The 115,343-nt window shown below is 44.2% G+C and carries 98 protein-coding genes (2 of these 98 cut by a window edge); 33 read left to right on the top strand and 65 right to left on the bottom strand.

The window, feature by feature from the left end; genetic code table 11:
• The 8 genes in view from tssA to tagH are tightly spaced (at most 21 nt apart) and all read right to left on the bottom strand, a layout consistent with a single transcriptional unit that may run on beyond the window.
• Nucleotides 1-588, bottom strand: partial view of a type VI secretion system protein TssA gene (gene tssA, locus R7Z47_RS03865; protein ID WP_053307735.1) — the 5' portion only. The gene continues 528 nt to the left of window position 1, outside the view; the window shows 588 of its 1,116 coding nt (coding positions 1-588); its start codon is at nucleotides 586-588; its stop codon lies off the left edge, out of view.
• The gene (locus tag R7Z47_RS03860) at nucleotides 581-1,375 is read right to left on the bottom strand and encodes a PP2C family protein-serine/threonine phosphatase (protein ID WP_005375947.1); all 795 of its coding nucleotides are present in this window, start codon (nucleotides 1,373-1,375) and stop codon (nucleotides 581-583) included. The genes tssA and R7Z47_RS03860 overlap by 8 nt, the downstream gene beginning before the upstream one ends.
• 9 nt (nucleotides 1,376-1,384) lie before the next feature.
• Complete coding sequence (gene tagF / locus R7Z47_RS03855; RefSeq protein WP_213886014.1) at nucleotides 1,385-2,080, bottom strand: type VI secretion system-associated protein TagF; 696 nt, start codon at nucleotides 2,078-2,080, stop codon at nucleotides 1,385-1,387.
• Nucleotides 2,062-5,580, bottom strand: coding sequence for a type VI secretion system membrane subunit TssM (tssM, locus tag R7Z47_RS03850; protein WP_213886013.1), 3,519 nt, complete (start codon nucleotides 5,578-5,580; stop codon nucleotides 2,062-2,064). Before tssM ends, tagF begins: the two co-directional genes overlap by 19 nt.
• Before the next feature lie 16 nt (nucleotides 5,581-5,596).
• Complete coding sequence (tssL, locus tag R7Z47_RS03845; RefSeq protein ID WP_005387540.1) at nucleotides 5,597-6,889, bottom strand: type VI secretion system protein TssL, long form; 1,293 nt, start codon at nucleotides 6,887-6,889, stop codon at nucleotides 5,597-5,599.
• Nucleotides 6,890-6,900: 11 nt separating this feature from the next.
• Nucleotides 6,901-8,226 carry a type VI secretion system baseplate subunit TssK gene (tssK, locus tag R7Z47_RS03840; protein WP_005387542.1) on the bottom strand — a complete coding sequence of 442 codons (1,326 nt, stop codon included), beginning with the start codon at nucleotides 8,224-8,226 and terminating at the stop codon, nucleotides 6,901-6,903.
• A gap of 21 nt (nucleotides 8,227-8,247) precedes the next feature.
• Entirely contained in the window at nucleotides 8,248-8,703 is a 456-nt protein-coding gene (gene tssJ, locus R7Z47_RS03835) for a type VI secretion system lipoprotein TssJ (RefSeq protein ID WP_017820223.1), read from the bottom strand.
• A gap of 11 nt (nucleotides 8,704-8,714) precedes the next feature.
• A complete protein-coding gene (gene tagH, locus R7Z47_RS03830; RefSeq protein ID WP_213871144.1) occupies nucleotides 8,715-9,908 on the bottom strand; it encodes a type VI secretion system-associated FHA domain protein TagH in 1,194 nt (397 codons plus the stop codon).
• A gap of 312 nt (nucleotides 9,909-10,220) precedes the next feature.
• Between tagH and R7Z47_RS03825 the strand changes: the two genes are divergently transcribed.
• From R7Z47_RS03825 to R7Z47_RS03815, 3 genes are all read left to right on the top strand, one after another.
• The gene (locus R7Z47_RS03825; protein WP_318129831.1) at nucleotides 10,221-12,371 is read left to right on the top strand and encodes a serine/threonine-protein kinase; all 2,151 of its coding nucleotides are present in this window, start codon (nucleotides 10,221-10,223) and stop codon (nucleotides 12,369-12,371) included.
• A 446-nt stretch (nucleotides 12,372-12,817) separates the two neighbouring features.
• Nucleotides 12,818-13,153 carry an Hpt domain-containing protein gene (locus tag R7Z47_RS03820; protein WP_025767707.1) on the top strand — a complete coding sequence of 112 codons (336 nt, stop codon included), beginning with the start codon at nucleotides 12,818-12,820 and terminating at the stop codon, nucleotides 13,151-13,153.
• A gap of 34 nt (nucleotides 13,154-13,187) precedes the next feature.
• Nucleotides 13,188-13,379 (top strand): hypothetical protein, encoded by a 192-nt coding sequence (locus tag R7Z47_RS03815; RefSeq protein ID WP_025767706.1) that lies wholly within the window; start codon nucleotides 13,188-13,190, stop codon nucleotides 13,377-13,379.
• A 70-nt stretch (nucleotides 13,380-13,449) separates the two neighbouring features.
• Here R7Z47_RS03815 and R7Z47_RS03810 read toward each other — a convergent pair whose 3' ends face one another.
• The 4 genes from R7Z47_RS03810 to R7Z47_RS03795 all read right to left on the bottom strand — a co-directional run bounded on the left by R7Z47_RS03810 (nucleotide 13,450) and on the right by R7Z47_RS03795 (nucleotide 16,245).
• Complete coding sequence (locus R7Z47_RS03810) at nucleotides 13,450-13,827, bottom strand: ATP-binding protein (protein ID WP_246542892.1); 378 nt, start codon at nucleotides 13,825-13,827, stop codon at nucleotides 13,450-13,452.
• A 64-nt stretch (nucleotides 13,828-13,891) separates the two neighbouring features.
• A complete protein-coding gene (locus tag R7Z47_RS03805; RefSeq protein WP_213871146.1) occupies nucleotides 13,892-15,121 on the bottom strand; it encodes a PP2C family protein-serine/threonine phosphatase in 1,230 nt (409 codons plus the stop codon).
• Nucleotides 15,122-15,150: 29 nt separating this feature from the next.
• Nucleotides 15,151-15,411, bottom strand: a complete 261-nt coding sequence (locus tag R7Z47_RS03800; protein ID WP_053303685.1) for a hypothetical protein — start codon at nucleotides 15,409-15,411, stop codon at nucleotides 15,151-15,153.
• Nucleotides 15,412-15,630: 219 nt separating this feature from the next.
• Nucleotides 15,631-16,245, bottom strand: coding sequence for a glutathione S-transferase family protein (locus R7Z47_RS03795; RefSeq protein ID WP_005375905.1), 615 nt, complete (start codon nucleotides 16,243-16,245; stop codon nucleotides 15,631-15,633).
• Between the two features lie 284 nt (nucleotides 16,246-16,529).
• On the opposite strand from R7Z47_RS03795, the gene R7Z47_RS03790 reads away from it, so the two are divergent.
• Together R7Z47_RS03790 and R7Z47_RS03785 are read left to right on the top strand one after the other, a co-directional pair.
• Entirely contained in the window at nucleotides 16,530-17,105 is a 576-nt protein-coding gene (locus R7Z47_RS03790; protein WP_009701863.1) for a TetR/AcrR family transcriptional regulator, read from the top strand.
• Between the two features lies 1 nt (nucleotide 17,106).
• Nucleotides 17,107-17,511 (top strand): PPC domain-containing DNA-binding protein, encoded by a 405-nt coding sequence (locus R7Z47_RS03785; RefSeq protein ID WP_213886012.1) that lies wholly within the window; start codon nucleotides 17,107-17,109, stop codon nucleotides 17,509-17,511.
• A gap of 102 nt (nucleotides 17,512-17,613) precedes the next feature.
• Here the strand turns inward: R7Z47_RS03785 and nirD are convergent, their stop codons facing one another.
• The 11 genes from nirD to R7Z47_RS03730 form a co-directional block, all read right to left on the bottom strand.
• Complete coding sequence (nirD, locus tag R7Z47_RS03780) at nucleotides 17,614-17,949, bottom strand: nitrite reductase small subunit NirD (protein WP_213871148.1); 336 nt, start codon at nucleotides 17,947-17,949, stop codon at nucleotides 17,614-17,616.
• A complete protein-coding gene (nirB, locus tag R7Z47_RS03775; RefSeq protein ID WP_213886011.1) occupies nucleotides 17,950-20,469 on the bottom strand; it encodes a nitrite reductase large subunit NirB in 2,520 nt (839 codons plus the stop codon).
• 10 nt (nucleotides 20,470-20,479) lie between these two features.
• Nucleotides 20,480-21,316 carry an ABC transporter ATP-binding protein gene (locus tag R7Z47_RS03770; protein WP_009704595.1) on the bottom strand — a complete coding sequence of 279 codons (837 nt, stop codon included), beginning with the start codon at nucleotides 21,314-21,316 and terminating at the stop codon, nucleotides 20,480-20,482.
• Nucleotides 21,317-21,327: 11 nt separating this feature from the next.
• A complete protein-coding gene (locus R7Z47_RS03765) occupies nucleotides 21,328-22,293 on the bottom strand; it encodes an ABC transporter permease (protein ID WP_213886010.1) in 966 nt (321 codons plus the stop codon).
• A 72-nt stretch (nucleotides 22,294-22,365) separates the two neighbouring features.
• Nucleotides 22,366-23,730 (bottom strand): CmpA/NrtA family ABC transporter substrate-binding protein, encoded by a 1,365-nt coding sequence (locus tag R7Z47_RS03760; protein ID WP_005375887.1) that lies wholly within the window; start codon nucleotides 23,728-23,730, stop codon nucleotides 22,366-22,368.
• A 265-nt stretch (nucleotides 23,731-23,995) separates the two neighbouring features.
• The gene (locus R7Z47_RS03755; protein WP_213911977.1) at nucleotides 23,996-24,577 is read right to left on the bottom strand and encodes an ANTAR domain-containing response regulator; all 582 of its coding nucleotides are present in this window, start codon (nucleotides 24,575-24,577) and stop codon (nucleotides 23,996-23,998) included.
• A 73-nt stretch (nucleotides 24,578-24,650) separates the two neighbouring features.
• Nucleotides 24,651-25,568, bottom strand: a complete 918-nt coding sequence (locus R7Z47_RS03750; RefSeq protein WP_104980736.1) for a dienelactone hydrolase family protein — start codon at nucleotides 25,566-25,568, stop codon at nucleotides 24,651-24,653.
• A gap of 229 nt (nucleotides 25,569-25,797) precedes the next feature.
• The gene (locus R7Z47_RS03745; RefSeq protein ID WP_191115824.1) at nucleotides 25,798-26,751 is read right to left on the bottom strand and encodes a glycosyl transferase family protein; all 954 of its coding nucleotides are present in this window, start codon (nucleotides 26,749-26,751) and stop codon (nucleotides 25,798-25,800) included.
• Nucleotides 26,748-27,653 (bottom strand): uroporphyrinogen-III C-methyltransferase, encoded by a 906-nt coding sequence (gene cobA, locus R7Z47_RS03740; RefSeq protein WP_213871150.1) that lies wholly within the window; start codon nucleotides 27,651-27,653, stop codon nucleotides 26,748-26,750. The genes R7Z47_RS03745 and cobA overlap by 4 nt, the downstream gene beginning before the upstream one ends.
• Before the next feature lie 20 nt (nucleotides 27,654-27,673).
• A complete protein-coding gene (locus tag R7Z47_RS03735; RefSeq protein WP_318129829.1) occupies nucleotides 27,674-30,337 on the bottom strand; it encodes a nitrate reductase in 2,664 nt (887 codons plus the stop codon).
• Between the two features lie 292 nt (nucleotides 30,338-30,629).
• Complete coding sequence (locus R7Z47_RS03730) at nucleotides 30,630-31,064, bottom strand: GNAT family N-acetyltransferase (protein WP_017634213.1); 435 nt, start codon at nucleotides 31,062-31,064, stop codon at nucleotides 30,630-30,632.
• A gap of 379 nt (nucleotides 31,065-31,443) precedes the next feature.
• Between R7Z47_RS03730 and R7Z47_RS03725 the strand changes: the two genes are divergently transcribed.
• The 5 genes from R7Z47_RS03725 to R7Z47_RS03705 all read left to right on the top strand — a co-directional run bounded on the left by R7Z47_RS03725 (nucleotide 31,444) and on the right by R7Z47_RS03705 (nucleotide 38,093).
• Entirely contained in the window at nucleotides 31,444-32,700 is a 1,257-nt protein-coding gene (locus R7Z47_RS03725; RefSeq protein WP_130545589.1) for an aromatic amino acid transport family protein, read from the top strand.
• A gap of 610 nt (nucleotides 32,701-33,310) precedes the next feature.
• Complete coding sequence (locus tag R7Z47_RS03720; RefSeq protein ID WP_262606496.1) at nucleotides 33,311-35,224, top strand: diguanylate cyclase; 1,914 nt, start codon at nucleotides 33,311-33,313, stop codon at nucleotides 35,222-35,224.
• Between the two features lie 10 nt (nucleotides 35,225-35,234).
• The gene (locus R7Z47_RS03715) at nucleotides 35,235-35,576 is read left to right on the top strand and encodes a hypothetical protein (RefSeq protein WP_025767691.1); all 342 of its coding nucleotides are present in this window, start codon (nucleotides 35,235-35,237) and stop codon (nucleotides 35,574-35,576) included.
• Between the two features lie 270 nt (nucleotides 35,577-35,846).
• Nucleotides 35,847-37,625: a S8 family peptidase gene (locus R7Z47_RS03710; protein WP_154203894.1), complete on the top strand. Its 1,779-nt coding sequence runs from the start codon at nucleotides 35,847-35,849 to the stop codon at nucleotides 37,623-37,625.
• Between the two features lie 12 nt (nucleotides 37,626-37,637).
• Nucleotides 37,638-38,093, top strand: coding sequence for a hypothetical protein (locus R7Z47_RS03705; protein ID WP_025767689.1), 456 nt, complete (start codon nucleotides 37,638-37,640; stop codon nucleotides 38,091-38,093).
• 146 nt (nucleotides 38,094-38,239) lie between these two features.
• Here the strand turns inward: R7Z47_RS03705 and R7Z47_RS03700 are convergent, their stop codons facing one another.
• The 3 genes from R7Z47_RS03700 to R7Z47_RS03690 form a co-directional block, all read right to left on the bottom strand.
• Nucleotides 38,240-39,169 (bottom strand): SRPBCC family protein, encoded by a 930-nt coding sequence (locus R7Z47_RS03700; RefSeq protein ID WP_017820241.1) that lies wholly within the window; start codon nucleotides 39,167-39,169, stop codon nucleotides 38,240-38,242.
• Between the two features lie 137 nt (nucleotides 39,170-39,306).
• Nucleotides 39,307-40,548 (bottom strand): sensor histidine kinase, encoded by a 1,242-nt coding sequence (locus R7Z47_RS03695; RefSeq protein WP_130545585.1) that lies wholly within the window; start codon nucleotides 40,546-40,548, stop codon nucleotides 39,307-39,309.
• The gene (locus R7Z47_RS03690; protein WP_130545584.1) at nucleotides 40,520-41,188 is read right to left on the bottom strand and encodes a response regulator transcription factor; all 669 of its coding nucleotides are present in this window, start codon (nucleotides 41,186-41,188) and stop codon (nucleotides 40,520-40,522) included. The genes R7Z47_RS03695 and R7Z47_RS03690 overlap by 29 nt, the downstream gene beginning before the upstream one ends.
• Before the next feature lie 89 nt (nucleotides 41,189-41,277).
• Here R7Z47_RS03690 and R7Z47_RS03685 point away from each other — a divergent pair, with 89 nt between their 5' ends.
• Together R7Z47_RS03685 and R7Z47_RS03680 are read left to right on the top strand one after the other, a co-directional pair.
• A complete protein-coding gene (locus tag R7Z47_RS03685) occupies nucleotides 41,278-42,477 on the top strand; it encodes a DUF5666 domain-containing protein (protein ID WP_054576762.1) in 1,200 nt (399 codons plus the stop codon).
• Between the two features lie 149 nt (nucleotides 42,478-42,626).
• Nucleotides 42,627-42,923 carry a hypothetical protein gene (locus R7Z47_RS03680; protein ID WP_033906987.1) on the top strand — a complete coding sequence of 99 codons (297 nt, stop codon included), beginning with the start codon at nucleotides 42,627-42,629 and terminating at the stop codon, nucleotides 42,921-42,923.
• 96 nt (nucleotides 42,924-43,019) lie between these two features.
• Here the strand turns inward: R7Z47_RS03680 and R7Z47_RS03675 are convergent, their stop codons facing one another.
• Nucleotides 43,020-44,069 carry a hypothetical protein gene (locus R7Z47_RS03675; protein WP_017634220.1) on the bottom strand — a complete coding sequence of 350 codons (1,050 nt, stop codon included), beginning with the start codon at nucleotides 44,067-44,069 and terminating at the stop codon, nucleotides 43,020-43,022.
• Between the two features lie 439 nt (nucleotides 44,070-44,508).
• Here R7Z47_RS03675 and R7Z47_RS03670 point away from each other — a divergent pair, with 439 nt between their 5' ends.
• The 4 genes from R7Z47_RS03670 to R7Z47_RS03655 all read left to right on the top strand — a co-directional run bounded on the left by R7Z47_RS03670 (nucleotide 44,509) and on the right by R7Z47_RS03655 (nucleotide 48,213).
• Nucleotides 44,509-44,970, top strand: a complete 462-nt coding sequence (locus tag R7Z47_RS03670) for a hypothetical protein (protein WP_005388493.1) — start codon at nucleotides 44,509-44,511, stop codon at nucleotides 44,968-44,970.
• A gap of 93 nt (nucleotides 44,971-45,063) precedes the next feature.
• Entirely contained in the window at nucleotides 45,064-45,537 is a 474-nt protein-coding gene (locus tag R7Z47_RS03665; protein WP_005375841.1) for a copper chaperone PCu(A)C, read from the top strand.
• A 608-nt stretch (nucleotides 45,538-46,145) separates the two neighbouring features.
• Entirely contained in the window at nucleotides 46,146-46,901 is a 756-nt protein-coding gene (locus R7Z47_RS03660) for an SDR family NAD(P)-dependent oxidoreductase (RefSeq protein ID WP_318129826.1), read from the top strand.
• Between the two features lie 415 nt (nucleotides 46,902-47,316).
• Nucleotides 47,317-48,213 (top strand): NAD(P)-dependent oxidoreductase, encoded by an 897-nt coding sequence (locus R7Z47_RS03655; protein ID WP_372051950.1) that lies wholly within the window; start codon nucleotides 47,317-47,319, stop codon nucleotides 48,211-48,213.
• A gap of 490 nt (nucleotides 48,214-48,703) precedes the next feature.
• Here the strand turns inward: R7Z47_RS03655 and R7Z47_RS03650 are convergent, their stop codons facing one another.
• The 4 genes from R7Z47_RS03650 to R7Z47_RS03635 form a co-directional block, all read right to left on the bottom strand.
• A complete protein-coding gene (locus tag R7Z47_RS03650) occupies nucleotides 48,704-50,461 on the bottom strand; it encodes a sodium:solute symporter family protein (protein WP_137282567.1) in 1,758 nt (585 codons plus the stop codon).
• Nucleotides 50,462-50,911: 450 nt separating this feature from the next.
• Nucleotides 50,912-51,535: a bifunctional 4-hydroxy-2-oxoglutarate aldolase/2-dehydro-3-deoxy-phosphogluconate aldolase gene (locus tag R7Z47_RS03645; RefSeq protein WP_005388506.1), complete on the bottom strand. Its 624-nt coding sequence runs from the start codon at nucleotides 51,533-51,535 to the stop codon at nucleotides 50,912-50,914.
• Nucleotides 51,536-51,613: 78 nt separating this feature from the next.
• Nucleotides 51,614-52,546 carry a sugar kinase gene (locus tag R7Z47_RS03640; RefSeq protein ID WP_005437155.1) on the bottom strand — a complete coding sequence of 311 codons (933 nt, stop codon included), beginning with the start codon at nucleotides 52,544-52,546 and terminating at the stop codon, nucleotides 51,614-51,616.
• A gap of 34 nt (nucleotides 52,547-52,580) precedes the next feature.
• Entirely contained in the window at nucleotides 52,581-52,916 is a 336-nt protein-coding gene (locus R7Z47_RS03635) for a cupin domain-containing protein (RefSeq protein WP_005450851.1), read from the bottom strand.
• 421 nt (nucleotides 52,917-53,337) lie between these two features.
• Between R7Z47_RS03635 and R7Z47_RS03630 the strand changes: the two genes are divergently transcribed.
• The 3 genes from R7Z47_RS03630 (at nucleotide 53,338) to R7Z47_RS03620 (ending at nucleotide 59,745) form a co-directional block, all read left to right on the top strand.
• Nucleotides 53,338-55,503 (top strand): heparinase II/III family protein, encoded by a 2,166-nt coding sequence (locus R7Z47_RS03630; RefSeq protein ID WP_213903735.1) that lies wholly within the window; start codon nucleotides 53,338-53,340, stop codon nucleotides 55,501-55,503.
• A 2-nt stretch (nucleotides 55,504-55,505) separates the two neighbouring features.
• Entirely contained in the window at nucleotides 55,506-57,671 is a 2,166-nt protein-coding gene (locus R7Z47_RS03625) for a heparinase II/III family protein (protein WP_213871159.1), read from the top strand.
• A gap of 322 nt (nucleotides 57,672-57,993) precedes the next feature.
• Nucleotides 57,994-59,745 carry a polysaccharide lyase family 7 protein gene (locus R7Z47_RS03620; protein WP_262606497.1) on the top strand — a complete coding sequence of 584 codons (1,752 nt, stop codon included), beginning with the start codon at nucleotides 57,994-57,996 and terminating at the stop codon, nucleotides 59,743-59,745.
• A gap of 470 nt (nucleotides 59,746-60,215) precedes the next feature.
• Here the strand turns inward: R7Z47_RS03620 and R7Z47_RS03615 are convergent, their stop codons facing one another.
• On the bottom strand, nucleotides 60,216-61,781 hold the full coding sequence (locus tag R7Z47_RS03615; RefSeq protein WP_213867772.1) for a polysaccharide lyase family 7 protein: 1,566 nt from the start codon (nucleotides 61,779-61,781) through the stop codon (nucleotides 60,216-60,218).
• Between the two features lie 76 nt (nucleotides 61,782-61,857).
• The gene (locus tag R7Z47_RS03610) at nucleotides 61,858-62,631 is read right to left on the bottom strand and encodes an oligogalacturonate-specific porin KdgM family protein (protein ID WP_017634227.1); all 774 of its coding nucleotides are present in this window, start codon (nucleotides 62,629-62,631) and stop codon (nucleotides 61,858-61,860) included.
• Between the two features lie 572 nt (nucleotides 62,632-63,203).
• On the opposite strand from R7Z47_RS03610, the gene R7Z47_RS03605 reads away from it, so the two are divergent.
• Nucleotides 63,204-64,949 carry a hypothetical protein gene (locus R7Z47_RS03605; protein WP_213867773.1) on the top strand — a complete coding sequence of 582 codons (1,746 nt, stop codon included), beginning with the start codon at nucleotides 63,204-63,206 and terminating at the stop codon, nucleotides 64,947-64,949.
• 228 nt (nucleotides 64,950-65,177) lie between these two features.
• Here R7Z47_RS03605 and R7Z47_RS03600 read toward each other — a convergent pair whose 3' ends face one another.
• The 3 genes from R7Z47_RS03600 to R7Z47_RS03590 form a co-directional block, all read right to left on the bottom strand.
• Nucleotides 65,178-66,221 carry a polysaccharide lyase family 7 protein gene (locus R7Z47_RS03600; RefSeq protein WP_054578992.1) on the bottom strand — a complete coding sequence of 348 codons (1,044 nt, stop codon included), beginning with the start codon at nucleotides 66,219-66,221 and terminating at the stop codon, nucleotides 65,178-65,180.
• A gap of 197 nt (nucleotides 66,222-66,418) precedes the next feature.
• Complete coding sequence (locus R7Z47_RS03595) at nucleotides 66,419-67,708, bottom strand: MATE family efflux transporter (RefSeq protein WP_411913050.1); 1,290 nt, start codon at nucleotides 67,706-67,708, stop codon at nucleotides 66,419-66,421.
• A 189-nt stretch (nucleotides 67,709-67,897) separates the two neighbouring features.
• Nucleotides 67,898-68,614 carry a FadR/GntR family transcriptional regulator gene (locus R7Z47_RS03590; RefSeq protein ID WP_017634231.1) on the bottom strand — a complete coding sequence of 239 codons (717 nt, stop codon included), beginning with the start codon at nucleotides 68,612-68,614 and terminating at the stop codon, nucleotides 67,898-67,900.
• A gap of 560 nt (nucleotides 68,615-69,174) precedes the next feature.
• Here R7Z47_RS03590 and R7Z47_RS03585 point away from each other — a divergent pair.
• The 4 genes from R7Z47_RS03585 (at nucleotide 69,175) to R7Z47_RS03570 (ending at nucleotide 75,085) form a co-directional block, all read left to right on the top strand.
• On the top strand, nucleotides 69,175-69,894 hold the full coding sequence (locus tag R7Z47_RS03585) for a FadR/GntR family transcriptional regulator (RefSeq protein ID WP_005388529.1): 720 nt from the start codon (nucleotides 69,175-69,177) through the stop codon (nucleotides 69,892-69,894).
• A 141-nt stretch (nucleotides 69,895-70,035) separates the two neighbouring features.
• Nucleotides 70,036-71,898 (top strand): putative nucleotidyltransferase substrate binding domain-containing protein, encoded by a 1,863-nt coding sequence (locus R7Z47_RS03580; protein WP_033906975.1) that lies wholly within the window; start codon nucleotides 70,036-70,038, stop codon nucleotides 71,896-71,898.
• Nucleotides 71,898-72,614, top strand: a complete 717-nt coding sequence (locus R7Z47_RS03575) for a 3'-5' exonuclease (RefSeq protein ID WP_262606499.1) — start codon at nucleotides 71,898-71,900, stop codon at nucleotides 72,612-72,614. Before R7Z47_RS03580 ends, R7Z47_RS03575 begins: the two co-directional genes overlap by 1 nt.
• A gap of 689 nt (nucleotides 72,615-73,303) precedes the next feature.
• The gene (locus tag R7Z47_RS03570) at nucleotides 73,304-75,085 is read left to right on the top strand and encodes a sodium:solute symporter family transporter (protein ID WP_031781211.1); all 1,782 of its coding nucleotides are present in this window, start codon (nucleotides 73,304-73,306) and stop codon (nucleotides 75,083-75,085) included.
• A gap of 342 nt (nucleotides 75,086-75,427) precedes the next feature.
• Here R7Z47_RS03570 and R7Z47_RS03565 read toward each other — a convergent pair whose 3' ends face one another.
• From R7Z47_RS03565 to R7Z47_RS03555, 3 genes are all read right to left on the bottom strand, one after another.
• Nucleotides 75,428-76,054, bottom strand: a complete 627-nt coding sequence (locus R7Z47_RS03565) for a hypothetical protein (RefSeq protein WP_154203902.1) — start codon at nucleotides 76,052-76,054, stop codon at nucleotides 75,428-75,430.
• A 331-nt stretch (nucleotides 76,055-76,385) separates the two neighbouring features.
• Nucleotides 76,386-76,706: a DOPA 4,5-dioxygenase family protein gene (locus tag R7Z47_RS03560; protein WP_005375836.1), complete on the bottom strand. Its 321-nt coding sequence runs from the start codon at nucleotides 76,704-76,706 to the stop codon at nucleotides 76,386-76,388.
• 396 nt (nucleotides 76,707-77,102) lie between these two features.
• Nucleotides 77,103-77,297, bottom strand: coding sequence for a hypothetical protein (locus tag R7Z47_RS03555; RefSeq protein ID WP_127891143.1), 195 nt, complete (start codon nucleotides 77,295-77,297; stop codon nucleotides 77,103-77,105).
• Nucleotides 77,298-77,362: 65 nt separating this feature from the next.
• On the opposite strand from R7Z47_RS03555, the gene pdhA reads away from it, so the two are divergent.
• The 3 genes from pdhA to R7Z47_RS03540 are packed head-to-tail and all read left to right on the top strand — an operon-like array spanning nucleotide 77,363 to nucleotide 80,578.
• A complete protein-coding gene (gene pdhA / locus R7Z47_RS03550) occupies nucleotides 77,363-78,457 on the top strand; it encodes a pyruvate dehydrogenase (acetyl-transferring) E1 component subunit alpha (RefSeq protein ID WP_025998586.1) in 1,095 nt (364 codons plus the stop codon).
• A complete protein-coding gene (locus R7Z47_RS03545) occupies nucleotides 78,450-79,433 on the top strand; it encodes an alpha-ketoacid dehydrogenase subunit beta (protein ID WP_042521051.1) in 984 nt (327 codons plus the stop codon). Before pdhA ends, R7Z47_RS03545 begins: the two co-directional genes overlap by 8 nt.
• Nucleotides 79,430-80,578: a dihydrolipoamide acetyltransferase family protein gene (locus R7Z47_RS03540; RefSeq protein ID WP_005375831.1), complete on the top strand. Its 1,149-nt coding sequence runs from the start codon at nucleotides 79,430-79,432 to the stop codon at nucleotides 80,576-80,578. Before R7Z47_RS03545 ends, R7Z47_RS03540 begins: the two co-directional genes overlap by 4 nt.
• A gap of 67 nt (nucleotides 80,579-80,645) precedes the next feature.
• Here the strand turns inward: R7Z47_RS03540 and R7Z47_RS03535 are convergent, their stop codons facing one another.
• On the bottom strand, nucleotides 80,646-81,611 hold the full coding sequence (locus tag R7Z47_RS03535) for an electron transfer flavoprotein subunit alpha/FixB family protein (protein ID WP_017821214.1): 966 nt from the start codon (nucleotides 81,609-81,611) through the stop codon (nucleotides 80,646-80,648).
• 137 nt (nucleotides 81,612-81,748) lie between these two features.
• Here R7Z47_RS03535 and R7Z47_RS03530 point away from each other — a divergent pair, with 137 nt between their 5' ends.
• Nucleotides 81,749-83,410: an electron transfer flavoprotein-ubiquinone oxidoreductase gene (locus R7Z47_RS03530; protein ID WP_262606500.1), complete on the top strand. Its 1,662-nt coding sequence runs from the start codon at nucleotides 81,749-81,751 to the stop codon at nucleotides 83,408-83,410.
• 59 nt (nucleotides 83,411-83,469) lie between these two features.
• Here R7Z47_RS03530 and R7Z47_RS03525 read toward each other — a convergent pair whose 3' ends face one another.
• Nucleotides 83,470-84,354 carry a LysR family transcriptional regulator gene (locus R7Z47_RS03525; RefSeq protein WP_172563862.1) on the bottom strand — a complete coding sequence of 295 codons (885 nt, stop codon included), beginning with the start codon at nucleotides 84,352-84,354 and terminating at the stop codon, nucleotides 83,470-83,472.
• 117 nt (nucleotides 84,355-84,471) lie between these two features.
• On the opposite strand from R7Z47_RS03525, the gene R7Z47_RS03520 reads away from it, so the two are divergent.
• Entirely contained in the window at nucleotides 84,472-85,143 is a 672-nt protein-coding gene (locus R7Z47_RS03520) for a type 1 glutamine amidotransferase domain-containing protein (RefSeq protein WP_172563863.1), read from the top strand.
• Between the two features lie 84 nt (nucleotides 85,144-85,227).
• On the opposite strand, the gene R7Z47_RS03515 is transcribed toward R7Z47_RS03520, so the two are convergent.
• A complete protein-coding gene (locus R7Z47_RS03515; protein ID WP_033906965.1) occupies nucleotides 85,228-85,875 on the bottom strand; it encodes a glutathione S-transferase family protein in 648 nt (215 codons plus the stop codon).
• Nucleotides 85,876-85,993: 118 nt separating this feature from the next.
• On the opposite strand from R7Z47_RS03515, the gene R7Z47_RS03510 reads away from it, so the two are divergent.
• Nucleotides 85,994-86,824: a LysR family transcriptional regulator gene (locus R7Z47_RS03510; RefSeq protein ID WP_042521063.1), complete on the top strand. Its 831-nt coding sequence runs from the start codon at nucleotides 85,994-85,996 to the stop codon at nucleotides 86,822-86,824.
• Between the two features lie 9 nt (nucleotides 86,825-86,833).
• Here the strand turns inward: R7Z47_RS03510 and R7Z47_RS03505 are convergent, their stop codons facing one another.
• The 5 genes from R7Z47_RS03505 to artP form a co-directional block, all read right to left on the bottom strand.
• On the bottom strand, nucleotides 86,834-87,406 hold the full coding sequence (locus R7Z47_RS03505; protein ID WP_262606501.1) for a protocatechuate 3,4-dioxygenase: 573 nt from the start codon (nucleotides 87,404-87,406) through the stop codon (nucleotides 86,834-86,836).
• 138 nt (nucleotides 87,407-87,544) lie between these two features.
• Entirely contained in the window at nucleotides 87,545-88,213 is a 669-nt protein-coding gene (gene artM, locus R7Z47_RS03500; RefSeq protein ID WP_005388569.1) for an arginine ABC transporter permease ArtM, read from the bottom strand.
• The gene (gene artQ / locus R7Z47_RS03495; protein WP_005388570.1) at nucleotides 88,210-88,899 is read right to left on the bottom strand and encodes an arginine ABC transporter permease ArtQ; all 690 of its coding nucleotides are present in this window, start codon (nucleotides 88,897-88,899) and stop codon (nucleotides 88,210-88,212) included. Before artQ ends, artM begins: the two co-directional genes overlap by 4 nt.
• A 1-nt stretch (nucleotide 88,900) precedes the next feature.
• On the bottom strand, nucleotides 88,901-89,632 hold the full coding sequence (locus tag R7Z47_RS03490) for an arginine ABC transporter substrate-binding protein (protein WP_318129821.1): 732 nt from the start codon (nucleotides 89,630-89,632) through the stop codon (nucleotides 88,901-88,903).
• A gap of 88 nt (nucleotides 89,633-89,720) precedes the next feature.
• On the bottom strand, nucleotides 89,721-90,449 hold the full coding sequence (gene artP / locus R7Z47_RS03485; protein ID WP_114139536.1) for an arginine ABC transporter ATP-binding protein ArtP: 729 nt from the start codon (nucleotides 90,447-90,449) through the stop codon (nucleotides 89,721-89,723).
• Between the two features lie 425 nt (nucleotides 90,450-90,874).
• Here artP and R7Z47_RS03480 point away from each other — a divergent pair, with 425 nt between their 5' ends.
• A complete protein-coding gene (locus tag R7Z47_RS03480; protein WP_318129820.1) occupies nucleotides 90,875-93,109 on the top strand; it encodes a hypothetical protein in 2,235 nt (744 codons plus the stop codon).
• A 141-nt stretch (nucleotides 93,110-93,250) separates the two neighbouring features.
• Nucleotides 93,251-94,246 carry an ABC transporter substrate-binding protein gene (locus tag R7Z47_RS03475; protein ID WP_005375798.1) on the top strand — a complete coding sequence of 332 codons (996 nt, stop codon included), beginning with the start codon at nucleotides 93,251-93,253 and terminating at the stop codon, nucleotides 94,244-94,246.
• 82 nt (nucleotides 94,247-94,328) lie between these two features.
• Here the strand turns inward: R7Z47_RS03475 and R7Z47_RS03470 are convergent, their stop codons facing one another.
• The 7 genes from R7Z47_RS03470 to R7Z47_RS03440 form a co-directional block, all read right to left on the bottom strand.
• Nucleotides 94,329-94,706, bottom strand: coding sequence for a nuclear transport factor 2 family protein (locus R7Z47_RS03470; protein WP_031777276.1), 378 nt, complete (start codon nucleotides 94,704-94,706; stop codon nucleotides 94,329-94,331).
• A 142-nt stretch (nucleotides 94,707-94,848) separates the two neighbouring features.
• The gene (locus R7Z47_RS03465; RefSeq protein ID WP_213911993.1) at nucleotides 94,849-95,580 is read right to left on the bottom strand and encodes a DUF3726 domain-containing protein; all 732 of its coding nucleotides are present in this window, start codon (nucleotides 95,578-95,580) and stop codon (nucleotides 94,849-94,851) included.
• Complete coding sequence (locus R7Z47_RS03460; RefSeq protein WP_213911994.1) at nucleotides 95,577-97,313, bottom strand: hypothetical protein; 1,737 nt, start codon at nucleotides 97,311-97,313, stop codon at nucleotides 95,577-95,579. Before R7Z47_RS03460 ends, R7Z47_RS03465 begins: the two co-directional genes overlap by 4 nt.
• Before the next feature lie 101 nt (nucleotides 97,314-97,414).
• The gene (locus R7Z47_RS03455) at nucleotides 97,415-99,016 is read right to left on the bottom strand and encodes a BCCT family transporter (protein ID WP_005388593.1); all 1,602 of its coding nucleotides are present in this window, start codon (nucleotides 99,014-99,016) and stop codon (nucleotides 97,415-97,417) included.
• 109 nt (nucleotides 99,017-99,125) lie between these two features.
• Complete coding sequence (locus tag R7Z47_RS03450; protein ID WP_053303711.1) at nucleotides 99,126-100,115, bottom strand: membrane dipeptidase; 990 nt, start codon at nucleotides 100,113-100,115, stop codon at nucleotides 99,126-99,128.
• 69 nt (nucleotides 100,116-100,184) lie between these two features.
• Nucleotides 100,185-101,645 (bottom strand): aldehyde dehydrogenase family protein, encoded by a 1,461-nt coding sequence (locus tag R7Z47_RS03445; protein WP_053307779.1) that lies wholly within the window; start codon nucleotides 101,643-101,645, stop codon nucleotides 100,185-100,187.
• A gap of 73 nt (nucleotides 101,646-101,718) precedes the next feature.
• Nucleotides 101,719-102,117 carry a RidA family protein gene (locus R7Z47_RS03440; RefSeq protein ID WP_005375789.1) on the bottom strand — a complete coding sequence of 133 codons (399 nt, stop codon included), beginning with the start codon at nucleotides 102,115-102,117 and terminating at the stop codon, nucleotides 101,719-101,721.
• Between the two features lie 155 nt (nucleotides 102,118-102,272).
• Here R7Z47_RS03440 and R7Z47_RS03435 point away from each other — a divergent pair, with 155 nt between their 5' ends.
• A complete protein-coding gene (locus R7Z47_RS03435) occupies nucleotides 102,273-103,163 on the top strand; it encodes a LysR family transcriptional regulator (protein WP_005375788.1) in 891 nt (296 codons plus the stop codon).
• Between the two features lie 80 nt (nucleotides 103,164-103,243).
• Here the strand turns inward: R7Z47_RS03435 and R7Z47_RS03430 are convergent, their stop codons facing one another.
• The 11 genes from R7Z47_RS03430 to R7Z47_RS03380 form a co-directional block, all read right to left on the bottom strand.
• A complete protein-coding gene (locus R7Z47_RS03430; protein ID WP_086047323.1) occupies nucleotides 103,244-104,350 on the bottom strand; it encodes an NADH:flavin oxidoreductase in 1,107 nt (368 codons plus the stop codon).
• A 670-nt stretch (nucleotides 104,351-105,020) separates the two neighbouring features.
• Complete coding sequence (gene cyoE / locus R7Z47_RS03425; protein WP_213911997.1) at nucleotides 105,021-105,935, bottom strand: heme o synthase; 915 nt, start codon at nucleotides 105,933-105,935, stop codon at nucleotides 105,021-105,023.
• The gene (gene cyoD / locus R7Z47_RS03420) at nucleotides 105,896-106,207 is read right to left on the bottom strand and encodes a cytochrome o ubiquinol oxidase subunit IV (protein ID WP_012842490.1); all 312 of its coding nucleotides are present in this window, start codon (nucleotides 106,205-106,207) and stop codon (nucleotides 105,896-105,898) included. Before cyoD ends, cyoE begins: the two co-directional genes overlap by 40 nt.
• Nucleotides 106,207-106,809, bottom strand: coding sequence for a cytochrome o ubiquinol oxidase subunit III (gene cyoC / locus R7Z47_RS03415; RefSeq protein WP_213911998.1), 603 nt, complete (start codon nucleotides 106,807-106,809; stop codon nucleotides 106,207-106,209). The genes cyoD and cyoC overlap by 1 nt, the downstream gene beginning before the upstream one ends.
• Entirely contained in the window at nucleotides 106,799-108,835 is a 2,037-nt protein-coding gene (gene cyoB, locus R7Z47_RS03410) for a cytochrome o ubiquinol oxidase subunit I (protein WP_005375781.1), read from the bottom strand. The genes cyoC and cyoB overlap by 11 nt, the downstream gene beginning before the upstream one ends.
• 5 nt (nucleotides 108,836-108,840) lie before the next feature.
• A complete protein-coding gene (gene cyoA, locus R7Z47_RS03405; protein ID WP_005388604.1) occupies nucleotides 108,841-109,722 on the bottom strand; it encodes a ubiquinol oxidase subunit II in 882 nt (293 codons plus the stop codon).
• 798 nt (nucleotides 109,723-110,520) lie between these two features.
• The gene (locus tag R7Z47_RS03400) at nucleotides 110,521-111,279 is read right to left on the bottom strand and encodes an SDR family oxidoreductase (protein ID WP_005375778.1); all 759 of its coding nucleotides are present in this window, start codon (nucleotides 111,277-111,279) and stop codon (nucleotides 110,521-110,523) included.
• 110 nt (nucleotides 111,280-111,389) lie between these two features.
• Nucleotides 111,390-112,295: a 3-hydroxyisobutyrate dehydrogenase gene (gene mmsB, locus R7Z47_RS03395; protein WP_151515467.1), complete on the bottom strand. Its 906-nt coding sequence runs from the start codon at nucleotides 112,293-112,295 to the stop codon at nucleotides 111,390-111,392.
• An 11-nt stretch (nucleotides 112,296-112,306) separates the two neighbouring features.
• A complete protein-coding gene (locus tag R7Z47_RS03390) occupies nucleotides 112,307-113,446 on the bottom strand; it encodes an enoyl-CoA hydratase/isomerase family protein (RefSeq protein ID WP_262606504.1) in 1,140 nt (379 codons plus the stop codon).
• 8 nt (nucleotides 113,447-113,454) lie between these two features.
• Complete coding sequence (locus R7Z47_RS03385; RefSeq protein ID WP_064354635.1) at nucleotides 113,455-114,240, bottom strand: enoyl-CoA hydratase; 786 nt, start codon at nucleotides 114,238-114,240, stop codon at nucleotides 113,455-113,457.
• A 38-nt stretch (nucleotides 114,241-114,278) separates the two neighbouring features.
• A protein-coding gene (locus R7Z47_RS03380; protein ID WP_064354634.1) for an acyl-CoA dehydrogenase family protein crosses the window boundary here: on the bottom strand, nucleotides 114,279-115,343 show its 3' portion. The gene runs 90 nt beyond the window's last position; the window shows 1,065 of its 1,155 coding nt (coding positions 91-1,155); its start codon lies beyond the right edge, outside the window — the gene reads right to left on this strand; it ends in the stop codon at nucleotides 114,279-114,281.

Genomic DNA, 115,343 nt, shown 5'->3' with positions numbered 1-115,343 from the left:
AACAGCCCCAAGCTCGACTCGATTTCGGCGCTTATCTTCGTCTAAGCGCTCAAGCTCTATAGCTTGCTGATATTCCCAATAGGCATAAGCTTGCTCCACGCCTAAGTCAGTCAATGGTATACAAGCAATTGGAAAAATAAGTGTTCCTTCACTATCGATACCATTGAGGCCAATAATCGCCGATATTCTTGTCTCAATACCATCTTCATCAGGCATTGGGTACAGATCATCCCAAAAGTTCTCAATTAAACTGGTTGCGAGTTTGTAGCCAACGCCCATACCACGAAAACCATACAATCGAGTTAGGGCTTCTATAAGCCAGGCAACAAATTCCAAATCTTTAGACTGATTCGTGAGTATTTCTGGGACATCTTCAATAAATACTCGCCATAAATTACTGTGGGTATAGATACTTTCTTCTTCTATAAGAGCATTACGTTCAGCGTTGCGGGCGGCCATACGCTGATCTTTCAACCGATAGTAAGCAGACTGTGGTGATACATCCTCTCTAGGATCAATACCTGTAGGATTTTCTTGAGATATAGGAGCCAACGCTTGTTCATACCAATCAAACATTTCATTACTCATAAGCTCTCCCTCTTAGAAAGACAGGTATCGTCGCGTCTTCTCTAGTTACTGTTTCGCACTCCGTTTGCGCTTGGCGAACTTTGATCAAAGCACAAGTTACGTTATCACTTGCGCCCCGAACCAAAGCCGAATGCATGAGCGCTAATCCAGCTTGGTTGACTGAGTCTGCATACAATGTCCGATGAATTTCATCACTCGTAAGTTCCTTAGAGAGTCCATCGCTACAGAGTAGAAACTGATCGCCGTCAGCCAACTGCCCTGAAACTTGATCAATAGTGACACTTTCGTCGACCCCAACAGCTCTGGTAATAACATTTGCAAGAGGGTGCGATTCGGCATCTTCAAATGCCAATAAGCCCTGATCCACTAAGTCCATGACTTGACTATGATCACGTGTTTTTTGGACAAAATTACCACTTCTAAGCTGGTAAATTCGGCTATCACCCACCCAAAGACAGTGGTAATACCCATCCTGAATAAACAACAAAACAAGTGTTGTTCCCATCGTTTTACCGTCTAAGTGATTTTGTGCGTATTGGTAAATTTCTAAGTTCGCTTCTTGAACCACTCTTCGGATATCATCGATATTAGTATTGGAGACATCCTGCATGTGGCGCGCGACTCTATCCACTAGCATCTGGCTTGCTATATCGCCAGCACTGTGTCCACCCATTCCATCGGCAACCACCCAAATATGCTGCTCTGTCATATCCAACAGAGCATCCTCGTTATAAGGGCGTACTTTTCCTGCGTGCGATTTAGCAAAGGTAAAATAGTTCCAATTCATTCTTCTATCCTACCAATTCCACTTTTTCCAGCCGCCATCAAGCATGGCTGAAAACTGACCAATTGAAGGAAATCCACTAGTAATGAACATGCATGGTTCAACCTTCGTTGAACCTTCAGTCCACCAAAAACATGGTTTACTCAATTTTTCTTTAATGAGGTAATTCAAAAGCGTATTTTGATCAGTATTGCCGTGATCATGAAAAACTGTAGATATTTCGCTTTGATAAAGAAACTCTAGAGGCCTCACTTCACTTGTTACATTCGCAACGAGGTCATTTTTTTCTTGAGTACTCTTATGCCAAACATCAAAGACAAAGTCGTCCTCAAGTACTGAAAGAGCAAGAGCGGCACTGTCCTCTGTCCAAGCTCTGTCACCCCAATATTGAGCAGCTTCACCTTTTACGGCACGAGCTATAGTAAAGAAAAAGTATCTACCGCATGCATCAACACTAGGAATCATGCTACCAATGTAGGTTGAGTCTTCTAAATAGCTAATATCCAAAGCAAAGTGCCACACAGGAGCCGTTAAAAAGTGCTCATTCCAGCTTTCACCCAGTTGTTCCCTGCTGACTGCAATAACCGCCTGTTGCCAATCATGCCAACGCTCCGAGAAATCTTGTGATAAACCATCTTTCACAAAGTCCCCTTTTGCAGGCATTTTACCGATATAGCCCCAGCCTGATGTTACAAGGTTCGTGGACATCTGAACCTCTCCATTTCATTTGACCAAAACGGATTAATGGCACTAGAAGGAATAAGCTCTAGCTGCACCTTATTTCCCTTTAAATCAATCATAACTATATTGTCTTTACGCGATTCTGGCCTTGCCTTGAGTGATTGATCCAAAAGCTTGAATATGCCCCACTCACCTTCATAGGTATGCGCAATTTCGCGTTTAGATTCAGGTGGTGTGAACACAATTCGAGTCTGATCTTGACCGGCAGGCCAACTCAACGATTTAGCTCTTGCTGGTCCATGCTTATAAACCAAATCTTGTCCACCCAACTCTAAGACAAATCGAGTAATGTGCTGGTCTAGATAAACAGGCTTCATCCCAAACTCTACGCGTAATGAATTATCAGATTCAAAGAAAGACTGCCTGATACGTTGCGCTCTTTGAAAGACCATTAGTGTTTCTGGACGAACTCCAATTTCCTTTTCTAATCGCCAACGACTTTTCGAAGTATCCACAAACGGTTCGAGGTATTCTTGGAAGAATGCGTCAAGCGTACCTCCATAACCAAAGAATCGCTTAAAGTCTTTCAATCTAACTTCTCTGCTCGCGTTGGGCTCGAATGGATATCTGCCAGCAATAGTCCGCTGATAAGGGCGGACCACCTGTGTTACCCAAAGTTGATTTAGATGATCCTTCGAACCGCTCTCCGCAAACTTAACCGACTCTTGAGAAAGCTCACCTAGCCATTGATTAAATGGTCTCGGCAAAAGTTCTTTAGCACGAGCAATGGAAGCTGCGACATCTTGTGTAACGGTTCCATCTAAAATACTTTTGTAGGCAATTTTCTGATTGTTACCAGAGCTTGATAAGTCACTTAAATACGAACGCAAGTTAACCATTGCTTGTTGAATATCATCAAAGTCTTGCTCACCAAGGCGTAAGATCTCTGAAAAATGCGATTCGACTTCTTTACCTGGCAGAGCAACATTGAAGCCGTTTTCTTCAGGTAAATACATGTCTAGTCTATCTGCCGTATTTGAAAACTTAACTTTGGCAACTTTACCAGCAACTTCAGAAGCGGCTTTTTGATTTTCTGACAATGATACTTTTGATAGAGCAACCTCTTTTTGGATTGCTCTCAACAAAGATTCGATTGGTCTTTCAACTCCAGATAAAACCCTCGCTTGCTCTGTCGCAAGTTCTAGGCTCGGAGCCTGCTTCAATTGAATATCTTCGATCAACGTTTTCCATTCATTAACATAATCTTGATAGTATCGAGACTGAACGCCTTGGATGGCACTATCTTGATCAATTTCATGAGCCTTAAGATCGTCACCATAAACCCAGTTCTCTTCCATTAGGCTTTTTACTGTACGGTTGATCTGAATCTGAAAAATGCTATGAAAACCATTGTACGTGTAGAAACCCGAAATGCCTTGTGATAGCGGTTTTCCACTAGCTCGCTCGAACTGCTCAAGCCCTTTAGGTCCCAATACATCAGTCAAGCGAAATGAAGGTACATGACTCTTAGAAAATTGTATTTTCATTCGCTGATAAGCACGTTCAGGTAGAGACATTTGAGTCAACACTTCTCGAGCACTCGTAACGGCAGCAGTGTTGTAAGTAAAGCCTTGTCCATCGTTGCCTAATAAATATTGAGTGTGCTGTAGCAAACGTCTTCTTAAGTCTGCGTTTAGCTCACCCGGATATTGACGTTCGAAATAAAAGTTAAACCAAGCCAACACTTCATCTTGTTGATATTTGTCTGGATTGAATAACATCAAATACGTTTTTAACGTTTCGTACAAATACTCACGATGCTGTTGATTGCTCTCCATTTCTGACACCAAGCTATCAAGAAGCAGAGGGGCGTAATATTGGGTCAAAGCATCAGAATATGCATTGTTTGCCGCCTGAGACACTTTGTCTCCCTGATAGAGACCAAACCTCTTTACAGAGTCGGCATCACCGTAGTCGCTTTGCTTTCCGAGAGGAAGCGTCATCAACTTATCTAATGTTTCTACAGCTGAAACAATATCCGCTTCAAAATCTAAACTTTGAGCGCCAATCATTGCATCAATATGGCTCGCTTGTTCATTGGTATCGACAATTAACTGTGAGTTCCACTTATAACTCATAAACCAAAGCGCAGAAGCTCCTAGCAGTAGCGTTGTACATCCAATGTAAACACCTCGACGCATCCAACCTGACTGCTTTTGATAGTGACGATTAACTGTTCCTAACAGTTGCTCTTTGAAAATAACCTTGTCAAAAAGATTCTTTACGAAATAACTATGAGAACCAGTCTGACTCTTTGCTAGAGCTAAACGATTTAACCCAAGTCCATTGGTTGATTCATTCATCAGCTTATCGACTGGTAAGCCTTCTTGAACCGAACTCAACATAAACACACCACGAATCAAGGCAGGCTCTTCAAAACTGTTTTGTGCAAAAATTTCAGCTAAAAACTCGTCAAGATTAGCTTGTAGCACTCTTAATTGCTTTGGAAATTCAAAGATAAGCGCGCGTTTATCTAAATCGTCCTCTGTTTCAAGTATTCTAAGCATACGGGCATCAAGGCGCTCCAACATGCCATGAAATTCTTTGTTGAATAGAGAAATAACGCCTCTTTCATCATCCACTTCACGAGGGAACATGAAACCAAATAATTCCTCTCGCTCTTCCTTACTTAAATCGGCAAAGAACTCATTGAAACCGGCAACTAAATCCATTTTGGTGAGCAATACGTAAATCGGAAACTGCATGCCTAACTGGTTTTTCAGTTCTTGAAGTCTCGACTTAATTGCTCGAGCATGAAGACTTCGCTCGGTTCGAGTCTGAGACATCACGCTGGCTAAACTTATCGTAACAATCGCACCATTAATTGGTCTTTGCGTTCTATACTTTTTCAACAATCCTAAGAAACCATGCCACGCTTTAGAGTCGACCTTTTCTTGACTGTCTTGTGTCGTATACCGGCCAGCCGTATCTATAAGAACTGCTTTATTTGCAAACCACCAATCACAGTGGCGAGTGCCACCTACACCGGCAATAGAGTCAGAGCCAAGGCTGTCTCCTAATGGAAACTCTAACCCCGACTGCTTTAATACGGTTGTTTTCCCCGTTCCAGGAGGGCCAATCAACACATACCACGGTAAGTCATACAAGCTTCTCTTGCCTTTGTGTGTTTTCGTCACTACTTTGACAGCTTGCTCAATACGCTCGCGCATTAAGTCAATTTCACTTGCTGCTTCTTTATCTGATTGGCTATCAACCTCAAGCAACGTTTGAATACTTTCGTCTTCTTTCACCTTTTGCTTATGCTGCTTGGTAACGTTAAATATCGCCCAAAGCAACACCAACACTAGAATAGTGACTAGCCGTTGAAAGTCACTCTTTAGGGGCTCATATCCCGCTATCGTAATAAGTGGACCAACAACCCAAATGAAAATAGAACAAGCAGCGACGCCGATAAGACCGAGAAACCATCTTTGAGTAAATATTCTGCCAATTTCTTTAATACGCATCTCTATCTACCTATTATTAATTCGCGACAAGAAGGTCGATTTCAATCCGGCGGTTAATAGCTCGGTTTTCATCACTACTGTTCTCAACTAATGGTCTTGCATCCCCCAATCCCTCGGGGATCACTCGCCCTTCTAATGCACTATTCGAGATCAGTTGTTCAGACATAGCAGTGGCTCGAGCTAATGATAGGTGCCAGTTCGAGGGATATTTACTCGTGAAAATAGGCCTATCGTCGGTGTGACCAGTAACAATGATCTTGCCTTGGGTCGACTCCAATGTTCTCGCAAGCTTAGAAATAACGGGTTGGATGTAAGCGACAACATCAGCACTACCTGATTCAAATAGATCTTGAGACTTTAACGAAATTCTTACCCTGTCTTGCAGCGGCTCAACATTGATTAGCCCCTTACCGATCTCAGTTGCTAGATACATTGAAATCTTTTCTGCAATTGGCGCTGATTTTGATTCTGACGTTGCATCTTGGTTAAGTTGTTGCGGTTGAATCAAATTGACTAATTGAGAAAAGGTGCGATTGGATGCCTTATTTAGCTCATAGCTAAAATACATATATATGCAGACCAATAATGCCGCCGTTACAGAACATACAACCCAAAGAGGGGCTCTATCAGAAGCCTTTGAGCCATTCAAAATGTGTTGGTCGATACTATTACTTAGCTCCTGAGGGACTCCTCTCCCATAAGACTTAAGAGTAGCAATAACCTGTCTTCTCAATTTCCGGTGCGATTCCAGTCCATTTTTTTCTAAACGGTATTGACCCAGAAACCCGAGAGATAAGCACACATACATTAGTTCAAGCAAATCTAAGTTCACATCTGGTTTCGCCATGCACTTATCAAGATGCTTAAAGAACGCTTCCCCACCTTGACTGCTAGCATAGAAGGAGCTGAGTAATGAATCGTGACTCCAGAATGAACTCCCACCCCAATTGGTGTTAAGGACAACTTCATCTAGTGAACAGCATAAACAATAACGAGCTGTATCAATGGTATCCAAATCAACGTCATGCTGACGTAATCGGTTCTCATAATCTCTAAGCTTTTGTGCCAATGTCTCTTTTAGAAACAACGGATCGGAATGAGTCGCTGTCGACCGAATTTGACCGATAATAGATAACAGGCCATTCGCCTCTGCTAGTAGAGAGTTATTCCCATAAGCGACCACTGAATCATTGTTCACCAATTCAGGGCTTTTTGAGATAACTACGGTATTATCCAGTGACTTTTCTGATTGTGGTTTCGATGCGGGTGCTCTTCCACCCGGTGTTGGTTTTACGATCGTTTGTTCCATACTGAGCGCGCCTATTGATTAATACTCCAAAGCTCAAGTTCAGCATTCGGAAAATGCCCTGATAGGTGAAGCGCAATACCGCCACTATCTTTTAGCCTCATCCAAAATGGCCCTTTCTTGACAACTTCGAAATAGACATAGCCCGTTTGGTAAGGAACCTGTCTCGGGACGACACTCAACGGCACTACGTTTATACCGTTGATCTGATTATTAATTAGATCGCGAATCTGTTCTGCCGGGCCAAACTTGAGTTGCGCTGGGACCAGGCGTCTTATTTCATCTGTTGTGGTATCTGCTTTAATTGCTAGCACAAATTGGCATGACTCAAGCAAGCGTTTATCTGGAAGTGGCGTCACTTGAATACCGTACTGGCGAGGCTCCAACGGAAGTTTGGTCGCAGTTTGGTCAAGAACAACACTGAGGTACTGACTGAGTATCTGATTCAACTCGCTATAGACACTTGATACATCTAAGTGATCATACGCAAGCAAACTTGGGACTCTTTTAGTTTTATTAGAAAAAGTGGCTAACTCACCAATGTAACCTTTAAGTGTCGTCGCTAATTCCAGTGGATGTAACCTATCTAACTCACTGAAATGCTTTAACTTAGCCTCATATCGGTTCAGCATTTGGAGCATAATGAAATCAACAGCAGATGCCGATGCAGATTTGCCCTTAATCAAGCGCTGCGCAATAACGTCAGCACGCATCTTTGTCATCGCGATAACGTTACGTAGATAAGCTGACATAACTTTATCGCTCAGGAGATTGATAAGCGGAGGAACGTACTCATCGTCTAGTATAATTTCCCCTTCAGGAGTTACCTCTTTGATCCTTAAGATAGGTAACTCCACATAACCCGCTAATTTGTCATTACTCGCTTTCAACTCAAGGTTGAGGGCTGCAACTTGGATGGTTTCTTCATCTTGTCCTGTAAGGTTATCTATCACGTCGATATCTTGAAGTACATAACGAGAGACGATCGATTCGCTTACATCCGAAACGTTTTTACCTGTAACACTTGAAAGAGGGAGAGTTATTTTTACTAACGTATTTTCAGTGTTTTTATCAATAAGTAGAGGCGAAACTGAATCGTTGGATATTAACGTATTAACCAACGTCATATCTGGCAAAACAGCTTCAAGATGCTCAAGTTCAATAAGACCATCTTTTAGCGCGTGTTTTTTTACTCGACATTTCCAAACTCCCCAATTGTAAGCCCCACCTAACTGATGTAAGCCCTTGAATTCTTGAGAGGTTGCGCGTTCTTGTTGTTGGAAGTGCTGGGGACGTAAAAACATTCCTTCGCACCAAGCCGTCTTGGAGTATTGCGTCATTTATAATTAGCCAACTAAACGTTATTTAACGACCAAAGACAGATCTTCTAACAATACTTGATATGTGTTGTAACCGGTCTTATCCACTTTAATGACTTGTCGCCAATTTGAGTTTTCAATATCTCGAAACGCGACGACAATGCCTAAATATTCTGTCTTTGGAGACATACTTGCTTGATATGTTTCTTTCTGACCTGGAGTTAATGAAACTTCATATTTATTCACTAAATCAGGTCCTAAGACTTTTTCACTTTCTTCATAAATAGAAAAAAAGTCCTGGCTTTCGAAAATGGTATTTGACGTTAATTCAAATACATACACCACTACAGGAGAAGGCCTGCCGTTTGAATCAGGATTAATGTTATGACTTGCTGCTATTTCTAAATCTGAGTATGGATCAACAACTAGGTTCGCTGCTGAGCACCCAAATAAAGCCATTGAAATTAATAACAAAATATATTGGTAAAACTTTTTCATCACCCTAATTCCTAGCCTTTGTTTTTTAATGCTAATTCATAGTGCTTAGCGAAGTCTTCTAAATAGAACGGAGACTCTTTATTGATAATATCATCGGATAACTTTTCATGAATATCCTCAAACCTCTTCCAACTTTGAGCATATTTTCTAGCTGGAATAACCTTATTGATAACCGTGTCTTTCGCTAAAGCATCTGAGTATATAGAAGTAGGTTCAACAAGTGACATAACACTCGAAACCGTACCTTCAACACCTTTCATTAAGGCTTGCTCATGACTTTCGATGTCATTAAATGCTTCTTTAATGGCTGCATTTGGCTTTAAGAAGCTAGCGGTTTGACGGTTATATAAGTTATGAATCGCATCTTCTAAGTTTGCAGAAAACTTTAAAGGGTTATTTTCTGACTTACGAAATGCGGTATGACTAAGTCGATTTGTTTGTTTAAACACTGCTCTGTTATGCAGCGTTTCCATTAAACCAACTAGCATCAAAGAAAATGACTCCCCCAGTTGCTCAAACCATTCCTCTCGGTTATCGCTGGGAATCATCATTGGATCTATACCCACCCCTCTAACAAAAGCCGCAAGTTCACCCCCATTGGTATCAAAGTTGGGAGTCGATAGGTGTTCTGATTGTCGGTCAACTTTCGGTAAAGTTTCAGATACGGTGCTCTGTTTTTCGGGCTTTGGGATATCAATAAAATCATCGACTAAACCAATATCTAGCTGAAAGTCAGAAGGAACACTTTCGTTTAAGAGTTCACTAGCACTAAGGCCTAGGTCAACAAATTCCTCTTCCGATGGACTTGAGACTACTTCAGGGGGGGCGCTAGAAAGACTTTTACTTGTCTCAAGGCTGAATACATCTGTATCTGTTTGAACAGAAACTGAAATTTGATAATCCCCTAAGCTAACCATATCATCATTGCTTAGTGCTATTTCATTTCCTTGACCCACAGGAGTTACAGCATTATTTACAAAAGTACCATTCGTTGAGAGGTCTTTTATCAAGTATTTGTCACCAAACTTAATCAGTTCTCCGTGGGTTCCGGATACCACTCTTTCAGGATCTGGTAGTGTCCAATCACATTGTTCAGACCTACCAAATGTAACCTTGGCATGTTCATCACTTGATTCAAACACGAACTCACTCTCAATCTCTGGAGTAAATTTGTGAAAACTTGTTATGGTTAAAACCAACTTCATGTAAACCTCGCCAAAGACCTGCTAGATATTATTTTTAATTTTATTATTAACTGCTTTCTTATTAACAGTAAGATTAATAAAAACCTTAATACTGCCATTGAAAATCATGCACGGAATAATGAATCATTTTTTTATCAAAGCAATCACGTATTGTTCAACAATTTTAATTATCCAACCAAGTTCAAATTTTTGACACTTAGACTTTCATCAATAAAAAAACGAATGTTAGTTTGGCCGAGAAATTCTAACATAATGACTTTTCATTGAGCAGAAAGGTATATATTCCCCCATCATTTATACGGAGTTCTTGTGATGGAAGACAGTAATAAAAACAATTCTATAAATAACGAAGAAAGCGGAGATAAAACTAAAATTGTAAAGACTCAAAAACGAGACAATGCAATTAAAACAACTAAACTCACTAATAATGAAACCTCCGTTAAAAATAAAAATGAAACAAATACAAAACTGTCTCAAAAAGAAAACACTCCGTTAGTTAATAAGAAAAAAAACAATAAAGATGACTCATTAAATAATAACAAAGATGCTATTAACGAAAGCTTAATAGGAACGACCGTTAAAAATCGGTATGAAATTGAGTCGGTTATTGGGCATGGTGGGCTTTGCGATGTTTACTTAGCTAAAGATAAGATTCTTGAATCTTCAGGTTCAGAAACACCCTACGTTGCGTTAAAAATATTACAGAAAGAGTTTGCTTCTCAACCAGAGACTGCACGCATGTTAATACGTGAAGCTCAACAAACTCAAAGGTTAAGCCACCCTAATATCATTAGGGTTTTTGATTTTGGTGTTGATGGCGAAATATACTTTTTAGTTATGGAGTATATTAACGGAGAAACATTAGAGAGTTTAATACAGCGTTCTAGGCCCCATGGGCTGAAGTTTAATGCAACTTTATCAATCCTAAATCAGGTACTCGATGCACTCTCATATGCTCACTCTCTTGGTGTAGTGCACGCCGACCTAAAGCCCGCTAATGTGATTTTAACGTCTGAGGGTAACGTTAAGCTGCTTGATTTTGGTGTATCTAAAACTCATCAATTAAAGCAGGATCAATATGCGGCTAAACGTAAATCCGAAAATGTTGAAACGCTTGGTTATACTCCCAACTATGCATCACTCAACCTGTTATCCGGTAAGGAACCGAACTTAAGCGACGATATGTTTGCTCTATTTTGTATTGCTTACGAGTTATTGAGTTGCAAACACCCTTACGCAAGAACTCCAGTTAATGAAGCTCTCAAAAAGAAGATCAAGGTCTCTAAACCAACTAACATGCCTGCATCTAAGTGGCCAATATTTTCAAGCGTATTTTCAACTGGCATCATTCCGTACGAGCTGACCCCTGAGCAGTTGAAACGCAAATTGAATATGCGCTATTGGCCTATTGCTAGCGGCGCGGCAGCGAGTATATTATTAGTTAGCGGCATTGTATTTGGTTATCAGCAGCAACAAGAAACCATCGCCACTTTGGAAACCGTTATTAGCAAGCAAAATGATCAAATTGCCGGACAAGAGTGGCAGCTTGATACGCCAGCAGAAAAAAGTTTGGCACTGATTGATAGTGAAAAAAGCTTACATCCAGTCGTTAAGGCTGGCTTATTACGCTTACACAAGACCTATATTCTAAGCGAGTTTGAATCTGAAATTGATCAGGTTTTGAATTCTGATGCCAACAACTACCCGAATTATGATGAAATTGAGTCCATACTTGATAAAGCAAAAACCTACTACCCTGACTCACATAAAATAGAAGTTCTTGCCTTAGATATTCAGTCAAGCAAGCACTCCACGTTACTTTCGATAGCAAGGCAAATCAACAGTCAACTTGAAAAGTCTCGGTACAGTAAAGAAGACGGCAATAAATCCATCTATGAGCTCAAGGATGAGTTAAATCAGATTCATCAAGGTTATCCTTTCACGCCAAGTTCGTTATCTAGCGATGTTTTCGGTCAGCACCTCACTGAAGCACTCAAAAAGAAAGACGCAGCTGCACTTGTTGCTCTTATTAAGGTTGGGAACACCTTCTTTTCAAACGTAGAAGAGCATCAAGAGAACTTACAGATAAGTAATGCGATGAAAGATGCAGTGCTTGAAATGAAATTATATGAGACAGCGCTAGATTCCAACAGCCCTCTACCGTTTCCAGAAGATGCCGCTAGAATCCTGTTCCAAGAAGAGTTTGAAAACTTTTATTCTCGCCTAGAAAAGGCAAGGACGACAACTCATCTCGATAACTTGGTGAAGGATGTGGATCTGTTCTCGAAAAACTTTCCTATTGGTTTTCAGGATGTTAACGATTTAAGATTCAAAACTGCTGATAAATACTTACGCTTCTCCGATATATTACTTAATAAGCGAAGGACTTCAAGCGCAAGACGCGCTATGCAGAAAGCCAACGAGCTTATGAAGCAAATAGAACAGGACTCTAAGCAAAGCTAGTAATACAAAAGGGACGCGAGTCCCTTTTTTGCCGCAGATTACTTGCCAATATGCAACTAGATTGCTAATTTATATTTGTACTTAATGAGGAGAGTTAGCCTTGACTGAAGGAATAGTCAAAGTTGGCGAACGTCTGGCGTCCGTATGTAACGATAGCCTTAAACTAGGACTGCAAGACACTTACCGACTCGGCGTTTTACTTGGAAACGTCCCCTTTGCTACTTGTGTTAAAAACACGCGAGTTGAAGTTTTTTCATCCCTACATTTCGACCATTGCCGTTTGGATATAAGTCAAAATATCTTTAACAATGACTTTCTTTTTGTAAGTTTATCTCAAGCGACAAGCAAACTATTTCTGCTCAAATACTGGTTATGCCATTCATACCTTCGGCTAAGCCTTCATTATCCGAAACATTCCTCTACCTCAACGTTTAATAGGGGTATACATGATTAATTTTGATGTTCTCAATACATACATGGATAACGACGTAGATCTGATCGTCACTGTTTTTTCTACATACCTTGAAGATCACACGAATGATATAGAGCGTATAGATGAGCTATATGCAAGCAGATGTTGGTCAGAACTCTATCTATTAGCTCATAGTTTAAAAGGCATTCTAGAGAGTTTCGGAGAAGACACCGCGGTCATTGCGTTTCAAAGAATAGAAGAAAAAACCAGAAACGATACAGCGCCAGATAGCTCAGATATAGCTATAGTTACTAAAGAGCTAGCTGCAATTAATCAACAAATCTTCGCTTACTTGAAGAATATGCAATAAAGAAATTCAAGGCTTAACTGGGGGAAATATGGCAATGAATAATAGCAATTTCAGGGAGTTGATTGAGTCTCTCAAAGACCTAACACCAACTCAAAAAAGGTACTTACTTAGCCGTACAAAGATGGCGCTAGATGATGAAAGTAATATGTTAAACATCAGTGATATCCTAACACCAGAAGAGTTGGAGGCGTTACTATCACCAGCACCAACAACGAATACAAAATAACAATGATATACAACGCCACCGTCAGATTAACGCTAGGGACCAAGTGAAGCAAATCGACTTTGCTTGGTTGTTAGTTTCTCTCCCAATTCCTTTTCACTACAACAAACGTATTGTTTTCGAAACCTTTTTCCAATTTAAACAGGTCAGATAATTGAGCGACTAACATCAGTCCGCGACCAGAGGAGGACCAACTATCGTCATCCATTAAGTTAGGTGCCTCAATCTGTTTATTTTTATGTTGGATGAACGTCTTTTCATTGATCGGCGCTCCGCAATCAGAGACTCTAAGTTCCACGAAACCGGACACTTGGTCATCCCCAACCCTACACTCCACTTCAATTGGCTGACCTTCTATTTCACTGTAAGAATGAATATAAGCGTTATTCATGAGCTCAACGACACAAAGCTCCAATGATTGAATTGCATTTAAGGGGATTTGATGACCCATCAAAAACCGAACAACGTCTTTGCTCGCACTTCGTGAGTGAGTAAGGGAGCTCCCGTAAGTTCGTTTAAATTCGCTCTTTGACATTCTTTTCCTTAAAATCGAGCCTCTCACCATGCCATTTTACCTGTAAAAGGCTGGCATCATCATCAAACTCATCTTCGTTGTGCCAAGATTGTACTTTTTTAAAGACCTCTCCCACTTGCTCTTCAACTGGCAGCGTGCAAACAGCTTTTATACTCGATGCCAATCGTTGTAGTGAAAACATCTCCTCACCCTGCCTCGCTTCAATCAAACCATCCGAATAAAGCCACAATGCATCGCCTTCATCTAGACTAATTTGGTTACCGATATATTCCATCGGCTGCATTGCACCAACGATAAAGTTATCGTCACCTATCTGTTCCATCGTTTTCGTACTCGCTCGCCAAACTAAGATCCTGGGGTGGCCAGCCGTGCAATAGCTAAGTCGCCCTGATTTTGTGTTAAGAATGGCGTAAGCCATAGTAAAGTAAAGTTGACTGTTTCTAGTTTGCTGATAACGCCGATTTAGCCGTTCAATCACAGATGCTGGCTCACTTGCGCAATAGCCGTCATCTCTCAACTCCATCGTGATCGAATCAGGCCCCTGACTTTGAGATAGCGTCTGTTGAATAGAAAAAGCCATCAAAGCTGAAGAAATACCATGACCAGAAACATCAAATACATAAAACGCAACATGTTGTTCATCGAGCTCCAAATACCCCAACATATCACCACCAATCTGGGAGCATGGTTTGTAGACATAGCTAAAATTTACATTCTGAATAGTTGATTCAGCAGGGAGTAGTTGCTCCATCAGATGACTAGCAGACTGTAGGTCTTGGTGGATTGTTTGATAGGCCGCATCTAGCTCTTTATTTCTCTCAACGAGTTTGTTGTGCAGTTCTAAAGTACGAAACCCCGCACGGATTCTGGCCTGAAGTTCCTCTACAGACGTCTTCTTATCTACGAAATCATCTGCGCCAGCATCAATGCCTTTCACGATCGAACTTTGGTCATTTCTAGAAGACAGTAGAACAAAGAAAATGTAACGTTCGCTAACTTTAGATTTTAATTGGCGACACAATTCAATACCATTAATTCTAGGCATCATTAAATCGCTCAGCACAAACTGAATATCAGGGCGGTGGGTTAGCACTTCAAGCGCCGCTCTTCCGTCTTCAACTGCAACCACTTCATAGCCTTGCTTTTCCAATGCACTGCTGATGTAAAGCAGTACTGTTTTACTGTCATCGACCAAAAGAATGGGTTTCATCTTCCTCCTTAATACGGTTGCTATACTGGCTAACGCAAAACACTAGTCACTGACTGCTCATTTCTAAAACGGCTGTAGTCTTCGGCTAATAATTGGTGTTGATATCGAGTGTAAGACAACGCTTCATTAGAAATTAGTATCTGATGCTCTTTTTCGATTAACTGACTTTGCAGCCTTTCAATCTGTTCATTCTGCTGTATGTAATTGAGGTACAGTGCGAATAGACCAAAAACCGAAACCATTAACAGGGCTATTAGAATATTATTGATAGTTTTCACTTGAATACTCATGACCTCTCCTTGTCTATTATTAGACTTTCCATGATGAAAGAGAGCGTCTACGGACCAAGAGCTCAAGGCTCTAAAACGCAACGAAGCAAATTGAGGTTGTTTTCCAATTATAGGCGATAGGAGAAAAAATAAGAAAAATCTGAAAAAATTTGAATATCCTGCTGAGTTAAGAATCGGTAAGGTGGTAGCAGCGAGCTATCATCCACTCGCTGCAATACATTAACTCTGAAATGCAGGTCTAGCTAAAATTTGGTTATACCATCGAGCAATGTTTGGCGACGTCGATAGCACATCAATTTCTAGGCCTTTAATTGCGAAACTGATCAAAATAAAGCCTGTTATATCGACGATAGTAAAATGGTCTACGGCGATAAAATCATTATGTTCAAGGCGCTTGTCTAAGACAGGCAGAAATTCGTAGACGCGTTGTTTTGATTCTTCGCCCCATGCTTCAACGCAACGTTCTCTGTCTCCATAAACTCCGGTCATGTTTCGAAACGCCTGAAATGCCGCATTTAGTCCTTGGAACTCCACCACACGATGCCACATTTCCACCTGAGCACGTTCGAGCTGGTTAGCACCAAACAGCGCCAGATCATTTTCAAACGCTTCATCTAAGTAACGACAAATCGCCACACTTTCACAGATCGTCGTACCATCATCCAGTTCCAGCAGAGGCACTTTGCCATTCACGCTTTTCGATTTAAACGGTTCAGATAGGTTATCGCCCTCACGAACGTTCAGCGCAATTCGCTCAACCTCGCCACCGATTTCCTTTAGAAAAATGCTAACTCGCTTACAACTTGGAGTCATTGCGGTTTCATAGAGCTTCATTTCACATCCTTTTATCTTTTTCTAACCGATTGGTTAGGATATACTGTAGCCAGTTTATAAACGATCAGTCAAGAACTTCACTATCAAAAATTTTCAAACAGTTTTGGGTCTGTTTGCTGAGCGAGATTTTTGATGCCGTTTGTGAGTTCACATGAATTTGGAGGCTGATACCCAAGAATAGATGGGTATTCATCATATTGGTTCAGTACGAACGCTAGAGGTTCTCTGTACCATCCCTCCAAAGCAATTTAATTACCCGATAAGCAGACCCAGGCAGGTAATTTATGGCAAGAAAAGCCAACTTCGACCGAGATGAAAAGCTTCTCGTGGCTATGGATGTGTTTTGGCGCAAGGGCTTTGCGAACACGTCTATCTCGGATCTCACAGACGAACTGAACATCAACCGCTTCAGTCTTTACAACACCTATGGTGACAAGCAACAGCTCTACTACGAAGCGCTTGATACCTACTTGAAAAAGGTCTCGCTACCGTCACTGAATGATTTGGAAAAAGACGACGCGTCCTTACCTGAGTTGGAATCGTTCCTTAAATCTTTTGCTGATCTGCAACGCAAACGCAGCTGTGGGTGTTTTATCCAAAATGCGTTGATTGAGCATGCAGGTGAAGACGATGACGTACTGCGTAAAGGGCATTTCTTATTTGACCATCTTATCGACATCATTGCGGATGCGCTGACCAATGCGCAAAAAGAAACCTTAGTGCCGAAAACGTTGAAACCAGAAGAGCTCGCTCGTTTTGTTCTCAACAACATGCAAGGTATGCGCGTACTTGGCAAAGCCAAACGTTATGCCGACTTGGATACCGCGCTTTCCTGCTTGCTGGTTTTGATTAGGAAGTGACATGTCGATTGAAGTGATAGCAGTACGTCTTACCAAAGGCATGGACTTAAAGCTGAGCCTAGCGAAATGGGTCGAGAAGCACGGTATCAAAGCAGGTTCGATTGCTTCATGCGTTGGCTGTATCTCTCAGCTCAACCTTCGTTTGGCAGGTGCAGAGAGTACGTTAACCAAACAAAATCCATTTGAAATCGTCTCTGTGATGGGAACCTTAACGCCTGAACATCAACACGTTCATATCTCGGTCTCTGATCGTGAAGGACGAGTTTGGGGTGGGCATTTGCTAGAAGGCACAGTGATTGATACTACCGCAGAATTGATCATCCATTCTTACTCAGAACTTGAGTTCACTAGAGCGATGGACGACTCGACTGGCTATACCGAACTACAAGTGAACCCTTCCAAATAATTAAAAGCTCCAGAGCCATACTGTGCTGTCTCTGGAGATTTATTCGCTTGTCTCTTCAGCTAAGAATTTACTCATATCGAGCAGACTAAAGAACTTCGAGGATCATTCTTCGAGTAAGTAACAAACCTGATTATCGTCGACCGTTACTTGCCAGGTTTTTAGACAGTGCGCTTCGTCTTCCAAACATTGCCCACTCTTTAAACTGAAGTGTTGTTTGTATAGCGGTGATGCAACACACATCTCACCAGCGATATCACCGACAATCCCTCGACTCATCACATAAGCCTTACCAATTGGGTCCCAATCCTGAACAGCGTAAACACCGTTATCAGGAATGTAGAATAACGCGACATGCTCGCCTTCAATCAACACTGTGGCACCGATGAACGGCATTAGATCATCAAGCTGACACAATTTCACTTTGGTTAAAGCTGCCATTTACACCTCCTGTTTCACCGGAATACGCTGACCGCGCACACGTTGGTACGGTAAAACTTTGCTGCCCGACGTGCTGTTCAAGAAAGGACGGAAGCGTTGCAATTTTTGAGGATTATCCAGCGTACTCTTCCACTCACATTGATAGGTATCTACGACTCGCGCCATTTGCTCATCCAATGAGTCACATAGGTTGAGAGAGTCATCCAAAATCACTTGTTTAAGGTAGTCTAAGCCCCCTTCCATGTTCTCCATCCACACCGACGTACGCTGCAAGCGATCAGCTGTGCTGACGTAGAACATCAAAACTCGGTCAATCATGGTGATCAACTCTGATTTGGATAAGTCGGATGCAAACAAATCAGCGTGTCTTGGTCTCATGCCGCCATTACCGCAAACATATAGATTCCAGCCGTTTTCAGTGGCGATCACCCCAATGTCTTTACTTTGCGCTTCTGCACACTCGCGAGTACAGCCCGATACGGCAAACTTAAGCTTATGGGGCGCTCGCAATCCTTTGTAACGGTTCTCTAACTCAATGGCTAATCCAACCGAATCATCAACACCATAGCGACACCAAGTAGAACCGACGCAAGATTTCACGGTGCGCACCGATTTGCCGTAGGCGTGCCCTGTTTCAAAACCAGCATCAATTAAGGTTTGCCAGATTTCAGGAAGTTGCTCTAACTGCGCACCAAATAAATCCACTCGCTGACCGCCAGTGATCTTGGTGTACAGATCATATTGCTGAGCAACTTCGCCGAGCACAATGAGTTTGTCTGGTGTAATTTCGCCGCCCGGAACACGAGGCACTATCGAGTAGGAGCCATCTTTTTGCAGGTTAGCCATAAAGGCATCGTTAGAATCTTGTAGAGATTGATGCTGTGGCTCCATGATGTGTTCATTCCACAAAGAAGCAAACACAGATGCCGCTGTCGGCTTACAGATATCACACCCATGCCCTTTGCCATGCAGTGCAATTAAGGTGTCGAAGTCTTTAATCTGTTCTACTTGGCAAATATGGAACATCTCTTGGCGACTTAACTCAAAGTGCTCACAAAGGTGGTTGTTAACCTCTACCCCCATGGCTGCCAGTTGAGTATCCAATACCGACTTGACCATATTGCTACAGCCACCACAGCCAGTACCGGCTTTGGTGTTGGCTTTAAGGTCCGTCAGGTTGGTAGTGCCGGCTTGAATCTCGGCAACTAAGTCGCCTTTTGTGACGTTGTGACAAGAACAGATGATGGCGCTGTCTGGCATCTCTCCATCTAACATTCCGATATCAAACAGCAGGTTCGCCACGTGGCCTGGCAGGACCGTTTTGTTCAAATAACACTGTAAGAGCGCATCGTAATCGCTGTTGTCACCAACGAGAATCGCACCGAGCAATTGGGTACCGCTCGCATCAACCACCAGCTTTTTGTAGATACCTGCAACCGCATCTTGCAACACCATTTCCTGTGCGCCTTCAGTTTGCATTTGTGCATCGCCGATAGACGCCACATCCACCCCAAGCAGCTTGAGTTTGGTGCTCATGTCTGCACCTTTAAAACCTTCGCTCGGCATACCAGTCAAGACATCGGCAGTGGTTCTCGCCATGGTGTAACCGGGAGCGACCAAACCAAAGATCTTCTGCTCCCAAAGGGCACATTCGCCAATCGCGTAAATGTTCTCATCGCTGGTTTGGCATTGGTTATTAATCACAATGCCGCCTCGCTCGCCTATTTCTAGCTCAGCCAGCCTTGCCAACTCATCTTGAGGACGAATACCTGCGGAGAAGACAATCACATCCACTTCGAGAGGATCTTTGTCTTTAAACACCATACGATGCTTAGCCGTTTCACCATCGCAGATTCGTTCCGTACCCGTTGAGGTGTGAACGGTTAGCCCTAGCGCTTCAATCTTCTCTTTTAGCACTAAGCCAGCACCATCATCTAACTGCACGGGCATCAGGCGAGGTGCAAACTCAATAACGTGAGTTTCTAACCCCAATAGTTTAAGTGCGTTTGCCGCTTCTAAACCCAACAAGCCGCCGCCAATCACTGCGCCCGTTCTTGCGCCTTCACATGCTTTTTTGATTTGTGAAAGGTCATCAAGCGTGCGGTAGACAAACACGTTGTCGCGGTCTTTACCTTCAATTGGCGGCACAAATGGGTACGAACCAGTAGCGAGCACAAGTTGGTCGTAACCCAGCACATCTTCACCATCAAGCAGAATGCGCTTTTGCTCTCTGTCGATGCCTGTTACTTGGCTGCCAAGTACGAGTTGGATGCCATGCATGTCGTACCATTCTTGGTTACTCAGCATCAAATCATCATGAGACTTACCCGCAAACAAAGAGGACAACTGTACACGGTCATACGCGATAAAGCGCTCTGCACCAATCACGGTAATTCGGTGCTCCAAATGCGCGTTTTTCTGCACTAATTGCTCGACGAGGTGTTGCCCGACCATACCGTTGCCTACCACAACGATGTGGCTCAATGCGTTCTTTACTGGAATCGTTAAAGGACTGTTCATCGCTGCCTCCTTATGCCGTTTGCGCTGCGGTTTTGGGTTTGTCTTCTTTCGAAGCAGGAATCTCGACTTTGGATTGCTTCTCATAAAGGAACTTCAATACGGCTTGTCGACACTTCTGATACTGCGCATCATCCGCCAGTGCGACACGCTCACGAGGGCGAGGTAGGTTCACTTCTAACACTTCACCAATGGTTGCTGCCGGTCCGTTGGTCATCATCACGATTTTGTCGGATAGCAGCACCGCTTCATCCACATCGTGAGTAATCATGATCACGGTGTTGTTTAGCTCGGCTTGGATCTTCATCAGTGCATCCTGCAAATGCGCACGTGTTAACGCATCCAACGCACCAAATGGCTCATCCATCAATAAAACCTTTGGTTGAAGTGCCAATGCTCTCGCGATGCCGACTCGCTGCTTCATACCGCCCGAGATTTCATCCGGCTTTTTGTGTGCAGCATGCTGCATTTGAATCAACTCCAAATAGTGGTTCACTTGTTCCTGAACCCACGCTTTGCCCTTTTTGCCGGCAATTTGTTTTACTGCAAGCTCAACGTTTTGATACACGGTTAACCAAGGCAATAATGAATGGTTTTGGAACACCACTGCGCGGTCGGGTCCCGGCCCTGCCACCTCTCGTCCATCGACGATCACGCCGCCGTCTGTTGGCATGTGTAGCCCTGCGACTAAGTTTAATACCGTTGATTTACCGCAGCCAGAGTGACCAATTAGGGATACAAACTCACCTTTATTGATTTGTAAATCGACGTTCTTAAGCGCGATGAACTCGCCATCTGGCGTTGGGAATCGCATCCCTAAACGCGTTAGATCTAATAATGCTTTTTCCATGATCGTTTCCCTTATCTCAACGCTTGTTGTTTATTCCAAGACAGCCACTTTTGAAGTTGCAGCATGCCTCTATCGAGCATCAAACCGATAAAACCAATGGTGATGACTGCCACCATGATGCGCCCCAATGATGCTGAACTGCCGTTCTGGAACTCATCCCAAACGAACTTGCCCAACCCTGGGTTCTGCGCGAGCATCTCTGCCGCAATCAATACCATCCAAGCGATACCTAAAGAGAGACGTAAACCGGTGAAGATCATTGGAATGGCAGAAGGTAAAACGATGGTGCGAATGTGCTGCCACCACGAAAGTTGAAGCACTTTACTCACGTTGATTAAGTCTTTATCAACGCTCGTTACACCCACTGCGGTATTAATCAGCGTCGGCCATAAGCTACACAGCGCTACAGTGATCAGAGAGTTAATGAACGACTTAGCAAACATCGGGTCATCACTCACATAAGTGGCACTTACAACCATAGTGACGATAGGCAGCCAAGCTAAAGGTGATACGGGCTTGAGCAGTTGAATGATTGGGTTGAACGCTTGATACAGCCCTTGATTAAGACCAAGCACGATGCCAAGCGGAATCGCGATAACCGTCGCCAGCAAAAAGCCCGCAGTTACGGTCACTAAGCTTGTTATGATTTGGTCGAAGAACGTCGGTTTACCTGTGTAGGGACGAATCTTCACTTCCGCGTCCGGATTCTTGGTTAACTTCGCAGCATTACGTTTTTCCTGACGTTCGATAAACGCTTGTTCCTTTTCTCGCTCTTGCCAATGGTCATCGACAAGGTTGCTGAACTGCTGAAAAGTTTGCACAGGTCCCGGTAGCGTACCTAATGAAGTTTGCACTTCTCTCGCTGCTAAGTGCCACATTGCCAAAAAGATCAGCAAACCAATGACGGGCAAAAGCACCAGCCGACTTCGGTTCACTACCTGCTTAGCAGGAAACAGGGAAATGACATTACTAGACATACTCACTCCTAAGAAATTTACATCCTTGTTGCCACAAGCGAATTCCCTCGCTTGTGGCGTTTATCGTTATGGTTAAACCTTGTCTTTTCCTTTAAGCCCGATAGAGAACTTCTCTAGATATTTATTTGGCTCGCGACCGTCATAAACGATGTTGTCGATAAAGTGTGTTTGTGGCGCACGGAAACCATCTTCAGCACTAAAATCTGGGAAGTCTTTTTTGCTCAACACACCATCTTCAATCAGTGCTTGAGCTGCTTGTTGGTAGATATCTGGACGGTAAACCTCTTTCGCCACATCCATGTACCAATCATCGGATTTCTCGCTTGAGATTTGTCCCCAACGGCGCATTTGAGTCAGATACCAAATCGCATCGCTGTAATACGGATACGTGGCGTTATGACGGAAGAACACGTTGAAGTCTGGCACGTCTCGTTTGTCGCCTTTCTCGTATTCAAATGTGCCGGTCATTGAGTTGGCGATAACTTCGGCATCGGCTCCGACGTACTCGCTTTTTGATAGCATCTTCACTGCTTCTTGGCGGTTGGCATTGTCGTTTTCATCCAACCAATGTGCCGCTCGAATCAAGGCTTTCACTACGCGAATGTGTGTGTTTGGATATTTCTCAGCCCAAGCTTTGGAAACACCAAATACTTTCTCTGGGTTGTTCTTCCAGATCTCGTAATCGGTCACGACTGGCGTACCAATGCCTTTGAATACGGCTTGTTGGTTCCATGGTTCGCCTACGCAGTACCCTTTGATCGTGCCCGCTTCCATTGTGGCTGGCATTTGTGGTGGCGGTGTAACACTCAAAAGAACGTCAGCATCCAATTGGCCACTGTTATCACCTGAGTCTGGTGCATAAAAACCTGGATGAATCCCGCCTGCCGCTAACCAGTAACGCAACTCATAGTTGTGTGTCGATACAGGGAACACCATGCCCATGTTGAACGGTTTGCCTTTATCCAGATAGCTATCCACAACTGGTTTTAAGGCATCCGCTTTGATTGGGTGAACAGGTTTGCCATCTGGTTGCTTTGGAATGTACTGCTTCATCTGCTCCCAAGTATCATTGGAAACCGTGATTGCGTTGCCGTTCAAATCCATACTGAACGCGGTAATCACTTCTGCTTTTGTGCCGACACCAATCGTTGCGCCCAATGGCTGACCAGCAAGCATGTGCGCGCCAGCAAGCTCACCATCGATGACTCGGTCTAAAAGCACCTTCCAGTTTGCTTGCGCTTCTAAAGTGACGTACAAGCCTTCGTCTTCAAAAAAGCCTTTCTCATAAGCAACCGCCAGCGGTGCCATATCGGTTAACTTAATAAAACCAAACTTCAGGTCTTCAATTTCTGGTTCACCCAACTCTGCCTTTACGCTGACCGTGGTGAATACCGATAACGAAATTGCTGACACTTTCAGCATCGAACTCCATTTCATTGGTTTGCTCCCATAAAAAAAGCGCCACTACTCCGAAGAGCAGTAGCGCCGTTGCTAAGTCTACAATTACCGCCGTTGATAATTGAGATAAGCGATTCAACAATAAACCCAATTCTACTAATCCAATTACTGTGCCAACTTATTTTTCACTGTAAATACAATAAATTAGTATATCTTGCCGTTTGTTATTCCCTGTTATTGCTTGCTGATAGTGCAACACGCACCACGTTAGAAAACGCACCCTAACCCCAAAGTGGTAGAGCAACTAATCAAGCACCTCCAAAGTAGTTATCAAATTCTTGGCAACTTGTGCGAGCGTTTGGCTCGATTGCATGGCTGAATTTCTAAGTGCTTTATAAGCCTGTTCTTCATCAACGCTGTGCATCTTCATCAGCAGACCTTTGGCTTTTTCCACCAGTTTGCGCTCTTCGATCTTATTGGTCAGTAATTCAATTTCCGATTGCATACTTTCGAATTTCGTTCTCACTAATGTCGCATGTTCAATCCAAGGTTGAAGTGCAAACTCACTATCATGCGGCATGAGCACATAGTCCATTTTTTCTGATAACCGATTGATATCATTAGATGATAACTGCTTTAAGACGATAAGAAGTGGTGCCGATTTTCTGCGGCAGAAATCGACGATCAAACGCAGTTCCGCGGTTGGTTGCTGCCATCCGACTACAACGCTTGCCGACGGTTCTCGCTGCATAAGCGTTTCTAATTGTGCCAATTGGCAGCCGATGATGTTGTCGTAATCTTTGCTCAATAAGCCGGACAATCGAGCCTGCTCTTGGAGGCTGTCACAACATACTATGATGGGTGTTTTTGACGTTGATTGAGTCATGCACATTCCTTGTTTATATCTCACTCACTAAGAGAGACATAACAAGGAATGTGCCAACTAAAGCTGAAGCATTTTAACTAGAGGTGAGATGTTCTTTGAAGAAGCCGAGTGTACGTTCCCAAGCGAGCGCTGCTTCTTCCGGTGCGTAGCGTGCCGTTGAGTCGTTATGGAAACCATGGTTGACGTTCTCATACATTAACGCTTGATACTGTGCGTCGGTTGCGATCAATTGCTGCTCATAAGCAGGCCATGTGTCGTTAACACGCTTATCGAGCCCTGCAAAGTGAATCATCAACGGCCCTTTGACTTGCTTTTGGATCTCTTGTGCAGCTGGTGTTCCATAAAAAGGCACACCTGCATCGAGCTCTTCAGGCATTACCGCTGCAAGCATATTGACAATGTATCCACCGAAGCAGAATCCAACCGCGCCCAATTTACCGTTGCCACCCTCGTATTGCTTAAGGAAGTTAGCCGCTGCAATAAAGTCTTGTTCGATCTTGGCTCTGTCCATCTCCTTCTGCATTGCGCGACCTTCATCGTCGTTCCCCGGATAGCCGCCGAGTGGATAAAGTGCGTCTGGAGCGAAAGCAATAAAGCCGTCTTTTGCAAGTCGTCTTGCGACATCTTTGATATAAGGGTTCAGACCTCGATTTTCATGGATCACCAACACGGTCGGCGATTTCAAGGTCTTCTTCTGTGGCATCACCAAATAACCACGCCCTTCTCCATGCCCATTTGGAGATGGAAAGGTTTCGTAAGTTGCTTTGATGTCAGGATCGTTAAATGAAACTTGTTCTGCGAGTGCGTAATTCGGGGTGAGTGCATCGACCAGTGCTGTCATGCTAAAGCCAAGCACAGCAAGGCCACCCAGCCTATTAAGAAACTCACGGCGCGAGATTTTTCCGTGGGCGTATTCGTCGTACCAATCGAAGGCTTCTTGCGGGATCGGATGAGAAGCCTTTTCACTAGGAGTGGTATGCTTTAGAACCATTATCCATGTCCTCTGTGTCTTACCATATGGGATTTTCTCATTCTCAAAAGCGCAGCGAGAAACGAACGCGATTGAGGCTAAAACTGCGGTTTCACCACTCTGATACGGAGCAAGGTGGTGAAACACATCATTGGCGAGCTAGGATCTTTTACCTTCTTCAAACAATAGATAATGGATTCAGATTCAACAACTTTGCGTCGTTGGTTTTACATTAATTGACAATAGTATCTTATTGCTGCCCGCAATAGGCTTGCCAGTAAGAGAAAGCTCGTTCGAATGCTTTTTCCCTGTCATGCATTTGTGCAAATAGCACCACTGTCATGGTGGCAAGAACCGTATTTGCCATTTGGTTCATGTCGTCTTCTGACGTTCCAAACGGGCAGTTTGCAGGCATTGGCACCTCAGACAGCATTTGCTCCGTCCAGTAATGCGATGTCACGCCGCTTGTTTGGCTTAACCATACGGTTTGGCTTACTTTCGGGTTGTATTCGGACTCACCCGATTGTCCTTTGAATGACACAACGGCATGAGCGGTTTGACCAATCTCATATTCCACTTCAGCATGAAGTTGTTGGAAACCAGGATGGAAGCTACCACGAATACCAACCGTTGCTTGCCCCGGATTCAATGCTCGAACCACGGTATTAATCGGCGTTCTAAGCCCATAACGATTCTTCCAACCGGTCATGGTTTCTGCTTGTGGAGCAAATGCGCTGAGCGGTAGATACACGATGTTTTGTGTTTCTAAGACACGCTTTGCTTCTTCTGCTGATTCCGCTTTCTCGATAGCAAACTTGTCGAGGTAATCTTCTGCGTGTAAACGTCCAGATTGACGGTCGTGATAGCCATGCATCAGCACTTTATGACCATTATCGGCAAGGATCTTCGCTGCTAACAGGTGCCAAGGCTGACCTGCCGCTTCACGTTTGCCTGCATAACATGGCCAGTCGATGTCTGCACCAATAGCAGGCATGCGGGATTGGAATGCTTTCACAAAGCCAGCGATTTCTTGTTGAGTCTCGTTTTGTACGCGGATCAGCATCAGCAGCATTGCCATTTGATCATCATCGCACTCTCCGTTTAGGTATTCATCCATAACTCGAAACGCTTGGTCAAAGTTCAGTGGTTTTCTACCACGTTCGCCACGACCGACTGTTCTGATACACTCCAAAATGCTGCTCATATTCCCTCGTATTCCGTCACTGACTGTACGGTTTCTATTAGTTGTTCGCGCAGTTTGACAACTTCTCCCATCACAATCAATGCTGGGCTGATGCCTTTAAGTGTAATCGATAACTCATTGAGCTGATTGAGTTGGGTAACATGAACTTGTTGTTGAGGACTGCAACCATGAGTGATGATCGCGACAGGGAAATCTACTCTCAAACCGGAGTTGATTAAACCCGTTTGTATTTGCGATGACTTTTCTAACCCCATATAGAAGACTAACGTCTGTCCGCTTTGCATCAGATTGCTCCAAGCCTCAAATGCGCCAGTCACCACTTGCCCCGTAACAAAGGTAACGCTACGAGCAACGCCACGATGAGTCAGCGGAATCAAGCTGTTTGCTGAACATCCAATCGCAGCAGTAATGCCGGGAATAACTTCGTAAGCGATTGAGTGTTTGACGAGTGCTAACGCCTCTTCGCCTCCACGGCCAAATACGAATGGATCTCCCCCTTTTAAGCGTACAACTCGCTTTCCTTGCTGAGCGAGCGACACCATCAAATCACAAATTTCTTCCTGACCAATACTGGGTTGTCCGCATCTTTTGCCCACGTAAATCCAATCGGCTTGTGGCGAAGCCAACTCCAAAATATCTTTGTTAACCAAACGGTCGTACAGCAGAACCTCTGCCAACATAATCGCTTTCACTGCCTTCACGGTTAACAAGTCAGGATCGTGCGGCCCTGCTCCGACAATCGAGACAAAACCTTTGTGGTTCGCGTCGAGGTCTATTAAATGGTCTTCTAAAAGTTGGTTCAGTTTGCTTGCTTGATCATGCTTAGAAAAGCGAGACGAGCGTTCTTGTTTCTGACTCGCTTGTCCTTTCTTAAACCAAGACTTTTGATAAGGCGCTTCCATGTGCTTATCCTCTTTGAGACTTACTTTATTTGAATAGCCAGACTTTGCTGGTTCGCTTGCTGTTTGCCCTTTTGATGCTGATGGCTGTCGACCATTTGTTTGATTTGAGAAACACACGAGCCACAGTTAGTACCGCATTTGAGTTTGTTTTGAAGCTGGGTCAGTGACGTGCAGTCTTGTTTCTCCATCGCGTCATGTATTTGTTTATCGGTGATACGGAAACAACTACAAACCAGTTTGGCACTGCTTTGCGATTGAGTGATGGTCAGCAGTTGCGATAGCTCCATCGGTTTGCCAATCAAGCCGGTAAAGTTGGTGTAGTCGGTTTGAATCGGTTCACTAGACACCACTAAAACAGAACGAATGATACGAACGTCTCCAACAAGGTCGTAATCCACCGCGAGCCAACCTTGGGCAATATCTATCGTAATCCTGCGGCTCTTTTCCGTTCGACAAAAACTCTGCTTCTTTGGTCGCTTATCGTGTGCAAAGCGCCAAATGCCCAAATTGCTTTCTGCTTGAAATGCGCTGTAGAGAAACTTGCCGGAATCAAACTGTGTACCGATGAACATACCGTAGGTTTTTACCGCCGCGTCTTGCACTTCAACATAAGATGACTTAAACGCAGGTTGCCCAGAAATAGGGTCTTTTGCGCTGTTTACTATTGCGTTAACACCGCTTTCACCGCCATATCGACCCGCCCAGTGCATTGACATAAATAGCTCCTGAAAACCCAAACCTTCATCAATGGCAACTTTGGCATAAATACTGGTGTTTGAAGTAGGCTGAAACAGCTTGGTGAGTTGTCCTGCTTTTAAGCGATTTTGAGTGGCAGAGAGTGTGTTCATGTACACGGTTGGTTCTAACTCAGAGGCGGCAAGGTGTGCGATATGACCTGTGCGTGTCATGGTATGCCATTGATCGCGTTGCCTGCCCGTATTGAGCCACCAGCCTTTTGTTCTTTCTAAACGCGTTGGAGATTCACTGGTCACGACAAAACGCGCTTTACCATCTGGGTGCGAATAGACGCCATCAGCAAAAGGACGCTCTCCTCCCCATTGTGTTGGCACCCACTCTTCGTATTCTTGCTCGGTTAAGTTGGCGTATTGAGAAAGATCTAGCTTCAATGGCGAATCTGCATTCATGCCTGTCATCGCCGCATATTCCCTGAATACCGACCGCTCAGAAGTAAACGCAAAGCCGTTTTGTGTCTTTTCCACTGCACACAGAGCTTGTCCGACTTGACTTATCGCCCACCAATCTGATTTTGCTTCACCCGGAGGCGTTTGAAACTGGCGCTGCCTTGAAAGTCGACGCTCAGAGTTGGTCACCATGCCTTGCTTCTCACCCCAACCAGCGGCGGGCAGCAACAGATCCGCGTAATGCGCCACATCCGAATCCGCTGTGATATCGGAAACAATCACAAACGGACAAATCTGTAGTGCACGTTTTACCAATTGGTTATCTGGTAAAGAGACAACAGGATTGGTTGCCATGATCCACAGAACTTTAATCCCACCACGTTCTACCGCCTCAAACAGTTCAACGGCTTTTAAACCGGGCTGAGTGGCAATTTCTGGTGAATCCCAGAACGTCTGCACTTGCTTGATAGACTCTGCGTCAAAAGCACGGTGAACCGCTAATTGATTTGCCAAACCACCCACTTCTCGTCCACCCATCGCATTCGGTTGACCTGTAATAGAAAATGGCCCGCAACCTGACTTGGCAATTTTACCCGTCGCCAAGTGTGCATTAATGATTGCATTGCCTTTGTCGACGCCATTTTCGGCTTGGTTTACCCCTTGGCAAAACAACGTAATTGCGGTTGGGCTTTGCGCAAACCATTGGAAGAATGTCGTGAGTTTTTCTTCTGAAATGCCAATGGAAGACGTCAAATTAGTGACATCGTAACGCAAATCAGAAACTTCTTCTCTAAGTGCATTAAATCCGTCGGTATAAGAATTTATGTATTCAGAATCAATCAATTGTTGTTCAATAAGAAACTTGAGCAGCCCATTGAAGAGTGACACATCACCATCGTTTTTAATCGGTAGATGCAAATCCGCTTGCTGTGCGGTGACCGTTTCACGCGGGTCAATGACCACCAGCTTGAGGTTAGGATTGTTTTCTCTCGCTTGTTGAATACGTCGGAATAAAACAGGGTGCGTCCAAGCGGTATTAGCACCGCAAATGATCAATAGCTCAGTCTTATCAATATCGTCGTAATTGACGGGAACGACATCTTCACCAAATGCTCGTACATGAGCCGCAACCGCCGAAGACATACACAAACGCGAGTTCGTATCGATGTTTGCGCTGCCAACATAGCCTTTCATGAGTTTGTTGGCGACGTAATAGTCTTCCGTTAACAACTGCCCTGACACGTACATCGCGATGGAATCCGGTCCAAACTCCGCTTTCGCTTGATGAATCTTTTCAGCAATCAGATCCGTGGCTTGTTGCCATTGCACCTCTTGCCCTTGAGGTCGTTGCTTGGTGACAAGCTTTGGATACAACAAGCGCGAAGGCATATTCAAGCTCTCTGCCAGCGCGACACCCTTCACGCACAGTGATCCCGCATTTGCAGGATGACACGCATCCCCAACGATTCCTTTCGCATTGACCTCGACACCACATCCAACACCACAATAGGGACAAGTGGTTTTTTTGCATCCTTGCGACATAACACCTCCAGTGCGATTCAGCCCAACTTACTAGCAAAAAAAAGCCTCTCCCGAATCGAGAGAGGCAGCAATGCCTTTAACGCTGTTAGTACATTTTCAAAAAGTAATACCCTATACCGCTCTCGCCTGCTATTAAGAGCGGCGCATCGAGTTATCGATGAACGTTTATGTAAAGCAAGTGAGGTGCCAAGATTAAAAACCCTTACCATACAAAGGGTTAGCTTAAAACCAATTATAGCAATGTAATGCTACGCACTGATTGTGTGCAAATTTCGGTCATTATCGTGCAGTATTACTTTACTAATTCCATAACTAACCTGGATTCTTCGTCACCAAAATAATGCGCTTCTTCTTCTAACGTTTTAAAGCCAAGGGAGAGGTATAAAGACAATGCAGGTTGGTTCTTAGGATCGACAGTCAATTTCACGCTTGAGCCTAACGTCAACGACGCAATAACGTTTTCTAGGAGGGAACGCGCAATACCTTTACCTCTATGTTGAATATCGACGGCCAATGACATGATCCAATATTGATGTGCATTTGTGCTAGTCGTTAGCAATATATACCCTGCGACCTGCTCTCCCTCTTTTGCTACCAGTAAACTCTCTCCCCAACAATCAAAAGCTTGCCGAAAGAAAAATTGAGGATAGGCGTGTTCTCCAAATAAAGTATTTTCGAGCTTATATATGGCAAATAAGTCCTCTTTTTGCGCAGACAAGATGTCCATTCAATGACTCCTTCTTTAACATGAATGGCAGCAGTATACCTAAATCTCATCTAAATGACGGGACACAAACATCTCAATTAAGTGCTTAAGAAATGTAATATTCTTCCTGAAAATTAGGCCTAACTCACTTAGAACATACATCCGTGATTAAGTTTTAACCGCAAAATCAAAAACCACACAAGATGAAAATTTCAATACATACAACCATTAAATGCATTAGATTTAAGAACTTTATTCTGGTTTATTGAAAAATTCATAGTTGGATAATTTACAACCACCCCAAATTCACAGCATTATTCACCAAGCTTCGCGTGTGATAATAAACACTAAAACCTTTACCATTTTCAGCATTATTATTTTTATAAAAGCGAGTTTTAAAGTGAAAGAATCTCGAAATGCCTTAAATCCTAGTGAAATAAACACAACCACAGCTTGGTCAAAACATGATACACATTGGGTTCTTAGCCTATTTGGAACAGCCGTTGGCGCAGGCATCCTGTTTCTGCCAATTAACCTTGGGATTGGTGGTTTTTGGCCTTTAGTCGCGATGGCAGTACTTGCTTTTCCAATGACCTATCTTGCGCACCGTGGCTTAGCTCGTTTTGTACTATCTTCTAAGATCAAAAACGCAGACTTCACTGATGTAGTGGAAGAGCACTTCGGCGCAAAAGCAGGTCGTTCTATTTCACTGCTGTATTTTCTTTCGATCTTCCCGATCCTGTTGATATATGGGGTTGGAATAACAAACACAGTAGATAGCTTCATGGTAAATCAGGCTGATATGGCTTCTTTACCTAGACCTTTGCTTTCTGGCGTACTAGTGTTTGCACTAATTGCTATTATGATGGCGGGTGAAAAAGTAATGCTACGGGCCTTTGCCATCATGGTGTTCCCACTTGTTGCCATTCTTGCCTTTCTATCATTTTACTTAATACCGAACTGGACCATGCCTGTCATGGATGTGCCAGAAGCGTCAGCTTTTGCTAGCACTATGTGGTTAGCAGTTCCTGTAGTGATTTTCTCGTTTAGTCACGCAGCTGCAATTTCAAGCTTTGCAAATGTACAACGTCGCCATTACGGTAAGCAGGCAGATGCCAAATCCGAAGTTATTCTTCGTCGCACTAGCATCATGCTGATTGCCTTTGTTCTTATTTTTGTATTTTCCTGTGTGCTAACACTGTCACCTGAACAATTGGCTCAAGCAAAAGAACAAAACGTATCCGTATTGTCTTACTTAGCGAACGCAACCGATAATCCATTTATTGCAACACTTGGTCCTTTAGTAGCGTTTGTCGCTATCACTTCATCTTTCCTTGGGCATTTTTTAGGTGCGCGTGAAAGCTTAAATGGTTTAATTAACAAGCATTTTAACCTATCTGAGAAGCGTGTTGATCGTATCAGCGTGGCAGCACTGTTCTTCTCAATCTGGGCGGCGGCGATCATGAACCCAAGTATTCTTGGTATGATGGAAGCATTGTCAGGGCCTGTTATTGCAATGATCTTATTTATTATGCCAATGTTAGCGGTGTATAAAATCGAGGCGATGAAACAATATCGAGGAAATATCTCTACTTACTTTGTTCTAGCAGCAGGCATTGTGGCGGTAAGTGCATTGATTTTTAGCTTCTTCAGCTAATAACTAAAGACTAGCTTGGATTTTCAGGGGAATACCTTACACAAGGTTAAGGTGATTCCCTGAATTTTCTTACTCTTTAAAAGGTAATCATCGTTACCCTTGACTCTTAAATAAGAGCGAAAACACCCGCAATCATAAGTACTGAAGCAATGCAGGTACGGCCGATAATGCCGAAGTGCGAAGGTTGAATCATTTCATTATGCATAGTTAATCTCCTATTTATTATAAAAGCCATTTTTTATTGGCTTAATAACACTATGTCTAATATCCAGTTTTTTAACAACCCATACAAACATTAAATATTTATGACAGAAACGTAATTTTTTACACTTCACCCTGATTTCGAGCGATGAATCCGCGGCTTAAATCACTAGATTGAGTCCACCGAATATGCTCGCCTACCCGTCATCGTTACCTTGTCTATACCATCGCCTAATCATTGCATAAGTTTTCAATAGATTTTGATTTATAAATCATAATATTATAGAGATCCTTCTCGTATCTCACTCCCAAAACACTTTGCCACTGGGAATCCATCCGCACTTAACCAACAAGAAATGGTAGACTTAACTGGTATTCGGTTAAGAGATCACATTTTATTAATACGCTCATGCACTTCTCAATTAAAAAACTGGCTTGCGCACTTTGTACTGCACTTGGACTTTTCTTGCATCCGACCAACGTACTGGCGAGTACCGAAAAGCAAGCTTATCTGGAAGAACACATTTCAGCAGAAAGCAAGCCCATGTTAAAACTCTACTTTCGCTCGATGGGTAAGCCGCGATCAATTCAAAAAGATGAGTTAAATACGCCACAGAATGCATCAGCAGAGTCTCTTGCTCTGTATTACTTTGCACGAAAGTACCTTAAGCGTTACGAAGGTGTTCCATTACCGAAAGATATGCCCGATTTAATCGAATTCGGTAAAAAGCACCATTTGGAATGGGTCGTCGCTGAAGCACAGCTCAATAAGGCTGTAACAATGATTGAGCAAGACGATAACTGGAACGCAGAATTGTTACTCCATGACGTTGTTTCTACAGCCCGTGATCTTGGTTATCTAGCATTAGAAGGCCGTGCTTACCGCTGGTTAGGCAATCTAGAAGTATCTCGAAATCAACTACGCAGTGGCCTAAAATATTATCGCAATGCCTATGAGTTATTAGAAAAAACAGTGTTTGAAATACAAGTCGCGATGACACTGAACAACATTGGGACGGTCTACATCGACGCATCAGATTGGGCTCGGGCCAACAGTTACCTAACGCAAGCTCTCGACACTTACCTAGAGAGCGAATATCAATACGATAATAGCTTTTTTATGGGGGTTATCTACGCAAACCTTAGCATCGTTCACTCGAGCCTCGGAGATAACAAAAAAGCGGAATATTATTTCAATGAAGCCATTCGACTTTCAATGCAAACAGGGTCGGACACAGTCAAGCACCACTCTTTATCCAGCTTTTCACAAATGTTGAGCTCGGTAGGAAAAATTGATGATGCATTAATGGTAGCACAACGTTGCGTTGACCTGCCCATTCCAAAAAATCTAGAAATGCTAAAAACGTCTTGTTACGAGGCATTTGCAGAGGCTTACCTCGCAAACAAACAATACGATAAAGCTATTACAACAGCACTTAACGTTCTAGAACAAACCAAATCAACCAGTGAATTAGAGCTGCGTCAGCGTATTGATATGCTTTCGGTACTGGTAAACGCTCATCAAATTCTTAATGACTATGAAGCGGCTTTTCATTATTTAACCCAATTAAGAGAGCTAGAGGCTGAGTTTTCTCATCATATTCATGGTGAAGAGATGATTAACATTAAGTTTGACCTCGAAGCTAAGTTAGCCCAGAAAGAACTCAAATTGCTAGAAACAAAAAATGCGCTACAAGCCTCTGAGCTGCGTTCACAGCGCTATCGAGAAATGTTCTACTTTATCGCTATTGCGGCAATTGGAGTCGTTGGTTTTCGTTACGTACTGCGCGTTAGACGTATTAATAAAGCACTCACTCAAGAAAATACTACTGATCCATTAACTCAACTGCATAACCGTCGCTATCTTCACATTTGGTTGGACAAAATGGCTCGTAGAAGCCCAGATAGAACATTTGCCTTAGCCGTTTTAGATGTCGATCATTTTAAAACCTTTAATGATCAATATGGACACGATATTGGCGATAAAATGCTGACTCATATTGCCACGCTATTTAATGAATCCACCCGCTCTGGTGACCTACTCATTCGTTGGGGTGGAGAAGAGTTTGTCCTATTATTCGAAGTACAGCGAGTTGAAGATTGCGCTAAGTTTTTGGAGCGATTGAGATATACTGTTGAAAACAAACCATTGGTGGTTGACTCTAAACCATTAAGCGCGACAATTTCCCTTGGAGCAGTGGACAAACTGTCGGCACAAACAATTAAACAAGAATGGGATCAGTGGTTTTTCTTGGCAGACCAAGCTTTGTATGATGCGAAGCAAGCTGGCAGAAACCAGTTCATCATTCACCCTACATCATAAAAAAGCACACATGAAAAAAAATCTAATCATTATTACTTTTGCGCCTCTATTTCTTATGGCGTGCAGTAATCAGCAAGCATCTCAACTGGGAATGCGCAGCAGCAGTGTCAACGTATATGCCCAGCAAATGAGTAACACTCAACTATGTGAAACTCTCTACTACAACCGTGCAACTAACCAAACCAAAGTGGCGATTGGTGCTGAGTTCAATCGACGTGGATTAAACAAAAAGTGGTGTGATAAAGAATTCGATAAGTTGTACATTAAAAAGTGGATTGATAACGTGCTGCCTAAGGAAAAAGCCGAACCCAAGAAACCAATCGCAACTATTCAACCCGCTTCAACTAAATAACCCACCATCTTGAAGCAGACGGTACACTCGTATTTTCTGCTTTTCATTTTTCATTTTTCATTTTTCATTTTTCATGCATGTTCGATGCGACATATAAAAACCTCATGGTTTCAGTAAATTAACAAAGACTTATGTTGTCCATCGAACTTTTAATGTAAACAAGTTGTAAATGGTTTTCGTCCTTATTCTTTGTCGTTAGCTTTGTTTGTTCCTGTTAGCGGAATATGAAACAGGAACTAAAAAATTCCAAACAAAGACATGAGGTCAAAAATGGAAATACGCATTAATCGCCTATTTGCAGCTATGTTGGCAGTAGGCATTGCACCTGCCGTCTCGGCGTTTGATCCACTCTATTCTGAACAATGGCACTTAGACAACACGGGGCAAACTGCGTTTGCGGCTAATCCTGCTGTTGCTGGGAACGACTTAAACACTAAGCTCACTCAGGCAATGGGGATTGCAGGTGTTGGTGTGAAAGTTGCCGTCATTGATTCTGGAGTGCAGATCGATCACCCCGACCTTGCAGGTAATATAGTTATAGGTAGCAGAAACTTCGTCGAAGACTCTTCATTCCCACTAAGTTATCCGGTTGATACTAATGGTCATGGCACTGCTGTAGCCGGTTTGATTAGCGCCGTCGGCAACAACGGTGAAGGCGGACGCGGTGTCGCTTCTCACTCTTCCCTCATTGGTTTTAACTGGTTAGCCAACCAGACATTAGAAGGCTGGTTAATCTCCCATGGCATGGACCCAGCAACACGTGATGTTCGCGTATTTAACCAAAGTTACGGTTTCAGCCCTATAAACCCGATTACTTTTGATGAAAGCGACCCTCAACTAAAACTTGAAATGGACGTGATGAAAAACGTCAGCGAGAGTAACGCCTGGGGTCGAGGTGCTGTATTTGTAAAGTCAGCAGGTAATGGTTACCGTTATTTCAATGCAGGGCGATTCTTCGTATTGCCAAGTAACTTCTTTGCTGGTGGAGACAATCAAGGCTTACCGATGCACAACTCTGCTCAGTCTTATGATAACGCCAATTACTTCAATTTAGTCACTAGTGCACTGCGAGCGGATGGTACGAGAGCGAGTTACTCATCGGTGGGTTCGAACGTGTGGGTTGCAGCACCAGCAGGTGAATATGGGCAAGATTTCCCTGCTATGGTCACCACTGATTTAATGGGTTGTGAAGAAGGGCAAAATACCAGTGAAGGCCTTGGCATTAATGGGTTACACGGCGGAACGGAGCTCGATCCGAACTGTAACTATACCAGTACGATGAACGGAACCTCATCGGCTGCGCCAAACACATCGGGTGCCATCGCGGCAATAATGTCAACCAACCACGCACTTTCTGCTCGTGATGTACGTGCTTTATTAGCGGAGACAGCAAAAGTAACGGATAAAGCGCATCCAGGCGTACAGCTTGAATTTACTAACCATAAAGGCGAACAGGTTAGCTACGAGGCCATTGCCCCTTGGCAGAAAAACGCAGCAGGCGTAGATTTCCATACTTTTTATGGCTTCGGCGCTGTAGATTTAGATGAAGCGATGCAACGTGCTCGTATGACGAATCGTGTTTTACCAGCTCAAGTCATTACACCATGGGTTAATAGCGCTACAGAAGTAAGTGTACCCGATGCAAGTCTAGTTGGTGGTTCTTCAAATATCGCCATTGCCGATGAGCTGACAGTAGAATCCGTTCAAGTGACATTGACATTGGACCACGCTCGTCTGCCCGACTTAGCTATCGAGCTCATTTCGCCATCAGGGACTCGTTCCGTTTTGCAAACACCGCGCAATGGTCTTGTTGGTCAATCTCTTGATCCAACGATTACAGGCTACAAAGATCAATTAATGTTGTCTAACCAATTTTATGGCGAAGATGCAAAAGGCGAATGGACGTTGCGAGCAATAGATACGAACGGCGATGAAGTCTATTCTTACATTGCATATTTCAACTCTTCCACCATCTATGACGTTCCGATGGCAAACAACGCTCAGCCCGGTGTTATTAAGAACTGGTCGATGCGCATATTTGGACACTAAGGAGTCAATAACATGAAATACAAATCATTTTCTATGCTGGCTCTCGTTATCATGACGTCGAGTGTATACGCTGAGCAACAGCTCTCTCAACAACCTGCACCAGAACTGTTTGTGCCATCAGAAGCGGTTGAGATTAATGGCCAAGATTATCGAAAAGTGCAAACTGGCACTGTTAGAACCCTATCTGAAGACGTAAAACTTCAAGCGGGTGATGAGGTGTTTAAGAATGCGTTTAGTAACGTATCCAAAGCCACAGGACTGGTTTATATCACCGTAAACAATCCTAACGAAGCGAAAGCAGTCGCCAAAGAGTTAAAATTAGAAGTTATCTTCGCAGAAGGGGAATCAGCGGTGTTAAAAGCATCTCAAGATCAAGATCTGCTAAGTATTAGCGACTACCTAAACGCAGACAGCCGGGTAAAAGCGTCTAAAATTGAACTAAACAGCGGTAAATACCGTGCACAATAATTCTCTAACAAGAGAAGTTGGCCTGTAAAACCATGCCTCAGCGATTGCTGAGGCATTTTTATGGGTAGGAACAGATACGCTATTATTCTTTAGTAACATTTCGCATAACTAGTATGATACCTAAACACTCTACTCGCCTGCGCCTGTCATTTCTTAAACAAAATAATTTCCGTTCTTAGCTCTTCTTCCGTGGTTTCCTTCGGGCTATTCAGGTAGCGTTCGATTCCTAAAGGACTGGTTTTGACTTTCATGCCACTCTGACGAACCAAGTTCATCGCTAAAGCCCATGCATTTCCCAAAAACTGATATTCACCTCGGTGTTCGACGACAAATGTTTCACTCTCAGGAATGGTACCAGTAACCGCCCCTTGAGGCGCTGGTACTGAGTTATGAAGAGGAAAGCAAGTGATAAACTCGAATGTACCTTTCTGCATATCCATCGACTGGTAATAACAAAACAATTCACCATTCACGGATAGGGTTTCGTCACTAATTAACTGTTCTAGTTGCTGAACATGCTTCTCAATTACCGAACCTAATTCCTGCAAGCTAGCCACACCCTTGATCCCAATGTAATGAATTTGAGGCAACGTTCGGTTACCTATTTCGACTAAGTCTGAATGCACTCTTCCGGTTTCAAGCTTACTTTTGAGCATGCGTAACCCACGTTGATAATCCATCTCTATCATCGACTTAAACATACTTTTCAGAAAGAACAGATACCAAGGGACGCGAGATTGCATTTGCCATTCGACTAAACAGCCATTTTGTGACGGCGTCACGATTAGAGTCACCTTTCCATGGCTCTTGATTGGGCGAAAGAAATGCAGCTCCATATCTAATCGATGCTCTTGAGTACTTTCCAGTACAATCGCGCCAGTCCCAATACGCTGACCATTCCATTGATAACCAGCTCCAACGTGGCCCTGATTATCACTGAATGTCAGCTCGCAGCTTGGTTCAAGAATGATCCATGGTGACCAGCTGGGCCAGTTATTGAAGTTCTTGAGATAGCCAATAATTTCACTTTGATTCTTATTAATTTCAATACTTCGGCTGACCTGATAAGAGAGCATAACGGTTCCTCGAATTTCCGCTTCACTAACTTCAGTCTAATTCAAATTCCAGTTTTTTCTTGTTTGACTGCGGGTTAGATGCGTACGACAAGAAAAATCCAGAGCGTTAATTCTCACTTGAATCAATACGCGCAAAGCTAAGAGCAGAACTCCACTTTTGCACTAAATCGAACACCATCATCGTCCAGTACTAACGCCCACCCCATCCGTTCACATATTCGTTGTACGATAACAAGCCCACAACCATAACCAGCATTGTACGTCTCGTTGCCATCGTGACGGTTTAGGATCTTAAGCGCATGACCTTTCAACTCAATTTCAATATCTCCCACACTATAGCTAAAGGCGTTTTTAATCAGATTGTTGATAACAATGGTCACAAAACTCTCTGGTGCCTTCACTACACCACTATGTTGTTCGTGCAAAGCGTAGTTCGAATCTTGCTTGGCAAATAAAGGCGCTAGCTCTTCCAACTGTTTTTGTAAACAAGTGAGAAGCTGATGCTCTCCGTAATGCTGAGGCTCTATTTTCTCTTTACCAAGTAAGAGAAACGCTTCTGTCAGTACACGCATCTCGTCACAAGCTGACTGCATCCTCGTGATGGCTTTTTGCGCAACTCGAGGTTGATCAGGAATACGCCTCAGAATGTCTGTTGAGCCTTTAATCACCATGATTGGCGTTCTCAACTCATGCGATGCAAAACGGCTAAATTCTTGTTCTCGTTTGAAATAGCCCGCTATATCGTTCTTATTATCCAGCAAAGTCTGCTCTATCTGGCGTGTTTCGCTGAACTTAGTTTCAACTTGGAAAGCGGGTTGATCCGGTGACATTTGGCTAATTTTGTCTTCAATTTGCGCTAATGGCCGAGACAATATTCGCACCATGTAAATGCCATACCCAACCATGACAAATGAAAACAAACCACCGAGCAGCAGCGTAAACTGATGCAGCGAGCTTTCGTATTCGTCCAAGTAATCATCTGAGTCATCTTGAAATACAATGTACATAAGCCCCTTCCCTGAGGGGTGGTTCAATACAACAAAGTGTTTGTCTTCTTCACCAAGCAGGTATTCGTAAAAACCAGGTGAAGTAAAAGAGAGCAACCAATCGGGTGTCGGTGCTTCACTCCAATATGAGTTGAATTCCAATACGTTTGGCAATGGCGCATCCCAGCCCTGTTTCTCGAAATTCTCACTATAAAGCGCAGCTTCAGTATCTAGCCAGTGATGTAAACTCAGCACTTCCAGTTTGTTTTCTGCCACATAAATCAGCGACCAAAAAAGAGTAAACATCACAAACGTCATGACCCCAAAACCCCAACGGATCTTGCGATAAATGCTTGGATATTCGTTATGCTTTAAGTCGGTAACCTTGTCCATGAATAGTCTCTAATCGTGATTCTTCAAAACCTTTGTCTAACGCGGTTCTTAAACCGTAAATATGGCTACGAAGTGCATCACTTCCAGGTGGTTCGTCTCCCCACACACTATCGATCACTTCTGCGCGCGAGACCGCTGCTGGAGCACGTTGGAGGAGCAATTTTAAAATTTTAGCTTGCATTCGACTCAGCTTAATTTCTTTGTCTTTTCTCGTTACTTTTCCTGTACGCGCATCTAAACAAATATCTGCAAATTTGAGCGTTCCGATATCTTGTCTTGGACCACGATTAGCCAAAGCATGAACACGCAAACTGAGCTCTTCCATCGCAAATGGCTTCATTAAATAATCATCTCCCCCCGCTTTAAAAGCCGCGATTTTGTCATCTAGCGTATCTTTTGCTGTTAGGAAGAGAATTGGCGTTCCACATAACTTATCTTGTCGAAGCTTCTGTACCGTACTGATGCCATCGAGCTTCGGCATCATGATATCCATGATGATTACATCGTAATGATTTTCCTCGATTAACTTAATCGCAGCCTCTCCATGAAACGCACAATCGATAATCATGCCTTCGAGCTCAAGATAGTCTGCAATCGTCTCCGAGACGTTATGGTTGTCATCTACAATTAAAATTTTCATAAAATCACATTTCTTCACGATCTCTTCACGATATGCCCAATAAGATACAGGCAATTTCCTAAACTCGCTCGTAAATTGAGGTTAATACAATGAAAAAACTCGCTCTTATTTCTGTAGTAGGTTTGGCATTGTCTGGTTGTGGTGGTTCAGGTGGTGGCAGCAATAGCGATAGCACACCAACTCAACCAGCAGTGAAACCAAGTGTAGCGATTGGCTCTGTTGAAGCGGTCAACGCTGAAGAAAGCACGTTAACCGTCAATGGACATACGTATCGTGTGTCTGAGGTGGTTTATGACGACACACAAGTGCAATTGGCCGATGTAAAACCAAAAATGGTGGTTCGCGTGGGGTCAGATATTCGGCAAGCTTCGGACAATGGCGTCCGAGTCACACTTGAACCAACCATTACTGGACGTGTTACAGCAATTGATTATGTGAAGAAAACATTTACGGTAAACGGCGTAGATCTGCAGTTTGACGGTTTAAGTGATGATATAGAGATCAACGACTGGGTGATGGTGTCATCCTTGCCGACTGCGGATGCGGGTTATCGAGTGTTGTCTGTGGTCGAAATCGACGTAGATAACGATTACCCAGCCCTTGGAAGCTACTACGAACTGGAAGGTCGCATTACTAATACCGATGAAAATGCTGGCACGTTTGAGCTTGGTACAAATATAACCGTATCTTACGACAACATTAGCCAACTTAGCATCGGCCAATGGGTGGAAGTAGAAGGTGAAATGCAAAACGGCATCTTCATGGCAAATGAGGTAGAAGTTGAAGGCTACGACGTCATAGGCAATGACAGCGATGTGGAAGGCATCGTCACATGGGTTGCAAATGACTACAGTGAGTTCTCACTAAACTACCGAGGTGCATTCTTCATCGATAACGCAACACGATTTGAAGATGGCAGCAAAGCGAACCTAAAACAAGGCCAAGAAGTGGAAGTAACGTCTGTCATGAAAAATGGCAAACGCATCGCTACCGTTATTGAGTTTGAGCAACCAGACTTTGACGATAACAACCAATGGCAAGGTAAAGAATTTGAATGTGAAGGATACGTATCAAACTACGATGCTGAAGCAAGAACATTTGAAATCGAGCGTTGCGAAAACGACGCAGATCAATTGCTAAACAACACGACCGTTGTGATTGATGCACAAACACGCTTCCAAGGCATTGAAGAACTTAACCTAAATGGTGCTCGTGTCGAAGTCGAAGGTGTGATCATTAACGACCAAAATATTGCCCGTGAAGTGGAGTTAGACGTTTACGACAACTAATCCCTTCTGCGCTTAAGAAAAAGTGTCACTTCGGTGGCACTTTTTCTTTTTACCTTACTTTGCTTCCCAAGCTCAAACCAACAAATTCTCAGCCAAAGCCTTTTCTCTCCGTTACACTTTACCTATGTTTCACAACATTGGTGACGACTATGAAAAAACGCAACCTCATTTTGTTAGTCTTGTTTTTTGGTTCAGCCACGAGCTTAGCTAGCGTGATGGATCCTGACTGCGATGCAGAAAAGGCAGCTAAAGCCGCTGCGACAAAAGCCGTGGTTGGTGTTGGTGGTCGCTGTACGCCTAAAGAGGCACTGAAAGATACCGCAGTTGATGCAGGAAAAGACAAATTGCCAGATGAAGGGATGGCGGGTAAAGCTGTTGATGCAATGACACCGGAAAAAGAGAAGAAAACGGTGAAAGACGTAACCAAAAAGCTCAATAAAGATTGATACGCTTTCTTGTAGTTAACTTTAATAGCGAAACTCCCCCCTCCCCAAAAAAAGAGCGCCGATTGACGCTCTTTCCGAACTCTAATAGATAACCAATTATGCGGTTTCTGCTTCACCTATCCAATGATAATGGTGGTTGGCTTTTTTCCCCACTAAACCGAGCTCTGCCAATTCTTCAAATACCTTGTCTACCTCTTCCGCAGACAGCCTAAACTGTTTAGCAACGGCTTTTTTGGTGCACGTAATTTGATGCGTTTTAAGTGCATCGCTAACTTGCTCTAACAAGGTTTTCGGTTCCTTTGGTTCTTCTGGCTCCGGCGCAGCTGGTATTTCTTGCTCTTCTTCCTCTTTTATATGAGGAAGATAACCCGCAGGCGCTGGGTCTATATCGCGAACTGTTTTCAATATCATGCCCTCATTTCTGCGATAGAAATATCGGAACCGTTGCTCTTCACCAATCAAGCCAACAAAAAATGCAGCAAAGAAGTCCAAAAGAATCGAAAGAAATACAACCAAGCCAAGCTGAGCTTGTTGAGAGGTGGTACCAAATGCGTTGGCTAGGCTATCAATCAAACCAATCACTGAGCCTTGCGTCACCGGCGGTAAACTATCACGCTCCATAGCCAAGCGTTGCTGCTCTTCACGTAAGGTTTTGTTTTGATCCTGAATGCGAGTTACACCAGTCGCGATACGCTCCATCTCGATGTATTTCTGCGCTGCCATATTGTTGAGCTCAATCTGCTTATCGATTGCCGCAATCTGACGATTAAACGCTTCCACTTTCGCCTGCTCTACCGAAATATGACTTTGTGCACTATTGGTTGCACTATTAATCCCACCAATACTACCGCCAATGGAAATCGCAGCTAAAACTAAATAAAACACGAGAGCGGTTGCTGCTCCTGTGTAGTTGCGATGGGCTCGGCGCTCACCGTATTCATACCAAGCGTAAAATTTACCCGCTTCAAAAATGATCGCTAAACCACCAAATAAGGTTTGCATCATCGGGTTTTCGTCGATCGACAAAAACAGCAATAGAGAAAAAATAGTCGATGCTAAAATCGCAGCACCGGTGAATGCATATACACTCACCATGGCAAATCGACCTTTAGGGTATCGATATCCAATCTGTTGTTCGTATTTCATTTGAGAAATTTCTTAAGATTAATCGCCCCTCCGACTAAGTAGGACGGACGTTTCTGGCATGTACAAAGGAGCGCAGAATACCGTATCCTTTATTAAATTACTGTCATAATTCCGTTAATGGAAAACAAGTGAAGATTCGGTGTGCATTTTGAATCGATATCAGCCAAATCTAGCACGTAAAAACACCACCACGACACCCACTAACCGAAGCTTCAGTGACATATAAGAGAGATTAATTCGGTATCTTCAGAAGCGACTAAGCAAGACTGACAAGTTGAATTGGAGGTTGTGAATGTCAGCCGAATCAAGACATTAAAGCGTTAAAAATAGGCAACAAAACAAATAATGCACACTTGCATCACCTTTTAGTAAACTGATAATTACATTGTTTGGTTAATTTGTTAGTATTCCGCGCCGAAGAAGATAAGCACTCAATTGTATGGAAAACACTCTAATACAGCACAAACACCATCGCTTGCACGCTATTGCGGTTATTATCGCGGTGTTGTTTCAGTTGTATTTAGCGTCCACAGCCGCTCTTAATCCTACACAAGTTCACAGCACAACTTGGCTCAACAAAGTCCAAAGTGAAAAGGTTTTACTGTGTACCGCAGATGGTTTCAAATGGGTGGATATCAATACGTTGATTGAGGCTAACGCTCAATCTTCTTCTAAGCTCATCCAAGATCTTAACTTACACGACGGCTTCCAGTTTGAATGCCCGCTTCTTCAAGCTGTTCAATTCTTTCTTTTAGTTGCGATTGGGCTTTACCTGACAACCATCCATTGGCTGCGCCGAGTAAAGTATGCACTTACGACTTATCACTTTTCAAAATGCGATAAGCTCGTTTACAAACACATCGCGCCTAAGCACTCTCCGCCGAGTGTTTTTCCTGCCTAACAGGCATCTAATCATTGACAACTTTATTCAAAAATAACGATGACTCTGTTTGTTGTCCATTCAGAGAAGCTATTAATTCAAAAGGAAAAACACATGCTTAAATCATTAAAAACCGCCGCTATCGCGCTTATTGCTGTCATCGCTAGCCCACTGAGTTTAGCGCACGATTATGAAGCAGGAAAAATTCATATCGACCATCCATGGAGCCGCGAAGCGCCACCAAACGCACCTGTTATCGGTGGTTTTTTTCAATTAACCAACCACGGTGACAGTGAAGATGCATTGATCGCAGCAGAAAGCCCAATCGCAGGGCATGTCGAAATTCACACGCATAAGAAAGAAGATGGTGTGATGAAAATGATTAAGATTGACGAAGTGCGCGTTCCAGCCAATGACTCAGTGTTGTTTAAGCCAGGCAGCTTCCATTTAATGATTTTTAACCCAACACAAACTCTTAAAGAAGGCGACCGCTTCCCTATGACGTTAACATTCAAAAACGCGGGTAAAGTGGAAGTAGAAATGGCGGTTGAAAAACAAGGTCACATGGAAAAACACATGCACCATTAATGACGTAAACAAAAGTGCCCGCTGATTTAGCGGGCATTTTTATCTCAGCTTAGTCAAAATCGTTATTCCGGTAGATCCTAACTCGACTCTTCAGAATAATGGTGATGAATAACGCTCGGCGAAACGGGGCCACATATCATAACAGCATGCTCGGGCAAGAGATTCTAAATCACGCTCGTCCCTCGCTATTCAGAATGACCTTGAAAAACTTAAGATCCTAAAAAGGTTCCCTACCCGCTTAAAACTCAACCTCTCGACAAAGTTCTCCAACCATCACTTGGCAAGCCTAAATGAAATCATAAGTTTGGCAACAAAGACCCACTGTTAATCGGCTTTCTTTCTACTTGAAACAAACCTCAGCCCAACGAGCTAAGCCGGCAGCTATATGCTCAATTGTTTATATATCCCGATTCTCCTGACTAGATACAAATCATGCACGACCGTAAAAGTCGATATATGCCACTGGATGAGTCAGCATCTCAAAAAAGTACGTGATCGACTTCTCATTGTTGGTGTTTCTCTGTTTATTAAAACCATTTGTATTACAATAATACCCTATGTTGAATGAAAAATCCTTTCCAACTCTACAAACATGAGAGAACACCATTATGTCTACTAAAATTGCATTTATTTCTGGTGCTACTGGCGGTATCGGCTTCCAAGTGGCAAAGCGTCTTGGTCAGGATGGATACACGGTCATTCTAAACGGCATTGAAGATGAAAAAGGTTCGGAGTGTGTCTCCAAACTACATAACGCAGGGATTGAGGCTGAATACTACGGTTTTGACGTTACAGATGAACATGCCGTCGATGAAAACATCAATGCTATTGGTGAAAAATACGGCAAAATCGATGTTGTCGTTAATAACGCAGGTGGTCTTGGTGGTCGTAGTCCTATTGAAGGTATGGAAACTGCTTTTTTCCGTAAAGTCATGGCTTTAAACCTCGATAGTGCATTCTTCGTATCACGCGCAGCGATTCCATTTCTAAAAAAGTCTGATAACGCATCAATTATCAACTTCACTTCAAACGCTGCTTGGAATGCAGGTGGTCCAGGTGCAGGTATTTACGGTACATCAAAAGCCGCCGTTCATACATTAACTCGCGCTTTAGCTAAAGAGTTAGCTCCGGCTGGAATTCGTGTCAATGCAGTATCTCCTGGCACTATCGATACACCATTCCATGCTCAAATCAAAGCAACCAAGCCTGAAGTATTTGCTTCTTGGGCAGACAGTATTATGCTTGGACGCCTAGGCCAGCCAGAGGAAGTCGCCTCTACTATCTCTTTTCTGGTAAGTAAAGATGCATCATTCATTACCGCAGAAACACTGCAAATTGGTGGTGGTCAAGCTTTAGGCATTTAGTACCAATAAGTCTTTTTACCTATCAGTAAGTGCGCTTTAGTACTGATTTGATAACGGCCGCAGTATGTTTGTACTGCGGCTTATCCTTATACCACCTCTCCTTTAACCCCATCTGTAACGTTTCACCCATTTTTTGGTATGGACAGTATTCCTCTAGCTGAAACAAAATCACTTGTATTACAATAAATTTTATTTTTACATTATTTAAGCCCCCTAAAGGCTTTGTTCACGATAAAATGGAAGCGTGATGAATTCGCTTTTCTTATATACACTGATGAATAAAACCCCCACAAACCTTACTTACATCTCACTTTTAGAAAAAATTCATCCCAAGCCCGCTATGCTCATAATTTTCAATTGCAAAAGCCACAATAGTCATTATGATTACCAACAAGCAATATAATCATACAATAGTATTTTTGGAGTTAAAATGACTAAACCTATCATTGGTTTCATCGGCCTAGGCTTGATGGGCGGAAACATGGTTGAAAACCTACAGAAACGTGGTTACGAAGTTGCTGTAATGGACCTCAATAAAGATGCTGTTGACGCAGTACTAGCTCGTGGAAACGCTTCTGAAGCTTCTTCAGGTAAAGAGCTAGCAGAGAAAAGTGATATCGTGATGCTGTGCCTAACAACATCTGAAGTTGTCGAAAAAGTTGTTTACGGAGACACTGGTGTTCTAGCTGGCATGTCAGAAGGTAAAACACTCATCGACTTCGGTACATCTATTCCAGCTTCAACGAAGAAGATTGGCGCTGACCTTGCTAAGAAAGGGGCTGGTATGATTGATGCGCCTCTAGGTCGTACACCTGCCCACGCAAAAGATGGTTTACTGAACATCATGGCCGCAGGCGACGTCGAAACATTCAATAAGGTTAAGCCCGTACTGGACGATCAAGGTGAAAACGTATTCCACCTTGGCGCACTAGGCTCTGGTCACGTAACTAAGCTTGTGAATAACTTTATGGGTATGACAACCGTAGCAACCATGTCTCAGGCATTTGCTGTTGCTAAACGTGCTGGTGTTGATGGTCAACAATTATTCGACATCATGTCTGCAGGACCATCAAACTCACCATTTATGCAATTCTGTAAGTTTTACGCCGTAGATGGCGAAGAAAAACTAGGCTTCTCTGTCGCAAACGCAAACAAAGACCTCGGTTACTTCCTTGCTCTATGCGAAGAGCTTGGTACAACTTCCCTAATTGCAGAGGGCACTTCTAAGAGTCTACAAGCGGCAGTTGATAAAGGCCTTGGTCAAAATGACGTTCCAGTCATCTTCGACTACTTTGCAGAGCTAGAAGCTTAGTCACACTCAGTTGCAACTATAAGCCCAGCAACCAATGTGGCTGGGCTTTTTTGTTTTTCCTCTTCCCCAGACGCTCATCACTCCTTGATACCCTAGCCACTCCTTTAAAGTTTTGCAGGGCAGCCTCTTCCAATTCTCTTATATATTTTCCACTCACACTTCAAAACCTCTCTCCTATTTCTGGCGTACGCCTCATTAAAGCTACGTCTGATTTAATGCTTTTTCTTTGCTAAGAAGGCACACATATTTATTTAAATAGACAAAGCATCAGGTTTGGGGTGTAAAGTGTAAACACGGCATGCAAAGAAAGTTAGATTGCTTTTTCGCTTTAGGCTGACGACTCTAATGTGAATATAGTCGCACCTTATTGGGAGTTCCCCAATACAACGAATAACAACAAACGATGCGCCACGCTTTCTCAGTCAGCTTGATCAAAAAATCCCACGGCTTTAACACCGCGGGATTTTTCATTGAGAGTCTTTAACTTTGGTTAGCTTTTCGCGTTAGCTAACTTTGGGCTTTTAGGCCCTCGGGCTGCGTTCACCAATAGAACACCCACCGAGAGAACAATCGCACCACACAAGATAAACAGTAGTCGACCAGATGGTTCATTTGGAATTAGAGCCATAGCTAGGATACCGAAGCCCGCTACGCTGATAAGCTTACCAAGCATGCCGCGCTGTTTTGTATCTAGGTTCTGCTGCTCTTCGCTGTCAGCCACAAGTGGCGTATTCCAGTTCTCGAACAATTGCTCCACTTCTTTCTCACGTTCAGGTGATAGACCTTTGTAGAAGCGCGTTGTCAGCAAGAAGAAACCACCGGTGAAGATAACGTGTGCCGCTAAGCTCAAGCCAACTTTCAGATCTGCCCACTCACGTCCTGTAAACGCTTGCTCTAGACCGAATAGGCGCTCTACATCTTCTGCTTGTAGTGAGATACCGAAGATGTAAGAAACAAAGCCACCAACAACCAGTGTTGCCCAACCAGCCCAATCCGGCGTCTTACGAATCCACATACCAAGTAGTACAGGAATCAGCATTGGGAAGCCAATTAATGCACCGACGTTCAGTACGATATCGAACAGGCTCAAGTGACGTAGTGAGTTAATGAATAGACCGATACCAATGATGATGAAGCCCATCACGATAGTCGTTGCTTTACTCACGATAACCAGTTCTTTTTGCGACGCTTGTGGACGCACAATCGGGCTGTAGAAGTTCATCACAAAGATGCCCGCGTTACGGTTAAGACCAGAGTCCATTGAAGACATGGTCGCCGCAAACATTGCTGACATCAGAAGACCCACCATACCTGCTGGCATTACGTTTTGTACGAATGCTAGGTATGCTGCATCACCACCTACTGAGCCGTATTGCTCTGCGAAATCAGGCATAAATGCCGCAACGTACCAAGGTGGTAGGAACCAGATGATAGGACCAACAATCATCAGCACACATGCAAGACCTGCAGCTTTACGTGCGTTTTCACTGTCTTTTGCACATAAGTAGCGGTAAGCGTTGATGCTGTTGTTCATGACACCGAACTGTTTAACAAAGATGAAGACAACCCAAAGGATAAAGATACTGAAGTAGTTCAGGTTGTTACCCAGCATGAAGTCGCCGTGGAAGTTCGACACGATGTTGCCAATACCGCCACCATGGAAGTATGCCGCCACCGCACAAGTGATCGTCACTGCCATGATAACCAGCATCTGCATAAAGTCAGATGCAACAACCGCCCAAGAGCCGCCTGTTACCGCCATTAGCATTAGCACTAAGCCCGTAACGATGATGGTCGCTTCCATAGGAATGTTGAAGACCGCTGCCACGAAAATCGCAAGACCATTCAACCAAATACCGGCCGAGATCAAGCTGTCTGGCATACCAGCCCAAGTGAAGAACTGCTCTGAAGTCTTACCAAAACGTTGACGAATTGCTTCAATCGCCGTCACTACACGTAGTTGGCGGAACTTTGGAGCAAAATAGAGGTAGTTCATAAAGTAGCCAAATGCGTTGGCTAAGAATAGGATTACAACAACGAAACCGTCGTTGAACGCGCGTCCTGCGGCACCTGTAAACGTCCATGCTGAAAATTGCGTCATGAAGGCGGTAGCACCTACCATCCACCATAACATCTTACCGCCCCCTCGGAAGTAGTCACTGGTCGAGGTAGTGAACTTACGGAACATCCAACCAATTGCAACTAAGAAGAAGAAGTAGGCAAGAACAACAAGAGTATCAATAGTCATTTTTTCAGCCTTTCAAGTTTGATCATTTTCTAACGTCTAGACTACTCTCCTCACAACTCTATTTGTACTACAATAAGTTTTAATTGTGATCTAAAGCATAAGTTATTCAACGAAAAAAATACGTAAAACCCCTTAATTTCTTAGACCAATGGCTTTCTAGGAGATAATTGCCATTCAGAACACCTCAATATATTGTAATACAAATTGTCTAATTGAAATTTATTAGAGTATGGAATATTTTTCTTCTTCGCGCTTTGTCTGAAGATCAAAAATGCGCGGCATTTCTTTAAAGGAAACGTAATGAGATGTTTCGAAAAAATTTGATAGAAAGTAGGATTTATATGAATGCGATTCTTAACTCTCGCCTCTTTCAAACTTTCAAACACAAAAAAGCGAGCACTGAGGCTCGCTTTTCATTCTTTCGCTAGTTTTATCGGGGTGTTACGACACTTATGCTACGTGAGCTACTGCGTCGCGAACCAGTGTACCCAGTTCATCCCACTTACCTTCATCGATAAGTTTTGTTGGCACCATCCAAGTACCGCCACATGCCAGTACTGAAGGGATAGACAAGTATTCGTCTACGTTACCTAGGCTCACGCCACCTGTTGGCATGAATTTCACTGGGTAAACCGCCGTTAGTGCTTTAAGCATACCAACACCGCCAGATGGCTCAGCAGGGAAGAACTTAAGTGTACGCAGACCCATTTCCATCGCTTGCTCAACTAGGCTTGGGTTGTTTACGCCAGGTACGATAGCCACGCCTTTGTCTAGGCAGTATTGAACCGTGCGAGGGTTAAAACCTGGGCTTACGATAAAGTCCACACCAGCTTCGATCGCTTGGTCTACTTGCTCGTTAGTTAGGATCGTACCTGCACCGATCAGCATTTCTGGGAACTCAGCGCGCATAGCACGAATCGCTTCTGCAGCACACTCTGTGCGGAACGTGATCTCTGCGCAAGGCATACCGTTTTCAACCAAGGTGCGACCCAGAGGGATCGCATCTTCTGCTTTGTTGATGGCAATAACAGGAATTACTTTTAGGTTTGCTAATTGTTCGTTTAATGTCGTCATAAGAGTGTACTCGTCGTCGTTAACTTGAGTTCAATAAATCACTGCGGAGCGCCGATTACTCAACGCTCCGCAAAAGAATTACAAAGGAAGATCTGGCATCACTTCACGTGGAATGATGGCACCTTTATGTTGAATTACCGCGCCAGCCATACAGTGGCCAGAGTAAGCCGATTCAGCTGCATTACCGCCAGTCAAACGCTTCGCCAAGAAGCCCGCACTGAAAGAATCACCAGCCGCTGTTGTATCAATCACGTTGTCGACTTTGTTTGGCGCCACGTATTGCGCTTCGCCATTCGCCACAACCAAGCAATCTTTGCTACCACGTTTGATGATGATTTCATCCACACCCAGGGCAGAGGTTCTCTCGATGCACTGTTCTAGATGCTCGTCACCGTAAAGCATTTGCTCATCTTCAAATGTGAGCAGTGCAATATCTGTGTGCTTAAGGATCTTAAGGTACCAAGACATGGCATTCTCGCGGCTTTCCCACAATTTAGGACGGTAGTTGTTATCGAAAATAACCTTACCACCTTGTGCCTTGAAGCGCTCAAGGAAGCCAAACAGTTGCGTCTTACCTTCTTCAGTAAGGATCGCTAATGTAATACCGCTCAAGTAAACCGCATCGTACGAGTAAAGTTTGTCGACTAATAGCGGAGACTCATTTTGTTCGAATAGGAACTTAGCGGCCGCTTCGTTACGCCAGTAGTGGAAGTAACGTTCGCCAGTTTCATCGGTTTCGATGTAGTAGATACCTGGTTGCTTTTCTTTAACGGAAAGAACGAGGCTAGTATCGATGCCCTCTTCTTGCCATGCTGATAGCATTTCTTGGCTAAAAGGATCGTTACCTAGAGCCGTTACATAGCTGGTTTTGATATCGTGAGCTTTGGTCAAACGAGATAAATACAGTGCGGTATTCAACGTATCACCACCGAATGACTGCTTTAGCTGACCTTCCTTTTTCTGTAGCTCAACCATACATTCGCCAATGACCGCGATGTTTAATGATTTCATGTTGTCACCTTAGCAACTGAGGTTGCGCTATAGATTATTTTAAGAAGTCTTCACGAGCTGGGTTGAAGATATCTAGAAGAATGCTGTCTTGCTCTAGTGCAACCGCACCGTGCATCATGTGCTTACGAGCAAAGTATGCGTCGCCTTCTTTTAGTACTTTCTTCTCGCCTTCGATTTCCGCTTCAAAGCTGCCACGTACTACGTAACCGATTTGATCATGGATTTCGTGAGTATGCGGAGCGCCAATCGCACCTTTATCAAAACATAGGTGAACCGCCATTAGGTCATCTGTGTAAGCAACAATTTTACGTTTGATACCGCCGCCTAGCTCTTCCCACGGGTTCTCATCTAATACAAAGAAAGAATTCATCGTCATACTCCTAAAAAGTCTCTATTAAAGCGAACCCTACGGCACTTCATTCTTAACCATGCTTTTATTAAAAGGTTCTCTTAAAAAAGCGTCGTATTGATAAAAGTGAAACGCGCAGCGAAAGGGTCTGCTGTCGAATTGGTAACGAGCATATCCGATCCATTTTAATTGTCATACAATATTTCTAAAAATATGTGATATTCATCAAACGGCGCTCGTTAAAGCATTCCACTTAACGATTGATAACGCCGAAACATCAGCCACAACAAGGATTACCACAACAATATAAATCAATAAGTTAGCTAAACTCGCGTGATTTCACTCTCCCTTTTTGCCACAAAAACTACACCCAAACTTAATATTGTATTACTTTATGGAAAGTTTAAGAAAACAACACACTTCATCTGAGGGTGGTAAAGAAATGACTACACAACCGATTTTGTTGACTGAAGCAGAAGTCGAACTACTAAGAAAGGAAGTCGGAAAGCCGAGCTTAATGGGCAAATCCATTGAAGCGAATCGCAAGGAACTTGAAGCCTTTATGCGTCTGCCTCTAGACGTACCAGGTCACGGCGAAGCGGGTGGCTACGAGCACAACCGCCACAAACAAAACTATACCTACATGAACTTAGCGGGTCGTTTGTTCTTGATCACTCAAGAAGAAAAGTACGCGCAGTTCGTTAAAGATCTTCTCGCTATTTACGCAGAGAAGTACCTCACCTTTGATTTCCACGTACAGAAAAACACTAACCCAACAGGTCGTCTTTTCCACCAGATCCTTAATGAACACTGTTGGTTAATGTTTACTAGCCTTGCTTACTCTTGCGTGGCATCAGTGATGACAGAAGAAGAGCGCACAGCCGTTGTTGAGCGAATTTTCGAACCAATGCTAGACATGTTCACAGTGAAATACGCGCACGACTTCGACCGTATTCACAACCACGGCATCTGGGCAGTTGCAGCTGTTGGTATTTGTGGCCTAGCTATTGGTAAACCTGAATACCTAGAGATGTCGGTATACGGTCAAGACCGTGATGATACTGGCGGCTTCCTAGCGCAAATCTCACAGCTGTTCGCCCCTTCTGGTTACTACATGGAAGGTCCGTACTACCATCGTTATGCGATTCGTCCAACTTGTGTATTTGCAGAAGTAGTACACCGTCACATGCCTGAAGTAGACATCTACAACTACAAAGACAAAGTGATTGGCAACACAGTACAAGCGATGCTGGCAACGGCTTACCCGAATGGTGAGTTCCCTGCCCTAAACGATGCATCTCGTACCATGAGCATTACCGACATGGGTGTTCAAGTTGCAGTGAGCGTTTACAGCAAACACTACGGTATGGATGACAACATCCTAGGCATGGCGAAGATTCAAAACGCCGTTTGGATGCACCCATGTGGTCTTGAGCTTTCTCAAGCTTACGATAAAGCCATCGCAGACCGTGAAATCGGCATGCCTTTCTGGCCAAGTGTGGAGCTCAACGAAGGTCCAACTGGTAACAACGGAGCACAAGGCTTTATCCGTATGCAGGATAAAACCGGTGATGTGTCACAGCTTGTGATGAACTACGGTCAACACGGCATGGGACATGGTAACTTTGATACGCTTGGCATTACCTTCTTCAACCGTGGTCAAGAAGTGCTGCGTGAATACGGCTTCTGTCGCTGGGTAAACGTTGAGCCTAAATTCGGCGGTCGTTACCTAGACGAAAACAAATCGTACGCACGTCAAACTATCGCGCACAACGCGGTAACGATTGATGAGCAATGTCAGAACGGTTTCGATGTAGACCGCGCTGATTCAGTGCACGGTTTGCCTCACTTCTTCAAAGTAGAAGGCACTGAAATCAACGGTATGAGCGCGTTTGCGAACGACCATTACCCGAACACAGACATGCAGCGCAGTGTGTTCATGCTTAACCTCGATGAGCTTGAAGCACCGCTATTGCTAGACCTTTACCGCATCGAAGGTGAAGACGAACATCAGTACGACTACTCTCATCAATACGATGGTCAAATCGTACGTACTAACTTTGATTACCAAAGCTTTGGTGAACTGAACACGCTTGGCGATGACTTCGGTTACCAACACCTTTGGAAAGTAGCGAGCGGCAAAGTGCAAGATACGGCGCTGGTTAGCTGGCTACAAAACAACACCTACTACACTTGGTTAGGCACAAGCAGCAGCACGAAACAGAACGGCGATAATGAAGTGATCTTCACTCGCACTGGCGCCAATGACCCAAGCTTTAACCTACGTAGCGAACCGGCATTCATTCTACGCAGCAAGGGCGAATCGACGCTATTTGCTTCTGTGCTAGAAACACACGGCTACTTCAACGAAGAGTTTGAGCAGTCGGTGAATGCTCGTGGTCAGGTGAAAGATATCCGCGTCGTGGGTTACAACGCCGTTGGCAGCATCGTAGAAATCACGACTGAAAAATCACTGGTTACTGTGATGATCAGCAATGTGCTAGGCGCTGACGACCAAACCCCACACCAAGTAGAATTGAACGGTAAAACCTACAGCTGGAATGGCTTCTACTCTCTAGAAGTAAACGCATTCGGGCAGGAGAAATAATAATGAGCTACCAAACCCAGTCTTACCAACCGCTATTAATGAACTTTGAAGAAGCGGCAGAACTAAGCAAAGCACTTGGCACGGATAGCCTATTAGGAAATGCATTAGCACGTGACATCAAACAAACTGACGCTTACATGGCCGAGGTGGGTATTGAAGTTCCAGGTCACGGCGAAGGTGGCGGTTACGAGCATAACCGTCACAAGCAAAACTACATCCACATTGATCTAGCGGGTCGCCTATTCCTTATCACTGGCGAACAGAAATACCGCGATTACATCGTGGACATGCTAACGGCTTACGCGAAGGTTTACCCGACGCTAGAAAGCAACACCAGCCGTGACTCTAATCCTCCGGGTAAGATCTTCCACCAAACTCTGAACGAGAACATGTGGATGCTATACGCGTCTTGTGCGTACAGCTGCATTTACCACACGTTGGAAGAAGAGCAAAAAACACTGATTGAAAACGACCTGTTCAAACAAATGATTGAGCTGTTCGTAGTCACTTACGGTCACGACTTCGACATCGTACACAACCACGGTCTGTGGGCAGTAGCTGCAGTAGGTATCTGTGGTTACGCGATTAACGATCAAGATGCAGTCGACAAAGCGCTTTACGGCTTGAAACTGGATAAAGTTAGCGGCGGCTTCCTAGCTCAGTTAGACCAACTGTTCTCACCAGATGGCTACTACATGGAAGGTCCTTACTACCACCGTTTCTCGCTGCGTCCAATCTACCTATTCGCAGAAGCGATTGAACGTCGTCAGCCTGAGCTTGGTATTTACGAGTTCAACGACTCGGTCATCAAGACCACGTCTTACGCAGTATTTAAGACGGCATTCCCAGATGGTACTTTGCCAGCACTGAACGATTCATCGAAGACGATTTCGATCAATGATGAAGGCGTAATCATGGCAACGTCAGTATGTTTCCACCGTTACGAGCAGTCTGAAACGCTACTTGGTATGGCAGACCACCAGCAAGACGTTTGGGTTCATATCTCAGGCAAAACATTGTCTGACGCGGTTGCAGCCGCAGACAACATCAAACCATTCAACTGGGGTAGCCTATTCGTAACTGACGGTCCAGAAGGTGAAAAAGGCGGCGTAAGTATTCTTCGTCACCGTGACGAGCAAGACGACGACACAATGGCGCTTATCTGGTTTGGTCAACACGGCAGCGATCATCAGTACCACTCAGCGCTAGACCACGGTCACTACGATGGTCTGCACCTGAGCGTATTTAACCGCGGTCATGAAGTGCTGCACGATTACGGCTTTGGTCGCTGGGTAAACGTTGAGCCTAAATTTGGCGGTCGTTACATCCCAGAGAACAAGTCTTACTGTAAGCAGACAGTCGCGCACAACACAGTAACGGTTGACCAAAAGACGCAAAACAACTTCGACACAGCGTTAGCAGAAACCAAGTTCGGTTCTAAGCACTTCTTCAAAGCTGATGACGAAAAACTGCAAGGCATGAGCGGTCGTATTTCTGGTTACTACAACGGTGTAGACATGCAGCGCAGCATCATTCTTGCTGAGTTGCCAGAATTCGAAAAACCACTTGTGATTGATGTTTACCGCATCGAAGCAGATCAAGAGCACCAATACGACCTGCCAGTGCACTACTCTGGTCAAATCATCCGTACGGACTTTGAATACGATGTAGAAAGTACGCTGCGTCCAATGGGCGAAGACAACGGTTACCAACATCTATGGAATGTAGGTTCAGGCCAAGTTCAAGGCAGCTCGCTTGTTAGTTGGTTGCACGACAACAGTTACTACTCGCTAATCACAAGCGCAACAAACGGTGGCAAAGTGTTCTTCACTCGCACTGGCGCAAATGATCCAGACTTCAACTTGAAGAGCGAGCCTGCACTGATCCTACGTCAATCTGGTCAGAACCACGTGTTTGCTTCTGTGCTAGAGACACACGGTTACTTCAACGAGTCTATCGAAGCATCGGTTGGCGCTCGTGGCCTAGTAGAGTCAGTAACCGTCATTGGCAACAACGAAGTGGGTACCGTGATTCGTCTGCAAACTACCACAGGCAACGCTTACCACTTCGCTATCTGCAATCTAGACGAAGACAAGCAAAACGCGGCACATCGCGTTGAGTTCGACGGTGTGACTTACACTTGGGAAGGCGCATTCGCACAAATTTAATCTTTAGCTAGTCACTAAAAATTAATGTAAAAATCGGGAACTAATTCAAAGCCGGACGTCATGTTCGGCTTTTTTTGATTGTTTACATGACTCTACATGAGCTTATCAATTAGCGTTTAATCATAGTAAAACCGTTAATAACTCTTAGGAAAAACAGACATAACTTAACCTTACGCCTTATCAAAGACACCACTTATAGATATAGAACTCTTCTGAGATTTAATTAACACTTTTACTATTTAACTTATGACTAAACTACTCCCCAATAACACTAAAATGATATTGTATTACAAATATTAAATGGTGTAAGAGACGTACTACTGTGTTTATAAAATCAACTAAATTGCTTCTAATAAGCTTCTCTGGGCTTGGATTAATAGGGTGTGGAGGAAATACCTCCCCTACAAGCCAAGATGATAAACCAAATATTCCACACCAAGAGCATGTAGCACCATACTCAATAGCAAAATTTCAAAACATATTGAGTAATTCAGATTTACAAGTATCAGATCCCAATGGGGAGGAGGGAAACAAAAACAGTGACGTCAAAAATGGAGCATTCTCGGATTATAAGAGTGACCACTTTTACGCAGAAAAGGATTCCAATTACCTTGTCTTTAAAATGTCGAACTACAAAATGCGCTCAGAAGCTCGTGAACGAGAAAACTTTAACATTTCAGAACAAGGCGTCTTTAGAACTTTGTATGCAGATGTTCGATTACCAGAGATTAACCTTGCAATGGCTAGCTCCCCTGCAAACCACGATGAAGTCACTTTCCTGCAAATTCATAACAAAGGCACAGATACTTCTGGTATAGGTGCTATCCCACACCCTTTGTTACGAATCGTTTGGGAACAAGAACGAAACAGTATCACTGGTCATTACTGGGCGGTAGTAAAGAACAATGCCATAGATTGCAGTCTACCTTCTAGCGCATCAGATTGTTATGCAACATCATATGATCGTTATGATTTAGGAAAAGCCGATCTCAACGCATTCACGCGATTCGAAGTAAAAATCGGAGAAAACACATTAACCATTAAAGTGAACGATGAGCAAAAGGTAAATGTAGATGTATCCTACTGGCAGCACCTCCTGAGCTACTTTAAAGCCGGAGTTTACAACCAGTTTGAAAACGGTGAAGCAAAGGTACAATTTAAGCAGCTAGGACTAACCAAAACTGACCATACTGATTCAATAGCCTGGAATATTGACGATTGGAAATTAACCATTCCTGCAAGCAAAAATGATTGGTATGGTTTTGGCGGTGACAGCGCGGCTGAATTAGAGCCTGAGCGTTGTAATTCAAGTAAAGATCCTCTGTCTAACGAAGAGAGCGTTTACCAACGCGAGATTGATTTATCATACTTCAATGTTATTGACGGTAGCATGCATTTCCGTGCCGATATGGGTTACGGCACGTCAACGGCCAACTCCAGTTACATCCGTTCAGAATTGCGAGAGCTCTACATCAGTACTAACTCCCCGGATTGCAGCACCAGCGATGAAGAGACAAGTTGGTATATTGAAGATAGTCGTACCGGTGCAACTTCGCATACGCTAAACGCCACACTAAGAATCAACGAATACCCTAAAATCGACGGTCAATTACCAAAAGTCGTGGTAGGCCAGATACATGGTTGGAAAATCAGCCAAGCACTCGTGAAGCTACTTTGGGAAGGTGACAATAAGCCAGTCCGAGTTATTCTGAACGATAACTACAAACTTGATAACAACAAAGACTGTACTGATTGCAACGCATTCAGCGTTAAGCTTGGTACCTACGCGGTAAACGAAGACTGGCAATATACGATCCGTGCCGATAAGGAAGGACTGTTTTTAGCCACCTACGATGCAGATGGCAGTAATATGGTCTCGCACACACTGAAGTGGGGAGAAGCATACTCAGACACAGCTAACAACAAGTCCTATACTCTTACTGAAAGATGGGCGTCGCCTGATATTGCGTTTTACTTCAAAGCCGGAATTTACCCTCAGTTTAAACCTGATAATGCATATCGAGGAGAAATCTTTGATGTGAGCTTTAGTGCTTTGAGCACTCTTCATCAATAGTCATTTCAATCTCTTAGCAATAGGCTTGCTACTTTGCTCTAAAGCAACGAACAAAGCTCATACTGCCGCCACGGGAAATTTATTTTCTCGTGGCCTCTTCTTTTAGAACACCACAATTCAAATCGCTTCACGCATAGTGTTTCCTTCTACGATAAATATATAAATCAACCTCCACTTAGGCAGCTTAAAAACAGCTTCTATAGTTTCATGAGATATTTATCTACCCTAACGCTGAGTTATTTTAAATTTAACCAATTAAACTACTCTAATATACATTCGCACTTAAAAATAAACATTGTCAGAAGATAAAAGCAATCAATAATTATTACCTATCTATGGTGATAAATTTTTAAATTAATTTATCTATGTCAATTAAAATAATATTTGAGCTGTTTTATTCTTCTATAGAAAAAAAGCCCTCAGCTACAAAGCTGAGGGCAAAGGACTTCAATCAACTATAAGTGATAGAACTAGCCTTGGTACTTACCAAAAGATTGTTTTAATTTATAGAAAGTAGCTTGTGCGTAATCATCTGGATTACCGTACATATTCTGGTTATAGACACCGGCTTTAAAGTACATATACCTGCCACCTTCGTCATAGCCACTGTCACTCATATCTACGACTTGAACAACATCATCTTTACCATCACGTTTTACCGTAACTGTCATTGTGTTGCCTTTCACATCAATGATGTAGCTGAATTTTTCACCTAGCGCGATGCCATCGTCACCGATTTCACCAGTCATATCACCCACTAAGCTGTAGTAATCCTCTGTTCCAGTTTTGGTTTTTTCGTGAGCAAAGTAAACTGTACCTGTTGGTTGGTCTGGTAGCTTACGATAATAAAGACGAATTGGCTCATCATCTTTGTCATGAATCTGGCCGATAATAAAGCGGCCAACTTCATGCGACTGACCCGTTGTGGTTGCGTGGTCAATCTTCAGAGTAGCTTCAAGCGTACCGTCTACACCACCCGCTTCTTTTTGATCTTCAACTGGTGCAGAACTGAATACCCAGTTATTAGGATTTACACCCTTTGTGCTGTAAGACTTATCACCAGCACGAAGCATGGTACGTAACTCAGTTCGCGCGTATTTAGTGTTTTCAGAAGTTCGAGCGCCTTTCACATAGCTCTTGAATACCATTCCGCCATCATCTGCTGTGTAGAATATATCAGAGTGTTGGAAGCCGTTAGCCAAGTCCCACTCATCAATATCATCAGCACGACCATCTTTGTCATGGTCGAAAGGTGTCGTCAGTTTCCAACGTGTTAAGTCAAAGTTTTCACCCGGTGCATTTGTAGCGAGTGGCTCTTTCGGTAACGTAGGGTAAGGCATCGCTTTAGAAAGATCACACGTCACAGTCGTTTCACAAGGACGGACGATTGGTGCCCCAAAGTCGCCTTTACGATTCTTTTTGAGTAAATCCTTTTGTGCCTTTTGCTCCGCTTTCATTTGCGCAATCATAGCCGCTTCAGCGTTAACAACGTCATCAGTAATGATGTGACTTGCCGGACAGGCATTAATTCCGCAATTAACTGCAGCTAACTCAGTAACTGAGTTCCATTGGTTTTTGCTATTACCGTGGCCAACGTAACGAACATAGCGTGCTTTTACTGCAGGCTCAAACTGGAAGCGCTCTAAGCCAAGCGCGCGACCAGAGCTTTGCGCACCCGCAATAACCGTCACCCAGTTTTCACCATCTGTACTAAACTGAACATCAAATTTGCTGACGCGTTCGTTACCTTTGCTGAACGAGGCTTGAATTGCGTCGAACTCATAAACCGAGCCGTAATCCAACATCGCCCACTCACCATCACCATTTGCTGACCAACGTGTCATAATATCTTGGTCAAACAACTGCTCTGGAACATTACCATCATGACTACTCGCCGTTATCGTAACGGGAGTCAGAATATCAGCACCAGTTTCTTGGTTGTTTGGAAATGGATCTACCATGGTCGCCGTACTATTACAGCCCACAGCAAGTAAAATAGAAGAAGCTAACAAGCTTTTGAAGAAAATATGCTTCATGTAATCTAACACCTACAATATAAAAATGAATTAACAGCTCTTTTGCTGTAACAACAATTAAGCAATAACACTCGGGTTAAAAGCTGTATTTAAGGCCAAGGCGTGTTCTCAATTGGCGGTCATCCGTGGTTGAACCGTCCTTACCTTTGACATTCCACAATTCAAAGTAAGGACGGAAATCTCCCATTTGGTAACCAACAATTAAGCCAGCATCCCACTCAGAATCTTTCCAATCAGATAAACGCACTTCGTCATAGTTTTTGTTGTAGTTGATCTCATAGCTCAGCTTGACGTTATCAAGGTACTCGTTATCAAACTGACGCATATCGTAAGAGCCTGTCAGTGTCCACTTACCTTGTTCAACTGTTTTCCCAGCAACGCTTACCGAAGTACCATCCGTTAGTGTTTTGTTACCTGCACCATCTGAATAAACTTGAAATTCGTGTCGGTAACGTAAAGCGGTACTTAAGCCAAAAGAGGATTTGTAACCAACACGAACTTGTGGTTTATAAGTGGTTTTTTCGTCATCATCACCAAAAGTAATAGGCATCCCTGGTTGGATAAACCATTGTTTATTTATTTGGTAGCGAACTCCCCAATCAAACTCAGAATCACCAGCAACGAGTTGATCCCAAAAATGCGAGTTGTCGTAACTATGGAATTTTTGTTCAACACCAAAGTTCAGTTTGGTCTGATCGTTAATTTTAGAACTACCACTAATTTTGATACGTTGGGCATAAGTTTCACTCTCATGCTTATATTCTGCGCGATAGTCTAAAGTTGCTGCGGAAACCGCTCCCGCCATTAATGTGGAAGCAACGAATAGGGACATTGTTGTAACTGCTTTCATGATTATATCTCTCTGTATATATTTTTTGGGATACCACTTAAATCCCTGGATTTGATTCAACACTATTGAATTAATGTATGACAAATACTAGTTAATTCATCATGAGAGTTCTGTGATATTAATCATGTAAGTGCCCCTTAACTGACAATTTGTATTATTATATATTCAAAAGTGTTAGCTATGTCTGATTCTAAAACGACCTTTGTAGACATCACTTACAGAGAAATGTTTTAACTCGTTTCATATGATAAAGAAGAAGATTAAAAAAACATAAACAACAATAACTTCAATGACTTAAAGTCAAAAAATCTTGACATGAAATCAAAATTCCCTTGCTAAATCACCTTTAGTTTTTGCTGTTCCTCTATAAAGAAAGCTGTCAACCTCATAAAGGTTCAGCTCTTATTGATGTTGATATTCAACTATTTTGTGTGACTTATTCATCACTTCAGTGAGCAATCATTGTATCTAGTGTGAGTCGGATCATTCTATTGATAAAACCATCTAGATGACAGAAATTATTTGTCTAACAATATTACATAAATAAAAACACATAGAAGTGAGTACCTACCATGCAAGTAACAAAAATTGCAGCAGCAATTGCTATTTCCACAGGTTTGTTAACCGGATGTAACACTGATTTAAGGGATGCACCATCGGCTCCCCCACCAACAGAAACTGAGTCTGAGTTGAGCCAAGGTATGTGGGATATTTCAACACCAGCCACTGTGGCGAAATCCGATGATGAGCACGACCTGCCAAACGTCTATGTCTTTGAAGACGGTACGCAAAAGTATTATAACGATGATGATAACTTCGGTACTTACACAATCTACACTTCAACTTATACCGAAGATAAAGATACAGAGACGCTTACATTCAACCTTTATGACGAGAGCGATCTAGGTAACCCTACCGAGTTAACAGGGACTTATGAAGTTTCAAACGGCATGTTAACCATCTCAGGAACAAATGACGGAAACTTCACCGGTAACGATGAATCAGAAAACGATGCGGTGAAAGATGCAGTTGCAGCGGCAAATAATGACGCTGGCGATAACAACGTCGTACAAATTTTGGATACCAATAAAGGTGGAACAGAAGAAGACACCGGTGAGTTACGAATCAAGCTGTCTGATTCAACGAGTGTTTCAGAAATTTCAACAGGCCGACTAACTGTAGATCTAACTTACCAGCATCATGAAGAAACAGAACAGGAAGCCGACGGTTCTGGTGACAATGCTTACATCTCATTTTATGCAGCAAAAACCTCGAATTCCAACTTGCATGGCGAAGTGGCATTTGAAAACGGCAAAATCAAATACCGCGATGCAAGTGGAAACTTGACGGAAACAGGCGACACGTTTGAGTTAGGTGAAAACCTCGCGATAGAAGTCAGTTGGATAGAAAACTTCTTCTCTTTTTCGGTTAACGGTAAACAAATAGGTGAAATGTTACCTGTCGCTGATGGCACCGCTGTAACCTATGTATCACTGAGACTAGGTGATAATGGCAACACTACAAACTTTGAATTAAATGCAGACAACTTGAAGATTTACTCTAGTGATTCGGGCTCTGAAGTGTTGGTTCTAGAAGAGGATTTTGACAACTACATTCCAGGCTTAGACCTCGCGACAATTTACAACAGTGCATCAAGCGAAGCGGTTGTCATTTCAGACGGAAGTTCTAATCCTGATAAACCGTCAGAAGACGTGAGTGAAAACTTTGACTCATACCGAGTAGGAACAAATATCAGTTCAGCAAACTCTAGTTGGAAAGAATACAATACGGTTGCTGATGACTCCTCCACCTTGACGTCCGTGGCTGTAGTAAGTGATGACGTATCAAAGAGCGGCGCTAACTCTCTGCTAATATCCGACACAGATACGACCAACAAACCATACGTTACGCGCGAGTTTTCAAACGGAGCAACATCAAACGGTAGCGTGTCATTCGATGTTTACATTCCGTCAGACAACGAAAAAACTACATACATTAATGTTGGCTCAGGTAAAAACAACTCAGATCGTTACTACGAATTGAGAATTTCGGGCAGTGGTAAAGTTGAAGCCGAAGCAGGATCAGATGACGTAGAAATAGGCACTATTACGACTGACGCTTGGAACTCAATGTCCCTAGCTTGGGATGGTGATGAGATTAACGTTTCTATTAATGGAAAAACGGTTGATGCGCCAAGTCAGTCCGAAACAGGCTTAGACGCAACGAATACACCATCACAGCTAACTATTTACGTAGGGGACACAAGTGGTGCTTCAACAAAAGCATATTTCGATAACATCGATTCAAAGCAACTCTAGTGTTATTTTGTAGCACTTGATACTAGGCCAGGCTTTCGAGCCTGGCTTTATTTTTTTACCTCTTCAGAAGAACAAAATTCAACACAATACTCTAAATTCAAGCCAGTCCCAGTGATTGCTTGCTCTATCTTGTTTCTTACCTTTTAAAGAATTCCACTGAAAACAAAAGCTTCATCAAATCGATGAGGCTTAAGTAGAAATCGAGTAGCTCTTAGTTTTCTATTAGTTTCAATTTTGATTTAGCTTGAGCTTAGAAAATGTCACGCTGTTATAGTCACCGTTTTTCTTGTCGACTGAAAAATCACCGGTGCCCGCACATCCTGTACCCCACACAGGGTGAGACTCACTGACGCTACATTGACCATAAGCTCCTGCTTTAAAATAGAACATGTCTTCTGCGTAGCCATGCTCAAAGTCCTTACTATCAATCCCCTTACTGAGATCTATGGAATAAGTCACTGTCTCGTGGCGTTCTGTTTCAAACGTCAAGTTCATCATAGTTCCTTGAACTTCTATCTTGTAGCTGAACTCTTCACCAAGAGCGATACCTGCTTGGCCTGGTTCTTCAAGGTTATCCCAAGTATTTCCCCATACTGGATATGCAATATCAATACGATTTGGATCTTCCTTCGCTAGGTTACGCTCGTAGTTCCAAAATACAGAGCCCATTTTGTGTTCTGGGAATTTTTTATAGAAGATTTTAATGGGTTCATTTCCATGTCCATAACCTTTACCCTCTTTTATTCTTGCATCAATTTTTTTCGCGTGGATTTGACCGACAACAACAGAATGAGCAGGCCCTTTTTCTGGAAATTTGGCGTGTTCAGAAACATGGTTCACTTTCAAGGTCGCTTCCAACGTTCCACCTACGCGACTGTGTTTAGCAGCCTGAGGGTGGCTCGATAAAGCCCAATGGTTTGCTAAATCATCGGTTTGAATAGAAAAGTCAGCGCCACGAGGCATTTCACGTAGTTCAGAGCGAGCATTCTTCGAGTTTTTTGTCGTTACCGCTTTATTCTGCACTTCAAACACCAAGTTGCCTTCTTCGTTCAAGAAGAAGAAGTCTTTGTGTGAATAACTCAGCATCGCCACACCCTCGATTTCGTCCACTTTTCCGTCTTCATTGATATCGGAAGGAATAGTGATCTTCCAGTTTCGCATATCAAATTTATCGGCAGGGACTGGATAATCAACGCCATTATTTAAATCAGAAGCGATAGCAAGAGTTGGTAAGGTAACAGCCATTGCGGCTACGAGTAGATTGAGTTTCATGTTCAAACCTTATTATATGTAATATTGTCATACATATAATAAGGTTTGCAAAGGAATGATTCGAGGAAAGAAGTTATGATGTGCTCTATTGATCACAATTTATAAACTCGATAAACCCCAAAATGATAAGCTATACATACTCCTCTTTAGTCCATAGCATCTACGAATCTTTTCGACCTAATCCGAAAGTCATAGGATCAATCGTACATTAGCTTGTCTGCCTTATTAATATCGAAATCTTTCAGAGACTTACGTGCTAAATGCCTAAATGGCCATGCCTTAACAATTTCTTCAAACGGCATGATTGCAAACACCCAAAACACTGAAAGGTCCAAGTATAAAATCATCAAAGCACATAACGGTATTGAGATTACCCACTGACCGGTAAAGTTAATCTTAAACACCTCCGTTGTTTTACCTAACGCTCTCAAAATATGACCATGAACGGTGTTATAGCCACGTACTATCGGTAGCAGTATGTAAAGTGGAGCAATCGCGGATAACGCTTTGTAAGTACTCGGGTCTAAGTCGGGATACAAATCAGGAAGAACGAAACTAAGTGCAAAAAAGAAAAATGCTGAAACGAACGAGATCATCACGGCCATATCAATACTAATATCGACATTGTTACGCAGCTCATCCATTTTTCTTGATCCAATTGCTTGGCTAATCGTGATTGCCGATGAATGCGCCCAAGCAGTAATGAACTGAGTACCCGCTTTGATCCAAGGCATCACGATAGTCATAGCGACATAAGCATTTAAGGTCAGTTGCGAGTACAGCAACATGTATATCGTTGCGCCAGTTTGTAACATTGTGACGTTCGCCGCGACGGGGAAAATCTCTTTAAAATGCTTATGTATATTGCTTTTCAATGACGCATCAAGCTTCTTAATAGACAAGATGATAGAATCATCAAGCTTAATGCACATGGTTAAATATAACAGCCGAATACTAATAGCAACCAAACTACCCGCCGCGGCGCCTTGAACGCCAATACCTTCAAAATTAGTCAGGCCGTGAATCAGAACATAAGACATCGCCACGTTGACTGGCAATTCAATCAAATAGCCTTTAAATGGAACTTTGGTCCGTCCAAGCGCATTGAACACCGCAATCATAACCTGAGTAATGGCATTGAATATGAGGATGAACTTAGCAATTGCAAGGTAGCATTTTGTCTCCGCATAGAGATCAACGTTATCCGTCAACTTACTGATTAACGCTTCATCAAAGACAGTAATCAACAGCCAGAATAAGGATGCGACTAGAACGTTGATAACTAAAGCTGCCCAGAAACCTTTATTTAACGATAGATAATGACCAGAGCCTACGGCACGGCTAAGTACCAATTGAGACCCATTTGCTAGAGCCATTTGGATACCTAAAACAAAAGAAACTATTGTTGTAGCAATCCCCATAGCAGCAAGTGAAACTTCACCTAATGGCGTAACAAGCAGCGTATCAATCATAAGCATTGATTGCATCAACAAAGCATTAAGAGCAAGCGGCCAAGCAAGAGATAAGTTTTTCTTTATATATGGTTGGGAAAACATTAGCAAACCTTTGTAATGAGGTTAAACGTTTAAACTAAAGAGCTCTGTCATTAGGCAAAGTTCATGACAAAAAGAAACGACAGAAAACTCTTTTTAGTCAATAAAAATGTACGCAAGCTCTTAACTATTCACGGCGTCGGAAAGCCTCTGATTCTCATCATTTAACAGCGTTTGAGAGGCTAAACGAGCTTGAAATGAGTTTCCGACCATAATTGCATCATAAATTGCACGGTGCTCATTAAGGCAGAACCTCCCTCCTTCAACTGACTTGTCAATAAACACCTTAAATATGGTCGAGAGTATATTGCTGAAGGGAACGTAGAATTGATTATCGGTACAAAGGAATATCGTTTGATGAAACAAATGATCGTTAGCAATCCACTCATCATAATCGTGACATCGTGCTGCCATCGTCATTCTTTGAAATACAATTGACAACAGCTTTCTTTGCTCAGCATTGGCATTTTGGGCTGCCAGCGCACACGCCTCTGGTTCTATGGCTTTACGCAATCCTAAAAACTGAGATAGAAACGGCTTAGTATCTTCTAAATCTTGGATCCACTCTAAGAGTTGAGGGTCAAGAAAATGCCAATAGTTTCTTGGTAGTACCGTAGTTCCAACTTTTGGTTTAGAGATAATTAAGCCTTTAGCAGACAGCAACTTCGTCGACTCTCGTAGTGCTGTCCGACTAACACCAAACAACTTACACAGTTCTATTTCACTCGGGAGCTTCTCATTTTGACTTAATTCTCCTGACAATATTTTGCGAGAAATCTGTCTTGCTACTTGTACATGTATCTTGTGATTTGAATTCCCGAGAAGTGAAAACTCTGCCATCTATATTCCTCATTGCCAGCAGCCTAAACGACTTGTTTAGCTAATAATTAGAAAAGGCCAAATGAAACACGCTTTGAAGGCGGAGACTTTCTGTGTAAATGTAAAGCACTGTTATTTAGCGTCTAAAATCTAACGATCTTATGAATATGATTTTTACTCGCGAGGTATATTGGCCAAACTCAATATTGAATGGTCGAGTAGTAACATCATACACACCGATCTTTAGGATATAATAATACAATATCACTTTATTTAACAAGAAACCTGACCTTCTATTCAAATTGTGTGCTGTGTATTGAAAATCAGTGAGTACAATAAGTAGGCGCGACTAGAGTTAACTAACATATTGAGCTAACAAATAAATAAGGAATGATGTAAGAATCGGTGGCCTCATCTGTTATACGCTAAGTGTCATAATCATGAAGGCTTCATAAAGCAGTCGGAGATTCAAAATGGATTTGTGAAGACAACTGTTATTACGTAAACATCTTCTTGGTGAGCTACACTTTGGATGATATAGTCCAAGCTTAAATAATACAATTTTAACGATAAGTGATTTTATGTCTGGTGAATTTCATTCTATCTCCGGTTCCAAGCGCAGCTTACATGTACAAGTAGCTCGCGAAATTGCTCGTAGCATTTTGTCAGGCAAGATCCCTCAAGGGTCCATTCTTCCAGGAGAAATGTCCCTGTGTGAACAGTTTGGTATCAGTCGCACAGCTTTGCGTGAAGCCGTAAAACTTTTAACATCAAAAGGTTTACTCGAGTCACGTCCAAAAGTTGGTACTCGAGTCATCAACCGAGCGTACTGGAACTTTTTAGACCCACAATTAATTGAATGGATGGACGGTCTAACAGAGATAGATCAGTTCTGTCATCAATTTTTGGGGTTACGACGCGCGATAGAACCTGAAGCTTGTGCACTCGCAGCGAAAAATGCCACTGCGGAACAGCGAATTCAGCTATCAGAAGCATTCCAAGATATGTTGGAAGTCGCTAAAGCAGACGAACTGGACAAAGCGCGCTGGATGGATGTAGATATTCGTTTCCATAGCATTATTTTTAACTCAACCGGAAACGACTTTTTCTTACCGTTTGGGCATGTTCTGACTACAATGTTCATTAACTTTATTGCTCACTCATCTGAGGAAGGCAATACGTGCATCGAAGAACATCGTGAGATTTATGAAGCAATAATGGCAGGCAATGCTGAAAAAGCGCGTCAAGCTTCGGCTAACCACTTGTTGGAGTCAAAACATCGCTTACCCGAAGCCAGTTGAGCTTAGGGCTTGGGCGATCTAATAACTAGGCAAAAGCACGCATCTCGCGTGCTTTTTTAATTTCGTTTCCTCCAACTCTTTATGGCACACCATCAACACTTTGATATATAGTAATACAAATGTATTTTGAGAGGTTGTGTTATGACCGACTCGCTACTGCCAAATATCATACAGTTTATCAGCCAGATTGATCCGTTTGACAAGGTACCTAAAGGTGCACTTCGCGAGCTTGCTTCATCTGTTAAGATCACTTATTTAAGCAAGGGGGATGTTGTTGATCAATGTTCTTCTAAGAACGAAAAGTCACTTTATATTATTAGAACTGGCTCTATCGAACAGCGTAAATCTGATGGCATATTGAGAGCTAAACTTGGTCCGGAAGATTTGTTTGGCTTCACTTTTCTTGGTAACGAAGTCGAAAGCGGGAAAGAATACAAAGCAATTGCAATCGAAAATTCATTAGTTTATGTAATTCCAAATGCTGCGCTGAAAAAGTTGTGCACTTCTCATCCTGAATGTGCTGAACATTTTGCATCACAAGCTCAGGTACGGCTAAAGTCAGCATTAGATGTCGTGTGGTCTAACAAAGAAAAAGGGTTGTTTATTCGGCGTGTAGAGGAAGTTGCTAGTGGTCGAGTTGCAATTGTAACCGCTGAGCAATCCATTCAGTCAGTCGCCAACGAGATGATCGATAAGTGCTCTCCCTGCGCTGTCGTTTATCGTGATAATAAAATAGTTGGACTGATTACCGACCGAGATATGACAAAGCGAGTCATCGCCAAAGGATTAAGCATCTCAACACCAGTCGTCGAAGTCATGTCGCCTGATCCTAAAACAATTCATCCTGACGATTTAGTTCTGCACGCAGCCTCCATTATGATGCAGCACAACATAAGAAATTTACCCCTAGTCAGAGACAATAACGTCGTTGGCGTTTTGACAACAACGCACTTGGTTCAAAACCATCGAGTCCAAGCAATATTTTTAATTGAAAAGATCAAATATGCTGGCAGTGTCAAAGCTTTGTCTAGTTTTACGTCTGAGCGCCAAGCTATTTTTGAAGCATTAGTCGAAGGACGGGTTTCACCAGAAATCATTGGTAAAGTGATGACCATGATTATGGATGCGTACACTCGTAGGTTAATACAAATAGCCATTGATAAGTTGGGAACACCTCCCTGTGACTTCTCTTGGATTGTGGCAGGCTCTCATGCTCGCCAAGAAGTACATATGCTGTCAGATCAAGATAGCGCCATCGTATTAGATGATTCGGCAACAGATAACGACCGTATCTACTTCAAACATTTAGCAATGATAGTAAGTAATGGCCTGAATAAATGTAACTATCCATTGTGTCCAGGGAAGTTTATGGCAGCGACCCCTAAATGGTGCCAGCCTCTCTCTGTTTGGAAAAAGTACTATAAGAAATGGGTGGCAAATCCTGAATACGAGCGCCTCCTCAATATCAGTGTCTTTTTAGAAATCCGAACCGTTTATGGAAACAAAGACTTTGAACAGATACTTCGCGATGAGCTTCACTCTAACATCAACGCTAATAGAGAATTCCTTACGATGTTAGTTAACGATGCGGTGAAAACAAACCCACCGCTAGGAATATTCAATAGCCTAGTATTACAAAAATCGGGAGAGAACAAGAAAACGCTCGACGTAAAAAAATACGCGATTAATCTAATCATTGATCTTGCAAGGATTTATGGTCTGGCAGTTGAATGTGACCTCACTGCAACTGATGAGCGTTTTAAAGCAGCTAACGAAAAAGGACTGCTCAGCCATGACGCGTACAAAAATATAATCAACGCATATCAATTCATCTTGTCGTTTCGATTTGCCCATCAATTAGAAGCATTAAAAAGTGGAGATGAGCCAAATAACCACATTGACCCCAATACGTTCGGTAGTTTTGAACGTCAACATTTAAAAGACGCGTTCCGCATCATTGCAGATCTACAAGAAGTCGCCAAACTCCGTTTTGGGAGCCGATAATGAAGCGCTTACTTGAGTACTTTCATCCATTGACACGAAAAAATCGTCAGAGACAAAAGCACTGTAAAAAGAAGCACATCCCTCTTTATCTTAAAAAGCTGCTTCGCTCGCCAAATCTGGACGTAAATCAACGGGCTTTTGACACTGAGTTCATCGTTCTTGATCTTGAAACAACTGGCTTAGACAGTGAGGAAGAAGTCATTCTTTCCATGGGCTGGGTAGAGATTCGACAAGGCCATATTGACTTAGCAACAAGTCAACACCTTTATGTACATAGCGACTCAAAAATTAAGCCCGAAACCATAGTTGTTAACCATATTACCCAACAAATGCTGACTGATGGAATCTCTATTCATGAAGCAATGCGGACATTCTTTAAAGCAGCAGAAAACAAAGTTATTGTTGCGCACGGATGTATAGTCGAAACTAGCTTTATTAATCAATATTTACAGCGAGTTTTCAACATAAAAGAGTTGCCGCTCATTTGGATAGACACCTTGCGAATAGAAAAAAGGTTACAAAGAGCTATCAATGCTTCCGATGAATCAGATGTTACTCTAGCAGCGACAAGGGAACGTTACGGGTTACCCGCTTACAACGGCCATAATGCACTTGCAGATGCAATTGCAACTGCAGAGTTACTATTAGTTCAACAAACCCGTATCGCACCTAAGACAAAAGCGACAGTCGGGCCCCTTTACCGGCTTAGCCTGTAATCATCCAGATCACAGGCCTATTTGCTAAACATGTTCTCTGTCACAATTTGGTATCATCAGTATTTACCTTCATTAATAATACAATATCATTAATGAAGGCGACGTTAGCAAAATGCAGCGAATAGCCATTGTCACTTGCCAACATCAGAGCGAGTGTAAACTGATTAGTTGCTCCATATCATAACTACATTTTAGAGAGCTTAGCATTGCATGTGCGCAATGATTGTCGAAGATCTAGCAGCGTTACATAAACAACCGAATTCAGGTGATGTCCCCTCGAACGTCATCTGCAATATTTAGTAATCATGTAAAGCCGCTATTGCGAACTTCAGCCGACAGCTCGCGGTACTAGTACCGTTTAGCCCATGCAATACAGGCTTGCATGGGCTTTTTTTTTAACAATCCTACATTAATCGATGTTATACACCTCTGCCCTAGATATGCATAAATCCGCGTCCATTCTTATTAGAGGACTTAAGACTCTCTATAAATATATTCATAGAACCCATGCCTAAACTCGGCACTTTTAGCAGCTTCAGAGAAAAGCAATATCTGACACCGATCACTTGTATGATTAATTAAAGGGTTTATTACGCCTTACTGGTCACGATTTTGAGTTATTGTACTACAAATAAGAGAAGCGAACGTTACTATTACTTAGGACAATAAACTACTTCAAAGGTCTAAAGATGGAACTCAATACTCTCATTGTGGGCATCTATTTTCTATTCTTAATCGCAATAGGTTGGATGTTCAGAACTTTTACTAGTACTACAAGCGACTACTTCCGAGGTGGCGGCAACATGCTTTGGTGGATGGTTGGAGCAACGGCGTTTATGACTCAATTCTCTGCTTGGACATTTACTGGCGCCGCTGGTAAAGCCTACAATGATGGTTTTGCTGTCGCTATTATTTTCCTTGCAAACGCGTTTGGTTACTTCATGAACTTCGCTTACTTTGCACCGAAATTTCGTCAGTTACGCGTCGTAACTGTCATAGAAGCCATTCGTATGCGTTTTGGTACAACAAACGAACAAGTATTTACTTGGTCTTCGATGCCAAACAGTGTTGTCTCTGCAGGTGTATGGCTTAACGCCCTCGCTATTATAGCTTCAGGTATTTTTGGTTTTGATATGACAGCAACCATCTGGATTACCGGTTTAGTTGTACTTGCGATGTCGGTAACTGGCGGCTCTTGGGCGGTTATCGCCTCCGATTTCATGCAAATGGTCATCATCATGGCGGTAACGATCACATGTGCAGCCGTTGCTATTGTTCAAGGTGGTGGCGTTACTGAAATTATCTCTAACTTCCCAGTCGCAGAAAGTGGGAGCTTTGTTGCAGGTAACAACCTGAACTACTTAAGCATCTTTAGTATTTGGGCGTTCTTTATCTTCGTTAAGCAGTTCTCTATTACAAACAATATGTTGAACTCTTACCGTTACCTAGCTGCAAAAGACTCTAAAAATGCAAAAAAAGCAGCTTTGCTAGCATGTGTATTGATGCTGGGTGGAGTTTTCATTTGGTTCATGCCTTCTTGGTATATTGCAGGCCAAGGTGTTGATTTAGCGGCAGCTTATCCAGATGCTGGTAACAAAGCAGGCGACTTCGCGTACCTATACTTCGTTCAAGAATACATGCCAGCAGGTATGGTTGGACTTCTGGTCGCTGCAATGTTTGCTGCTACGATGTCCTCTATGGACTCTGGTCTTAACCGCAATTCAGGTATTTTCGTAAAGAACTTTTATGAACCGATCGTTCGTAAAGGCCAAGCATCAGAGAAAGAGCTAGTCGCAGTTTCTAAAGCAACATCGGCGGTATTTGGCGTTGCAATTATTCTAATCGCGCAGTTTATAAACTCTCTAAAAGGTCTGAGTCTATTCGACACTATGATGTACGTTGGTGCGCTCATCGGGTTCCCAATGACAATTCCAGCGTTTTTAGGCTTCTTTATCAAGAAAACTCCAGACTGGGCCGGTTGGGGAACTCTAGTCGTGGGTGGCATCGTTTCCTACCTTGTTGGGTTTGTTATCACAGCTGATATGGTGTCATCGGCGTTTGGCCTTGAGGAGTTGACTAGCCGAGAATGGTCTGATGTGAAAGTAGCAATAGGTCTAATCGGACACATGACGCTAACTGGTGGCTTCTTCATGTTGTCGACTCTATTCTACAAGCCTCTAACTGACAAACGCCAAGCAGATGTCGATAAGTTCTTTGAAAACCTATCAACGCCTCTTGTAGCAGAATCAGTGGCACAGAGAAAACTCGATAACAAGCAACGTCAAATGCTGGGTAAACTTATCGCGGTCGCAGGTATAGGTGTCATGTTTATGGCTCTGTTACCTAACCCAGTATGGGGGCGCTTAGTGTTTATTCTATGTGGTGCCATCGTCGGAGGTGTTGGTCTACTACTTGTAAAAGCTGTGGATTCAAGCGCTGAACAAGCCTCTGAACCTGTGACAGAAAGTTAAATCTCTTATTCTAATAAACGCGGCTATTCTTTGGCCGCGTTTTTTAATTCTAAGTTCCCAGTACGAACACTTCACCCTTTTACGAAGACATATCATCTTGTCTAGGGTTATCGAATTGCAGCTTTATTTTGTCATTCGATAAGGCTAAACCAGAACGTGATAATCTGATCGAGTTAAAAGTGCAGCCTACCTTGCTTAAGTAAACGCCCCAAAAATACCTGATGAAGTAAAGATCTCGGCTCGTATACTTTGTTGCCACTTCGTGATTTAGACTCGCTAGTCCTTTACATCACTACCTAGTCTACAAGCCAAACTATTCCCGCTGAACAAACCATCTCGGGATTACTTAGGTACACTATTTTCTCTTTTTGCAGATGGCACAACAACCGCTACCAATAAAGCTAACAATAGGAACACAGGGCTAAGCATTAATCCATGCCAGATTGAATACCCATCATGGAACAGCCAGAATATACCAAGCGTCAGTAGGTACGAAAAGTAGCTGCAAAACACCAAGCTAATCGCGACAAAGCGCTTTTGATTAATAATAAGAATCCGCACTAGATACTGGCTAAGAATACCAGAGCAACGCATGGCAAGTTGCCAATTAATGATAAAGAAAGCAAGCGCAATAAACCCAGCTACGACCAGTGCATCATGCGTGCTTAAAATGAAGTAGCTACCAAATCGGCTTATGATGACCGGATAATCGCCTTCGTATATCGTTGACCAAGATATTGCGTTCGCTGCTGCTACGTAATTGGCAAAATAAGCAATGGCGTAGAAAGTCGTTTGAGAACTGAACGGCTGAAATACATCCGTACAAAATCCTCGCCACTCTTCTTTGTTGGCGGTAGGCCCAACCCAGTCACGTTTTTTTTGAGCGGTACGCCCGGCAAACGCAGGCCCGTTGCGAAACAACAGCCAAAATATATAGAGTGCAAGTATAACCAAGAGTATTGAAAACATACCCTTCCCCCTCATAAATTATCGGCGCCACTGCCAATGGCGTTGGGGTCGTAAACTGCACTTCCCTGCTATACCTATTTGATTTATCAAAGACTTATTATTTTATTACCACCAAAATTCATTTAATGGCATGCTAAACAGCAACATTTTCACGCTTTGTGCGTGAAGTTCGAAAGCCTACTCTACTTTTAGGTTTAGCACAAAAATAACTACAGCAAAGCGTAAGAGAGGGATTCCGCACCCATCAATGAAGATGAGGCGTTAAGCAGAAGCTGCGACCGCAATGAGAAGAGAAGGATTCAAAGCGGTCATGCATGGGCGAGAAGAGCAACTATTTCTCTAACTTTTCTTCAAATACACCAATCTCTCTGCCCAACCAAATCGCGCGTTCTGTGTGATCGAGCAACTCTTCTTCGCTTACTGGGTGAATAAGCACAGAAAAATCGCCTCGAATCGTATCAAGCCACGCCAAGAACTCTTCACTCAATGATTCTAGGTGAATTTCAAACATCGGCATCTTGTGTGGGCCAACTAACCTTCCAACTAATGGAAACACACGCAGCACATCTTGACGCTCTTGACGGATGATCTCGTTCAAGGCTTGCGCTTTATCTTGTTCTCTTAGGGGAAAATAAACATGAGCGTGGTACATAACTTCTCCATAATCACTTCCGCTTGAGCACCACCTACTTTGGATAAGCTCAAGGACTGCCGAGGGTATACATTTGTAATGCCGTCACCCTACCTTGATTCCACTCAGTTGGGAAGAAGTTATGCATTCTCATAAGGTCGAGGCTTCGAGCACAACAAAAATTTGCAATTCATCATATAGCAACTGTTTGAGTTGATTCATTAATAATGACTCACTTTGTCAAATTTTACAGCCAAATTTTGTTGCAAATATGTTTCATTAACCAGTAATTAAATTCGAGTTTAAAAATACCACCAACAAAATAGCAGCATATTACTCTGCAAAATCAGGGTGTAAGCAAAACTTTACTACTGAGCGAAAGTCAAAATGAAGCATAATTTAACAATTTGTTTACACTTATTGTATCTGGCTATACCACGATTTAGTTAGAGGGTTAGATACAGAAAAGCCTTTCTCTGTATCTTGCGGTGAAATAGTCGCAGCGATGTTATCGACAAATAGTTTAAGGGACGAACAGATGCCTACCGCTATCGAAAGCACACGCAACCTTAGGTATGGCCTTTGCGCTGATATCAGAGTTTGAGTACCCATACAAACTCTGGTTTTGTATGAACAGCTGCAGTCCAAAAGACCCGCAGCGTCAAAAGGAGCTTGAGATGAACGTTCAGGCATTACCCATGCATCGGTTTATCGACCATCGTGGGGACCTAGTCGGCCAACTACCCAACTGGGCTGACACTGAAACATTGGTCGGGTTTTACCGAGATATGGTATTAACTCGCACTTACGACAACAAAGCAGTTGCCTTGCAACGCACCGGTAAGCTAGGGACCTATCCCTCACACTTAGGCGCGGAAGCCATAGGCATTGCGGTCGGCAGAGCACTTAAAGCCGATGATGTGTTTGTTCCTTACTACCGCGATATGCCTGCGATGTGGTGTCGTGGCATTGGCATGGAAAAGAACCTTCAATACTGGGGTGGCGATGAGCGCGGGAGTGATTTTGCTCCTGAAGGCAGTCCGGTTCCTAGCCGAGACCTTCCCTACTGTGTACCCATAGCGACGCAATGTACGCATGCTGTCGGGGTGGCTTCCGCACTAAAAATTCAAGGTAACCATGAAGCTGCGCTAGTCATGTGCGGCGATGGTGGTACATCCAAAGGGGACTTTCTTGAGTCAATAAACTGCGCAGGTACTTGGAATATTCCACTTGTTTTCGTCGTAAACAATAACCAGTGGGCAATTTCAGTGCCGCGTAGTCTCCAATGTGCCGCCGATTTCTTATCAGAAAAAGCGCAAGGTGCAGGTATACCGGGTATTACTGTCGATGGTAACGATGTCGTCGCCGTTTATGATGCAACTAAAACCGCCCTTGAGAGAGCAAGAAAAGGGAAAGGCGCAACACTCATCGAAGCGGTGAGTTACCGACTGAGTGACCACACTACGGCCGATGATGCGACTCGTTATCGTAAAGAAGATGATGTTCAAACTGCATGGCAATACGAACCTATCGCACGTCTTAAAACGTACCTCCTTAATCAAGGCGCTTGGAGCGACGAACAAGAACAGCAATGGCTAGATTACTGTAAAGAGCAAGTAGAGTTAGCTGTTGAACGCTATCTGAGCTTACCGCCACAAGCACCAGAAACCGGTTTCGATTATTTGTATGAATCGCTACCTCAAGAGCTTCATGCACAAAGAGATGAACTCATCAACAAGGCAATGAGAATGCAGGGAGGCAGACATGGCTGAGCTAACGTTGGTTGAAGCAGTAAACCTTGCCCTGCACCACGAAATGCAACAAGACCCCAATGTTGTCGTATTAGGTGAAGACGTGGGCGATAATGGTGGTGTATTTCGTGCCACTGTTGGACTCAAGCAAGAGTTTGGTCTTAAACGAGTCATCGATACGCCACTCGCTGAAGCCTTAATCGGCGGGGTTGCGGTCGGTATGGCAACGCAAGGATTACGACCTGTCGCCGAATTTCAGTTTCAAGGTTTCGTTTTTCCTGCGATGGAGCACTTAATGTGCCACGCGGCTCGAATGCGTAACAGAACTCGCGGTCGGCTCACTTGTCCCGCGGTTTTCCGTGCGCCATTTGGCGGCGGTATCCACGCTCCGGAACACCACTCAGAAAGCGTGGAAGCGTTATTTGCTCACACTGCTGGATTTAAAGTGGTGATTCCTTCTTCTCCACAACGCGCATACGGCTTACTTCTCGCTGCAATTAGAAGCAATGATCCCGTCATGTTCTTCGAACCGAAGCGCATATATCGCACCGTTAAATCTGAAGTCGTTGATAACGGCGAAGCACTCCCACTCGACACCTGCTTCACCTTACGCAAGGGGCGAGATATCACGCTCGTTACTTGGGGCGCATGCGTCGTAGAGTCACTTCAGGCCGCGCAAACCTTGTCTAGTCAGGGAATTGAAGTCGAGGTGATTGATTTGGCGAGTATTAAGCCAATTGATACCGCGACGATTTTCAGCTCACTAGAAAAAACTGGACGTTTACTCGTTGTTCATGAAGCGAGTAAAACTTGTGGTGTGGGATCTGAGCTATTAGCTCGAACCGCTGAACACGCCATGTGCTTACTTAAAGCCCCACCTAAACGAGTAACTGGAATGGACACCATTATGCCTTATTACCGTAACGAAGATTATTTCATGGTTCAGAAAGAAGACATTGTGACCGCAGCGCGCGAACTCGTGGAGGATTGGAAATGAAGACGTTTAACTTACCCGATCTCGGCGAAGGCCTCGCTGAATCAGAAATTGTAAAATGGCACGTTAATGTCGGTGACATGGTTAAATTAGATCAAGTGATCTTAACTGTCGAGACAGCAAAAGCGACGGTCGACGTCCCTGCCCCCTACTCTGGCCGTGTGGTCAGCCGTCATGGTGAGGAAGGTGAAATCGTCAATATTGGTGCATTACTGCTAGAGATTGATGAAACAGGTGCCGGGAGAGAAGTAACGGCAGAGAAAAAAGCCACTGCTGACGCCGCAACCGTCGTCGGCAGCGTTTCTCACCAAGCGCATCATGTAAACGTTGATGATTTCTGGATTGGTGGCAACCACAACACGACAGAAAGTAACCTCGTTACCGCCCTGCCTTCGGCTCGCTTGTTGGCACAAAAACTTGGGGTAGATCTTAACCTCGTGTCAGGTAGTGGCCCGAACGGACTTATCGTAGATGCCGATATTTACGACGAAGCCGGAAAACAGCGTCCAGGCACCGAAGTTTTGAAAGGCGCTCGACGTACCATGGTATCGTCTATGACCGAGTCGCACGAACATGTTGCCGCCGTAACCATTACGGAAGAAGCGTTGTTGGAAGATTGGCTGCCAAACGAAGATATCAGTATCCGCCTTGTTCAAGCGATTGTTCATGCGTGTCAAGAAGAGCCTGCTTTAAACGCTTGGTTTGATGCCGAAACCATGACACGCTGTGTACACACAACGGTCAATGTAGGAATTGCAGTAGATAGCCGTCATGGATTGTACGTACCAGTCTTGCGCCACGCAGATGAATACGAGCCACAAGATGTTCGTCGTTGGCTCGATCAAACCGTTGAAGGGATCAGAGAGAGAAAAATCGGTCGTGAGCAATTGCAGCACGCAACGATTACGCTTTCCAACTTCGGCGCGATTGCCGGTATTTACGCAACACCTGTCGTCACACCGCCACAAGTCGCTATTGTCGGCGCGGGCCGAATACTCGACCGAGTTGTGATAAGAAATGGTCAAGCAATTTCGGTGAAAGCAATGCCGCTATCCGTAACGTTTGATCATCGCGCTTGTACTGGTGGTGAAGCTGCAAGGTTTACGAAAGTACTTGCAGAGCACCTGCAACGCCCGAGCGAAAAGTAACTTATAAAAATCAAATGATAAAGGCTTCCAGTCCGGAAGCCTTTTGTTTTAGGAAGCAAAACTATATCTACAGCTTCTCTAACAGCTCAGGCATTACCACAAACAAATCGTCGACCAATCCATAATCAGCAATGTCAAAAATAGGCGCATCAGGATCGCTATTAATTGCAACAATCACCTTGGAATCTTTCATTCCCGCCAAATGCTGGATCGCGCCAGAAATTCCGACGGCAATGTATAACTCCGGTGCAACAATTTTGCCGGTTTGCCCGACTTGATGGTCATTAGACACATAGCCCGCATCGACAGCCGCTCGTGACGCCCCTACCGCTCCACCTAGCTTGTCAGCCAATTGTTCTACTAAAACAAACTTCTCTTTACTCCCGAATGCACGACCACCCGACACTACTACTCTAGCCGCTGGCAATTCTGGTCGCTCACTTTCTGGCGTTTGTTGCGAAACAAACTCACTAAGTTTATTGATAATCACCGTGTCGACTTGAGTAAGCTTAGGGACAACTGGCGTGTCAGATAGCTCTGCGGCATCAAAAGCCGTACTTCTTATGGTCATCACTTTATAGGGATCATTCGACGTGACTCTCGCCAATGCATTTCCAGCATAAATTGGACGAATCACCGTATCGATAGACTCGATTGTCATCACGTCAGAAAGTTGACCAACATTAAGCAACGCCGCCACACGAGGCATCACATTCTTACCAAATGTACTGGCAGGAGAAAGAATGTGTGAGTAGTTTTTGGCTACTTGTGAGATCAAAGGTGCGATATTTTCCGCTAATCCATGTTCATATCCCTTCGCATCAACCCAGATAATTTCTGCAACACCCTGAACGCAATTCAACTCATCCAAAACTGATTGGCACTGATATCCAATAAGCAACACAGAAACAGGAAGCGATTTATCATCATCCTTAATCTCAAATGCCGCTTTAATTGCACACAGCGTCCCTACAGCCAACGATTGGTTGTCATGCTCTGCGAGCACAAGTGTTGCTAATGGTCGGTCTTCCATGGTCATGCCTCATATAACACGTCAGATCCATTACTTGAGCTTAGTCCACTTCACGTTAACGTCAACTGAGCTATAGTTTTCTGTATAGAAACCAAAACCTGTCACGCAGATGACGATAATAGAAAGGAAGCATAAAGATGGAACGAGAATGCATGGAGTTTGATGTCGTGATCGTGGGGGCCGGACCTGCAGGCTTAAGCGCCGCTTGTCGGCTAGCTCAACTCAACCAAGACAGTGAAGGTGACGCACTTTCAATTTGCGTTGTAGAAAAAGGCTCAGAAGTGGGCGCACATATTTTATCTGGCGCTGTTTTTGAAACTAGTGCCTTAGATGAGCTTTTCCCCAATTGGAAAGAAATGGACGCCCCGCTAGCAGCCTCAGTTCAACGAGATGATTTCCTTTATCTTACTACTGAGCAAAACCATATTCGCGTTCCCCACTTCCTTACACCGCGTCCAATGATAAATGGCGAGAATAATTACGTAATTAGCCTTGCCAACCTTTGCCGTTGGCTCGCTAACCAAGCAGAAAATCTTGGGGTGGAAGTTTTTCCGGGCTTTGCCGCTGCAAGCATCAATTATGATCAGACTGGCGCCGTGACAGGCATTAACACGAGCGATATGGGACTAGATAAGAACGGCCAGGCCAAACCTAACTTTGAACCAGGTATCGAGCTAAGGGCAAAATACACCCTTTTTGCTGAAGGTTGTCGCGGACATCTGGGTAAAGAACTTATTCAAAGGTTCGACCTAGACGCAGGAAAGCAACCACAGCACTACGCGCTTGGCCTAAAAGAGATATGGGAGTTACCCACTGACAGTAAGGATGTATCTGGCAGTGTTATCCACTCCGCTGGCTGGCCCTTGAGTGAAACAAATACCACAGGCGGCGGTTTTCTCTATCACATGGAGAACAACCAAATCGCCGTCGGGCTTATTGTCGACTTGAATTACAGCAATCCTTACTTGAGTCCGTTTGACGAATTTCAACGCTTTAAGCACCATCCTGCTATTGAACCACATTTGAAAAGTGCTCAGCGCATCGCTTACGGCGCAAGAGCCATTGCGAAAGGTGGGCTTTCCTCTCTGCCGAGACAGCAATTCCCTGGCGGTTTATTGATTGGTTGTGATGCGGGGACTTTGAACGTTGCTAAAATTAAAGGCAGCCACACAGCAATGAAATCCGGAATCATTGCAGCAGAAGCGGTACATACGGCCCGACAAACTGGAGCTTCTGAGCCAGACTACCAGTCGTTGTTCGAATCATCATGGTTGTATGACGAACTCGCTGAAACGCGTAACTTTGGTGCGAACATTCATAAGTTTGGCAGCATACTGGGCGGTGCTCTTTCGACTTTTGAACACAACCTGTGGCAACCACTGGTTAAGAAGCCGTTACCTTGGTCTATCAAGGACTATTCGCACGATCATGAGCAGTTAAAACCTAAACAAGAGTGCCACCCAATTGCATACCCAAAACCAGATGGTGAAATCAGTTTTGATAAGCCTTCGTCGGTATTTTTGTCGGGAACACAGCACGAAGAGAATCAACCTTGTCACCTTGTTCTGACTTACCCTCACATTCCAATTGATGTGAATTTAGGTATGTATGACGAACCGAGTCAGCGCTATTGCCCCGCTGGGGTTTACGAAGTGGTGGAAGTGGACAATAAGTTGAAGTTTCAGATAAATGCCGCCAACTGCGTGCATTGCAAAACCTGTGACATCAAAGATCCTTCGCAAAACATCACGTGGAAAGCACCAGAAGGTGGCGGCGGACCAAGCTATCAAAACATGTAGATACGTTAGTATGTTGACGACCTAACAAATGGATAAACAAACCGATTGGCAGAGCCTCATTACTCCTGCCAATCGACAAAATGATCAAGCAAGAAGTCGATAGCCAATCGCGCTCGTAGTGGTAGAAAGTGACGATTCTGATAAACAATCCAGCTGCTGTTGCCGCTTCCCCAATACGGCTCTAGTATTGGCACCAAACGACCAGACGAAATAGCATCGTTGAAACTACTCTTCGGTAAGTACGCCACACCTAATCCTTCTGCACAGGCTTGCAAGACCGTGTGTGCGTTATTGCTCTTCCATCTGCCCTGCACTTTTACGCCATCTAAAGGCTTGCCGTCTTTTTCAAACAACCAAACGTCCTTATTGGCAATAATGCAGCTATGACGCTTGAGTTGCTCTGGGTGCGTTGGTAAACCATGTTCATCGAGATAACGCTGACTGGCTGCCACTGCCATGGGACGATCCACCAGCTTTCTCGCAACCAAGCCTGAATCACTCAACCTGCCGTAACGAATGGCAAAATCGAAACCATCTTCAATAAAGTTGACCATGCTGGTGTTGAAGTTAATTTCAACCGTGAGATTAGGATGTTGCTTGGCAAACGCCATCAAGGCAGGCGCTACATGGTTCTCAGAAAACGCACCAGCGGCGCTCACGCGTAACGTACCACTCAACTGAGTTTGCTGCGTGGTGAGCTGTTCATTGGCTTGCTGAAGCCCAATCACCAATTCTTTACACTGCTGATAATACGCTTGCCCCGCTTCCGTTAGACTCACCATTCTTGTCGAACGGGCTAACAAAGCGACACCTAATCGCTCTTCTAGTCTTGTGACTTGGCGACTGACGTGACTGGTACTGCAACCTAACTGTTTTGCCGCTGCAGAAAACCCTAAGCTCTCAGCAACCGTAACAAACTCATTGATGCCTTCAAAACTGTCCATACTTACCTTTGCTATATAGCAATAATGTTTTGCCAATTAATCGTATTATCACTTATTTGTTTAGCAATTAGTATGAAGGTGTTCAACAAATACACGTAAGCCAAAAAGGAAACCATCATGAAGAAAGTACTCATCATTGTGACGAACCATGCGACCCTTGGTGAAACTGACCAAGCAAACGGAACTTACGCGCCAGAGCTCACTCATGCCCTTAGCGAGCTACTAGGTGCAGGCTTCGATTACGACATTGCCTCTATCAAAGGTGGACAAGCACCACTGTACGGAACCGACATCGAAGGCGACGCAGTGAACGAGAAAATTTTGGCGGATGATGATTTCCAGAACCGCATCAACAACACGATTCCAGTGTCACAAATCAACGGTGACAACTACGATGCGATCTTCTATCCGGGTGGTTTTGGTCTTCTTTCAGACCTAGCGAGCAACGAAGATTTTGCCAAGATTTCTGCAAAACACTATGAAGATGGCGGTATTGTGGCTGCAGTTTGTCATGGTCCGGGCGCTCTTCTACCTATCACGCTTAGCAATGGCGAAAAGCTACTTTCGTCTAAATCAGTAACAGGCTTCACTCGTGAAGAAGAGATCGACTTCGGCACCATCAACGATATCCCATTCCTATTGGAAGAATCTCTTGCACGCAACGCAGCGCGCTACTCTAAAGTGCAACCATGGCAAGAGTTTGTAATTGTGGATGATCGTGTCATCACAGGTCAAAACCCAACGAGCGCACACGGCGTAGGCAGAGCGATTGTTGAACACCTAGCTTAAACGCGCCGGAAACTACAACCATCCTAGAAGAGGAAAGCGTGCTTTGTCATGCTTTCCCTTGCTACAGGCGATCGCAAGATGCGCTTATACTTCTACCCCTGCTTCATCTTCTTCTACGATATCCGTTTCTTGGTTCGCCTCTTCCAACCATTGCTGTAAAGATTCACTTGCTAGCACCTTTTGTTGGTAAGCTTTGGCACCTTCCGATAACTCGATGCCGTAAGTTTGGAAACGCAATGCCACAGGTGCATACATAGCATCCGCTATCGACCATTCTCCAAATAGCCAACCGTTTGGATGCAGTTCTGCTTGCTCTGCCCAAATAGCGTCAATGCGAGCAATATCTTTACGTGCCCCCTCCGTTAGATCGACTTTTCTGCGTGCGCGGATGTTCATTGGGAGTTCGCTTCTTAAGTTAAAGAAACCCGAATGCATTTCTGATGCGATGGCGCGTGCTTTAGCCCGTTCCGCAGACTTACTTGGCCATGCTTTGCCTTGTAAGTATTGCTCGTTAACGTATTCCAAAATCGCTAATGAATCCCACACGGTTGCGTCATCATCCACTAAGGTAGGGACTTTCGCGGTTGGTGTAATACCTTCCAAGGTCTTATAAAAATCTTCCGTGAATAATTTGAGCTTGGTGACTTCGACATCTAGTTTGAATTGAGAAAAGATCAGCCATGCGCGCAGTGACCAGCTTGAGTAGTTTTGGTTAGCAATAAACAGTTTCATGACGCCTCCATGCGGTTTGTGTTTTGAGTACCCATTCACAATATCTGATTGTATTTAATGGGACTAACGGATAGTTTTGATGGAACACTTCAACAAAAACGATGGATGAGTTTTAGATATGGATATCGATGCGTTACGCAGCTTTCTGGCTTTTGTCGAAACGGGAAGTTTCACTCGTGCAGCCAAGCAGATCAATCGCACCCAATCCGCATTCAGTGCGCAAATGCGTAAGCTAGAAGACGAACTCAGCGTCAGTTTGTTTGAAAAAGAAGGTCGCAATCTTGTCTTAAGTGAAGCGGGATTAGCACTACGCTCTCACGCAGAGCAATTGGTTAGCTTGCACAATCAAGCACTGAAACAAGTGAGGCGCTATGAAAACAAGCGCCCTCTTCGCTTAGGTTGCCCAGAGGATTACAACGACAATATCTTGCCTAAAGTCATCCGCGTATTACAGCAATCTGAGCCCACATGTTCAATTCAAGTCTTCAGTGAGCCAAGCATCACCTTGAGAGAGAAACTCGATGAAGGAAAGCTAGACGCCGCTATTGTGACAAGAGCACCGGACAGTGAAGAAGGTTATTGGCTAGCGAGCGACAAAGGCGTGTGGATTGCTCATCCTGATTTTGACATTGAGAACGCCCAACCTCTCCCTCTCGCCCTATTCCAAACCGACTGTAAATACCATGCGGCAGCAGTAGACGGATTAACCAAACGTGGCACTCCTTATCAACTACTGGCATGTTGCAATACGGCTTCTGCACAACGAGCAATTGTACGTTCAGGCATGGCTATCGGTGCGATGGGCAGTATTAGCGTTAGCGAGGATCTTAAGATCTTAGACGATATGCCATCGCTACCTTCCGTGGATATCGTTTTGGTCACGGGCGTCGAGCCTCATCCGATACTGGATAAAGAATGCTTGGCGCAATTGGTTGAGTTAATGGCTTAACCGGATTAGCTAGCCAATCACAAAGTTAAATTGGCCAGTTAATCGCCCGTCGGTTCGTATGGTTTCAAACTGTAGATAATCTCGGGCTTTGCCACCCCACCATTCATCACCAGTATTGCCTTTTAAGTACAACTGAGTGGTCAGAAGCTCTTGGTTATCCCGCCACAACTTAACGTGAATGTGCGGTGGACGAGAGGCATAAGGCACGGGGTACAAAGTCTGGAATAAGTAGCGACCATCCGATTGAGTTTCTACCGCGCCAAAACCTGCAAAGTGAGCATCAAACTTATCATTATTTGGCTGCTTAGGATGATCGTAAATCCCCTGCCCATCGCATTGCCAGATTTCTACTTTGATACCCGAGACAGGGTTTCCCGATGTATCTACGACTTTACCTTGCAACACGATAGGTTCACCGACCAAGCCTTCTGATTGCAGAATCAAGTTTTGACGAAGAGGAATATCCACTACTGGATAAAATGGCCCTTCAGTTTGTGCTGGCGTTGGCCGCATTGGTGTTTTCGCTTTTAAAGAGGGGGCGAACAACAATGTCCACAGCGCTAAAAAGTGTCTTCTTTCCATGGTGCCACCAATACAATTGCGTTGAATTAAGTTTGGGGGAACTTAAGGAATTTGCCATGACGAATATAAAAAATGCCCCTGCAAGAGAGCCATTCGCAGAGGCACTGTGGAACTAAATGATGAGTGTTGATTGAAGGATTATGCGGCTTCGAACGCCAATGCTTTCTTCTCTACCTGACGGAAAATGAGAGTTAGCACACCATTTACCGTTAAATAAAATGCGCCTGCAATACCAAATACAGTCAACGTATCGTAAGTTTGTGCGTTAATGCGCTGCGCATAACCCATCAGATCCATGATCGTAATCGTGCTTGCTAGTGACGTGCCTTTGAAGACCAAAATCACTTCGTTCGAGTAAGCAGGAACAGCACGACGAATAGCGTATGGTAGCAGCACTTTTAGCGTTGCGGTTTTGTTCATACCCAGAGCACGACACGCTTGCCATTGACCGGAAGGAATCGCGTTAAACGCTCCTTTGAACAGCTGAGTACTGTACGCCGCGGTATTCAACGCTAACGCCAACATCGCACAGAACCAAGGTTGGCTTAACCATGTCCAGAATACACTTTCTCTTACGGCATCAAACTGACCCGGACCGTAGTACACCAAGAAGATCTGCACCAACAAAGGTGTACCAGTAAACAAGGTGATGATGCCACGACTTACCCAATGCAAACCCGGAGTACGTAGGATCAGAGTCAGCGTCATCATCAAAGCTAAGAGACAGCCCACTACCAAAGAAGCGGCGGTCAATTGAAGGCTAGTGCCTAAGCCATCCAGCATTTGCCAAACGTGTTGTTCGTTCATGCGGTTGCCTCCTGTCCCATGCTCATGCCTTGAATTGAGAACTTCTTATCAATCAGTTTTACGGCACGTTGTGTAATCAAAGTAATGCCTAAGTAAATCGCCGCAGCAGTTGCGTACCATGTAAACGCTTCATGTGTCGCTGCAGATGTTAGCTGTGCTTGTTTCAACAAATCCGTTACTCCGATCAGTGATACAAGCGCGGTATCTTTCAGCAAAACCAACCATTGGTTAGTTAAACCTGGTAGTGCGTGTCTTACTGCTTGTGGCAAAACAATGCGAACAAAAGCATGTGCCTGACTGATGCCGAGTGCACTTGCTGCTTCTCTCTGCCCTCTTCCAACGGCTTTTAACGCGCCACGTAGAGTTTGAGAAGCATAAGAAGCGAAGATCAATGACAACGCCACCACGCCAGACAAGAACGGGCTAACTTCAATAAAGTCGCCGGTGATTAAAAACAGAACCTGCGTCGAACCAAAATAGATGAACAACACGACAAGGATTTCTGGCAAGCCACGTACAATCGTCACAAACGCCGTCATTGGCCATTTAACGAAAACGCGGCGAGACATTTCACCACTGGCGAATACCACTGCCAGAATCAAACCGACTAAAAGGCTTGTGAAGGCTAGCTGGACAGTCATCCAACTAGCTTGAACAAGCGATAAAGAGTAACCCGTTAGTGCCATATTACTTACCGAAGTACTTGTTGTAGATTACGTCGTATTCGCCGTTCGCTTTCACTGTTTTCAGTGCCGTGTTCAGCTTGTTCACTAACTCGTCGTTACCTTTGTTTACTGCGATACCGAAACCGTTACCGAAGTATTTAGGGTTAGTGACGTGCTCGCCCACGTACGCTAGGTTATCTTCTTTCTTGAACCATTCTGCTACGACTGCTGTGTCACCGAATACAGAATCAATACGGCCATTCTTCATATCGATGAATGCGTCTTGGTAGCTTGAGTAAGGAACCGCTGTTACGCCTGGCATTTGCTCAATCAGGTAGCTTTGGTGCGTTGAACCGTTTTGAACACCAACACGCTTACCTTCTAGTGCTTTTTGATCAACCACTTTTTCTTTGATAGAAACAAACGCTGCTGAGTTGTCGTAGTAAGGGTCAGAAAAGTTCACTTGCTCCAAACGCGCGTCAGTAATATCCATTGCAGAGATAGCCGCATCGTAACGCTTGAATTTTAATGCAGGGATCAGGCTGTCAAAAGATTGGTTGTGGAAAGTACATTTTGCTTCCATTTCTTTACATAGTGCGTTCGCCAGATCCACATCAAAACCTTGGATTTGGTTGTTTTCATCCATGTATTCGAATGGGGCGTACGTCGCTTCCATCTCAAATTTGATCTCTTCTTGTGCTGCTGCGTTCGCTGAGACAAGTCCGATTAGTGAAGCTAGTAGAATCTTTTTCATTGCAATACTCCGTGTGTACTTAGTGGGCTGACACTCGCAATGACAGCCGAGCTTATCTGTTAAATAGACTGAACTTTAAAAACGTGATTTAGTGATTTAAGTAGTCAGCAAACTGGGCGGTTTGCGGGTTAGAAAACGAATCATTTGTGCCGTGCTCAACGATGTGTCCTTTTTCTAAATACAGTACGTGACTAGCGATTTTCTTGGCGAAATCCACTTCGTGCGTCACAACTACTTGCGTAATTCCGGTTTCGCTTAAATTTTTAATAATCTTAACGACTTGGTTAGTAATTTCCGGATCAAGCGCAGCGGTCGGTTCATCAAAAAGCAAGACTTCCGGTTTCATCATCAATGCACGAGCAATCGCCACACGTTGTTGCTGACCACCAGAAAGTTGCATCGGCCATGCATCCGCTTTGTCTGCCAAATGCAGCGTCGCGAGAATTTGCATTGCCTGCTTCTTCGCTTCTTCTTTATCCATGCCAGCGACTTTTACCGGAGCCTCAATCAGGTTCTCCATCACTGTCATATGCGGCCATAGGTTGTACTGTTGGAACACCATGCCCACTTTACGACGAAGCGCTAAACCTTGCTTCTCTTTGATTTCAGTTGAAAAGTCGAATGCGTCATTAGCGATGTTTAACTGGCCGTTATCCGCTCCTTCAAGAAGGTTAAGAACACGTAGTAGAGAGCTCTTCCCTGCACCACTTGGACCAAGTAACACCAGTGTTTCGCCGCTTTCACACTTAAAGCTGACATCGTGAAGCACTTGTGTCTCACCGTAGGATTTATTGATTCCGCTTACCTGAATAGTCATGCTGACATACCGCATTAATTGTCACTTGGCATTTATATTACTCAAAAGGATTTTTTATGCAATAAAAATGTATAAAAATTAATTTTGTTAAATTTTTGTATGATAAGCAATCAATACAACAGAGAATATGACTGGTTTAATCAGTTGGTTTTAACTGAAATTGTTGATGAAAATCCCACAATATGATGGCAATCGAAACAAGGTTAAAATTCTGGTTACTTTTGTGCTTGTGTAGACGGAATTTTGAGTCTTTGAACGTACTACACCCGACGCAGACCTTCTCATTTTTGCCGGGCTTCCCCCCTCGATTTCCGGTAAAGCCTTCTATCGGCGAGTTCCTGATTAGGACTTTGTGAATGGACTATAATTTCTCTTTGTATTCTGGCCCTTAATTCGAGTCATCTAAGTATGAGTGAGATAACCCCATGTTGAAGTCGCATTGTTTTTCTCTCATTGCACTTGCTTCTCTGAGCTTACTTTCTATACCCAGCGTTTGGAGTAGAACATCAATCGTGTTACCTGGATTGCATGAACAGGGTATTGATCTTCAAGATAAGCCTATCTCTGCTGTGGCTACACGTGAATGGGAACTGGATCATGCTGATATCTTATTCGGCGCTTACGAAAGTAAAAGTCATAATGAGCGTGTACAAGCACTTGGTTACATGTACAACCAAAAGCTGGAACTTAACTCAGGTTGGCTGGAAAACGATATACGTAACCAAGCAGAACTGAATGGAATTGACTACGAAGATTTCTTTCTCCACTTTTCTGAAGACACTATCCTAGCTGAAGTCGACTCAAGCCATGGCGAGAATACTCTACTCAATCGAAAACCGATGATCGTTGGCTATACCGCCAGCGCTGACCACGCCGGCTTTTGGCTATATCAACCACCGCCATGGGATGCTGACGTATTTGGTCAGGCGAATAATGGTGGTGCGCTCTATGTTTATCACTCAGAGAAGTTCGACCGCTTAGCCTTTACGTTCTCTCAGTTTGCTCAAGGCGGCAGCTTCACGATTGAATACCCTTCTGCTATCGACTCGTTTGGTCGGGTAACTGAATGGAAAAGCTTCGCGATTAAAAAAGACAAAACTGAGAACATGACTAAAAACCAAACAGTAAGCTGGTCTGTTCCTTTGGATTGGGTTCGCGCCACAACGCATGATGGTAGCGGAAAAACTTATGGTGGCGGTCAGTACTTTGGCTCCACCTTTTTACGCGACGTCGGCCGCCTTTACGTTGCGAAAATTACTTGGCATGACGACAACATAGAAAACCGCCCACGTCTCGAAAACATTCAACTCAAAGATAGCTTCCCTGCCGTCAATGTCTCAGGAGCACCAACGGAGACACCTGAAGGTCAAACCATTCAACGCTGGCGTAAAATTCGTGGCTTCGACAAATCTGCAGATCGAAACCAAGACAATTATCTTACTTGGAATGAATACAAAAACCGTTCGAATAAGAATGCAACAGCACGATTTCGTTGGGAGTCACGGGTTATTCCATTTGGTCGTATGTGGAATCAAACCTCTTCTTGGGCATTGACCAATCTCGGTAATCCCGTTTTTACCAATACAATGCGCCACTATTACCAAGCTGAATGGGCGAAACAAGGTTTAAATGGTGCGTACAACGACGATACGAATAAGTTACTCGGTGCAAATCAGTTCTACATATATTCCGGAGGCACAGTGGATGAGCTTGGTTTGGTGGCGGGTAGCCAAGCTGCTGACGATGCGTACAAGGCGCAATTCTCGGCGTTCTTGAATAAACTGGCAACGCTGGATGAAGATGCGTTAATTGGCCTCAACATAGGTACGGCAAACTTATTCGGTCGTAATGGACAAAACCACTTGGTTAACGCTGGCTCCTTGTACTTGCGCGAGCACTACCTTTTCCCTTCTACCGGCTTTAGTGGCTATGCTGGGTTAGCTAAGTTTTGGGATAACGCTGCACTCGCCAAAGCTGGCCAGAAAGTGATTTATCAAGCGACAACGCGTTATGGTCGCGTTCAATACTTTGGGAACACAGAAGACAATTGGAAACAGGACCAATACTCTGCACTAGCAGTGTTCTACTTAAACTATCACCCTGAGGGCAGTTACTTTAATCAGTGGAACAATGGCTACTTATATGGAAGCAATAACACAACAAGTGACAACTTCTGGAAGGCAGGCGTACCAATGAATATTGCTTATCAACCTAGCACCTTGCTTGCCGTTGATTTGGGAGAGCCTGCCAATCAAACACCAGAGGGGTATCAGGCGACTCCGGTAATGATGTCCACCAGCACGCCCTATCCTGCCGATTACACAGTCATTGGAGATGCTTCTATGAACAAAGTGGCTCATCCTGACTTGCCCAATGGCTCTATCGATTTGTTACCAACCCATACGTACTTTGCGTATCGCTCAGACGATACGGTGGTGATGCATGGTCCTACGGAGATGGTGTTAGCCCGCGAATTCACTAAAGGCCGAGTGCTGTATCGAACTGATTTCTTTGGCAAGAATATCGATTATTTCACCTCACCGAAGATAACTATCGCACTTCCAGAGCCTATGCGACCTGTAGATCAAGACGGTAACATCGGCGACTATGTTTCTCATATTGAGATTGGCGGCTACGAAGGAGTGTTCTTGCTGTATTAACTCCCTTTCAACCCGTCTCACCAAACGCTTCATAAATCGCCGTTTTTATGCTTAACGTCACTGAAAAAAACTTGTTCACTGAATCTTTATAAACCGATGTATATACTGAAGTAAATGACAACGACAAGGAAATTCAGTCACATGAAGACGACACCTTCAATGCTCTCTGTTCTGCTGCTATCAGCATTATCTACTCATGCAAATGCGGACGAATGCGGAAAAATAACCATCGCAGACATGAATTGGAATTCGGCCAGCTTAATGGCGCACATCGACCAATTTGTCTTAAATGAAGGCTACCAGTGCGATGCGGAATTGATCCCTGGTGATAGCGTTCCTACAGGCACCTCTATGATTGAAAAGGGACAGCCTGACGTTGCGCCAGAGTTATGGACAAACGGTATTAAAGAAGCACTTGATAAAGGGATTGCGGATAAACGCTTGCGCATCGCTAGTGAATCGCTTGTCAATGGTGGTGAAGAAGGGTTTTGGGTTCCCGCCTATCTGGTAAAACAGTATCCAGAACTCGCGACGATAGAAGGCGTCATCAAGCACGCCAAACTATTTGAACACCCAGAGGATGATGACAAGTTCGCGTTTTATAGCTGCCCTGCTGGTTGGACATGCCAAATCACCTCCGGTCACTTGTTTAATGCATTAGGGTTAAGTGAGCACGGCTTTGAGATGGTTGACCCAGGATCTGGCGCAGCATTAGCTGGCACCATCGCCAAAGCCTATGATCGCAAAATGCCTTGGTTTGGTTACTACTGGTCACCGACCCCCGTATTGGGCAAGTATGATATGGTCAAAGTGGATTTTGGTAGCGGAACAGATTTAGAAGAGTATCGCAACTGTACCACTCAGCCTGATTGCGCTTCACCAAAAGTAACAATGTACCCACCTTCTCCAGTTCGCACAGTAACAACTGAGGCGTTTGCGAGCAAAGAACCCCAAGCATTCGCGTACTTGCAGAAACGCGGATTTACCAACGAGCAAATGAGTGAAATGCTGGCCTGGATGGAAGATAACTACGCGGACGGTGAAGAAGCGATGTTTTACTTCTTTAATACCTACCCTGACTTGTGGAAAGGCTGGGTATCTGAAGACGTCGCGGTGAGAATCGAAAAAGCGCTTTGATGATTAATACTTCGAGTGCCACAAATCATTTAACCTCCCATACCGTTTGAATAAACGGCATGGGAGGCTAATCAACGACTCGTTAATACATGGTGTGACCATTCAATGTTTCTTTGGGTATCTCTTGCAGAGCGTCCCAATGTTCAACGATCTTCCCATTGTGATCAAAACGAAAGAAATCCATCGTCACGTATTCAATATCATTAGGCCATGTTTGGTGAGTGTGTAGTGCCACCAAATTCCCTTCAGCAATGGCTCGCACAAACGTAATATCTTTATCGGGATACTCATTTTGCATCCGCTCAAAATACTCGATAAAAGCCTCGGGGCCATTTCCAACTAATGGATTGTGCTGGATGTACTCATCACCTACGTAGTCTTCAACTGCCTTTCTTGGGTTACCTCTATAGGCGGTTTCGTAAAACGCAATGGCATTTCTTTTATTCTCTTGCAGATCCATTTTTCTTACCTGTGTTGCTCCATCTTGCGGATAACGGTAATCATAGTCTTTGAACTTCAGAAGTGAGTGAACATCGCGCACAAAAAAGGCCGCTAAACCGCAGCCTTCATCACTTCTACTTGGAATCATCGCCTTTCATCGCTTAAACCACACCGCCAGCACCGAGCATAGAACGCTCACTGTTCTCCACCAGCAACGCGGTTGCGGTTTGTTTCAGTGTTTCCCATTCTTGGTCTTCGACAAAGATACCATTTTGCCAAGAAGCTTGTTGCGTGCGGCTTAACTCATCACCTTCAATGTGAATGGTATACCCTTGTGCACTTTTCTCGATATCGAAATCGTTCACGGAGAGCTCGATAACCATACTATGCAAATCCGTATCATGCCCATCAAACTGATCCGAGAAAAAGACTTCTGGCGCGATTCGTCCACGATTTAACACATAAAGCGTTCGCTTGGGACTAGAGCCATTGACCCATTGTGCACGGCACGCAATGCCTTTTGCAGAGAGCTTCAACAACTCACTGAAACCCAGCCAACGGTTATGACACTGTTTCAACGTAATGGTAATCGACTTACGGTTGATCATTTTCTCGAGCGCGAAATCCAACACAGCGGGTAAATGACACGCTACACTCCCGTTGTGCAGTTCTACCTCTATGCTTGACGGCGTACTGTTGGTCACCGATACGGCGCAGTCTGAATCTAACCCAAGAAACAGACTGGCGTTATTAAAATGACGAACTCCATGTAAGCCAACCATTTGCAAGTCCGCCACCATGTTCGCAATGACATCCGCCTCACCACAGTGACGGCGCATGCCAAGAAATGCCTTATTAACCGCGGCCACCAATTCGTTGTGAGAGACGATCATAATGCAAATCCTCCGTTGATTTTTTGATTGTCACTTTGCGCAATTTCGTCACGCGGCGGCATGCTAGGGAAAATCCATGTGTCTGCCAGTTTAGGGTCGTGAATTTCATCTAACAACGGCGCACCTTGGAAGAAAGTTACTCGAACCCAACGATCCGAGCGCGGATCAAACTTAGTCGCGCCAAAGATCGCCAATTTACAGCGCAGTAAGTGCATTGGTAACGCATCTTTACGCAGCACATTCATTTGAATATCCCCCATCGCACGGTTGCCTAGCGTCCATACGCGACGTGTGATCGAACGATAAGCCGGTTTTTGCAATAGAAACTCTGCTACGGACATTTCTACATCACAGTCAAGCAAGGCCTGGTACAAGCGATTCACTTGTCTGCCGATATCAAGCGGCAGTTCTTTTTCTTCTCCTGCTTCCTCGCCACGAACACCAAGCCTTGGCTCTTCTTTGTCTTGTGAACGATACCAGAACCAATAATTGTTCTCGGCCAGTGAGTAATCCGCATCAATCGCCCAGCGGTATTTGTTTTGCAACACTTCCAGTAAGTCTTGGATCTTTTTCCCGCCCGGGATCGATAACGTTTCATCCGTATTCATTTGGCTAGCAAATTCGTCCACCAAAGATGGGTAGAGTTCGATCAAGCAAGAGGTGAGGATTTCTTGGGCTTCCACACTCATTGTTTTCTTTTGCTCGACCAAACTCGCCCAGTTCGGATGTGATGCCATTAACGTTGTCAGCTCTGATAGCAGTTGTTTGATGTCTGCTATCGCTTGGTGATTGAGCCTATCTTGATGTTCATTGATGGTGATGACTTGCTCTAAATGACGCTGTGCTTTTTGCAGCAATCCTTGCAAAGGAGCATGGAACGACGCTTCACATGGCATCGCAAAGACTCGCGCTACCGCACGTTCGCGAGAGGTCATCCATTGGTCAACGATGCACGGGTGATTAATCAAGTATGGAGCCATGCCTAAGCCAGTAGCATTGCCGACACCAAGGTAGCGCTGCAAGCCACGATGCAAAGCCACCGCCTTGTCGCCACCTTGTTGAAGTGCCAGATAGTGCACCCAATCTAGGCTGAATTCACGCAACATATATACGGCACACATTTGCGCACTAAAAGACTGGCTGAAATCTGAGTTGTTCTCTAACAGTTTGAAGTCGGCGATACCAAACTTTCCGTTACCATAAACAGCTGTGGTACGCAGGATATAACCCACTTCCGCTAACTCTTTCGGCTCAGGCTGCTCGCCTTGAGAAAGCGCGCTAACAATGTGCTCAAACACGCGCACACTTTTGTTTGCGCGAGCAAGAACAAGTACGTTGTTTGGATTACGTCCCGCTTCTTGCAGCGGTACATTTTCTCGCAATCTTTCCAACAAAGTAACATCAACATCGCCTTGAACCAGTGCAAATGTGACGTCCCACTTTTCAGCAATGACGCGATCATTACGCTCGTCGTCGGCAATTTCATCACAGAATACCACCAAATGATAAACGTGCTCTGGCGTGGTCAATTTGTAAATCACATGACCATAACCACGAGGACAAAGCTGCCACTCATGCTTGGTTACTTGCCAGTTTTGGCTTGCCATATTACGAATCAGACTGCGAACAAAGCTGATTCGGTTTTGGTGCATTGCGCCAAGCCTTTCGGCTGCCATGACAATCGCTGCATCGCGCATAGTTGCTTCCGTATAAGTAGAACGATGTGCATCCATTTTGCTCACCACCTATTTGTTATTGTAAGAATACTAGGGTTTGTGCGGATGCAGGAGGAAAACACCCGCACAAGCTCCACGTTGTTTGAATTAGATAATTGTTATAGCCCTTGCTCTTTCGCCATTTTGATTGCGATTTGCGGTGCATTCCAAAGTGACGGCAACAGAATCAGCGAAACCGGAACCGCGGTAATCACAATGAAAGATTGCAGTGCAGAAATGCCGCCAGAGCCAAGGGAAATTAGGATCAATGCCGTCACACCCATCATTACTCCCCAGAAGGTACGGATGATCGCATTCGGCTCCGTTTCACCACTGATCACGACACTGATTGTGTAAGTCATTGAGTCGCCCGTCGTGACGATGAAGATCGTGGTTAAAATCAGAAATAGAATTGAAGTCAGCATTGGCATTGGTAGTTGCTGAGTCACTGCAAGCAAAGCACCTGGCAAGTTAAAGCCCTCAAACGCCGCACTCACGCTACCCGGTTCAGCAATTTCAAACGCAAGGCCTGAGCCGCCCACAATCGTGAACCAAAAACAGGTGGTTAACGGAGCCACAATACTGATGGTGGAAATGACTTGGCGAATAGTGCGACCACGGGAAATACGCGCAATAAAAATTGCCATCATCGGACCATAACCAAGGAACCAGCCCCAGAAAAATACTGTCCACCAGCTTAGCCAACCTTCATCACCACGGTAGGTCGCCATTGGGATAAAGTTATCCAGCATGCTCCCTACACCTTGAATGTATCCGTTAAAGATAAAATTCGTAGGGCCAAAAAACAGGATGTAAACCATCAATGCCATTGCCAGAATCACGTTGTAACGACTAAGCAGTTGCATGCCTCGGCTTAATCCACTGAGTGCTGACAAGGTGTAAAGAGCAATCGCAAACAAGATGATGATAAGCTGAGTGGTAAAGCCATCAGGGATATCAAACAGCGCATTTAACGCGTAGCTAACCTGCAAGCCTAGAAACCCAATTGGCCCGATGGTGCCTGCGGCTACAGCGATAATGCAGCACGCGTCAATCAATGCACCGAGTTGGCCTTTAAGTGCTCGTTCGCCCAAGACTGGGTAAAGCAAAATACGGGGTTTTAGCGGTAAACCTTTGTCGTAATGTAGGTGCATCACCACGATGGAAGTTAAGCTACCTACAATCGCCCAAGCTAGAAAGCCCCAGTGCATAAAGGATTGCGACAACGCATTCACCGCACCTTGCTGCGGGTTATCTTGCGCGCCGTACAAAGGAGGTGGGCTAACATAATGCGCGATAGGCTCAGCCGCGGCCCAGAAAACGCCACCACCAGCCAATAAGGTACAGAAAATAATCGCCATCCAGCGGAAAGAATCCATTTCTGGTTTTGCAATCCCGCCCAACATCACCTTGCCTGTTCGCCCTGCAGCCAAGCCAAGACCAATAAGAAAAGTGAGAAGCAGCAGTAACTGCCAGTATGGACCAAACACCTGAACTGCCCAGCCAAAGCCAGCGTTAACGATCGTAGATAACAGCTCGCCGTCATAAAGTGCAATAGCAACGAACAACGCGATGAAACCACCGCTATACCAAAAGGCCGGGTTATTCAGTCCTAATTTGTCCGTCGTGTTTTCTGTTGTTGATGTGTTGTGTTTTGCTTTTGACTTGCCCGATGACACGCTCATCGTGGAAGCTTTCATGCTATTGGTTAAATCAGACATACTCTGGCTCCAGAGGTTCTTTGCAGCAGCCAAAGACTGGCTACAAATGTGAGTTTTACGCCTGCCGTATTGTTATTATGTGGACAGGCGGTTCCTACTTTGGGGAATGCTATGAAATAGGCTCTAATCCTTCTTTAAGGAAGTTGAACCAGTTTTCACCCAATATTTTTCCAGCCTCAGATTCACTGAATCCGTGACCCATTAATCCGTTGTAGATGTTCTCCATCCCTGCGCTGCCGCAGAACCATGGCAGCGCATCTGGCCATCCCGAGTTACTTGCTGAACCTTCGCCGTAATCCATCGCTTTTGACCAACGCCCGTTGCGCATCCACTCCAACACTTGTTGCGGCTGATTTAGGCACAAATCGCTACCGATACCTAAATGGTCAACGCCAAACATGTCTGCGGTTTTCGCAACCATCTGGCAGAAATCATCCAGCGTGCACTGGCTGCCATTTGGCAAATGGAACGGATATAAACTGAATCCAATCAAACCACCGCGCTCCGTTAGTGCTTTGATCACGGTGTTAGACTTGTTGCGCAGTGCGTCATGCGCAAATGTCGGGTTAGCATGGCTGATACAAATTGGACGCGAAGAGAGCTCGATAGCTTCCAACGTCGAACGCTCCGCGCTGTGGGACATATCAATGATCATCCCGACTCGGTTCATCTCTTCAATCGCTTGCTTACCAAAGCGAGTTACGCCGGAATCGTTTTGTTCGTAACAACCTGTCGCCAGTAAGCTTTGGTTGTTGTAGGTCAGTTGCATGATCAGCAGACCTTGGCGGCGCATCACTTCAATCAGACCAATTTCATCATCGATAGGTGAGCAATTTTGCGCGCCGAAGAAGATGCCGACTTTGCCTTCTGCTTTGGCTTTTTCTACATCTGCCATTGAATAAATAGGCATGATGAGGTCCGCATTTTGCTCGAAGCGCAAGTTCCACTCAGCAAAACGCGTTAAGGTTTCGCGCGCAGTTTCGTGGTAGACGATGGTGGCATGAACGGCGGTAATGCCACTCGCCTTAAGCGTTTGGAAATACTCTCGATCCCAATTGCAGTACTGCAATCCGTCAATCACAATCCGTTGTTGGTACATAACCACTCCTTAAACAATTTCTTAGCCTTTTCGTGCGGGCAGCTGACACCATCAGCTACCCTGCTGTTCTTAGTAAGGGCGCTGATAAGCGGTTTTCACCACGGTGTAGAACTCTTTGGCGTACTGACCTTGCTCACGAGGGCCAAAGCTAGATTCTTTACGGCCACCAAATGGCACGTGATAATCTGTACCCGCAGTTGGCAAGTTAACCATGACGCAGCCCGTTTGGACTTGCTGTTTGAAGATCGCGCTATTGCGCAGGCTTTGCGTGATAATGCCGCCTGTCAGGCCAAAGCGCGTATCGTTCGCGACTGCAATTGCCTCATCCAGATCAGAAACGCGAATCACGCTCGCCATTGGCGCAAAGACTTCTTCTTGGTTCACTTCCCAGCCATTCTGTGTATTTAAAAACAGAGTTGGTGACATGTAGTAACCGTCATGCTCTAGGCTCAGACGCTCACCACCGAAAGCCAGCTCCGCGCCTGCTTGGCGTGCGTTTTCGATCCACTCAAAGTTCGCATTCAGCTGGTTACCATCAACAACAGGGCCCATGAATACGCCCTCTTCTAGAGCGTGACCCACTTTAAGTTCGCTCATGCGTTTGATTAGCGCCTCAACATACGCGTCGTGAATTCCGTCCATAACCACAAGACGAGAAGACGCGGTGCACTTTTGACCTGCACCCGAGAATGAGCCTGCGATTGTCGCTTCGACAGCAATCTGAATGTCTGCATCATCTGCCACTACGAGCGCATTTTTGCTACCCATCTCTAGCTGACAACGCACAAAATTTGGTGCCGTTGCCGCTGCAACTTTACGGCCAGTGCCCACAGAACCAGTGAAGCTCACGCCGTTCACTTCCTTCGAATTAATAAGGGTATTACCGACTTGCGAACCGCTACCCAAAACGAGGTTAAACGTGCCGGCAGGTAAACCTTGGCGATGGATAATCTCTGTCAGCGCAACGGCACTTGCTGGGGTTAGGTTGGCAGGCTTCCAGACGACGCTGTTGCCAAACGCAAGTGCTGGCGCGATTTTCCAAGCCGCTGTTGCTGTTGGAAAGTTCCAAGGAGAGATAATGGCGATAACGCCGACGGCTTCACGAGTAACTTCAACGGAGACACCTGGACGGACGGAAGCAGCGTTATCGCCAATTTGACGCAGAACCTCAGCAGCAAAGTATTGGAAGAATTGGCCAGCACGGTATATCTCACCTCGACCTTCAGCAAATGGCTTACCTTCTTCACGCGAAAGTAAGGTGCCCAATTCGTCACATCGTGCAATGAGCTCATCACCAATCGCTTGTAGCACTGCTTGCTTGCGCTCGATTGGTGTTTTTTCCCACTCTGGCTGCGCTGATTTAGCCGCTTGAATCGCTTGCTCTACTTGCGACACACTCGCTTGTGCGAAATCGCCAATGTTTTCGCTGATATCAGAAGGGTTAATATTGGCGATGGTGTCCATGCCCGATTGCCACTCACCCGCTATATAGAGGGATTTTTCTGCTTGAACATTGTTAATAAAAGTCATGGTTCTTTCCTTGTTCTTCCGATTTGTGATGGCAAGCCACCCACTCACTGATCTCTAATTGTTCTTATTGGATTTATTCTGGTTGGCTTGCCGACGCGTAGACGACAAACTCCACCAACATCTCTTCTCGCGCTAACCCTGCAACCACCATGGCGGCGCGATTTGGGTACGGTGCTTCAAAATATTCCGCGTACACTTGGTTAACGGTCTTTAAGTATTCTCTATCAGTCACATAAATCAGGACCTGCAACACCGAGTCCAAAGACTCCCCTGCACACTCCAGGGTGTGTATGAGATTGTTAAAGGTTTGACGTGTTTGTGCTTCGATACCGCCTTCCACAACCGCGCCTGTGTCATCAATAGGAATTTGAGCCGTATACAGGGTTCCGTTGTTGACTATCGCCCATTCAAGCGGCGCTTTAGAAGCAAATAGACTGGTTTTAACTGGGTGTTTTTTAGTAGGAGTATTCACGTGCCTTTCAACCTTTGTAACAGCTTTGTTTCAATATGGTTAAATGATGCACATTGACAGGCGATAAATCTAACGGTAAATTTTTGACATTTGATAAATTAAACTTATCACTCTGTTTAAAATAACGTAAATAAAGGGATTAAGAGGCATTAGGGATGAGTATTAAGCTTCAACAATTAATGCATTTTGTGATGGTAGTCGAGGAAGGAGGCTTTCGAGCCGCTTCACATCGTGCAAATCGTTCTCAGGCGGCACTGTCAACATCGATAAAAGAGCTTGAAAAAATTCTAGGGCAAACGCTGTTTGAACCCGGAAACAAAACCAAATTGACCCCGTTTGGTGAAATTTGTCTTCCCAAAGTGGTTCAGTTTCTCAATATCTACAGTGCACTAGACAACGATCTCAAAGCAGCCGCTGCCGGACAGCAAGGGAGAGTGCGAATTGCGAGCGTTCCTTCTGTTGCAGCGAAGCTCATTCCTAGCGTGTTGGGCGCCTTTTGCGAACAGTATCCAAATGTAGAAGTAAGCTTGATAGACGATAATGCCGCTGGCGTCGAGGCTCGCCTACTCTCCGGTGAAGTCGACTTAGCGCTCGGTAACCCCTCTCACCTCGATGAGGGCGGCATTGACTTTACACCGCTGTTAGCCGATCCAATAGGCGTGGTGTGTTTAAAGGACAACCCTATTGCGAGTCATCCAGAAGGAATCGAGTGGCAAACTTTGTTGGAACAACCCTTTATCCGTAACGGCACTTGTACACTTCTCGATCCAACCCCAGCAAGAGCTCTGAGTCAGCAAGCGCTCTATTCGGTCGAAAATATTACTTCGCTGTTTTCTGTCTTAGAACTTGGGATTGGTGTCACGACCCTACCGAAGCTTGCTTTCCCAACCAATGAAACACGCTTGGTTTGGATTCCGCTTATCGATCCACCACTTGAAAGGCAAATTGGTATATTTACGTTAACCGATCGCACGATCTCGCCTCAAGCTAAAGCATTTCACGATCTTTGTGTGCATTATTTAAACTATCAAAAAGAAGATAAATAATGGTTCGATTAACATGCGGATAATTGAAAGCCTCCATATTCAGAGTGGAGGCTAATTTGTATTTGTGTAGTCGCTTCGTTTTATTTTTTGCGACGATTTCGGTTCTTATACACCACGCAAAAGTTACCACGCTTGGTACGACACTTTGAGCAACGTTCGCAATCTACTGGTGCGCGATTGCCTTCTTTCCAACGTTTGATCAACTGCGGCTCAGCCAATAAAGGGCGTGACACAGCAAAAAATTGGATATCTGTGTTTTCTGCAATTTTCTCAATCGCATCAATGTCGCTCAGCCCGCCGACAGTAATCACCGGTATGCTAACATCCTGACTGATCACGTGACCATATTCGTGAAAGTAACCTTCTTCTTGTAGTGTGTAACCATCGAACGTTTGACCAACAAGTTCGTTTGCTTTGCCGTGAACATTGCCAGATACGATGATCGCATCAACGCCTACTTCTTCAAGTTTCTTACAGACGACGCGAGTTTCATCGAACGTTAAACCGCCGTCAAAGAACTCAGTTGCCGTCAGTTTAACGAGGATGGGAAATTCGCTTCCAACCAGCTTTCTGGTTTCAGAATAAATTTCTAAAAGAAAGCGCATGCGATTTTCTAAGCCACCACCATATTCGTCTTCGCGACGATTATAGTACGGGCTTAAAAACTGGTTAATTAAATAAGTGTGCGCCGCATGAATCTCTACGCCGTCAAAACCAGCGTCTTGAGCACGTTTGCTCGCCAATGCGAATGCCTTTACGATGTAGTCGATTTCGTCCTTTGTCATCGCTTTGCCTTGCGTATTTGTACCACGCTCAGGCACGTCACTCGGAGCGAAGATGACACGCTCACCGACGTTATGGGTGGTTTTGGTGCCACCGTAAGCAATTTGCATCACGATTTTAGAATCTTGTTGATGTACTAGCTCTGTTAGCTTTTTGTATTCTTCAATAAAAGAGTCGTTGTAGATCCCCATCATACCTGCGTTGGGTTTCTCTTCTTCAACGATATTGGCATAACCCGTAACAATAAGCCCAACTTCCCCTTTCGCAAGCGTTTCGTAAATATCGTAAAGCTTTGCCGTCATATGACCATCTTCGGTCGCCATGTTCTCCCACGTTGCGCTTCTCACAAAACGGTTCTTTAGGGTCATGTTGCCAATGCGGGCTTCGGAAAACAAAATGCTCAAAACCAGTCCTCTTAAAGTTGTCTTTATGTTTTATCTGTTCGCAAGTAAACAAGAACGAAAAAGGAACAGCGATACACGATGTATGGCTGTTCCTTCTCTGAATCCTTGAGACCTGCAAACTACAGGCGCACCTTAATGCCTCGGAGACGACAAAACTTTAATCTGGGTTAATGTTTAGTGAGTTTTTAGACTATGTAAAAGGATGATTCTTAATCGTGTTCATTTCACTGGAGTTAAGATGCTTCCTCACCCACTTTCAGTCGTAAAACTTGTGTATTTCGCTAGCTGGTGATTCAACTTAAACATTCGCATTGTTAGTTTGTATGCTGCTATGGGAACTAGCACTACCCCAAATGTTTACATTACAAACTATCGATATTGAATTCTCATATGGTAAGTAGAGTTATTGCGCTGTTTATACTTTTAGCTTAATCGTCGCTATCTCTTGGCATTATTACGCGTCAGCGGAAACGCGCGATCTACTATGTTTTACACACTGGTTGTTTTTGCTTTTAGATATGAATACGTGATAGTGAAGCTAGAGGAGGAACAGGAAAAACAGGGAAAACAAAGGACAATAGAAAGTTAAATGACCTTACTTCTAGGTAAGGTCATTCATGCATTCAGCAGCAAAAGATATTGGCGCTTAGCAAACGCTTAGGTTTGGTTGTTACAGAGCTAGAGGAATCAACTCGACACCAAGCACACCACTAATCCCCATCACCACTAGCAGTGAGACTTTAAACACCGACTTTGACCAAGCGATGTAGTTGTTGTCATCAATGCTGCGAAAGGTCACTTTCGTCCACATAAAGCAAACAACCGCTGCAACCGCTAAGTATTCATACCCGGCTTCACCTAGTAAAAATAACCCCAATGATGCTGCTCCAAAAGCCACGACATACGCTTTCATGTGTCGATGCGCTTTATGAATGCCTTCTTTAACTGGCAATACGGGAATCCCGGCTTCTCGGTAGTCTTGCATGCGGAACATGGCAATGGCATACGAGTGCGGCATTTGCCAGAGACAGAACATGGTAAAGAGTAAAATCGCTTCCAAGCTAATGAAGTTTGTTACCGCTAAGTAACCCACCAATGGCGGAACTGCGCCTGAGATACTTCCCACTAAGGTCCCATACACCGAGTTACGTTTGTACCACATCGTGTAAAAGAACACGTAATACACGTAGCCAAGCAACACGACGACAGCGGATAGTGGGTTCACTTGGATAAATAACAGTGCGGTTCCTACCAGCAATAAAGCAAGTGCATAAACAAACGCAATATCGATATTGATGTTGCCTTTCACTGTTTCACGATTTCGTGTACGTGCCATCTTTTGGTCGATATCACGATCGAAAATATTATTCACCACACAACCTGAAGCGATGACTAACCCAACACCAACTAACGTCGTAACGAACAACATTAGACTGGCTGGTTCTGTTTTTGCGGCGAGGAAGAACCCCGCCGCAACAGAAATCAGGTTGCCGAAAATAATGCCCGGTTTAGTGATAGACAAATAACTTTTCAGCATACCTTGACCTACAACTTCATGTTGACGTTCATGTTGTAGATGATCCATACCGAGCCAGCGATAAGGATAAGTACAACAATGGCGGTAAACATCAGTGATACAAGGTTCCAACGTCCGTCGGATGTTTTTGTTTCCATGTGCAAGAAGTATTTAAAGTGAACAAATATCTGCACTAATGCACATCCAAATAGAATCGCATAGGTCGTTGTATCTGGTAATGATTTCGTCCAAACAAAGTAGAACGGAATTACCGTCAGAATCAGTGAGGCAATAAAGCCTTTCACGTAATCTGACGCACTGGTTTCTACATGTTGATCCATTACATTACCCCCAGTAAGTAAACGATGGTAAAGACACAAATCCAAACGATATCTAGAAAGTGCCAGAATAGGCTTAAGCAGTTAAAGCGCATTGCCATATTGTCGTTCAGACCTTTCGTCGACAGTTGATGATACGCTACCGCTAACCAAATCAGACCAAAGGTTACGTGCAGGCCGTGCGTACCAACCAACGTAAAGAATGCCGACAGGAATGCACTTGTTTGGGGCCCATAGCCTTCTTCAATCAGGTGATGGAACTCATAGACCTCCATACAGATAAAGCCAAGACCAAGCGCGAACGTGACTAACATCCAACGTTTGAGACCAGCAACATTGTTGCGCTTCATCGCGATAATGCCAAAACCAAATGTGATACTGCTAAACAGCAGCAGCATGGTTTCGACAAACACGAATGGCAGTTCGAAAATGTCGTTACCTGTTGGGCCCGCAATTGAATTGCTCGACAACACAGCGTATGTCGCGAACAAGGTCGCAAACAGTACGCAGTCACTCATCAGGTAAACCCAAAAGCCAAATAGCTTGTTGCCATTCGTGTCATGGTGGTGATCATGGTCGTGATGTGCTGCGATATTAGTTTGCATACGTCACCTCCAGATCATCTTTACTTTCGCTGTCTTTCACTGAGTTTTTCTTCGCTTCTTCAAGCTGAGCTCGACGCTCGGCCTCAATTGCTTTGATCTCTTCAACTTCCACGTAGTAATCCACGTCATCGTTGTAGCTGTGCTGAATACACGTCACGATAATACCGACCAAACTTGCTGCCGCTAGCCACCAGATGTACCAAATCATGCCGAAGCCAAATAGGAGCGACCAAGCCGACACGTAGATGCCTGTTGCCGTGTTTTTTGGCATATGAATACGTTCGTATTCCACTTCTTTAGTTGGATCGAACTCGCCACTTTGTTTCTGGTACCAGAAGGCATCCAGCACATCACCTTTTGGCAGGTGTGCAAAGTTGTAGAACGGCGGTGGAGACGATGTTGCCCACTCAAGAGTACGACCACCCCACGGGTCACCAGTTAGGTCACGGTTTTGCTCGCGGTCACGGATACTCACGTAAATTTGGATGAACTGAGACAATACGCCCAGCGCAATCACAACCGTACCTGCTGCGGCAATCGACAACAGTGGGAAGTATTCAGGGTTGATGTCTTGGCTTAAACGACGAGTCATCCCCATGAAGCCCAGCGCGTAAAGCGGTAAGAACGCCATTAAGAAACCAATAATCCAAAGATAGAACGCGCGTTTGCCCCAAGTTTCATTCATGGTGAAACCGGTCGCTTTCGGGAACCAGTAAGTGATCGCAGCGAAACATCCAAACACCACACCACCGATGATAACGTTGTGGAAGTGAGCAATTAGGAATACTGAGTTATGCAGAACGAAATCTGCACCCGGAACAGCCATTAGTACGCCCGTCATACCACCAACAGTAAAGGTGATCAGGAAACCCACCGTCCACATCATTGGCGTCGTAAAGCGGATGCGGCCTTTGTACATCGTGAATAGCCAGTTGAAGATCTTCACCCCTGTTGGGATAGAAATGATCATCGTGGCAATACCGAAGAAGGCATTTACGTTCGCGCCAGACCCCATCGTAAAGAAGTGGTGTAGCCAAACGACAAAGGCAAGAATCGTGATAACTACGGTAGCCCAAACTAGCGATGTGTAACCGAACAACTTTTTACGTGAGAAGGTTGCGGTGACTTCTGAGAACACACCAAAAATTGGCAAGATCAAAATGTACACTTCTGGGTGGCCCCAAGCCCAAATCAGGTTGACGTACATCATTACGTTGCCGCCAAGATCATTGGTAAAGAAGTGCATGCCTAGGTATCTATCCAGCGTAAGCAGAGCGATAGTCACCGTTAGGATTGGGAATGAAATGATGATCAAAATGTTTGCACACAGAGACGCCCAAGTGAAAACTGGCATCTTCATCATTGGCATAGACGGTGTACGCATACGCAAAATGGTCGCGAAGAAGTTCACGCCTGTTAACGTCGTACCAACACCTGATATCTGCAGCGCCCAAATCCAATAGTCGACCCCGACTCCTGGGCTAGCCTCAATACCTGAAAGCGGCGGATACGCTAGCCAACCTGTACGACCAAATTCACCTAAGCCGAGAGACATGTTTGTTAGGATGACACCAACAACAAACAGCCAGAAGCTCAAGTTATTCAGATACGGGAAAGCTACGTCACGCGCACCAATCTGCAATGGCACGATGATGTTCATCAGACCAATCACCAATGGCATCGCTACAAAGAAGATCATGATCACGCCGTGGGCAGTAAAAATTTGATCGTAGTGATGCGGTGGCAAGTAACCTGCTTCACCCGCAGAAGAAAGGAGTTGCTGACTACGCATCATGACTGCGTCAGCAAAACCACGAACAAGCATCACCATCGCTACTGCGATGTACATGAAGCCAAGTTTTTTATGGTCTACTGAAGTAAACCATTCATTCCACAAATATTGCCACTTTCCAGCTTTGGTCACCGCGTAAACTACGGCTAAACCAACCAGCGCCACAACCGCTAGGGTGATGACGATAATAGGTTCGTGGAATGGAACTGAATCAAGAGTTAATCTTCCAAACATTACGATTATCCTTGGTTTTCAGGCAAACAGTTCATTGAACCAGGATGCTGAGTCACAACGTCGGTGAACAAGAACGGAGGAACGCTAGAGAACAAAGTGACTGGCTCTGCGATACTTGGCGCTGCCAGTGAGCTGTATTGCTCCCAATCTTCAATACGATCAGGGCTCGCCTTCACTTTCTGCACCCAATTTAGGAACGCAGCACGATCAGACATTGCTGAAGCTGTGAACTTCATTTGCGAAAAGCCTTCGCCGCTGTAGTTCGATGCAAAACCCTTGTAGTCACCTTCGTGGTTCGCTATCAGGTTGAGCTTGGTTACCATTCCTGGCATCGCGTAGATCTGTGTACCTAAGCGAGGGATGAAAAACGCGTTCATGATGTTGTCCGAAGTCAGTTTGAACTGCACTGGCACGTCTTTCGGGAACGCCACATAGTTCACCGTCGCAATGTTTTCTTCTGGATAGATGAACAACCATTTCCAATCGAGTGACACCACTTCGATGGTCATTGGTTTAACATCACTTTCCAAAGGTTTGGATGGCTCTAGTTCATGAGTCGAACGCCATGTGATCGTCGCAAGAATCGCAATGATGATGATTGGAATTGTCCATACCACCACTTCGATTTTGGTCGAGTGTGACCACTCGGGTGCGTACTCTTCTTCAGTGTTAGAGGCGCGGTATCGGTAAGCGAAGTAAATCGTCATTAAAATCACAGGGATTACAACGATCAACATCAGCAAAAGAGCAGTAATAATTAACTCTTTTTCTTGCACACCAATGGCACCTTTGGGGTCAAGTAAAGCTGAATTACATCCTGAGAGCATAAGTATGACGGACGCCAAACTTCCCCTCGACAAGATGCGTTTATATCTTGAGGCTTCCATTAACTTTCTCGATGGTTGTCTGGTTTCAAAGCAGATGCCAATCAAAGTAAATAAGAGCTCACAAATAGCGCAGAGGTAATGTATGAGAACAAGAAAAAACCTCGATAAGTAGTTATTCTACTTACAATTTTTCAACTTCGTCATCAAGCATTTAACCAGCTAGAATGAACCGTTATTTGCTACGATACGATTGGTATCAAGCCAAGAACCAGTTGTTATAGTCATTAGAATGTTTATGTGTTGAGCATGAGTAACGTCGGGTTCAGAGCGAAACAAAACGGAATTGAGTGGAGATCAAAACCACACTCTTAGTGTGAGTTTATTGTTACACTTTGAAACACTATGTTACATTTGGCGCATTATGAGGAGTAAAAAGTTAAAGCTCATTAGCCACAACTGGAAACTAACCTTCCATTAATGGAAGTTACACACTTTAAATAGAATATTAACCTCAACACGGATTTCTCGTGCTTCAACAATTAATTATTTAAAAACAAAAAGTTGAAACTAAAAATTGATGAGACTGACTATCAACTTCATTTACGCAGATAGCCTTAATGAGAAGCGGAAACTAAAAAACCAAAAGTGTGATCAGCATCAAATTAATGATTTCACTTAATATTTGAGTGGTATTTACATCTCTTTATTGGATTGCGAGAAATCATTCTCAAGGTAAATCCAAACATAAGTTGTAAATACATTTGGGTTGCGCAGAATTAGCACTCCACAACATAGAAAATGTTGAAATGGAAAGAAACTTATTATTCAGGTCTATCAGAGCCTTATTTCAGTGGTCACTTACATACGAATACCGCCATCCACTTCTAAAACCCTGCCAGTAAAGTAATCACTCTCAATAATGTATTTTACTGCATGCGCGATTTCGCTTGTTTCGCCCATCCTGCCAACTGGGATCATCTTTTCTAATCGCTCTATGGCTTCGGGTTTCATTTGCTCTGCCATCGCGGTATGAACTACACCTGGTGCAACCGCCGCCGCGCGAATACCGTATCTTGCGAGCTCACGAGCCCATGTTGTCGCCATGGTCGCGACCGCCGCTTTTGACGCAGAATAATTGGTTTGTCCGATATTCCCAGCTCTCGCAACACTAGAAATATTGATGATAACGCCTTGGGAGCCACTCTCAATCATCTTGACGGCAGCTTCACGCCCACACAAAAACGTTCCTGTCACGTTAACGTTCATGACCAAGTTGAATTGATCCAAAGACATCTTACTGATCACGCCATCTTTTGCTTTTACAAGTAACCCATCTCTTAACACGCCAGCGTTATTGACTAACCCATTGAGTTGACCAAAATCTTGGATAATCGCTTCAAACGTGGTTTCAACATCGATTTCGTTGGTGACATCCACTTGATATGTCAACGCTTTCGCACTCAGCATTCGACACTGCTCTTGTGTTTCCATTAAGCCACTGGCGTTTACATCCAACAACGCTAAATCAGCGCCAGCTTGAGCAAGGGTAATGGCCATCATTTGCCCAAGCCCCTGCCCTGCTCCTGTAATGGCAATAACACTACTTTTTATGTCCATATTGGTGCACTCCATCGCTCGTAATGTTCTCTATCTCAACCAGTCTAAGTTGGCCGAAATGATGCGCGTTTTAGGTCACCATCTCGGGCTGGTTTGTCACAAAACTCAGTCTAGCCTTTCTTACTCTTGTAAAACTCAAACAAGCTTGAGAAATCGAGTTCGCCGTGGCCGCTCGCGTTGTGGAAAGAATATAAGTTGCGCGCTAACGAGCCCATCGGAACCGAAGATTGTGTTTGTAACGCCGCATCTAACCCCAAGCCGAGATCTTTCAACATGAGTTTGCTCATAAAGCCCGGTTGGTAATCGTTGCTGGCTGGCGCACTGTCCATCACACCTGGGCAAGGATTGTAAAGCTCCAATGCCCAATTTCGGCCAGAGCTTTGCAGCATGATGTTTGATAGCACTTTTGGATCGAGTCCATGATCGATACCTAGGTTTAATGCCTCGCACGTACCAGACATTAAAATGCCGAGCATAAGGTTGTTACAGATTTTCGCCATTTGACCATCGCCTGCTTTGCCAGCATGGAAAACATTTTTTCCCATATACTGCAAAATCGCATTGGCTTTAGAAAACGCTTGATCCGAACCACCAACAATAAAGGTTAATGTCGCCGCTTTCGCGCCAGCTACGCCTCCCGAAACGGGCGCGTCGACAAACAACACACGTTTATTTGCCGCTTCATTGGCGACTAATCGCGCAGAGTCCGGATCAATAGTTGAACAATCAATCATCAAGGTACTTGGCGAGACAAGATTGAGGACACCTACGCCACCGTGTAAGTCACCAAGATACACGGAACGAACGTGAGACCCTGCTGGTAGCATCGTGATGACTGTGCTAGCACCATCTACTACCTCTTCGATAGAGCTCGCCACCACCGCACCAAAAGGTACTAGTTGCTTTGCGGCTTCGCTATCGACATCGAATACTTGCACGTTAAATCCAGACGCGAGTAAGTTTTGCGCCATAGGATGCCCCATTCTTCCTAAACCGATAAATGCGATGGTACTCATGATCATTCTCCTTATTGACCTAGTGTTTGTTCACCCAAATTAGCAAGCGGATGCTCGTTATCCGACCAAAGCGAGGTAAACAAAGTATCGATAACATCTTCATCGACTTCACTGACACTGTTAAATATCCAGCTCGGCTCGCCATCCCGGTCAATGAGCCGAGAACGGACGCCCTCTTTAAACTCACCTAATAAGGCACTGCGAACCGACAAACTCAACTCTAAACGGAAGCAATCTGCAAGCGGTAAGCTGTGGTACTCTTTTACTTGTCTAAAGCAAATATGCGCGGTGATCGGACTGCCCGATGCGAACGTTTGTTTCGCGTTTTCTATCCACTGGCTATTCCCTTCGATAGTCATGATTCGCTGTGCTATCGCATTAAGATCAAAGCCTTTGCACGCTTCCTCTATCTGATCTAAGTATGGACAAATTTGCGTGGTTGGTTTGCTATCAATAACTTGTTCTTCCATTAACTGTAGTAGTGCAGTTACCAACTCTTTCGCGTCTTCTTTGCCCCACTGGAGCCGCTTTAGCTCATCCAGTAAGGTGGGATACTGCTCTTCCAACAGTAACCAATCGGCCAAACCAATAGTGACAGCGTCACTTGAATTTACCATTGAACCTGTCAATCCGAGGAATAAGCCCACTTGCGGATCTATCTGGCTTAAAAACCACGTACCTCCCACATCAGGATACAGTCCAATATTGATTTCTGGCATAGCAAGGCGTGATGTTGTTGTCACAACTTTATGGCTGGTTCCCATAAAAAGCCCCATCCCACCACCCATTACAATACCTCCTCCCCAACCGATAATAGGCTTGTTGTAAGTGTGAATGAGATAGTCACACTCATACTCCAACGAGAAATAGTCCGTACAGAACTCTACGATTTTTTCTTTGCTCTCGTTATGCATGACGTGATACATAGCTCGAACATCACCACCAGCACAGAATGCTTTTTCTCCAGCGCCAGTGAGTACCACACAAGTCACATGCGGATCGTCTTGCCACTTGACAAGCTGATCGTTAAGTTGGACTAACATGTCATACGTCAATGCATTCAATGAAGCGGTGTTGTCTAACGTTGCGATACCAATGCGGTGCACGCCATCTAAGCACTCTATTTCACTGATGGTTACCATCCCTGCCATGTGGCCTCCTATCGGTTTTTCCATTGCGGTGGGCGTTTTTCTAAAAAGGCGCGAACACCCTCAACTTGATCTTCCGTATCAAAAAGATTCAAAAACAACTCTCGCTCTTTCATGAAGCCGTGCTTAAGTGGCGCAGAGCGCATATTTTGAATGAGCGCCTTACATGCGGCGACAGAAGATGGCGACTGGTTCGCAACAGATTCAGCAAGCTCTAGCGCTTTACTTAAAGCTTCGCCTTTGGGAACCAACTCCTCAACTAGGCCTAGTTCTTTTGCTTTGTCAGCGCTGACTTGCTCTCCACATAAAATGATGCGCTTTGCCCAGCCTTCCCCCACTAACGCTGTGAGGTTTTGGGTACCACCAGCACAGGGCAAAAGTCCGACTTTGGCTTCTGGTAAAGCAAGTACCGCTTGCTCTTCAACGACTCGAATGTCACAAGCTAATGCCACTTCTAACCCTCCGCCCATGGCGTAACCATTAATGGCGGCAATGGAAACACCACGGAATTCCGAGAGCGTTTCAAAGGCTTCACCAAAGCATCGCGCCATGTCTAACGCAACCGCTTTGTCACCATCAGAAAATAGCTTGAGATCCGCACCAGCAGAGAAAAACTTTTCTCCACTGCCGGTTAAAACCAGTGCGTAGACCTGCTTATCATTGTTAAGTGTGAGTATCAGCGACTTCAGTACCTTGAGGCTCTCTGCTGTCCACGTATTGGCTGGCGGGTTGTTCATCGTCACCACCGCAACGTGATTAGTGATCGTATGTTGAATGGCTTCTTGTGTTAATGGCATATCTGAATCCTTTCTCAATGAGCAAATCCAATACTTCGCTACAGCAAGGCCGATTCCTCAGAGAGCAAACGGCGCGCGATGATCAAGCGCATGATTTCGTTTGTCCCCTCCAGAATTTGATGCACACGCACATCTCTGAAATGACGCTCCATTGGATACTCTTTGATGTAGCCATAGCCGCCATAAAGCTGCAGCGCTTGGTCGCAAACCTGAAAGCCCACATCGGTTGCGAACCGTTTTGCCATTGCGCAATAAGCCGTGGCACCGGGGTCATTTCGGTCGAGTTTGCTGGCGGCATAGCGCACTAACTGCCGAGCAGCCACTAGATCTGTCGCCATGTCTGCTAATTTGAATTGTAAGGCTTGAAACTGCGCAAGCGACTTGCCGAACTGCTTACGTTCTTGAATGTACCGTGCCGCCTGATTAAGGGCCTGTTGAGCCGTACCGACGGAACAGGTCGCAATATTTATACGCCCTCCATCAAGCCCTTTCATCGCAAAGACAAAACCTTGCCCTTCTTCGCCCAGTAAATGGCTAGCTGGAATAACGACATTTTCAAAAGTAACCGCTCGTGTTGGTTGGCTGTTCCAACCCATTTTGGGTTCTTTGCGCCCATAGCTGATACCATCTGCGTGAGCAGGAACAACAAATGCAGACACGCCTTTGGCACCCGCTTCTCCGGTTCTCGCCATCACGACCAAAACATCTGTCTCTCCCGCGCCAGAGATAAAGGTTTTGCCGCCGTTGATGACATACTTATCTCCCTTTTTTGTAGCGGAAGTGGTCAGTGCAGCGGCGTCTGATCCTGCGTTGGGTTCGGTTAAGCAATAGGAGCCTAACCACTCCCCCGTAACTAATTTCGGACAGAACTGCGTTTTGGCTTCATCGGTAGCAAAACTGGCTATCATCCAACTCACCATATTGTGGATAGTCATGAAAGCGGTCGTCGACGTACAGCCCATTGAGAGTTGTTCAAAGATAATTGACGCATCCAAACGGCTTAACCCTAAGCCGCCATGTTCTTCTGGTGTGTAGAGACTGAGAAACCCCAGTTCCCCCGCCTCTCTCAATACGTCCTTGGGGAAGATCTGCTTTTCATCCCA

Origin of the sequence: Vibrio sp. 1641 (assembly GCF_033339995.1) — a bacterium.
Lineage (GTDB): Bacteria > Pseudomonadota > Gammaproteobacteria > Enterobacterales > Vibrionaceae > Vibrio > Vibrio alginolyticus.
The sequence above is the reverse complement of the archived record's forward strand: the minus strand, read 5'-3'. Positions and strand labels throughout refer to the sequence as shown.

Bases quoted from the DNA above. Each gene is read 5' to 3' on its own strand.
- R7Z47_RS03860 (WP_005375947.1), bottom strand. From the start codon at position 1,375: ATGAATTGGAACTATTTTACCTTTGCTAAATCGCACGCAGGAAAAGTA.
- tagF (WP_213886014.1), bottom strand. From the start codon at position 2,080: ATGTCCACGAACCTTGTAACATCAGGCTGGGGCTATATCGGTAAAATG.
- tssM (WP_213886013.1), bottom strand. From the start codon at position 5,580: ATGCGTATTAAAGAAATTGGCAGAATATTTACTCAAAGATGGTTTCTC.
- tssL (WP_005387540.1), bottom strand. From the start codon at position 6,889: ATGGAACAAACGATCGTAAAACCAACACCGGGTGGAAGAGCACCCGCA.
- tssK (WP_005387542.1), bottom strand. From the start codon at position 8,226: ATGACGCAATACTCCAAGACGGCTTGGTGCGAAGGAATGTTTTTACGT.
- tssJ (WP_017820223.1), bottom strand. From the start codon at position 8,703: ATGAAAAAGTTTTACCAATATATTTTGTTATTAATTTCAATGGCTTTA.
- tagH (WP_213871144.1), bottom strand. From the start codon at position 9,908: ATGAAGTTGGTTTTAACCATAACAAGTTTTCACAAATTTACTCCAGAG.
- R7Z47_RS03825 (WP_318129831.1), top strand. From the start codon at position 10,221: ATGGAAGACAGTAATAAAAACAATTCTATAAATAACGAAGAAAGCGGA.
- R7Z47_RS03820 (WP_025767707.1), top strand. From the start codon at position 12,818: ATGATTAATTTTGATGTTCTCAATACATACATGGATAACGACGTAGAT.
- R7Z47_RS03815 (WP_025767706.1), top strand. From the start codon at position 13,188: ATGAATAATAGCAATTTCAGGGAGTTGATTGAGTCTCTCAAAGACCTA.
- R7Z47_RS03810 (WP_246542892.1), bottom strand. From the start codon at position 13,827: ATGGGTCATCAAATCCCCTTAAATGCAATTCAATCATTGGAGCTTTGT.
- R7Z47_RS03805 (WP_213871146.1), bottom strand. From the start codon at position 15,121: ATGAAACCCATTCTTTTGGTCGATGACAGTAAAACAGTACTGCTTTAC.
- R7Z47_RS03800 (WP_053303685.1), bottom strand. From the start codon at position 15,411: ATGAGTATTCAAGTGAAAACTATCAATAATATTCTAATAGCCCTGTTA.
- R7Z47_RS03795 (WP_005375905.1), bottom strand. From the start codon at position 16,245: ATGAAGCTCTATGAAACCGCAATGACTCCAAGTTGTAAGCGAGTTAGC.
- R7Z47_RS03790 (WP_009701863.1), top strand. From the start codon at position 16,530: ATGGCAAGAAAAGCCAACTTCGACCGAGATGAAAAGCTTCTCGTGGCT.
- R7Z47_RS03785 (WP_213886012.1), top strand. From the start codon at position 17,107: ATGTCGATTGAAGTGATAGCAGTACGTCTTACCAAAGGCATGGACTTA.
- nirD (WP_213871148.1), bottom strand. From the start codon at position 17,949: ATGGCAGCTTTAACCAAAGTGAAATTGTGTCAGCTTGATGATCTAATG.
- nirB (WP_213886011.1), bottom strand. From the start codon at position 20,469: ATGAACAGTCCTTTAACGATTCCAGTAAAGAACGCATTGAGCCACATC.
- R7Z47_RS03770 (WP_009704595.1), bottom strand. From the start codon at position 21,316: ATGGAAAAAGCATTATTAGATCTAACGCGTTTAGGGATGCGATTCCCA.
- R7Z47_RS03765 (WP_213886010.1), bottom strand. From the start codon at position 22,293: ATGTCTAGTAATGTCATTTCCCTGTTTCCTGCTAAGCAGGTAGTGAAC.
- R7Z47_RS03760 (WP_005375887.1), bottom strand. From the start codon at position 23,730: ATGAAATGGAGTTCGATGCTGAAAGTGTCAGCAATTTCGTTATCGGTA.
- R7Z47_RS03755 (WP_213911977.1), bottom strand. From the start codon at position 24,577: ATGACTCAATCAACGTCAAAAACACCCATCATAGTATGTTGTGACAGC.
- R7Z47_RS03750 (WP_104980736.1), bottom strand. From the start codon at position 25,568: ATGGTTCTAAAGCATACCACTCCTAGTGAAAAGGCTTCTCATCCGATC.
- R7Z47_RS03745 (WP_191115824.1), bottom strand. From the start codon at position 26,751: ATGAGCAGCATTTTGGAGTGTATCAGAACAGTCGGTCGTGGCGAACGT.
- cobA (WP_213871150.1), bottom strand. From the start codon at position 27,653: ATGGAAGCGCCTTATCAAAAGTCTTGGTTTAAGAAAGGACAAGCGAGT.
- R7Z47_RS03735 (WP_318129829.1), bottom strand. From the start codon at position 30,337: ATGTCGCAAGGATGCAAAAAAACCACTTGTCCCTATTGTGGTGTTGGA.
- R7Z47_RS03730 (WP_017634213.1), bottom strand. From the start codon at position 31,064: ATGGACATCTTGTCTGCGCAAAAAGAGGACTTATTTGCCATATATAAG.
- R7Z47_RS03720 (WP_262606496.1), top strand. From the start codon at position 33,311: ATGCACTTCTCAATTAAAAAACTGGCTTGCGCACTTTGTACTGCACTT.
- R7Z47_RS03715 (WP_025767691.1), top strand. From the start codon at position 35,235: ATGAAAAAAAATCTAATCATTATTACTTTTGCGCCTCTATTTCTTATG.
- R7Z47_RS03710 (WP_154203894.1), top strand. From the start codon at position 35,847: ATGGAAATACGCATTAATCGCCTATTTGCAGCTATGTTGGCAGTAGGC.
- R7Z47_RS03705 (WP_025767689.1), top strand. From the start codon at position 37,638: ATGAAATACAAATCATTTTCTATGCTGGCTCTCGTTATCATGACGTCG.
- R7Z47_RS03700 (WP_017820241.1), bottom strand. From the start codon at position 39,169: ATGCTCTCTTATCAGGTCAGCCGAAGTATTGAAATTAATAAGAATCAA.
- R7Z47_RS03695 (WP_130545585.1), bottom strand. From the start codon at position 40,548: ATGGACAAGGTTACCGACTTAAAGCATAACGAATATCCAAGCATTTAT.
- R7Z47_RS03690 (WP_130545584.1), bottom strand. From the start codon at position 41,188: ATGAAAATTTTAATTGTAGATGACAACCATAACGTCTCGGAGACGATT.
- R7Z47_RS03685 (WP_054576762.1), top strand. From the start codon at position 41,278: ATGAAAAAACTCGCTCTTATTTCTGTAGTAGGTTTGGCATTGTCTGGT.
- R7Z47_RS03680 (WP_033906987.1), top strand. From the start codon at position 42,627: ATGAAAAAACGCAACCTCATTTTGTTAGTCTTGTTTTTTGGTTCAGCC.
- R7Z47_RS03675 (WP_017634220.1), bottom strand. From the start codon at position 44,069: ATGAAATACGAACAACAGATTGGATATCGATACCCTAAAGGTCGATTT.
- R7Z47_RS03670 (WP_005388493.1), top strand. From the start codon at position 44,509: ATGGAAAACACTCTAATACAGCACAAACACCATCGCTTGCACGCTATT.
- R7Z47_RS03665 (WP_005375841.1), top strand. From the start codon at position 45,064: ATGCTTAAATCATTAAAAACCGCCGCTATCGCGCTTATTGCTGTCATC.
- R7Z47_RS03660 (WP_318129826.1), top strand. From the start codon at position 46,146: ATGTCTACTAAAATTGCATTTATTTCTGGTGCTACTGGCGGTATCGGC.
- R7Z47_RS03650 (WP_137282567.1), bottom strand. From the start codon at position 50,461: ATGACTATTGATACTCTTGTTGTTCTTGCCTACTTCTTCTTCTTAGTT.
- R7Z47_RS03645 (WP_005388506.1), bottom strand. From the start codon at position 51,535: ATGACGACATTAAACGAACAATTAGCAAACCTAAAAGTAATTCCTGTT.
- R7Z47_RS03640 (WP_005437155.1), bottom strand. From the start codon at position 52,546: ATGAAATCATTAAACATCGCGGTCATTGGCGAATGTATGGTTGAGCTA.
- R7Z47_RS03635 (WP_005450851.1), bottom strand. From the start codon at position 52,916: ATGAATTCTTTCTTTGTATTAGATGAGAACCCGTGGGAAGAGCTAGGC.
- R7Z47_RS03630 (WP_213903735.1), top strand. From the start codon at position 53,338: ATGACTACACAACCGATTTTGTTGACTGAAGCAGAAGTCGAACTACTA.
- R7Z47_RS03625 (WP_213871159.1), top strand. From the start codon at position 55,506: ATGAGCTACCAAACCCAGTCTTACCAACCGCTATTAATGAACTTTGAA.
- R7Z47_RS03615 (WP_213867772.1), bottom strand. From the start codon at position 61,781: ATGAAGCATATTTTCTTCAAAAGCTTGTTAGCTTCTTCTATTTTACTT.
- R7Z47_RS03610 (WP_017634227.1), bottom strand. From the start codon at position 62,631: ATGAAAGCAGTTACAACAATGTCCCTATTCGTTGCTTCCACATTAATG.
- R7Z47_RS03605 (WP_213867773.1), top strand. From the start codon at position 63,204: ATGCAAGTAACAAAAATTGCAGCAGCAATTGCTATTTCCACAGGTTTG.
- R7Z47_RS03600 (WP_054578992.1), bottom strand. From the start codon at position 66,221: ATGAAACTCAATCTACTCGTAGCCGCAATGGCTGTTACCTTACCAACT.
- R7Z47_RS03595 (WP_411913050.1), bottom strand. From the start codon at position 67,708: ATGCAATCAATGCTTATGATTGATACGCTGCTTGTTACGCCATTAGGT.
- R7Z47_RS03590 (WP_017634231.1), bottom strand. From the start codon at position 68,614: ATGGCAGAGTTTTCACTTCTCGGGAATTCAAATCACAAGATACATGTA.
- R7Z47_RS03585 (WP_005388529.1), top strand. From the start codon at position 69,175: ATGTCTGGTGAATTTCATTCTATCTCCGGTTCCAAGCGCAGCTTACAT.
- R7Z47_RS03580 (WP_033906975.1), top strand. From the start codon at position 70,036: ATGACCGACTCGCTACTGCCAAATATCATACAGTTTATCAGCCAGATT.
- R7Z47_RS03575 (WP_262606499.1), top strand. From the start codon at position 71,898: ATGAAGCGCTTACTTGAGTACTTTCATCCATTGACACGAAAAAATCGT.
- R7Z47_RS03570 (WP_031781211.1), top strand. From the start codon at position 73,304: ATGGAACTCAATACTCTCATTGTGGGCATCTATTTTCTATTCTTAATC.
- R7Z47_RS03565 (WP_154203902.1), bottom strand. From the start codon at position 76,054: ATGTTTTCAATACTCTTGGTTATACTTGCACTCTATATATTTTGGCTG.
- R7Z47_RS03560 (WP_005375836.1), bottom strand. From the start codon at position 76,706: ATGTACCACGCTCATGTTTATTTTCCCCTAAGAGAACAAGATAAAGCG.
- R7Z47_RS03555 (WP_127891143.1), bottom strand. From the start codon at position 77,297: ATGGGTACTCAAACTCTGATATCAGCGCAAAGGCCATACCTAAGGTTG.
- pdhA (WP_025998586.1), top strand. From the start codon at position 77,363: ATGAACGTTCAGGCATTACCCATGCATCGGTTTATCGACCATCGTGGG.
- R7Z47_RS03545 (WP_042521051.1), top strand. From the start codon at position 78,450: ATGGCTGAGCTAACGTTGGTTGAAGCAGTAAACCTTGCCCTGCACCAC.
- R7Z47_RS03540 (WP_005375831.1), top strand. From the start codon at position 79,430: ATGAAGACGTTTAACTTACCCGATCTCGGCGAAGGCCTCGCTGAATCA.
- R7Z47_RS03535 (WP_017821214.1), bottom strand. From the start codon at position 81,611: ATGGAAGACCGACCATTAGCAACACTTGTGCTCGCAGAGCATGACAAC.
- R7Z47_RS03530 (WP_262606500.1), top strand. From the start codon at position 81,749: ATGGAACGAGAATGCATGGAGTTTGATGTCGTGATCGTGGGGGCCGGA.
- R7Z47_RS03525 (WP_172563862.1), bottom strand. From the start codon at position 84,354: ATGGACAGTTTTGAAGGCATCAATGAGTTTGTTACGGTTGCTGAGAGC.
- R7Z47_RS03520 (WP_172563863.1), top strand. From the start codon at position 84,472: ATGAAGAAAGTACTCATCATTGTGACGAACCATGCGACCCTTGGTGAA.
- R7Z47_RS03515 (WP_033906965.1), bottom strand. From the start codon at position 85,875: ATGAAACTGTTTATTGCTAACCAAAACTACTCAAGCTGGTCACTGCGC.
- R7Z47_RS03510 (WP_042521063.1), top strand. From the start codon at position 85,994: ATGGATATCGATGCGTTACGCAGCTTTCTGGCTTTTGTCGAAACGGGA.
- R7Z47_RS03505 (WP_262606501.1), bottom strand. From the start codon at position 87,406: ATGGAAAGAAGACACTTTTTAGCGCTGTGGACATTGTTGTTCGCCCCC.
- artM (WP_005388569.1), bottom strand. From the start codon at position 88,213: ATGAACGAACAACACGTTTGGCAAATGCTGGATGGCTTAGGCACTAGC.
- artQ (WP_005388570.1), bottom strand. From the start codon at position 88,899: ATGGCACTAACGGGTTACTCTTTATCGCTTGTTCAAGCTAGTTGGATG.
- R7Z47_RS03490 (WP_318129821.1), bottom strand. From the start codon at position 89,632: ATGAAAAAGATTCTACTAGCTTCACTAATCGGACTTGTCTCAGCGAAC.
- artP (WP_114139536.1), bottom strand. From the start codon at position 90,449: ATGACTATTCAGGTAAGCGGAATCAATAAATCCTACGGTGAGACACAA.
- R7Z47_RS03480 (WP_318129820.1), top strand. From the start codon at position 90,875: ATGTTGAAGTCGCATTGTTTTTCTCTCATTGCACTTGCTTCTCTGAGC.
- R7Z47_RS03475 (WP_005375798.1), top strand. From the start codon at position 93,251: ATGAAGACGACACCTTCAATGCTCTCTGTTCTGCTGCTATCAGCATTA.
- R7Z47_RS03470 (WP_031777276.1), bottom strand. From the start codon at position 94,706: ATGGATCTGCAAGAGAATAAAAGAAATGCCATTGCGTTTTACGAAACC.
- R7Z47_RS03465 (WP_213911993.1), bottom strand. From the start codon at position 95,580: ATGATCGTCTCTCACAACGAATTGGTGGCCGCGGTTAATAAGGCATTT.
- R7Z47_RS03460 (WP_213911994.1), bottom strand. From the start codon at position 97,313: ATGGATGCACATCGTTCTACTTATACGGAAGCAACTATGCGCGATGCA.
- R7Z47_RS03455 (WP_005388593.1), bottom strand. From the start codon at position 99,016: ATGTCTGATTTAACCAATAGCATGAAAGCTTCCACGATGAGCGTGTCA.
- R7Z47_RS03450 (WP_053303711.1), bottom strand. From the start codon at position 100,115: ATGTACCAACAACGGATTGTGATTGACGGATTGCAGTACTGCAATTGG.
- R7Z47_RS03445 (WP_053307779.1), bottom strand. From the start codon at position 101,645: ATGACTTTTATTAACAATGTTCAAGCAGAAAAATCCCTCTATATAGCG.
- R7Z47_RS03435 (WP_005375788.1), top strand. From the start codon at position 102,273: ATGAGTATTAAGCTTCAACAATTAATGCATTTTGTGATGGTAGTCGAG.
- cyoE (WP_213911997.1), bottom strand. From the start codon at position 105,935: ATGGATCATCTACAACATGAACGTCAACATGAAGTTGTAGGTCAAGGT.
- cyoD (WP_012842490.1), bottom strand. From the start codon at position 106,207: ATGGATCAACATGTAGAAACCAGTGCGTCAGATTACGTGAAAGGCTTT.
- cyoC (WP_213911998.1), bottom strand. From the start codon at position 106,809: ATGCAAACTAATATCGCAGCACATCACGACCATGATCACCACCATGAC.
- cyoB (WP_005375781.1), bottom strand. From the start codon at position 108,835: ATGTTTGGAAGATTAACTCTTGATTCAGTTCCATTCCACGAACCTATT.
- cyoA (WP_005388604.1), bottom strand. From the start codon at position 109,722: ATGGAAGCCTCAAGATATAAACGCATCTTGTCGAGGGGAAGTTTGGCG.
- R7Z47_RS03400 (WP_005375778.1), bottom strand. From the start codon at position 111,279: ATGGACATAAAAAGTAGTGTTATTGCCATTACAGGAGCAGGGCAGGGG.
- mmsB (WP_151515467.1), bottom strand. From the start codon at position 112,295: ATGAGTACCATCGCATTTATCGGTTTAGGAAGAATGGGGCATCCTATG.
- R7Z47_RS03390 (WP_262606504.1), bottom strand. From the start codon at position 113,446: ATGGCAGGGATGGTAACCATCAGTGAAATAGAGTGCTTAGATGGCGTG.
- R7Z47_RS03385 (WP_064354635.1), bottom strand. From the start codon at position 114,240: ATGCCATTAACACAAGAAGCCATTCAACATACGATCACTAATCACGTT.